This is a genomic window from Candidatus Accumulibacter similis, from assembly GCA_013347225.1.
In the GTDB taxonomy this organism is placed as follows: Bacteria; Pseudomonadota; Gammaproteobacteria; order Burkholderiales; family Rhodocyclaceae; genus Accumulibacter; species Accumulibacter similis.
Genome location: CP054595.1, coordinates 345,286 through 460,628, shown reverse-complemented (window position 1 = coordinate 460,628; position 115,343 = coordinate 345,286). Strand labels below are relative to the sequence as shown.

The following is a 115,343-nucleotide window of genomic DNA, read 5'->3' as shown; positions in this document are numbered from 1 at the left end:
CCGCAATCTGGGCAACGCGGGCACGCCGCCCGACCCCGCCGCGGTCATCGCCGCCGCCGAGCGGGTGCTGCGGCAGTGATCCGGCTGCTCTATTCGCTCCTCTTTCACTTGGCGCTGCCACTGGTCTGGATGCGGCTTCTCTGGCGTTCCCGCCGGCAGCCCGAATACCTGCGGCACGTCGGCGAGCGTCACGGCTTCTACCCACCGCCACCCGCTCGGCCACTGATCTGGCTGCATGCGGTGTCAGTCGGCGAGACCCGTGCCGCCGAGCCACTGGTCGACCTGCTGCTGCAGAGACACCCCGAACACGCAGTTCTGCTGACCCACATGACGCCGACCGGCCGGGCGACCGGGCGTGACCTCGTGCAACGCCACCCCGACCGGCTGACGCAGGCCTACCTTCCCTACGACCTGCCGGCTGCCTGCGGGCGTTTCCTCGATCATTACCGGCCACAGATCGGGCTCCTGATGGAGACGGAGATCTGGCCCAACCTGATCGCCGCAGCAAGGCGACGAGAGATACCGATGGCGCTGGTCAATGCCCGCCTGTCGCCCCGCTCACAGCGCGGCTATGCGCGACTGTCGGGCCTCACCCGGCCGGCAATCGCCGCATTGAACGCGATCGCCGCACAGACGGCGGCGGACGCTGCCCGCCTGCAGGCAGTTGGCGCCCGGCAGGCGGTCGTCTGCGGCAACCTGAAGTTTGACGTCACGCCGCCTGCTGCGACGCTGCACCTCGGAGCACGCTGGCGACAGGCGCTCGGCTCCCGCCCGGTCTGGCTGGCCGCCAGCACCCGCGAGGGAGAGGAAGCACTGCTGCTCGATGCCTTCGCACGCCTGCCGGATCGTCACCTGCTGCTGCTCGTCCCACGTCACCCGCAGCGCTTCGCCGAGGTCGCCGGACTGATCGCCAGCCGACGGCTCGCCTGCTGCCGCCGCAGCAGCGACGAACTGCCGGACAGGGAAACGCGCGTCTGGCTGGGTGACAGCATGGGCGAAATGCCCGCCTACTATGCGCTCGCGGACCTCGCACTGATCGGCGGGACGCTGCTGCCCTTCGGCGGACAGAACCTGATCGAAGCGGCAGCCTGTGGCTGCCCGGTACTCCTCGGCCCGCACACGTTCAATTTCGCGCAGGCAAGTACGGATGCGATCGCCTGTGGTGCCGCCCGCCGCATTGCCGATGCCGACGAGGCCGTCGCCGTCGCCGCCGAGCTTCTGCAGCAGCCGCTGCTGCTGGCGAAGATGCGCGCTGCCGCGAGCAGCTTCAGCCAGACGCATCGCGGCGCCACCGAACGGACGGCAGCTCTGGTCGAAAGCCTCATGGCGCCTCCAACAGCTGGTTGATCCGTTCGACCTCGGCCTCGCTCAGGGTGCCGACGGCCGCCTTCAGGCGCAGTTGATTCTGCAAGGTGTTGTAACGGGCTCGAGCCAGGTCCCGGCGCGTCACGTAGACCTGATTCTCGGCATTGAGGACATCGATGTTGATTCGCACGCCGACCTCGTAACCCAGCCGGTTTGACTCGAGCGAGCTGAGACTCGACAGCAGCGCGGCCTCCAGCGCCCGTACCTCGGCAAGACCATTGACGACACCGAGGTAGGCCTGGCGCGCGCTCAGCGCGGACGTCCGGCGGACATTGTCGAGCGAGGCCCGCTCGGCGTCGCGACGTGCGGCCGCTTCGCGCGTGCGTGAGTTGACCGCACCGCCCTGAAAGATCGGGATGTTGACCTGCAGGCCGATCTGCCGCGTCGTCGTATCGATCGAGCCCAATCCGGACTGGCCGGGGCCGTTGTTCTGGCCGTAGTTGGCGACCACATCGACGGTCGGGTAGTGACCGGCACGGTTGATTTCGACGGCCTTGTCGGCAGCCTCGGCGGCGGCTTCCTGCGCCTGGACGACAAAGCTGTCGCGCTCGGCGGCCTCGACCCACGGCTCCATGCCGGCGGGTTGCGGTGCTTCCATGACCGCCTTCGTCTTGAGCCGGTTGAGTTCCCCCGGATCCTTGCCGATCAGCACGCGCAAGGCGTAGCGCCTCACTTCCAGCTCGTTCTCGGCGGCGATTTCCTGTGCCGTCGCCAAGTCGAAGCGTGACTGCGACTCGTAGGTGTCGGTGATGGTCGCCGTACCGACCTCGAAGTTCTTCTTGGCCTGCTCGAGTTGCTGAGCGATTGCCGTCTTGTTGGCCTGCACGGCGCGCAGGTTCTCGATCGCGACGAGAACATCGAAGTACGCCTGCGAGACGCGCAGGATCAGATCCTGACCCGCCTGTGCAAAGTTGGCCTCGGTCTGCATGACCAGCAGCTTGGACTGGTCGTACTGGACGAAATTCTGCCAGCGGAACAGCGGTTGCGTCAGGTTGACGCTGTAGGCGTTGCTGTTGAACCGGTTTCGGCTGCTCGTGCTGAGGTTGCTGCCACTGATCCGGGTGTCGAAGCTGCCGTCGTTGCCGAAGGTATTGCCGGTCGCTGCGACCGTCGGCAACAGGCCGGCAAGCGCCTGCGGTTGTTTCTCGCGCCCGGCCTCGGCGATAGCACGCGCAGCAGCGTATTGCGCATCGTGGGCCAAGGCATCGCGATAGACCTGCAGCAGGTCGGCGGCCGCCACTGCCCCGGACAACAATAGGGCAGACAGCAGGATGGCGAGCTTGTCGACGCCAGGAGCACGAAGCATTGAGCTATCTCACTTTCGGCCAGGATGGCGCAAGGGCAAGGCAGCGCGCCGCGCCAGATCACCCCGTCGCCAACACCGCGGCAGTCGCCGCCTGTCGCGCGCTTCGCCTCTCGAGGAACAAGACCGCAAGCAATCGCGTCCTGTCCGACACCGTGCGCGCGATCCGCGGACCCGGGATGCTCAGAAGACGAATCCGGAGCACTGGCGCGAGGTCAGTGGCATGACCACGGTTTCAAAAAGGTTGCGGGTCTTGTAGGCGTGCTCATCGGTGCGGACGATCAGGCGGGCCTCCATCACCGGAGCTTCACCGATGAATGCAACCAGCCGGCCGCCGACCTTCAGTTGTTGCAGGAAGACGTCCGGCAACTCGGGCAGCGAGCCGGAGATGACGATCACGTCGTAGGGCGAGGGACCGGACCACCCCCTTGAAGCATCCCCCGTCTCCACCGTGACGTTGACGACCCCGGCCTGCTGCAGCCGTCGCCTTGCATTGTCGGCCAGTAGCGGGTCGATCTCGACGCTGAAAACGTACTCCGCCTGCGACGCCAGAAGGGCAGCCATGTAGCCACTGCCGGTACCGACCTCGAGGACGATGTCGGTGTTCCTGATCGCCAGTTCCTGCAACAGACGTGCCTCGAGCTTGGGCTGCAGCATGGTCTGGCCGTTGCCGATCGGCAACTCGAGGTCGGCAAAGGCCAGGGGCTTCAATGCGTCCGGCACAAAGTCCTCGCGCCTCACCTCGCCGAGCATGTCCAGCACCGCTGGGTCCAGCACCTGCCAGGGGCGAATCTGTTGCTCGATCATGTTGAAGCGCGCCCGCTCCATGTCCATAGTCACCACAGCCATAGCATTCCCCGTCGCAAGCGTATCGTCAGCGTTGTCAGTCGTCCGCGCAGCAGGGCGTGCTGTCTCCTGCTCCTGCGCCTGCGATTATAACTCCGATCGGCACGGGTTCGCCGTCGTCAAGGGCTGGCAGCGCAGCCGCGAGCCACCGGCTGCAAGCGGCAGCCAACCGGTTAACGACAAAACGGCGCCTGCTGGCGCCGCGTGCGCGTGGCTCTGCCGCCGACTCAGGCGGCGGCAAGCCCCTTGATCTGTGCCGAGAGGCGGCTCTTGTGGCGCGCCGCCTTGTTCTTGTGGATGATCTTCTTGTCGGCGATGCGGTCGATCACCGATACCGAGTCTTGGTAGATGCTTTGCGCGGCCGCCTTGTCACCGGCAAGAATCGCCTTCTGGACACGTTTCACCGCCGTACGCAGCGACGAGCGCAGGCTGGTATTGTGGGCGCGCTGCTTGACGGCTTGGCGAGCACGCTTGCGGGCTTGTGCGCTGTTGGCCATGAGTTGGATCCTTTTGGAGGCTGGAGATCGGTCGAGAGGCGCGGAGTATACCGACTGCCGGCAGCCGATGCAAGATGCAATTGCGATAGGCGATCGACCCGCGTCACCGGCAGGCTATTGCATTCGCCCGCATTCTCCCCCATCCTGCCGGCGTCTGCCGATGCCGTTTCGCGTTGCTGGCGCTGCGGAGGCTTGCCGGGCAGCAGGCGGCGGCACGGCGCTGCCGGGTGCACGGCTGGCAGCGAAGGGGCCGACCGGCCACGCCACATGACAACATGCCTACGGGGGATGCGGCTTTGCGGCTCGGTATAGACCTGGGTGGCAGCAAGATCGAGCTGGTCGCGCTCGACGACTGCGGACGGGTGCTCCTGCGCCGCCGGCGAGCGACACCGGCGGGCAGCTACCGCGGGACGGTTGCCGCCATCGGCGAACTGGTGGCGGCAGCCGAGCGGGAACTCGGCCAGCAGGGCAGCGTCGGTGTCGGCATTCCAGGCGCCGAGTCCGCGGTTGATGGCACGGTCAAGAACGCCAACTCGACCTGGCTCATCGGCAACGCCCTGCGTGACGACCTGCAGACCCTGCTGCAACGGGAAGTCCGTCTCGCCAACGACGCCAACTGTTTTGCCCTGTCCGAAGCCACGGATGGCGCCGCAGAGGGTGCCGAAACGGTCTTTGGCGTGATCCTCGGTACAGGCGTTGGCGGCGGCATCGTCGTGCGGCGGCAAGTGCTGGCGGGCGCCAACCGGATAGCCGGGGAGTGGGGGCACAATCCGCTGCCGCTGCCGGAAGAGGAGAGCCTGCCGCCCCCACCATGCTACTGTGGCCGCCGCGGCTGCATCGAAACCTGGCTCTCCGGTCCGGCGCTGGCGGCCGATCATCTGCGGCACGGCGGAGAAGCGCTGACCGCGCCGCAGATAGCGAGCCGCGCGAACGGCGGCGACAGCGTCTGCGACGCGACCCTGCAGCGCTACGAGCGGCGCTTGGCGAAGGCGCTGGCCATGGTGGTGAACATCCTCGATCCGGATGCGGTAGTCCTCGGCGGCGGGCTTTCGAACATCGATCGGCTGTACTGCTCGGTGCCGAAACTGTGGCGTCGGCACATCTTCTCCGATTCTGTTCATACCCGGCTTCTGCGCAACAGGCACGGCGACTCTTCCGGCGTCCGCGGCGCCGCCTGGCTCTGGAATGCGGCCTGAGTTCCTCCTGCAAACGACCGCAGATGGCGGCGACGCCCGACGCGGGCGATCGACGTGGCACATCGGCCGCGCGGTGGAGTGGTTGACGAGCAGCGGAAGGGCGGGAGATTCATAGAAGATGCTGTGGTTGCGGCTTTTCCTGCCCTTTGCCGGGGCCTACTTCCTCTCCTACCTCTACCGCACGGCGAACGCGGTCATCGGACCGGCACTGGCCGATGAGCTGAAACTCGGAGCGGGCGATCTGGGTCTGCTGACCAGTGCCTACTTCCTGACCTTTGCCGCCGCTCAGCTGCCGCTGGGCATGCTGCTTGACCGCTACGGGGCGCGCCGTGTCGAATCGGCGCTGCTTCTGGTCGCCGCCGCCGGTGCTGCCACGTTCGCAGTGGGACAGAGCATCGGTGAGCTGGCGGTCGGGCGTGGCCTCATCGGTATCGGTGTTTCCGCTTGCCTGATGGCGGCGTTCAAAGCCTTCTCGCTCAGCTTTCCGGTGGACCGTCAGGCTTCACTGACCGGCTGGATAATGACCTCGGGAGGACTCGGAGCACTGGCTGCAACGGCTCCACTCGAAGCTGCGCTGCAGCTCACCGGGTGGCGCGAAATCTTCTTCGTGCTCGCCGGGCTGACGCTGATAGTCGCCAGCTGGCTGTTCGCCAGTGTCCCGGAAGAGAAGGGCGCGAGCCCGCCCGAGGCACTGGCGACGCAGTGGGAGGGGGTAAAGGCGGTCTTCGCCAGCGCCCACTTCTGGCGCTTCGCACCGCTCGGCCTGTGCCTGACCGGCGGCTTCATGGCGGTGCAGAGCCTGTGGTCGATTTCGTGGCTGATGCAGGTCAGCGGCTACACGCGTGCGCGTGCCGCCGACCACATGGCCGGAATGAGCGTAGCGATGCTGCTCGCCTACGTGCTGATCGGCCTCCTCGCCACCGCTCTCGCAAGGCGCGGGATCAAGCCCGTCCGTTTGCTCGGTGCTGGCCTCAGCCTCTCGCTGGTCACGCTGGCACTGATCGTCAGCGGGGTGGGTACGCAGAGTTACCTGCTCTGGCTCGCCTACGGCAGCTTCTCCAGCTTTGGCACGCTCGCGTACTCGCAGGCCGCGGCCGGCTTTCCGCTTGCCCTCTCGGGCCGCGCCAACACGGCTTTCAACCTGATGGTGTTCATCGGTGCCTTCGGCGTCCAGTGGGGGCTCGGCCTGTTGATCGACCTGCTGCAAGGACACGGGCAGAGCGCGGCGACAGCGCACCGCTATGCATTTCTCGTCCTCTTCGCAGCGCAGTCGGCGTCGCTGACCTGGTTCTGGATTGCCGGGCACCGGCGACGCTGAGCCTTGCCGATGGTCGCTGCTGCCGCTCAGCGGTACAGCGACATTGCGCCGAGGCGGCGCTCGATCTCGGCCGTCATCTGACGGTAGTTCACGCTGTCCGGCGCTGCGAAACGTCGTTCGAGTTCGGCTGCCGACAAACCTTCGGGCAGCCCGGTGAGCGATGGCGCCAGGTCGCCGTCGCTCAAGGGCTGCTGCAGTGCCACCTGCAGGCGGGGGGAGCCCGCCGCAACCAGCTCGCCGAAGCGGCTTCCGGCGCGATCGGCTGCCAGATCGGCGAACGAGAAGCCGCTGCCGCCGCGCGCATCGCGCATTTCCTTGTCGAGGCCGATAGCGTTCGCTGCCGGCTCACCCGCCCAGGCGGCGAGCGCGGCCGAGACGACAAAGGGCTGCGCGCTGTCGTGGCGGCCGTGCAGGCTCAGTTTCACGCGCCGCGGGCGCGGCCACCGGCGCGCGTCCGGCAGTACCTGCCCGAGCGAGTTGCCGGAGACGTGGGCCGCCAGGACGAGCAGGGCAGCGCGGCCGCAGCGCGGTGATCGGTCAATGCAGGAGCGCAGCAGCGGTGTCAGTACCTGCGCCAGCGGTACCGATGCCGCCCCGGCACGATGGTCTAGAAGGCCGGCAAGGGCCGTCTGGGCAGTTCTCAGACTGGCGGTGTCTGCGGGCGTGATGGCGAGCGATCGCGCCTGCTCCAGCAGTTCCGGCTGCCAGACGTAGTGGACGACGACGTTGCCAGAACCGGCATCGAAGTCGACCCGGCGAATTGCCCGCTCCGCGACCTGCCACTGCTCAGCCATACCGGCAACGCGGATCACCGTGCCGGCGATGACCTCGGCCAGCCACGCCGGCACTGGCAGCGCAGCCAGCGAAGCGGCGGCGATCCGCGGGCGGCCGTCGGCAGCGGCGACGACGGCCGACAGGTTCAGATAGCGTGTCCCGGACAAGGCATGCAACGGAACGCTCAGGCGAAGCTCGCCGCAGCCGTCGGCGACGACGAAGGCGCCGCGCCCTCCGAGGCTGCGACTCGCGAAGTGGTTGGTGGCGGTGTCGATCAGTCCGGCCGGAATGAGGGCCGTACGCTCCTCGCCGCGCTGCAGTCGACTGGGGTGATGGCTGGCCAGCAACTGCCGGGCGTCAGCGATCGAACTTGCCGCAATGCTCTCACTGCGACTGACCAGTGGCTGGCGTTCGGCGATCAGCAGCCACGACGATAGCACCGCCAGCGGCAGCAGCAGGAGCAGCAGCCAGCCCCTGACGCGCCGCCGGTTCAAACGGAGACGGGCGGCACCTGCCCGCTTCTCGCTTGCACATCGCCGACGCGCAACGCGAAACCGGCCTTGGCCAGCATCGCTGCCTCGATCTGCAGATCGGCCCGAGTCAACGGATGCGCCGCCAGCCAGCCGTCAGGGAACAGCAGTCGGAGGCGCTGCCGATCGACCTGCAGGATGAGCGGCGGCAACGGCTCGCTGCTGCGGCCACGATGCAGCACCACCGCCAATCGCAGCAACGTGCAGAGACGCCCGGCGGAGCGTGCCCACGCCTTCGGCAGCGCAGCGAACGCGTCGGCGGGAAAGGAACGCCGGTGGCGCCTGACGAGAACGGCCAGCAGAAGCTGGTCGTCACGCGAGTAGCCCGGCAGATCGGCGTGCTCCAGGACATAGGCGCCGTGCTTGTGGTACTGGTCGTGCGACAGCAGGAGGCCGATCTCGTGCAGACGGGCGGCCCGTTCGAGCACATGTTTCGCCTCCTTGCCGGCCAGACCCCATCTGGCGCGCACCTGGCGCAGCAGCTCGAGCGCCGTCGCGCTGACCCGCTCGGCCTGCGCCTGATCGAGGGTGAAGCGGCGGATGACGTCGGCAATGGTGCGGTCGCGCACGTCCTCGTGCCGGATACGGCCGAGGAGATCGTAGATGAGGCCTTCGCGCAGGGCGCCCTCGGAGACTTCCAGCCGCTCGATGCCGAGTGTTTCGCAGAGTCCATGCAGGACCACGAAGCCGCCAGCGAAAACTCGTGCACGCGGCGGCTCGAGTTGCCAGCGACTGACGAGTCCCGCCGGGTCCGATGTCTCGAGCAATGCGGCGCGCAGTCGGCGCAGCGCATCGAGAGTGATCCCCTCGCGACTCCAGCCCTCGCGGACGATCACATCCTGGATTGCCTTGATGGAGCCGGAGGCGCCTGTCGCCATCTCCCAGCCACGCGCGAGGTACTCTTCGCGGACGGGCTCAAGGTGCAGTTGCACCAGCAGTTCGGCCTGACGCAGGCGGCCGGCCGTGACGCGACCGTCCGCAAAGCAGGCACGGCTGATGCTCACGCAGCCCATGCGCAGGCTGGCCAGGTGCAGCGGGTCGAAGGCCTCGCCGATGATCAGCTCGGTGCTGCCGCCACCGATGTCGATCACCAGCCGCTGCCCGGCAACGTGACCGACACTCTGCGCCACGCCGAGGTAGATCAGTCGCGCCTCCTCGTGACCACTGACGACCTCGACCCGATGAGCCAGAGTCTGCTCGGCGCGAGCGACGAACTCCGCGCTGTTGCGCGCCTGGCGCAGGGTATTGGTGCCGACGATGCGCACGCGCGCCGGCGGGATGTGGCGCAGGCGTTGGGCAAAACGCGCCAGACAATCGAGCGCCCGCTGCTGCGCTTGCGGCGACAGGCGGTTGTTGTCGTCGAGACCGGCGGCGAGTTGAACCATCTCGCGCAGACGGTCGAGAATCTGTACATGACCGTCGGTGATGCGCGCGACGACCATGTGGAAGCTGTTCGACCCGAGGTCGATGGCAGCTACGAAATCGGAAGACATTGAAGCACTCCTCAGGCTGACGGACGGCGAACGCCGCGACCGGCGTCATTCGCCCCGAGTATCCCCGCCTTCATTGCCGGCCGTCAAGCTGCGGCCACCGCCAGAGCGGCCGTCCTCCGGCCATTGGCGGGTGGTCACAAAGGGGACCGCAGGGACCGGCTGCCGCCGGCGGACGGTCAGAGATCGAGCGGATCCACCTCGAGGTGCCAGCGCAGCCTCGCCGGCGCCCGCAGCGCCTCGATCTGCGTCACCCAGTCCGCGAGAAAGGCCTGCAGGGCGCGACGCGACGGCGACTCGACGAGAAGCTGGCCCCGCTCCATGTTGGCGCGGCGCGACAGGCGCATCGGCACCGGATCGTAGAAGCAGATCCCTGCCGCGGCAGCGACTGCCGCGCAATCGCGGGCCGCGGCCAGGAACGCGATGGCGTCGGCCATGCGGGGCGCCTCCGCCCGCAACATGGCCTGGTACGCGTAGGGTGGAAACCCGGCCTGGCGACGTTCCTTGAGCTGGGCGGCGGCAAATCCTGGGTAGTCGTGGTGCTGCAGCGCCTGATAGAGCGGATGGTCGGGGAACTGCGTCTGCAGCAACACCTCGCCAGGGCGCTCGGACCGACCGGCGCGCCCGGCAACCTGCATCAGCTGGGCAAAGAGGCGTTCGGGTGCTCGCCAGTCGGCGGCGAAGAGCGCCGCATCGGGGGCGATCGCAGCGACCAGCGTCAACTTCGGAAAATCATGTCCCTTCGCAAGCATCTGCGTGCCGACCAGGATGTCCGCCTCGCCGTCGTGAATTCTTCGCAACAGTTCCGTCCATTGCTTGCGGCTGCCGGCCGAGTCCCTGTCCACGCGCAGCAGTCGCGCTTGCGGAAAGCGTTCGGCAAGCACCATCTCGAGACGCTGCGTACCCCTTCCCAAAGGGCGCAGGTCCTGATTGCCACAGGTCGGACACTGCCGCGGCAGCCGGGTCTGGAAGCCACAGTGGTGACAACGCAGGCAGCGGTCGACCAGATGCAGCACGAGGTTGGCCGCACAGCGCTCACAACCGGAGATCCAACCGCAGGCAGGGCAGCTCATCACCGGCGCATAGCCGCGACGGTTGAGAAAGATCAGGCTCTGCTCACGGCGGTAGAGGCACTGCTCAATCGCCTGCAGCAGGGTGCCCGACAGCCCGTCCTGTGGCTTTTCGAGCCGCGTATCGATGATCCGCACCAGTGGCAGACGGGAACCCTCGACGGCCCGCTGGCGCAGTGAGAGCAGGCGATAGCGTCCGCGCCCGCCATCGCCCGTGGCGTTCGCCCAGCTCTCGAGCGACGGCGTCGCCGAACCGAGAACGACCGGAACGCCGCTGTCGCGGGCACGGAACACAGCCAGGTCACGCGCTGAGTAGCGGACCCCATCCTGCTGCTTGAACGAGCTGTCGTGCTCTTCGTCGACGATGATCAGACCGAGTTCCGGCAGTGGCGCAAACACTGCCAGCCGGGTACCGAGAACGATGCGCGCGTCGCCACTGCAGGCCGCCAGCCAGTTGCGGCTGCGCGCCGCCTCGGCGAGATCGCTGTGCAGGCTGACGAGCCCCGCAGCAGGGAAGCGCTCGGCAACCCGTGCTTCGAGTTGTGGCGTGAGATTGATTTCCGGCACCAGCAGCAGCACCTGCTGGCCCGCCGCCAGCGCGCGCTCGATGAGGCGCAGGTACACCTCGGTCTTGCCGCTGCCGGTGACACCATGCAGCAGGTAAGCATGAAAGCCGCAGCCATCGGCCTGCACTGAACCCAGGACCATCTGCTGTTCGGCAGTCAGCGGCGGAGGCGGCGCAGCGGGTCGGCTGCGGCCGGGCTTTCGCCCCGCCAGCGTCCTTGCCGGCGCCAGTGCGCGCATTCGGGCAGGAAGCGTGCCGAGCATGACCTGTCCGAGTGGCGCGTGGTAGTAGGCGGCGCAGAAACTGGTCAGGCGCAACCACGCATCCGGCAGCGGGCCCTGGTCGCGAAGGACCTCAAGAACCGGTTTCAGCTCGGCGGGGGCCAGTTCGCTGGCCACGCCAACGGCGACGATGATGCCGATTCTCTGTCGCTGGCCAATGGGAACGCGCACCCTGCAGCCGACATCGGCAGCCGACAGGTGTTGCTCGTCCGGAAAGCGGTAGTCAAACAGGCGGCGCAGTGGCAGATCGAGCGCGACGCGCACCACGCACGGCTCGGTTTGCCGTTCGGCCATCGCTCAGGTCCGCGGCCGGACTGGGCCACTTAGCACCGTAAGCTCGTGCCAAATCTGGCAAAGAGGGGTAAGGCGCTCACTTAGCACGAGTTTTCGCTGTTCCCCCAAGGCCTGTGGATAACTCTGTGGAAAGCGCCTCCCGAAAGCACCGCAAAGGCGCTTGCAGCAAGGGCTACAGCGTCCTTGCCCAAAATTTCAGCAATATAAAACGCATTTTAAATCAATGCTTTAAAAAACTGCCGAACAGCGACCGCGCGCCGGTCAGAGCCATCGCACAATGAGCGCCTTGTTGTGAATAAGTCAAGTCCCCTGGGCCAATTTATTGGCCGACCGGCGCAGATCGCGGCTGCACTGGTGCACTGCGTCGATCAGGGCCTTGACGTTTTCCGGCGGTGTGAACTGCGAAATCCCGTGTCCGAGATTGAAGACATGTCCGCAACCGTCGGCACCGTAGCTGCCGAGGACCTTGCCGGCTTCGGCGACGATCCGCTCGGGCGGAGCGAAGAGGACAGCCGGATCGAGGTTTCCTTGCAGCGCAACACGCCGACCGACACGACGACGGGCTTCGCCGATGTCGATCGTCCAGTCCACACCGATCGCGTCGCAGCCGCTGTCGGCGATCGACTCCAGCCACAGGCCGCCGCCCTTGGTGAACACGATCGACGGCACCCGCTCACCGCCGCGTTCGCGGATCAGGCCGTCGACGATCCGCCGCAGGTAGCGCAGCGAGAACTCCTGATACGCTGCAGCCGAGAGCGAACCGCCCCAGGAGTCGAAAATCATCACCGCCTGGGCGCCGGACTCGATCTGGGCATTGAGGTAGGCGATGACGGCATCGGCGGTCACCGACAGGATTCGATGCAGGAGGTCCGGCCGCCCGTAGAGCATGCCCTTGATGTGACGGTAGTCGCTGCTCGCGCCGCCTTCGACCATGTAGCACGCAAGGGTGTACGGGCTGCCCGAGAAACCGATCAGCGGCACCGAGTTGTGCAAGGCCCGCCTGATCTCGGCAACGGCATCGGTGACGTAGCGCAGGTGGTCCCAGGGATCCGGCGCTGTCAGATCGCGGATCGCCCATTCCTCGCGCAACGGACGCTCGAAGCGCGGACCCTCGCCATCGGTGAAGTAGAGACCCAGCCCCATCGCGTCCGGTACCGTCAGGATGTCCGAAAAGAGGATGGCAGCATCGAGATCGTAGCGCGCGAGCGGCTGCAGCGTCACCTCGCAGGCCAGCGCCGGATTCTTGCACAGTTGCAGGAAACTTCCGGCACGGCGCCGCGTTTCGCAGTACTCCGGCAGATAGCGACCAGCCTGGCGCATCAGCCAGACCGGCGTCTGCTCGGTCGCCTGCCGGCGCAGGGCGCGGAGGAAGGTATCGTTGCTGGGTCGGGTCACTGTTGGCTCCGCCGCTTCGGGATTGGGTTGCACACCGGGGATTGTCCGCCGTTCCGCGGCTATTTGCGCCAGAACGCCGGCGTCAGGACCACCAGCAGGGTGAAAATCTCGAGGCGGCCGAGAAGCATCGCAATGGTACACACCCAGGTCTGAAAATCGGTGAGCCCGGCAAAGTTGTTCGCCGGGCCGACCTCGCCAAGCCCGGGACCGGTATTGTTGATGCTGGCGACGACCGCCGTTACCGCGGTGATGATCTCGAGACCGGAGAACGAGAGCAGCAGGGTCATCGAGACGATGCACACCATGTAGATGAAACCGAAGGCGAGCACGGCGAAGAGGATGTTCGGCGGCACGACGCTGTTGCCGATCTTGATCGGGTGCACGGCGTTCGGATGCATCGCGCGCGCCAGTTCGCGATACACCTGCTTGTAGAGGACGATCGCCCGGATCATCTTGATGCCGCCACCGGTGGAACCGGCGCTGGTGGCGAAACTGCACAGGAACAGCATCCACAGCGGCGCGAAGAATGGCCAGAGCGCGTAGTCGGTATTGGCAAAGCCGGTGGTGGTGGCGATCGAGACGACATTGAACGCCGAGTAGCGCAAAGCCTCGAGGAAGGTGGGATAGACCTCATGCACATCGAGGAAGACGGCGATGCCGATGACGCTGCCGACGGTCACCAGAAGGAACCAGCCGGCCTCTGGATCGGCGGCGTACGGGCGGAACGAACGCTGTGAGACGACGAGGAAGTGCGTGGCGAAGTTGCAGCCGGCGATCAGCATGAAGGCGACGCTGACCGCCTCGATCGCCGGCGAGTCGAAAAAGCCGAAACTCGCGTCGTGGCTCGAGAAGCCGCCCAGCCCCATGGTCGTGAACATGTGCATGATGGCGTCGAGCCAAGTCATTCCCGCCCAGTAATAGCCCAGCGTGCACGCGATCGAGATCAGCACGTAAACGAACCACAGCCCCTTGGCCGTTTCGGCCATGCGCGGGGTCATCTTTGAATCCTTCATCGGCCCCGGTGTCTCGGCCTTGAACATCTGCCGGCCGCCGATTCCCAACAGCGGCAGGATGGCGACGGCGAGAACGATCAACCCCATGCCACCCAGCCAGACGAGCTGCGTGCGCCAGAAGTTGATCGACACCGGCAGATCGTCGAGGCCGACGAAGACCGTCGCGCCGGTTGTCGTCAGCCCCGACACCGCCTCGAAATAGGCGTCGGTGAAGCTGGCATCGAGCTGCAGGATCAGCGGCATTGCAGCATAGACGGGCAGGACGGTCCACACCAGGGCGACCATCAGGAAGCCGTCACGAATCGTCAGGTCGCGCGTTTCGCGGCGCGTCACCCACCACAGGCCGAAGCCGGTGCCGGCGGTCAGCAGGAAAGCCTCATCGAAAGCGCTCTCGGCGCCATCATGCATGAACCAGGAGAGCAGCAGGGGGATCAGCATCGTCATGCCGAACATGAATATGACCAGCGAGAGTACCCGCACCACCGGGTAATAGCGTTGCATGGCGTTTTGCCTCAGAAGAAGTGGAAGCCGACGGAGAAGAGCTTCTCGACCTGCTTGACGACTTTCCTGTCCAGGCAAAAGACGATGACGTGGTCATCGGTCTCGACGACCACGTCCTTGTGCGCGATCAACACGCGGCCCTTCTGCTTCTTCTTTGCCAGCCCGAGGTAGCCGACGTCGCGGTTGCGGCCGAGATCGCGGACGATGGCGGCGATGAAGGCGCCATGTATCTGCGGCAACTCGTCGATTCGCCGGCCGACGACCTTCGAGGTCTTGCGATCCCCGTGCGCAACGATCTCAAGCGCTTCGGCAGCGCCACGTCGCAGGCGGTGAACCTGCGCCACATCGCCCTGCCGGACATAGGTCAGCAAGGAACCGATCGACACCTGCGCGGGTGAAATGGCGATGTCGATCGGCCCCCCCTGTACCAGTTCCGCATACGCCCGGCGGTTGATCAGCGCCAGCACGCGAGCACAGCCCATCCGCTTCGCCAGCGAAGCGGCCATGATGTTGTCCTCGTCGTCGTTGGTCAGCGCGAGGAAAAGATCCATTGACTCGATGGCTTCCTGTTGCAGCAACTCCTCGTCGGTGGCATCGCCGTTGAGAACCAGTGCCGACTTCAGTGCGCCAGCGACGTGATCGGCGCGGCGCCGGTCCGCCTCGATCACCTTGACCTGGCAGCGTGCCTGCAGCGTTTCCGCGACGCGCAGCCCGATGTTGCCGCCACCGGCGATCATCACCCGTTTCACCGGCTCGACCGAACGGCGCAACTCGCGCATCACCGCCCGGATGTGCTCTTCTGCGGCAAGCAGGAAGACCTCGTCGCCGTCCTCGATGACCGTTTCCCCGGTCGGCGTGATGGCGCCATCGCGGCGGAAGATGGCAGCGATGCGGCCATCGATCTCCGCTGGCAGATGGCCACGCATCTCCTGGATCGGACTGCCGACGAGCAGGCCTCCAGCGTAGGCGCGCACGCCCACGAGGACCACCGACCCACCGGCAAAACTCAGTACCTGCAGCGCTTCCGGGAAGTCGACCAGGCGTGCAATGTACTCGGTAATGACTTTTTCCGGCACGAGGGCGTAGTCGACGGCGAAGTTCTCGGGCGCCAGCAGCGTTTCGCTGTCGACGAAGTCGCTGGCACGCAGGCGGGCGATGCGCGACGGAACGTGGAAAACGCTGTGCGCCACCTTGCACGCGACGAGATTCGTCTGATCGCTCTGGGTGACGGCGATCAGCAGGTCGGCGTCATCGACGCCAGCGCTCGCCAGGACCGACGGATGCGCCGCGTTGCCGAGCACCGTCTGGATGTCGAGGCGATCCTGCAGGTAGGCAAGTCGGTCCTGGTCGCTGTCGACCATGGTGATGTCGTTGTTCTCGGAAGCGAGACTCTCGGCAACACTTGCCCCGACCTGTCCAGCACCCAGGATCACGATACGCATGCTGTTTCATCTCCCCGAAACGCGGGCGCCGCCCGGCTCACGTCAGTCGCGCTCGTCGCCGCGCCGGCCGATGTTGAGGCCAAGCTGCTTCAACTTGCGATAGAGGTGCGTCCGTTCGAGACCGGTCTTCTCCGCCAAGCGCGTCATGCTACCTCGTTCTCCGGTCAGATGGTACTCGAAATACATCTTCTCGAAGGCCTCGCGCGCCTCGCGCAACGGCTGGTCGAAGAAGCTTGCCGGCAAGGCCTGCGTCACCCCGTTTTCTGCCACCTCGGTCTGCAGAATACGGGTCACGTCGTCGGCGCTGATCTCCTCGTCGAGCGCTGACAGGGCAAGGTTGCGCACCGTGCCAAGCAGCTCGGCCCATTCACCGTGCCAGCGGTGCAGACGCAGCGCATTCTGGGCACCGCTGGAGAAATGGCGCAAGGGCACCTCGCCACGCTCTGCCAGATGCGCCAGCAGCAGCGAGGCGATCTCAGGAACATCGTCGGCGTGCCCCGAGATCTGCGGCAGAGCGACCCACACTTCGCCCAACCGACTCACCAGCGCCGCATCCCAACCCGACTCGACAAGCGCCGCCAGTGGCCGGCTGGAAGCAGCCACCAGTTGCAGGTTGAGTCGCTCCAGTCGCTCGAGGGCAAAGGCCAGGCTCATCTGTTGCAGCTTGCCGAGGTGCGCCAGATCGGCGATGAAGAGGATGCCGCCGCTGGCCTTCTGCAGCATCTCCTGCGTCAGCGCCGAACTGGCCGTCGATAGATCGAGCCAGGGGGTCAGCGGCGTCTGCAGCGTGCGGGCACAGATTTCGGCAATCGCCCCCGAGGCGCTCTTCAGCAGCAGCACCGACGTCTTCGCGGCGGCCTGCTCGAGGCGGCGCTTGAGGTCCTTGAGCAGAGGCGAGTGGGCAAACGCATCGAGGGTGAGCGGCTTCTTGACCAGCAGCGTCTCGTGTTTGAGCGCCTTCTTGACGGTCAGCAACAGTTTCTGCAGCGCAATCGGCTTCTCGAGAAAATCGGTCGCGCCGATGCGCGTCGCCTCGACCGCCGAATCGATCGTGCCATGACCCGACATCATCACCACCGGCATGGTCAACAGGCCGCCGGCCGACCACTCCTTGAGCAACGAGATGCCGTCGGTGTCCGGCATCCAGATGTCGAGGAGAACGAGGTCCGGACGCCTTTCGGCACGCAGCCTGCGCGCTGCTGCGGCATTCTCCGCCAGCCATACCGAGTGGCCTTCGTCGGCCAGGATCTCGGAAAGGAGTTCTCGAATACCCATTTCATCGTCGACGATCAGTACTTGCGCCATGTTCAGGTCCCGGAAGGAGTCTTTTTGGAACGGCTGTCGGAGTTCGGCTGCGGAGCAAGGGGCAGACTGATGCTGACCTCCGCGCCGACCGGCTGACGGTTGTTGATGGTGATGCGCCCATGATGCTCATCGACGATCTTTTTGACGATCGCCAAGCCCAGTCCCGTGCCGCGGGCCTTGGTGGTGACGTAGGGCTCGAAGACGCGTGCGATGATCTCGGGCGGAAATCCAGGGCCATGGTCCTTCACCACAAGCTCCGCCGAATTCTCCGCGCAGCGGGTGACGATGACGATGCATGGTGCCACTGCCCCTTCCTGCGCGTCCTCGGCGTTGCGCAGAAGATTGTGGATGATCTGTCGCAACTGCGTGGCGTCCCCGAGGACCAAGGGCAACCGGGCGGCGAGCTTGCGCTTGATCTGCACGCGCGAAGTCTCGTAAAGGCCCAGTACCTCGGCGATCAGTGCGTTCAGGTCGACCGCTGCCAGATCCGGCGCCGGCAACCGCGCATAGTCGCTGAAATCGTTGACCATGCGCTTCATCGCCTGCACCTGGGTGATGATCGTCCGCGTCGCACGGTCGAGCATCTCGGCGTCGGCACCGCTCAGGTGATCGGCAAGCTTCATCTGCAGTCGCTCGGCGGAGAGCTGGATCGGCGTCAGCGGGTTCTTGATCTCGTGCGCCAGACGACGTGCCACCTCGCCCCAGGCTGCGCTGCGCTGCGCCGCGATCAGCCGCGTCACGTCGTCGAAAACGACGACGTAGCCGCCATGCGATTCGGCGGGCAGTTCGGTTCCACGCAGGAGAAGAATCTGCGGCAGGCCACCCGCGTGATCGAGTTCGATCTCCTCCTGCCATTCGCGACGCTCGTGGTGGACAAACGCACTGTTGATCGCTCTGCCGAGTTCCTGCTGCCGCGCCCAGAGATCCGTCGGCTGGCCGAGCAAGCCGTCGAAGTCGTCCGCCAGGATGCTCAGCGCGCCCTGATTGACGGTTCGCAGCACCAGGCGTCGGTCGAAGACGAGAACGCCGGCAGAGAGGTTGGCGAGGATCGATTCGAGGTAGGCGCGCGCAGCTTCCAGTTCGCTCCGATGGCGTTCGTTGTCGCGGCGTACCTCATCGAGCTGGCTGGTCATCTGCTTGAACGAACGGGTCAGGATACCCAGTTCGTCACGGCTGTAGACGGCCTGACGCGGCGTGTAATCGCCAGCAGCCACGGCCTGGGTACCCTCGGCGAGGATCGACAGCGGCGCCGACAGGCGACGGGCCAGAACGAAGGCCAGGGCGATCGCCGTGAAAAGTGCCAACAGCACGGTCAGCGTCAGCGTCATGGCATAGATGCGCGTCAGGCCCTCGCGACCCAGCGACAGCTCCTGATAATCCGCGTACACCGTCTGCACTCGATCAGCGTTGACCGCCAGAGCGCCGGGCACCGGGTCGATGAGCTGCAGGAGGCGAGTCTCGACACCGAGGCCGGCCGGCATGACGGCAATCAGGACGCGCAGCTTGAGATCCTTCTCGCCACTGCCCTCGATGACCGCATAGCGTCGCTCCTTGCGCGCGACGAGCAGTTGTTCGCCGCTTGGCTGCGACGGCAGCAGCGTCGCCAGATCGCCGGTCGCCGTCGCCAGCAGTTCGCCGCTGGTAGAGAACAGGGCCGCCGACTGCACCCCGTGCTGCTCACGCAGCCGGTTCAGGTCGAGCCGTCGTTGTGCTTCCGAACGCTCGGCGAGTTCGAGCGCCATGATCTGCCCCTTGACCGTCAAGTCTTCGAGCAACGAATCGAGCGCGCTGCGCCCGAGGTTGAGACCGGCTTCGAGGGCCTTTTCGACGCGAACGTCGAACCAGGTCTCGATGCTCTTGGTCACGAACTGGACGGAAACGGCATAGATCAGCACGCCAGGCAGGACCGCCATCAGGCCAAACATGAGCATCAGGCGCAGCTTGAGACGTGAGCCAAAGACCTGCGCCCGGTGCTCCCGCCAGAGCACGTGCAACTGCCAGGCGATCAGTGCCAGCAGCGAAAGCGCGACGATCGCGTTGAGGCCGAGCAACCACGGATAGTGGCTGGCGAAGAGCGCGGTGTTCGCACTCGCCGAGGCAAGCAGAAAGAGCAGGATGCCGCCAAAGGAGGCGGCGGCAACGATCAGGCTCTTCATCTGCTGTCGGGGACGGCTACGGGAACGGGTACGACGGCGGACGCCGCCGGTACGACGAACTCGGCCGGGCTGAAGATCCAGCGCGCCCAGTCCGATGAAAGGTTCCAGTCGCGGTTGGCGAGAGCGTTGACCTGGAAGGTCTTCGGCATCTGGCTCAGGTCGAGGCGCATGCGGACGGCTGCCTGGTAGCTCTCACCAGGCCGGACGGCACCCCGCTCGAGGACCAGCCAGCTGCGCAAGCGCGACAGTATCCTCTGCGCGTCGTCGAGCGAAGCAAAGCTCTGGTGCAGCGCGCCGCTCGACAGGCGGTACTGGCGGGTCAGTGCATGGTACGAGAGCTGGAACGTCTGACTGCGGCTGATGACCTGCTCGTCAAGCCAGTACCAGCGCGCCCGGGTCAGTTCGAAGTCGACCACGAAGTAGAGAGTGACGCCGCGTGCTATGGCATCGTCGAGGCGAGGGTTGAGGTTGATGTTGAAGTCCGCTGACAGCACATAGCCTTCGTCGCCGGGTGAAAGCATCGGATTGCGGACACTGATGTCCACAGCCAGGCTACTGGACGGTCCTGACAGAAGCAGCAGACCGAAAAGGCAGCAGCTAAGCAGCTTTCTCCAGTAGCGCATAATAGAATCCGTCATGTTCTTCTTCGGGCAGGAGTCGTTCTTCGAGCAGGCGCCTGGCAGCCGGCTGGCGAAAGAGAAAGGCGTCGATCTGCGCGGCATTCTCGTCGTCGAACACTGAGCAGGTCGCGTAGAGCATTCTTCCGCCGGCCTTCAGCAATGGCCACAGCGCATCGATGATCTCCCGCTGCAGGTGAACGAACCGCCTGATGTCGCTCTCGCGGCGCAGGTACTTGATATCCGGGTGCCGGCGCACGACACCTGAAGACGAGCAGGGCACGTCGGCAAGAATCGCGTCGAAGGCTCGCCCGTCCCACCAGTCGGCGGTCCTTCGACAATCCGCCAGCACCACCGTCGCCGACAGCCGCAGGCGACGCAGGTTGTCCCGGATCTTTCGTACCCGGCCCTCCTCGATGTCCAGTGCCAGCAGTTCGACCTCGGCCCGTTCCAGCAGATGGCAGGTCTTGCCTCCCGGCGCCGCACAGGCATCAAGCACGCGCTGGCCCGCGCGCGGCGCCAGCAATTCGGCGGCACGCTGCGCGCCCGCATCCTGGATCGACAGCAGGCCGTCGGCAAAACCGGGGAGTGCGCCCACGGCAACGGCTCGAGCAAGCAACAACGAAGCGGCGCCGACCGGCCGCGCGACAAGGCCTGCCGCCTGCAGCCGCGCAGCGTAGTCCGCGACGCCTATGCGCCGCTGGTTGACGCGCAGGGTCATCGGCGGCGGGCGGTTGCCAAGTGTAACGATCTGCTGCCAGGAATCCGGGTAGCCACGACGAAGTCGCTTCAACCACCATGCCGGATGTTGGTTCCGGGCCTCGTCGTCGTCGAGCATCGCTCGCTCGAGCGCTTCGCGCTGCCGCAGATAGTTGCGCAAGACGCCGTTCACCAGTCCCTTGAAGGCGCCACCCGCGATATCGCCGGCCGCAGCCACCGCCTGATCGACGACCACGTAGGCGGTCTCCGGTCGAGACTGCAGGCGATACAGCGCCGCCAGGAGAAGCGCCTCGGCTTCAGCATGCGGCAACGACCTGGCGAGCAAACGTCGCAGGAGGAACTCGCCACAACCATAGCGCCGCAGTGTCGCGTAGGCAGCATCCTGGGCCGCGGCACGGGCCGGCGCCGCCTCGCCGGCAAGCGGCGCGAGGGCTTGCGCCAGGCTCTGTCCGCCGCGCACGGCAGCGAGGACACGCGCCGCCAGAAGCAGGCTGAAGGCCAACGAATCGGGTGGCAGGCGATCGGGCTGGCCGACAGACGTCCCGCTGCGCACTCGCCGGGCGCGCGACGACGGGGCGGATGGTGGTGATGGCAAGCGCTGGTTTTCCATCGACGGTCGAAAGTGCGGCGAGTTTAGCACGACGGGGGAAGCTGGCGAGGCTGGCGCGGAGGATCGATAATGCACGCATGCTGCGAACATCGGCAAGAACCTGTCTGCTGCTTCTGCTGCTCGGCGTCGCGCCGGCGGCGGCGGCCTGGAACGCCGCCGGCCATCGCCTCAGTGCGATGATTGCCTGGGAGAACCTCGATGACGCCAGCCGGCTGGCAGTGACGGCGATCCTGCGCGAGCATCCCGACTTCGACCGCTGGCTGGCGCGCAGCAAGGGCGGCGATCCGGGCCGGGGCGCGTTCGTCGAAGCCGCGACCTGGCCCGACGACATTCGCCGCGACCGGCGCTTCTATACCGCCGGCAGCGAGGAGCCGACGCCAGCGCTGCCCGGCTTTCCGGACATGGAGCGACGGCTGGATTGGCACTATGTTGACCGGCCACTCGATCCTGCCGCGAACATAGGCGCGCCGGCAGGTGAAATCGAGCGACAGATCGACAGGCTCGCACGCTCGGTCGGCAACCCGAGAGCCAGTCCCGCGGAGCGTGCCTACGCCTTGCCATGGCTCATTCACCTCGTCGGGGACGCGCACCAGCCGCTGCACGCGGCCAGCCGCTACTCGGTTGATGGCCGGAGCGACCAGGGCGGCAACGCGGTCAGCATCGTCAATCCGTTCAACACGCGCTATCCGGTGACGACGCTGCACCGCTACTGGGACGAACTTCCAGGCCCACCGTGGCTGCGCGACAGCCGCCTGGCGGCCGCTGTCGCCAGCCTCACCGCGCGCTACGCGGCGCCCAGGAGCGAGACGACAGCGGCGCAGTGGCTGGACGAAAGCTGGCATCTGGCGCGTGGTCAGGCTTACCCGCCAGGCGGAGAAGAGGCACCGACAATCAGTCCCGATTTCCACCAGCAGGCGCTGGAGATCGCGAATCGGCGCGTCACCGAAGCCGGCTACCGTCTCGCCGCGCTGTTGCGCAAGGTGCTGGCGGGCGACGGAGCCGCGGCCACCAAGGCACCCAAGCGGTCGCCGCAGCCTGCTGTTTCACGTGAAACACGAAGCAGCGGCCACTGAACAGCACCGCCGCCCGCTCCTTCGGGGAACGCTAGCCGGCAGCCCTCAGCCAGTGGCCACGGCACAACGCGAACCCACAGGCACCGCGGTGCCGTTCAGGAATTGCGCCACCGCCAACCTCCGGCCACCCGCCTGTTGCACCTCCTCAACGCACAGGGCCCCTTCACCACAGGCAATCAGCAGGCCGTCGTGAGCAGCCCCGATGATCAGACCGGGAGAACCGCTGCCGACGACCGGACGCGCCGTCCACACCTTCAGCGCCTTGCCGTTCAGCACGCAGCTTGCCCCCGGCTGCGGATTGAAGGCCCGCACCTGCCTTGCCAGCAGCTCCGCAGCCAGGCGCCAGTCGAGCATCGCCTCGGCCTTGCCAATCTTGGCAGCGTGCGTGACCCCGCTCTGCGGCTGCGGCCACCCAGGCAACGGCAGGCGTTCGAGCACCTTGACGACCAGTTCGGCTCCCTGCGTCGCCAGTCTGTCGTGCAGCGAGGCGGCGGTGTCATCGTCACGAATGGCCTGCCCTGCCGCAAGCAGCACCGGCCCGCTGTCGAGCCCGGCGTCCATCTGCATGATGCTGATCCCGGTTTCACGGTCACCGGCAAGTATTGCCCGCTGGATCGGCGCCGCGCCACGCCAGCGTGGCAGCAGCGAAGCATGGATGTTGATGCAGCCCCAGCGCGGCAGATCGAGGACGGCCTGCGGCAGGATCAGGCCGTAAGCGGCAACGATCAGGGCTTCCAGCCGGCTGGCACGAATCTCTTCCTGGACGACGGCATCGCGCAGGGTCGCCGGCTGCAGCAGCCTGAGTCCGGCCGCTTGCGCCAGTTCCTTCACCGCCGACGGGCGCACCGCCAAACCACGCCCCGCCGCGCGATCCGGCTGTGTCAGCACCAGTTCGACCTGGTGGCCGGCCGCCAGCAGAGCACGCAGGGCAACGGCCGCGAACTCCGGTGTCCCGGCGAAACCCAGCCTCATGCAGTGATTCGCGCCTGTTTGGCCAGCTTGTTGCGGATGCGCAACTGCTTGAGTTGTGACAAGTGCTCGACGAACACCCGCCCCTGCAGGTGGTCCATCTCGTGCTGGAGGCAGACCGCCAGCAGACCGCTGGCCCGGACCGTCTGCTCCCCGCCGTCGAGATCCAGGTAGCGGACGACCACATGCTCGGCCCGCTCAACCCGGTCGTAGATGCCGGGTACCGACAGACAACCCTCCTCGCACTTCTGCGAGCCCTCCTGCGACTCGATCTCCGGGTTGATCAGGACGAGCAACTGGTCGCGGGCTTCGGAGGCATCGACGACGATCAGTCTCAGATGGACATCGACCTGTGTTGCCGCCAGACCGATCCCCGGTGCCTCGTACATCGTCTCGGCCATGTCGCGCGCCAGCCGACGAATGCCGTCATCGATCCGCGCCACCGGCGCGGCGACCTTTTTCAGACGCGGGTCAGGAAAACGAAGGATCGGCAGCAAAGACATAAAAAGCTTGATCGAATAAGTAACTACGTGCAGAATTTAAGGCACTGTCTCGACAATGCCGGCATCCGTGAACGCACGCACCGGAGGCTTGGCAGCAGGATTGCCGAATCGATCAACTCCGACAGGAGCCTCGACCCTGAGTTCCCCCAAGAGTGCGGCTACACGTACGAGGATAACACGATGATCCGCTTTCTGTTCGCCTTCATCCTGGCCACGCTCGGCGGGATTTCCGGCGCTGCCGCTCAGGACCTGGAACTCGCCGGCGGGGCTCCCGAGAGACACATCGTCGTCCCGGGAGATACCCTCTGGGGAATTTCCGGCAAGTTCCTCAAGAACCCATGGGAATGGCCGCTGATCTGGCGGATGAACCGCGCCGAGATCCGCAATCCCCACCTCATCTACCCCGGGGACGTCATCGTCCTCGAACGTCACGCCGACGGCAGACCATGGCTGCGCCTGCAGAGTACACGACTACTGCCACGAATCTACGCCGAAGGGATCGACCCGGGCGTACCGCCAATCCCCCCGAACGAGATCCGCCCGTTCCTTTCCGAACCGCTGATCGTCGACAAGGACGGTCTGGCGAACGCTGCGCGCATCGTCGCCCTGCCGCCGGATCGCATCTTCCTCAGCCGAGGTGACCGCGCCTATGTCGCCGACGCCGACCCCGCGCAGCGCGGCTGGCAGATCTACCGTCAAGGCAAGCCTTTGGTCGATCCGGAAAGCAGCGAGGTTCTCGGCTACCAGGCCTACTATCTCGGTACCGCCCGCCAGGTCGAGCCCGGCAACCCGGCCACCTTCGAGATACTGACCTCGAAAGAGGAGATCGGCCGCGGCGACCGCCTGCTGCCTGTCGTACGTCCCGATCTGGTTCCCTATGTCCCGCACAAACCGGACTTCCGGGTCGACGGCCGCGTGATATCGGTCTACGGTGGTGTCGATGCCGCTGGTCGCGGGTCGATCGTCGCCATCAACCGCGGCCGTGACGACGGTATGGAGATCGGCCACGTCCTGGCCCTCGAACGCAATCGCACCACCGTCGAGCGTGACGAATACGACGCGACAGTCGTCATCCCGATTCCGCCGGAGCGCGTGGGGCTGCTGTTCGTCTTCCGCACCTTTCAACGAATCTCATACGGCCTCGTCGTTCAAGCCATCGGTACCGTCGAGGTCAACGACTTCGCCCGCGTCCCGTAACGATGAGAGCAGGGGCAGCCGAGTTGCTGCCGTGGCTGCGCCTGACCCTGACCCCCGGAATTGGTGGCGAGACGCAGCGCAAGCTGCTGCGCGCCTTCGGCCCGCCGGACGCGATCTTCAACGCTGGCCGATCCGCGCTGGTGGCGGTGGCAGGCAGTCGCGCCGCCAGCCTGCTCCTCGACCAGGACAATGGCGCAGCGTTCGAGCACGCCCTCGCCTGGGCGGCGCAACCGGCGCAACATCTGCTCTCTCTGGCTGATCCCGAGTACCCGCAGTCGCTGCTGCAGACTCCGGATCCACCAACCCTGCTGTATGTTGTCGGCCGCCTCGAACTCCTCAACTCGCCGGCACTGGCCATTGTTGGGAGCCGCAATCCGACTCCCCAGGGGCTCGGCAACGCCGAGCGCTTCGCCGCTGCGCTGGCCGATGCCGGTCTGACCATCGCCAGCGGCCTCGCGCTCGGCATCGATGCCGGCGCTCACCGCGGCGCACTGGGACGCTCCGGCAGCACCGTCGCTTTCGTCGGTACCGGTATCGACCGCGTCTACCCGGCCAGCAACCGCGAACTGGCGCGGGAGATCGGCCACCGCGGCGCGATCGTTTCCGAGTTCGCCCTCGGCACGCCACCGCTGGCCGCCAACTTCCCGCGCCGCAACCGGTTGATCGCCGGCTTCTCGCGCGGCACCCTGGTGATCGAGGCAACGGTTGACAGCGGTTCGCTGATCACTGCGCGCATCGCTTCGGAACAGGGACGCGAGGTCTTCGCCATCCCGGGATCGATTCACTCGCCGCAGTCGCGCGGCTGCCACCGGCTGATCAAGCAGGGAGCGAAGCTCGTGGAAACCGTCGCCGACGTGCTTGAAGAACTGCGCTGGAGCACAACGAGCGGTGGGCCTCCGACACCAACGGACCTACCGGATGCGCGCCTCGACGCGGCGACCGATGCTGGCCGCCTTCTGCAGTCCTTCGGTTTTGATCCGTTCAGCCTCGACGAAGTCGTCAAGCGCATGGGCCTCGGCGCCGACCGTGCCGCAGTGGTCCTGCTCGAACTCGAACTGCACGGCGATATCGCCAGCATGCCGGGCGGTCGTTACCAGCGGCTGCCCGCATCATCGACGAACGGCAGCCCGTAGAACCGCGGCGCAGGCTTCCGACGCGGCATTGCGATCCCCGACGACAGAGTCCCCTCGGGAGCGGCCACGCCAACACCAATCGGCGGCCCTGCGCCCGGCACATCGACGCTGCGGGCAGCTGCCCGAGCCGTCGATGTGCCGGGCGCCACTGGCGGCGACGGCGGGGTTGCTTGCCAAGCCCGGCGGACTCCTCTTATCATCGTCCGCAAGCGCTCCGCTGCGGAGCACCCCGCGACCCCACCCTCGCCCCCCTGTGCGGCTGACAAAGACCCCATGAGCAAGAAACTGATCATTACCGAGAAACCGTCCGTCGCTGCCGACCTCGCGCGCGCGCTGGGTGGTTTCGTTCGCCATGAGGACTACTTCGAGAGCGAGGATTATGTTGTCTCTTCGGCCATCGGCCACCTGCTCGAGCTGGCCTGCCCCGCTGAGTACGAGGTCAAACGTGGCAAGTGGTCCTTCGCTCACCTGCCGGTGATACCCCCCCATTTCGCGCTGCAGCCGATCGCCAAGACCGAGGCCCGCCTCAAGCTGCTGCTTCGCCTCATCAAGCGCAGGGACGTGGTCAGTCTGGTAAACGCCTGCGATGCCGGTCGTGAAGGTGAGTTGATCTTCAACTACATCAGCCGACACGCCGGCACGGGCAAGCCCGTCGAACGGCTGTGGCTGCAGTCGATGACACCGCAGTCAATCCGGGATGGCTTCACCCGGCTGCGCAACGGCAGCGAGATGCACGGACTGGCGCAGGCCGCTATCTGTCGCTCGGAATCCGACTGGCTGGTCGGCATCAATGGCACACGGGCGATGACGGCGTTCAACTCGAAGAGCGGCGGCTTCCATTTGACCACGGTCGGTCGCGTGCAGACGCCCACGCTGGCGCTGATCGTCGACCGTGAAGACCGCATCCGCAAGTTCACGCCGCGCTCCTACTGGGAGCTGGAGGGTCTCTTCGCCTGCGCGGCTGGCCACTACCGGGGCAAGTGGTTCGACGAAAGGTTTCAGGGCAGGGAGGAGGATGAACACGCCCGTGCCGACCGCCTCTGGGACGAGGAACGGGCAGCCACGCTGCGACGGCAATGTCTGGGCCAACCGGGCACGGTCAGCGAGGAATCGAAGGCATCGAGCCAGCTCTCACCGCTGCTCTATGACCTGACCAGCCTGCAACGCGAGGCGAACGGGCGCTTCGGCTTCTCCGCCAAGGTGACCCTCGGGTTGGCGCAGGCGCTGTACGAGAAACACAAGGTCCTCACCTACCCACGCACCGACTCGCGCGCCTTGCCCGAGGACTACCGGCCGACGGTGGCGAGCACGCTGGCGATGCTCAGCGGCGCGGCGGCCGGCAAGGCAGCGGAGGAAAGCCTGCTGGCGCGTTACGCGCCCTTTGCGCAGATGATCCTCGAGCGTGACTGGGTGCAGCCCAACAAGCGGATTTTCAACAACGCCAAGGTTTCCGACCACTTCGCGATCATTCCGACGCTGCAGGCGCCGAAGCATCTGTCCGAACCCGAGTTCAAGCTCTACGACATGGTCGTCAAGCGGTTCCTCGCCGTCTTCCATCCGGCCGCCGAATACCAGGTCACGACACGCATCACCCGCGTCACCGGTGAACCCTTCAAGACCGAAGGCCGCGTGCTCGTCAATGCGGGCTGGCTGGCCGTCTATGGCCGCGAGGCACAGGAAGGTGAAGACGGCAACCTCGTCGCTGTCGCTGCCGGAGAACGGGTGCACACCGAGGACGTGCTGGTCGCCGCGCAGCAGACCAGACCCCCCGCGCGCTACTCCGAGGCGACCCTCCTGACCGCCATGGAGGGTGCGGGCAAGGCCATGGATGACGAGGAGCTGCGCGCCGCCATGGCCGGCCGCGGGCTCGGCACTCCGGCGACCCGCGCCCAGATCATCGAGAACCTGCTGGCCGAGCAGTATCTGCTGCGTGAGGGTCGCGAATTGCTCCCCACGGCCAAGGCCTTTTCGCTGATGACGCTGCTCAACGGGCTTGGCATCCCCGAACTCACCGCACCCGAACTGACCGGTGAGTGGGAGTGGAAGCTGGCAAGAATGGAGCGTGGCGAGATGTCGCGCGACGACTTCATGAGGGAAATCGCCGATATGACCCGGCGCATCGTCGATCGGGCGCGAAGTTACGACAGTGACAGCATCCCCGGCGACTTCGGCGAACTGGCGACTCCCTGCCCCAAGTGCGGCAAGGTCATCAAGGAAACCTACAAGAAGTTCCAGTGCCAGGGTTGCGATTTTTCGCTCTGGAAGATCGTCGCCGGGCGGCAGTTCGAAGCGCGCGAGATCGACGAGTTGCTCGAGCGACGCCGGCTCGGCCCGCTGACCGGCTTCCGCAACAAGCTCGGTCGGCCGTTCAGCGCCATCATCCAGCTCAACGAGGACCATGCCCCGGTCTTCGATTTCGGCCAAGGTAGTGCCAGTGACGACGGCAGCGCCGAAGAGCCGGACTTCTCGGAGAGCGAAGCGCTCGGTACCTGCCCGAAATGTGGCGCCCGCGTCTTTCGCCACGGCATGGCATACGTCTGCGAAAGGTCCGTCACGGCCGGGCGCAGCTGCGACTTCCGCTCCGGTACCGTCATCCTGCAACAGCCGATCGAACCGGACCAGATGCGCCGGCTCCTCAGCGACGGCCGCAGCGAACTGCTGCGCGGATTTGTCTCGGCTCGCACCCGCCGCAAGTTTTCCGCCTACCTGGTCCGTGCCGCCGACGGCAAGGTCGCTTTCGAGTTCGAGAAGCGCGAACCGAAGCCGACCGCGACCAGGACACGCGCCGCAGCGACCAAGTCTGAAGGCGCAGCGACGGTCGCCGCGGCGACCAAGCCTGCCGCTGCGGCGACCGTCTCTGCGCCTGCAGCGCCACCGGCGCGGCGCCGCAAGGCAGCCGGCTGAGCGACCAGCCGGCTACACCGCGGCTACACCGGCCAACGGCCGGTTCCACGTGGAACCGGCGCGCACTGCCACCCGGCTGCCGCGCGTGCCCCACTCTTCGCCGAAGCATTGCCTGACGCGGACCAACCACCCATCGCCGAGCGCCGCTTGCCGCGGCAGCGATCAGGCAATGAGCACCCCGGGCGGCGGGGAATCGGCGATCGCAGCGCGCAGGACATCGATCGCCTGCGGCCTGGGAAAGGTAGCGCGCCATGCGATCACCACCTTTCGCACCGGTGCCGGATCGCTGAACCGGCGCACGCTCAACAGCGAATCCTCGCGCGGCCACGAAGCCGCCGCCGAAGCTGGAACGACTGAAATTCCGGCGCCACTGGCAATCATGTAGCGTACCGTCTCCAACGAGCTACCTTCGAGCGATCCCTCGGTTCCACCCGGCGCCGAAAGTTGTGGGCACGCCTGCACCACCTGATCGCGAAAGCAGTTGCCATTGCCCAGCAGCAACAGGTTCTCGGCCGCCACCTGCCGCGTGTCGATCCGTTCCTGCTGCGCCAGCGGGTGCTGACGTGGCATCACGACACAGAAAGGCTCCTCGTAAACCACTCGCGACACGACTCCGGGCTCAGCGAAAGGCAGGGCAACAACGATCACATCGAGATCACCCCGCCGCAGCTGCCCCGCGAGATTGACGGTGAAGTTCTCCTGCAGGTAGAGCGGCATCCGCGGCGCCCGCGCGTGCAGGGAAGGGATCAGCCGCGGCAGGAGATAAGGTGCGATCGTGTAGATCGCGCCCAGCCGCAAGGGCCCAAGCAACGGATCCTTCCCCTGCGCCACGATCTCCTTCAGTCGCGCCGCCTCCTCCAGCACCCGCTCCGCCTGTTGCGCGATCTGCTCGCCCATCATCGTCAGGCGCACGTCAGCCGAGGAACGCTCGAAAAGCACGACGCCGTAGCGCTGCTCGACCTTTTTCACGGCCACCGACAGCGTCGGCTGACTGACATGGCATTTTTCCGCCGCATGCCCGAAGTGCCGCTCGCGCGCCAGCGCCACGATGTAGCGCAGTTCGGTCAGTGTCATCGCCGGCTCCACCCGCACGACGACGGTCGGCCGCAGCGAGCACGCCGGGCAGCAGCGGCGTTCCCGACAGTTGCCGCAGAGACCAACGACAGCGTTCTCATGACCATCCTGGCTTTCCCTCCATCGCCGCGTGACCACCGTGCTGCAACCCGTCGGCCGTTGCCGCCGAGCCGCCAGCGGCCAATCGCTCCAGGTCGGCTGCCTCGAGCCACATCCATTCTCCGGCGCGCAGCTCCGGCGGCAGCACGAACCCGCCAATGGCTACCCGATGCAGACTCTCCACGCGGTTACCCACCGCCGCCAGCATTCGCTTGACCAAGTGGTAGCGCCCGAGCGTCACGCTCAGGCGAAGGCGCCTCTCGTCCAACCGCTGGCAACCGACCGCAGCCACCGCCAGCGCTTCATCGCGGAGCGTCACACCAGCGAGCAGGGCCGCAACCTGCGCGTCGTCGACGACATGCCGCGTCCTGAGCTCATACACCTTCGCGACCCGCTTGCGGGGTGAAGTGTAACGGTGCACGAAGGCGCCGTCGTCACTCAGCAGCAACAGGCCGCTGGTGTCCGCATCCAGCCGCCCGACCGCCTCAACCCCACGCCGGATCAGCGGCAACGGCAGCAACGAGTAGACGCTCGGATGATGCTGCGGCCGATGCGAACACTCATAGCCGAAGGGCTTGTGCAGCGCCAGATACGCTGCCCGTCGATGGCGCCAGCAGACGCCATCGACGGAAAGGACCAGCCCCGCAGCTTCGAACTGCTCGGCCCAGTCAGCGCACCGACGACCATCCACACTGACCCGGCCATTGGCAACCAGCGCTCGACATTCGGCGCGACTGCCAAAACCCTGCGACTGCAACAGACGCGCCAGCTCCATTGCGCTATTGTTCGCGGATTGCGGACCTGCAACAATGGCGCCGGGGTTCAGGACCAATGGAGAAGCAACCAATGCTCGTCAAATTCACCTCAAGCACCTCCGGCCAGATCATGATGTTTGCCACGGTCGCCCGCCAGCTACTCGAGGCCATCGGCAAGGACTGCAGCGCGCGTGGTGTCATCACCACCGAACAGCTCCCGGACGCGATCACCCGCTTGCGCCTGGCGGCGGCTGACCAGAAAGCCTCGCCCGCTGCCACGGGCGGCGAACCCGCACCCGCCCGCAATGGCGATGTTGATGACGAATCACCGACCGTTGGCCTCGGGCAGCGGGCCTTTCCCTTGATCGAGCTCCTGCAATGGACGCAGCAGGAAGATGGTTTCGTCCTCTGGGAAGCCGACAGGGATTTCTAAGCTGCCGAGCGGCACCTGGACACCATTCCCTGCCCCCTTCGCGCCGCGGCCCGCTCTGCGGCATCGCCCTGCCCGCCGCGCTGACTGCCGACGAGGATCTGCGGACCGCGCCACAGAACATGCCCGGGGTCCCGTTCAGACCTTGTGATAGACCTCGGCTCCGCTGCGGACGAACTCGATCGACTTCTCCTCCATTCCTCTGAGCAGCGCTTGTTCCTCGCTGAGTCCCTGGGCGACAGCGAACTCCCGGACCTCCTGCGTGATCTTCATGGAACAGAAGTGCGGCCCACACATCGAGCAGAAATGCGCCACTTTCGCCGACTCCTTGGGCAGCGTCTCGTCATGGAACTCACGTGCCTTGTCCGGATCAAGACCGAGGTTGAACTGGTCCTCCCAGCGGAACTCGAACCGGGCCTTTGACAGCGCGTTGTCGCGAATCTGCGCACCCGGGTGGCCCTTCGCCAGATCCGCAGCGTGCGCAGCCAGCTTGTAGGTGATGATCCCGGTCTTCACGTCGTCCTTGTCCGGCAATCCGAGGTGCTCCTTCGGGGTGACGTAGCAGAGCATCGCCGTACCATACCAGCCGATCATTGCCGCCCCGATGCCACTGGTGATGTGGTCGTAGCCCGGAGCAATGTCCGTGGTCAGCGGTCCGAGTGTATAGAACGGCGCCTCCCGACAGTACTCCAGTTGCAAGTCCATGTTTTCCTTGATCATGTGCATCGGCACGTGACCCGGTCCCTCGATCATCACCTGCACATCATGCTTCCAGGCGATGTCGGTCAGCTCGCCGAGGGTCTTCAGCTCACCGAGTTGGGCCGCATCATTTGCGTCATGGATCGATCCCGGGCGCAGGCCATCGCCGAGACTGAAAGCCACGTCATAGGCCTTCATGATCTCGCAGATTTCCTCGAAGTGCGTGTACAGGAAGCTCTCGCGGTGATGTGCCAAACACCACTTGGCCATGATCGAACCGCCGCGCGAAACGATGCCCGTCAGCCGGCCTGCCGTCAGGGGCACGTAGCGCAGCAGCACTCCGGCATGGATGGTGAAGTAATCCACCCCCTGTTCAGCCTGTTCGATCAGCGTATCGCGGAAGATTTCCCAACTCAGCTCTTCCGCCTTCCCGTTGACCTTCTCCAGCGCCTGGTAGATCGGCACCGTGCCGATCGGCACCGGGCTGTTGCGGATGATCCACTCGCGGGTTTCATGGATGTTCTTCCCGGTCGACAGATCCATCACCGTGTCGCCACCCCAACGGATGGCCCAGGTCATCTTTTCGACCTCTTCCTGGATGCTCGATCCGAGTGCCGAGTTGCCGATGTTGGCATTGATCTTCGTGAGGAAGTTGCGGCCGATGATCATCGGCTCGCTTTCCGGGTGGTTAATGTTGCACGGAATGATCGCCCGGCCACGCGCCACTTCGGAACGGACGAACTCGGCAGTGATCTCTTCCGGAATGCTCGCGCCGTGGCTGTTGCCGGGGTGCTGACGACAGAGGATTTCGGCCAGCCGCCTGCCTTGTGGGCCGGAATTGCGCAACTGCTCCACATACTGCTGCCGATTGCCATTCTCGCGGATTGCGACATACTCCATTTCCGGAGTGATCATGCCGCGTCGGGCATAGTGCATCTGGCTGACGTTGCAGCCGGACTTGGCACGCAGAGGCTTCCTCTGCAGACCGGGAAAGCGCAGTTCGTCAAGCGCCAGATCGGCTGCCCGCTGGCGTCCGAACTGGGAACTCAGTCCCGCCAGTGGTTCGCTGTCGCCGCGCCCGGCGATCCACGACGCTCGCATGGCCGGCAAGCCTTGCCTGACGTCGATCTCCGCCTGTGGATCCGAGTACGGACCCGAACAGTCGTACACATAGATCGGCGGATTCCTCTCGCCACCAAAAGCCGTATCGGTATCCGCCTGCGTGATCTCGCGCATCGGTACGCGGATATCGGGTCGACTGCCAACGACGAAGACCTTGCGTGAGTTGGGCAACGGCCTGACCGCTGCTTGATCCACATGTGCGTCGGCGGCCATGAACTTTTCGTTAGCATTCATCGTTGTTCCTTGCGAGGGCGGATGGCGGGGCCGGACTTGCAACTACTGGCTGCAAGGGCTTGACCAGGCGCCTGGGATAAAGGTTCATTCCGCTGTTCCCGGACAGATCGGGTTGCCGCTGCAAGCTGAGGCTCGACGTCTGTCGGGCAAGGGCACCGGCGACAACGGGCGCCGCCGGGAACCGCCAACGTGGGCCGCCAACTTAAATGATTTGCTGGTCTTTGGCAAGAATTGCCGGCAGCAGCGAGCGTCTGCACCGAGACGAGCGACGCGATCGAAGTGCCACTCACACTGCTGGCTCTGGGCGGCCGCAGCTGTCATCATGGCCTGCCAGCCACAAGCGCTGGCGTCCCCACGGGGATTCGAACCCCGGTACCTACCGTGAAAGGGTAGTGTCCTGGGCCTCTAGACGATGGGGACCCGGGTCAATGATCTTTCGCCGCGCTGGTGGAGGTACGCGGGATCGAACCGCGGACCTCTTGCATGCCATGCAAGCGCTCTCCCAGCTGAGCTATACCCCCGCTCGAAAGAAGCCGCGATTATAGGATTCGGGCAACCCGTTGTAAAGGCGGCGCGCACCCACTCACGGGGAAGGCGTGCCCTTGCCCGTGAGCACGGCCGCCGCATCGATCAGCTCGCGTTCGCCAGCAGCAGCGAGCAGCAGCCTCAGATTGCGCCGGCGAAGATTCCTGCTCAGACGCCATGGCCGCAACCGGGCATCGGCTATGTCGATCAGGCCGAAGTGACCATCGGGCAGATGGAGGACGTTTCCCAGGTGCAGCGAGCGGAAGTAGACTCCCTTCTCGTGCAGTTCGATGACGAAACGGCTGAAGGCGCTCCTCAGCTGCTGCCGCGTATCCGCGTCGATTCCAGCGCGCAGCAACTGGCGCAGGCTGTCTCCCGGCAGTGGATGGTAGTGGACCGCGTCGCGGGCGATCCCCGGGATGCGCACGACGGCGATGATCTCGGGCACCGCTATTCCGCGGCGCCGCATCGCCACGGCGTTGTCGGCGAAACGCTGTGCGTAGGGGTACCATGCCGCCGAAGACAACAGGCGCTTGCGCCGAAAGAGCTTCAGGATCGTCCCGTCCGCCAGGCGCAGAACCTTCTCGCCAAAGCTGTCGGCTTCCAGTACCTCGGCACCGGCGCGCAACCGCAGGTACTCTTCCGTTGTGAGTCGCTTCATTCGCGCGCCACCTCCGGCGGCCAAAGAAGCCCAAGTTTAGCTGTTTATCAGGCTGCCGTTGCACGCTTCCCGAGCCGCGCATCCGGCTTCCTTGATTGACCGTAGAATGGCAGCTTTACATGCGGTGACGCGACGATGAACTTCATGCATGCACTCGGCTCGGCCTGGAAGGACCGCAACACCCTCCTCTGCGTCGGCCTCGACCCTGACCCTGCTCGCCTGCCAGCGCATCTCAAGGGCAGGCCGGACGCCATCCTCGAGTTCTGCCGTGCGATCGTCGACGCGACGGCCGACCTGGTCTGTTGCTTCAAGCCGCAAATCGCCTATTTCTCCGCCTGCCGTGCCGAAGAGCAGCTGGAAGCACTGATCGCCCATGTCCACTCACGCCATCCCGGCGTACCGGTGATCCTCGACGCGAAGCGCGGCGACATAGGCAGCACCGCCGAGCAGTACGCCAAAGAGGCATTCGACCGCTACCAGGCCGACGCTGTCACGATCAATCCCTACCTCGGGCGCGACTCGGTGGCTCCCTACCTGGCGTATCGCGACAAGGGGATCATCCTGCTCTGTCGCACCTCGAACCCGGGCGGCAGCGACCTGCAGTTTCTCGACGTCGGCGGCGAAAAGCTTTACGAACGGCTGGCCCGCATGGTCAGCGAGGAGTGGAACGAGAGTGGGCAGTGCGGCTTGGTCGTCGGTGCCACCTTTCCGCGCGAAATCGCCCGCGTCCGCACACTGACCGGCAACATGCCGCTGCTCGTTCCGGGCGTCGGCGCACAGGGCGGCGATATCGAGACGACCGTCCGTGCCGGTTGCGACGGCAACGGCAACGGGCTGATGATCAATTCCTCGCGCGCCATCCTCTACGCTGGCAGCGGTGAGGACTACGCCGAGGCTTCGCGCATCATTGCCCGCGAAACCCGCGATGCCATCAACCGCTATCGCGCCCCCGCGCCCGCAGCAGCCAGGCCGTGAAGCAGACGGGCGCCCGCCGGCAGCAGCCTAAGCGGCCCGGCACGAAACGCGGCGCTGATCAGACATCGATATTGCGCGCCGCCAGCGCATTCGTCTCGATGAAGTTGCGCCGTGGCTCGACCAGTTCGCCCATCAGCGTGTTGAAGATCTCGTCGGCACCGATTGCGTCTTCGACCTGTACCTTGAGCAACCGGCGCACCTGTGGGTCCATCGTCGTTTCCCAGAGCTGTGCCGGGTTCATTTCCCCAAGACCCTTGTAACGCTGCTTGCTGACGCTGCGCTCCACCTCGCTCAACAGCCACTGCATGGCCTGTGCAAAGCTGCTGACACTCTTCTTGCGGTCGCCACGGGCAACGACGCCACCCGGGCCGAACAACCCTGACAGGATCTCGGCAGTCTTGCGCAGTTGTGCGTAATCACCGCTGACCAACAGATCGTCGTCGATCACCCCGAGCTTCAGGTTGCCGTGCAGGATCTTTTCCAGCCGCAGCTGCCAGCGCTCGTTGGCCGAATCATAGCCGGCAACGATATTGATCTCCAGCCGCTTGTCCACCGCTGCCATCAGCCCCTTGGCGGTTGCGACTGCCGACTGCTCGTCCGCCAGCTCGAGCTTCAGGTTGCAGTCGATCAGGGCATGCAGAACTTCTGGATTGATCAGGTGCGAGAGGCGGTTGATGACGGCCTCGGCAAGCAGATACTCGCGCGCCAGATGCTCCAGTGCCTTGCCGGCGATTTCCGGAGCACCTGCCTGCGGCGTCAATACCGCGCCTTCAAGCGCAAGCGTCAGAAGAAACTGCTTCAGCGCCTGATCGTCCTTGATGTAGCGCTCGACCTTGCCGTGCTTCACCTTGTAGAGTGGCGGCTGGGCGATGTAGATGTGTCCCCGCTCGACGAGTTCCGGCATCTGCCGGTAGAAGAAGGTCAGCAGCAGCGTGCGGATGTGCGCGCCATCGACGTCGGCATCGGTCATGATGATCAGGCGGTGATAGCGCAGCTTTTCGGGTTTGTACTCATCCTTGCCAATTCCCGTGCCAAGGGCAGTGATCAGGGTGGCGATCTCCTGCGACGAGATCAGCTTGTCAAAGCGCGCCTTCTCGACATTGAGGATTTTTCCTTTCAGTGGCAGGATCGCCTGGAACTTCCTGTCCCGACCCTGTTTCGCCGAACCTCCGGCAGAATCACCCTCGACCAGATACAGTTCGCAGAGCGCCGGATCCTTTTCCTGACAATCCGCCAGCTTGCCCGGCAGGCCAACGCCGTCGAGCAGGCCCTTGCGTCTCGTCATCTCCCGGGCCTTGCGGGCGGCATCACGTGCCCGTGCCGCCTCGACGATCTTGCCGGTGATCACCTTCGCGTCCAGCGGCCGCTCCTGCAGAAACTCCGTCAGTTTCGCCGCAACCACCTCCTCGACTGCCGGGCGGGCCTCCGACGACACCAGCTTCATCTTCGTCTGCGAGGCAAACTTCGGGTCCGGCATCTTGACCGACAGGACGCAGGCAAGTCCTTCGCGCATGTCATCACCGCTGATGTCGACCTTGGCCTTCTTGGCTATCTCGTTCTCTTCGATATAGCGGTTTATGACGCGCGTCATGGCGGCGCGCAGGCCGGTCATGTGCGTGCCGCCATCGGCCTGCGGGATGTTGTTGGTGAAACACAGAACCTGTTCGGCGTAGCTGTCGTTCCATTGCATCGCCACCTCGACGCTGATCGCACCGGCAGCGGCAAGCGATTCCCCGGCAGCGTGGAAGATGTTCGTATGCAGGACGGTCTTCGTGCGGTTGATGTACTCGACGAAGCCCCTGACACCACCGAGAAAGGCAAAGTTTTCCTCCTTCCCCGTGCGCTGGTCGTTGAGCCTGATCTTGACTCCATTGTTGAGGAAGGACAGTTCTCGCAGCCGCTTGGCGATGATCTCGTAGTGGAACTCGACCGGACCGAAGATCTCCTCGTCGGCCATGAAGTGCAGTTCCGTTCCGCGTTTCTCAGTTTCACCAACCACCCGCAGCGGTGAAACCTCGACACCATCGCGTACTTCGACCAGCCGATCGACCACCAGCCCGCGATTGAACTCGATCAGGTGCTTCCGGCCGTCGCGGCGGACAACCAGCCGCAGCCAGCGGGACAGCGCATTGACACAGGAGACGCCGACCCCATGCAGCCCACCGGAAACCTTGTACGAATTCTGATTGAACTTGCCGCCCGCGTGCAGCACGCACATGACGATTTCCGCCGCCGAACGCTTCGGCTCGTGCTTGTCGTCGAGCTTGATTCCAGTGGGTATGCCACGCCCGTTGTCGGTGACAGAAATCGAATTGTCGGCGTGGATGGTGATCACGATGTCGTCGCAATAGCCTGCCAGAGCCTCGTCGATCGCGTTGTCGACGACCTCGAACACCATGTGGTGCAGGCCTGTCCCGTCCGAGGTGTCACCTATGTACATGCCGGGCCGCTTGCGAACGGCCTCCAGACCCTCCAGTTGCTGAATGCTCGACTCGTCGTACGTTTCCGTCTGCTGCTTCTCTTCGCTCATCATGAACCCAATGTCTTGCCGCCGTCCAACATCAAAACTGCTCTGAAACCTGCTGCCGTCGCGATTCAGATACGCATTGGCATCACGACGTACTTGAAGCGATCGTTGCCCGGTATGGTCAGCAGCGCACTCGAGCTGGCATCGTTGAAACCCCAGTCGATCGTCTCGCCTGAACTGTTGTTCAGCACATCGAGCAGATACGAAACGTTGAAACCGACATCCAGCGGCTCGCCGCCGTACTCGACCTCGATTTCCTCCTGTGCCTCCTCCTGCTCGGCATTGGCGGCAATGATCTTCAGGCTGCCCTCGGCAAGGACCAGCCGAACGCCACGAAACTTCTCGTTGGTCAGGATTGCCGCGCGCACCATCGACTGCAACAGCACACTGCGCTGGACGCGAATGACGTCCTTAAGCGTCAACGGTATCACCCGCTGATAATCCGGGAAACGACCATCGATCAGCTTCGAAACGAGGCTGATCTGCCCGAACTGGAAGCGGATCTGGTTCGGCAGAATGTCGATTGCCAGGGGCTCATCGGTGTCGGCAAGCAGACGGTTGAGTTCAACGACCGTCTTGCGGGGCAGGATCAGCTCCTGCCGGACGTCCGCATGCTCTCCGCTGCCAGCGGCGCCCGCGGCCAGCGGCATGCTGGCATAAGCCAAGCGGTGACCGTCGGTTGCCACCGCCCGCAGTTCGCCCTCCGCGAGCAGCAGGAGAAGTCCGTTGAGATAGTAGCGAACGTCCTGTGTCGCCATCGAGTAATGGGTCTGCGCGAGCAGTTGCCTGAACTGCTTCTGCGTCAGCCTGAGGCTCCTCGCTTCCTCCTGTTGCGACAGTGTCATGCTCGGGAAATCCTCTGGCGGCAGGGTCTGCAGGTTGAAACGACTCCTGCCCGCTCTGACCTGGAGGCGTCGGTCCTCCAGCAGCAGACTGACCTCCGCCGTCTCGGGAAGCGATCGCAGGATTTCCTGCAACTTGCGCGCTGCGACCGTCACCGCACCCTCACCTTCGCCTCCGACATCCGCCGTCGACGTCGTGATCTGGATCTCGATATCGGTCGCCAGCAGCGTCAGCACCTCGCCGCGCTTCTCGAGCAGCACGTTCGACAGGATGGGCAATGTGTGGCGTCTCTCCACAATCCCCGAAACTGCCTGCAGCGGTGCCAGGAGAACGTCTCGCCGTGTTTTGATAAGAAGCATGTATCTCAATCCTATAAAGACTAAGGTTCGGACAAGTCTGTTGATGATTTCCAGTAACACATTTAATTCAATCAGTTGCATCAATCACAGGGGGATGTACGGCGACGGTATGGGGCTGTGGACAAAAATGGACAAGCACGCTCCAGCGCCGTACACCGGCTGTTGTCCACCATCGGCCAGCCATCTTCCCACCGACTTTTCCCCAGCCGTGATCACCCCTTCAGCACCTGCTCGAGCACATGCACGTCGTGGTTCAGCGCCTCATCCTTGAGGCGCAGTTGATCGATGGTGCGCACGGCGTGCAGCACGGTCGTGTGGTCGCGGCCGCCAAAGTGCTCGCCAATCGATGGATAGCTCTGCGACGTCAGGTTCTTTGCCAGCCACATGGCGATCTGCCGTGGTCGGACGACGACGCGTGTCCGCTTCTTCGAGAACAGGTCGGCCACCTTGATCTTGAAATATTCTGCCACCGTCTTCTGGATTCCCTCGACCGTGATCTGCCTGTTGACCGAGCCGATGACATCCTTCAGCGCCTCCTTGGCGAGATCCAGGGCAATCTGTCGACCGTGAAAGGCCGAGTAGGCAAGCACCTTCTTCAGGGCGCCCTCCAACTCGCGAACGTTCGATCGCAGGTGCTTGGCGACGTAGAAAGCAACTTCGTCGTCGAGGGCAACCTGCTCCTGTTCGGCCTTCTTCTTCAGGATCGCGACGCGCATCTCGGTCTCAGGTGGTTCGATCTGCACCGTCAACCCCCAATCGAAACGCGTCACGAGGCGATCCTCGAGGCCGGAAATGTTCTTTGGGTAGGTGTCACAACTGATGACGATCTGCTTTTTCGACTCGCTCAACGCATTGAAGACGTAGAAGAACTCTTCCTGCGTCCGGTTCTTGCCGTTGAAGAACTGGACATCGTCGAGCAGCAGGACGTCAAGCGAGCGGTAATAGCGCTTGAACACATCGAAGGACTTCTGCTGGTAGGCGCGGACAACGTCGGAGTAGTAGTCCTCGGCGTGTACATAACGCACCACCTTGTTCGGCCGCTGCTCCAGGATCGCGTTGCCGATCGCGTGGATCAGGTGGGTCTTGCCGAGTCCGGCACCGCCGTAGATGAACAACGGGTTGTAACCGGCTTCACCCGGTTGGTCGGCGACGCGGTGGGCGGCAGCGCGGGCAAGGTCGTTGGCCTTGCCGACAACCAGGTTCTCAAAAGTGAAGCCGGCGATCAGCCGCGTCTTCTCGTAGCCGGAGCGCTCCTGGTCGGCGGTCCTTGCCGGGCGCGAAGTGGAAGCGGCGATCGCCGGCGACGCCGTCCTGCCGCTGTTGGTCGCTACCGGTGCGGGTTCGGCATTTGCTGCCGGTCGCTCAGCCAGACTCAGCGTGATGATCACGGGCAGAGCAAAATACTCGCTGCCGAGCGCTTCGATGCGTGCCAGATAGCGCTCCTTGACCCACTTGAGGATGAATCCGTTTGGCGCCAGCAAGCGCAGGCCGCGCACCAGGTCGTCCTCCCCCTCGAGCCGAAGCGGACGGATCCAGGTGTTGAACTGCTGAGGCGGTAGTTCCTGCTCGAACTGGCTCAGACACGAGGACCAGAAGCTACTCATCGGCGACCATCGTGGCAACCAGCGGTTGCCAGCCGAAATCCCGGCCCGCTGCGACAAACAGTGGCTCTTTTCTTGAAAACAGAAGCATGGCTAGCGTTGCCCGGGATGGTTGGCGGCCACGACAGCGCTTTTCCGGGCGATGCCGGCCGTCCCCCGATGGCCCGCTGCCCCTCCTGTCAGAACCCGCAAGGTGCAAATTCTAACCTGTAGCGACAAAGTTATCCACAGCTCGAAAAAAAATATGGCCTTGACAAGGCTTGCTCCGAGGCTGTCTAATCCACCCTTTTTTCCAGCTTTGAGTTCAAGGGTTTAGCCATGAAACGTACCTATCAGCCGTCAGTCGTTCGCCGCAAGCGGACGCATGGCTTTCTCGTCCGCATGTCCACCCGCGGTGGTCGCGGAGTGATTCGTGCCCGCCGTGCCAAGGGTCGTCAGCGTCTTGGCGTTTGAGCGTAGCCCCTGACGCCGCGAGCGAACGTCCGCCACGCCCGGCAGCCTTTCCGAAGCAGCACCGCCTGCTCAGGAAGGATGAGTACGGATCGGTCTTTGCTTTCCGGAGGGCGCTGAAGAGCCGCCATTTCCTGCTACATTATCGGCCTCGCGAGGCTGCGGACGCTCCGGGAGCGAGGCTCGGCCTGGTCGTGGCCAAGCGTTTCCTGCGCCGTGCGGTGGACCGGAATCTGTTGCGGCGGCTGGCGAGGGAAGAGTTCCGACTGCTGCGTTCCGACCTGAATTCCAGCGACCTCGTGCTGCGGCTGGCGGTCAAGCCATCGGCCCTTGACCGGCAAGCGATGGCTGAGGAAATCCGCCGCTTGCTGCGCAAGCTCATTTCACCCCAACCATGAGCCGATGAAACATCTTCTCGTTGCGCTGATAGGCTTCTACCGCTATGCGGTCAGCCCGATGCTGGGTCAGCGTTGCCGTTTCTTTCCCAGTTGTTCACAGTACGCAGCAGAGGCGGTGCAGCGGCATGGCGCCTGCCGCGGAACGAGCCTCGCCGTTCGCCGGCTCGCACGCTGCCATCCCTGGAACCCGGGCGGTTTCGATCCCGTACCCTGACCAACGACTGAATACTCTAGGTTTTCATGGACAACCGACGCCTCCTGCTGCTGCTCATATTCTCGTTCTCGCTGGTCATGCTGTGGGATGCCTGGCAGAAGTACAACCAGCCGCAGGCGCCTGCGGTCGCTGCTGCGGGAACGGCTGCGGCACCCGCCCCGAAGCCGAGCAGCAGCCTGCACGCGCCGCTGCCGGCGGCGCCTGCGGCGGTAGCTGTCGGCACGGCGGAGAAGGCCGACACGGTAACCGTCGACACCGACCTCTTCAAGGTCGAGATTTCGCGTCAGGGTGGTGACATCATCCGCCTCGAGCTGAAGGACTACCGTGACAGCGTCAGGAAGGACCATTTCTTCACCCTTTTCGGGCCGCAGCATCAGTATTACGCGCAGAGTGGTCTGATCGGCGATGGCCTGCCGAACCACAAGACGTTGTTTGCGGTGGCCCCCGGCAGTCGCGAGCTTGCCGGCGACGCACAGACGCTGGAGCTGCGCCTCGAGGCGGTGGCTGGCAACGGAGTCCGCGTCGCCAAGGTCTACACCTTCACCCGTGGCAGCTATCTCATCGGGCTGACGCACGAGATCGCGAACGGCAGCGGCAAGGAGCTTCTGGCGCACGCCTACTACCAGTTCCAGCGCGACGTCAAGGCGCCCGACGGCGAGAGTTACATGGTGTCCACCTTCACCGGTCCCGCGGTGTTCACCGATCAGGAGAAGTTCCAGAAGGTCAATTTCGCGGATATCGAGGCCGGCAACGCCAAGTTCGCGACCAAAGCCGACAACGGCTGGATCGCAATGATCCAGCACTACTTCGTCGCCGCCTGGATACCCGAGCCGGGTCTGCCGCGCGAGTTCTACATCCGCAAACTGGAGAGCAGCCAGAATCCGGCGGTTGCCGCCGGAGTCATCGTTCCGGTGCCGCTCGTCGCGCCGGGAGCGACGGTGTCGCTGGCGGTACCGGTCTTCGCCGGACCACAGATCCAGTCGACGCTGGAGCACCTGGCGAAACCCCAGGCTGACGGTGGCATCGGTGCGCAGGGTCTGCCTTTGGTCGTCGACTATGGCTGGCTGACGATCATTGCGGCGCCGATCTTCTGGTGCCTCGAAGCGATCTACAAGCTGGTCGGCAACTGGGGCTGGGCGATCGTCCTCCTGACCGTCGCCATCAAGCTGCTGTTCTACCCGCTGTCGGCGGCCAGCTACAAGTCGATGGCGAAGATGAAGACAGTGACGCCACGACTGATGCAACTCAAGGAGCGCTACGGCGACGATCGACAGAAACTCAACCAGGAAATGATGGCCCTCTACAAGCGCGAGAAGATCAACCCCCTCGGCGGATGTCTGCCGATTCTGGTGCAGATTCCGGTCTTCATAGCCCTCTACTGGGCTCTTCTGGGTGCCGTCGAAATCCGCGACGCGCCCTGGATTCTCTGGATCAAGGACCTCTCGGCACAGGACCCCTACTACATCCTGCCGCTGATCATGATGGGCACGATGCTCATCCAGACCAAGCTCAATCCGACGCCGCCAGACCCCATCCAGGCGAAGGTCATGCTGATGATGCCATTCATCTTCGGTGTGATGTTCTTCTTCTTTCCGGCTGGTCTGGTCCTCTACTGGGTGGTCAACAATGTCCTGTCGATTGCCCAGCAATGGCAGATCACGAGGATGATCGAGAGTGGCGGAAAGGCCGCCAACGACAGCAAGGCCTGAAAGGGCACGAGCCAGTGACACCATAGCCGCCATCGCGACCGCCAGCGGTCGCGGCGGCATCGGGGTGATTCGCGTTTCCGGTCCCGGGTTGCTGGATTTTGCCCAAAGCCTCAGCGGCAAGCGACCAACGCCACGGCATGCGACCCGTGCCGATTTTCGGATGGCCAACGGCACGGTGATCGACAGCGGCCTGCTGCTCCACTTCCCGGCGCCGCATTCCTTCACTGGCGAGGATGTCCTCGAGCTGCAGGGGCATGGCGGACCGGTCGTTCTGCAGATGCTCCTCGCCCGCTGTCTGGAACTCGGTGCCCGCCTCGCCGATCCGGGCGAGTTCAGCCGCCGCGCCTACCTCAACGGCAAGATCGACCTGGCGCAGGCCGAGGCCGTCGTCGATCTGATCGACGCATCGACTGCCGCCGCCGCGCGCAGCGCGGTTCGCTCACTGCAGGGGGATTTCTCGCGCGAGGTCGGCCAGCTGCGCGCGCAGCTGGTCGAGCTGCGCGCCCTCGTTGAGGCAACACTCGATTTTCCCGACGAGGAGATCGACTTTCTCGAGGCCGCCGATGCGAGTGGGCGCCTCACGCGCCTGCAGGCGCGCCTGGCGCTGGTCTTCGAGCGCGCCCGGCAGGGCCGGCTGCTGCAGGGTGGTCTGCACGTCGTTCTCGCCGGCCAGCCGAACGTCGGCAAGTCGAGCCTGCTCAACCGCCTCGCCGGCGACGACCTGGCGATCGTCACCGCCATACCGGGAACCACTCGCGACCTCGTTCGCGGCACCCTGCAGCTCGAAGGAATTCCGCTGCACGTCATCGACACGGCCGGGCTGCGCGCGACCGAAGACCAGATCGAGAAGATCGGCATCGAACGGACCTGGCGCGAGATCGCGCGCGCCGACGTCGTTCTCCTGCTGGCCGATGCGCGCCTTGGCGTCGGCGCCTCCGAGCGCGAGATCCTCGCCCGGTTACCAACCCATCCGACGCGGGTAACCGTCCTCAACAAGATTGACCTCGTTCCTGCCCGCGCCGAGCGCCGGCAGGAAGACGACAGCGTGGTCATCTCGCTCTCTGCCCACTCCGGCGAAGGCGTCGAACTGCTGCGCGAGGAACTGCTGCGAATCGTCGGCTGGCAGCCAGCCGAGGACGTTTTCATAGCCCGCGAGCGCCACCTGCAGGCGCTTGCGAACACCCGCGAGCATATCGCCACGGCGCAAGCGCAAATGCCGCAGCTGGAACTCCTTGCCGAGGAACTGCGTCTGGCGCAGCTAGCGCTGGGAAGCATCACGGGCGAGTTCAGCAGTGACGACCTTCTCGGCGAAATCTTCGGTCGCTTTTGCGTCGGCAAATAGCGAGCTGTCGGGCATGCCTCGAACTCTTCCGCCAGCGCCGCTAGCTTTCGCAGCCGGGCGAGGATGACCGCGCGACCCGCCAGCAGCGGGGTGTGACGCCACTCCAGCGGGAGAACGCCCGGCTGAAGGCGCTGGCATCGGCGTAAGCAAGCGCTGCGGCGATTTCACTCAGTGACATTGTCGAATCATCGAGCATTTGCCGGGCGATCTCGAAGCGTACCTCGTCGGAGAGTTTCTGGAAGGTCGTTCCGCAGGCCCGCAGGTGCCGGTTCAGGGTACGAACATGCATCGAGAAAAGGGCCGCGATCTGGCCCGCCGCAGCCCCGTGCGTCAGCAGCGCGGTCCGCAGCACGCGTTGCACCTGGTGCGCGAAGTCACCCGCGGTTCTTGCCTCGAGTTCGTCTATCTGCTTCTGCAGCAGGCGCCGCAACTCGGGGTCCGCTGTCGCGAGCGGGCGTGTCAGCCAGTCGGCTGGGAAAAGCAGTGCGTTCTGCTCGGCGTCAAAGCGCAGTGGCGACTGGAAAAAGCGGCGAAACGGGCCAATGTCGGGCGGCTCGCGGTGGGCAAGGAGAACCTCGCTCGCCTGCCAGCGGGGCCCACACAGGCGGCGCATGATGTTGAAAGCGACGGCAATGGCGCCGTCGGCGATCTGCTCGGCGGCCTCGACGGCTGGCTGGTAAATGGCGTAGCCGAAGAGCGCCGAGTTTCCGTTGACCACCAGCGTCGGCACTGCACCGCGGTCGTGGTGGTGCAGATAGCGAACCAGCGTGCGCAGGGCCGTCGCGACGTCCGGCGAGTGTTGCACGAGGAATCCGACCAGACCGAGCGACGCAGGACCGCCCCGCTGGCCAACCAGGAGGCCGAAATGGCTGCAGCCGGTTCTGGCGACACAGCGCGCAACCAGACGGCCCAGGCTGACGAAGGGAATCATGTTGTCGGAGTCATCGAAAAGGCTCGGGCTGAGCCCGACCTCGGCGAGCAGTTCCGCCGGGTCTACGCCGTGGTCGCGCAGCACCGCTGGAATCGTTGCTGCCCCACCAATGCGGATGACCGCCTCGCCAAACGCTCTCTTCGCTCGCAACTCTCAGCTCCCGCTGTCGAAAATGGCGCTCTTTCCAGGCTTCCCGCCGGCCGAACGCCGCCGATCTGTCGTAAATTGTATATCTTCTGTCGCGAATCGTCTCGACACGCCAGTGAAGTGAAAGCATCATAAGGCGCACTGCGAAGACGCGGGGGCGGTTGGGATGCGTCAGATGCTGCCAATCGGCGAACGGCGTCGAACGGCTGTTGCCTCTGCGGCAGGCTTTGCTTGACGCGCGCTTCACCGGACTGGCACTCGGCGCCACCTTCCACTTCCAGTTTCGTGACAAGCTTTTCTTCCAAGGAGGCTGACATGCCATCAGTTTTGCGTTTGCTGGCGTCTGTTGCAGTCGCCGCAACGTCTCTGGCGACCAGTGGTTGGGCGCTCGGGCAGCAGGTCACCGGCACGCTGGGCTCGCCCAGTGCCACCAGCACCATTGGCAACCAGCAACTGCCGGCACCCGATCCGAAGTTCGGTGGCGTCATCAGGAACGACGCGCTGCAGTCGAAGCCGTGGTGGGCGCCGCGCATCGTGCCGCCGAAGGGCGCACCGAACGTGCTGCTGATCATCACCGACGACGCCGGCTTCGGTGTTCCGAGTACCTTCGGCGGCGTCATTCCGACGCCGACGATGGATCGCATCGCCGACGAGGGGCTGCGCTACAACCGGGTTTTCTCGACCGCGCTGTGCTCGCCGACGCGCGCCGCGCTGATCACCGGCCGCAATCACCACTCGGTCGGTTTCGGAGTGATCTCCGAGCAGTCGACCGGTTTTCCCGGCTACAACAGCATCATCGGCAAGGACAAGGCGACGATCGGCCGGATGCTGGTTGACAACGGCTACGCGACCGCCTGGTTCGGCAAGGACCACAATGTCCCGGCCTTCGCCGCCAGCCAGGCCGGACCGTTCGACCAGTGGCCGACCGGCATGGGTTTCGAGTACTTCTACGGCTTCGTCGGCGGCGACGCCAACCAGTGGCAGCCGAATCTGTTCCGCAACACGACCCAGATCTACCCCTTCCTCGGCAAGCAGCCGGGTACGTGGAACCTCATCACCGCGATGGCCGACGAAGCGATCGACTACATGACGCGGATCCACCAGACGGATCCGGGCAAGCCGATCTTCATCAAGTACGCGCCGGGGGCCACCCACGCTCCGCACCACCCGACCAGGGAGTGGGTCGACAGAATCAGCGCGATGCATCTCTTCGACGGCGGGTACGAGAAGCTGCGCGAGACCATCTTCGCCAACCAGAAGAAGCTCGGTCTGGTTCCCAGCGACGCCAAGCTCACGCCGTGGCCGAACGACATGCTCAAGCCGTGGGACGAGCTCACGGCCGACGAGAAGAAGCTCTTCATCCGCCAGGTCGAAGTCTTCGCCGCCTACGCCGCCTACAATGACTACGAGATCGGTCGCGTCATCCAGCACTTCCAGGATCTCGGCAGGCTCGACAACACGCTCGTCATCTACATCAACGGCGACAACGGCACCAGCGCCGAGGGCGGGCCGATGGGCACACCCAACGAAGTCGCCTTTTTCAATGGCGTTGCCGAGATGCCGGCCGACGTGCAGATGAAGTGGTACGAGGTCTGGGGCACCGAGCAGACCTACAACCACATGTCGGCCGGCTGGTCGTGGGCCTTCGACACACCGTTCGACTGGTTCAAGCAGAATGCTTCCCGGCTCGGCGGCATCAACCAGAACATGGTCGTCTCCTGGCCGGCGCGCATCAAGGACAAGGGCGCCCTGCGCCAGCAGTTCGTGCACGTCATCGACGTCGTGCCGACCATCCTCGAAGCGGCGGGCATCAAGGCGCCGGTGATGGTGGATGGCATCAGGCAGGCGCCGATCGAGGGCACCAGCTTCGCCTACACCTTCGACCCCGCCAACTCCAAGGCGGCGTCGCGGCACAGGACGCAGTACTTCGAAATGATGGGCCAGTGGGCGCTCTATGATGACGGCTGGCTCCTGAGCACCAAGGTCAACCGCGCGCCGTGGCAGGCTTTCGGGACCGCCAACCCCGATCCGCTGAACAACCAGATGTTCCAGCTCTACAACCTGGGCAAGGACTTCAACCAGACGGAGGACATCGCCGCGCAAAACCCGCAGAAGGTCAAGGAGATGCGGCAGAAGTTCCTTGCCGAAGCGAAGAAGCATCAGGTCTTGCCGCTGGATGCGTCGGTGGCAGCCCGTATCGTCGCGCCGCGGCCGAACATCACCGCCGGCCGGACGGAATTTGTCTACACGCGGCCGATGACCGGGTTGCCGCAAGGGGACTCGCCGTTCCTGCTGAACTCGTCCTACACGATCACCGCCGACATCGACGTGCCGCAGGGCGGCGCCGAGGGCATGATCCTGACTTCCGGCGGCCGCTTCGCGGGATACGGCTTCTACCTGCTGAAGGGCAAGCCGGTGTTCCTGTGGAATCTGATCGATCTGAAGCGGGTGAAGTGGGAGGGCACCGAAGCCCTCACACCGGGGCGGCATGTCCTTGAGTTCGACTTCAAGTACGACGGCCTCGGCGTCGGTACGCTGGCGTTCAACAACATGAGCGGCCTCGGCCGGCCCGGCACCGGTGTCCTGAAGGTGGACGGCAAGGTGGTGCAGACGATCACGATGGAAAAGACACTGCCGATGATCCTGCAGTGGGACGAAAGCTTCGACATCGGTTCGGATACCCTCACCGGGGTCAACGATGCCGACTACACGCCGCCATTCCCGCTCACCGCCCGCTTGAACACGCTGACCATCCAGGTCAACCGGCCACAGCTCTCGCCGGCGGACATCAGGAAGCTGGAAGCGGCGATGGCTGAGGCGCAGGACGGCAAGCCGCCGACGGGCAAGTAAGCGAAGCGGCTGGTGTCCCGAAGGGGGCGACAGCCGCTTCCATTTTCATCTGACGGGAACCCATGAAAACCGCGGCTGTGTTCTACCTTTCACTCTTTACCCTTGCAATCGGAACCGTCCCTGCGGCGGCCGTTGCCCAGGTTGTCCCCAGGGCGGCAAGCCAGTCCGAATCCGCCTTTTCGGCCCTGTCTGGTCGCTGGGTGCGGCCCGACGGCGGCTACGTCATCAACATCAGGAGCGTCGATGCCAGCGGGAAGCTCGACGCGGCCTACGCCAATCCGAACCCGCTGCCGTTTTCCAGGGCTGAAGCGACGCGCGAAGGCAATGCGATCAAGCTCTTCTTCGAGCTGCGGGCCGCTGGCTACAACGGATCGACCTACACCTTGACCTACGACCCGGCAGCCGACGTGTTGAAGGGCGTCTATTTCCAGGCGGTCGCGCAGCAGAAGTTCGACGTCTATTTCACCCGCTCAAGGTGAGACTGGTCAACAACATCTGGTCGCTTGGCGCCAGCGGAACCTGCGGGTCGTACAACAGCGCCACCATCCAGCCCTTCATCAACTACAAGCCACGGACGTTGCCGCTGCGCGTGACGTCGAGGTGCAGGCGACGCCGGAGTGTCGCATGGTCGACGGTCGGCGCGTCTGCCGCTAAGCAGCTTCGGTCTGTGGTTGACCTCCGGTCGTTTGGCGGGCCCCTCCCGGGTCCATTTGTCCCCTTTTTCGAAAGCGAAAGCCACCATGTCGCAGTTCGACAACGTCTCCATCGTCAAGAAGGCCAACATTTACTTCGACGGCAAGTGCGTGAGCCACACCGTGCTCTTCCCCGACGGCACGCGCAAGACCGTCGGCATCATCTTTCCCTCATCCCTGACTTTCACTACCGGCGCGCCCGAGATGATGGAACTCAACGCCGGCCGCTGCCGCATCCGCCTCGCCGGCGCGAGCGAGTGGCAGACCTACGCGGGCGGCGAGCGCTTCTCGGTGCCGGGTAACTCGAGTTTCGACATCGAGACGCTCGAAACCCTCGACTACGTCTGCCACTTCGAATGATCGGCTGCCTGCGCGGACGTCGCCGCGCCGCTTTCAGGGGAGCGGGCAGCCCCGCCGACTGGCGCAGATGATGCGGCACGGGCGTCCCGTCGCCGACATGGCCGGCGACGCGGCCGTTCGCAGGCATTCGTCGGGCGGCATCGGCAACTCGCCGCTGCTCATCGTGGCGTCGATTCCCAGTGCCTGGAGATCGTCAGCACGGTCGCCGAGACCGCCCGCGCGACGCAGGACACGGGAACGGCGAATCGTTTCGCGACTTTCGCGACTTTCGCGACGCCGACCGCTGCCTTGCCGAAGGTCGACGTCGCAGGCAGCGAGGATATCGGTTTCGTGCAGGCTCACGTCGGGGGCGTCGAGCTCGATCCACTCGAGACGGGCCAGCACGGCACCACCCTCCGGAAATTTGCTGCCGGCTCCGTCTGCTCAGGCTGCCCTTGAAAGAATCCGGAGCGACGACGATGCGCAGGACGACTCTCGCTCCAGTGACGACCAGGTGCAGCCGGCGAGCGCTGGGCGGCGATCGGGCAGCCGCCAGCCCGGCCAAGCCTCAGCCGCGGATGCGCGCCGAGCTGACCACCGCCTCGAAGCGGCCGACGTTCCGCGCATAGTAATGGCTGCGCGGCGCCTCGAAGATGAGGAGATACAGCTTGCCCCCGCGTACCGTACCGTAACCGACGCCGCGCATCTCGAGTTCGTCGGCTTTTCGCACGCGCGAGAACTCGAAGCGGAAGCCATCGCCGCCGGCAAAGGTAGTCGGGGCCAGCTTCTGGCGCTGGAACGAGCTGCCATCGTGGGTGGCGAAGACTTCGTACATCTCGACGATCTCATGCGCCTGCATCGTCGCCCGGTACTTCGGCACCTGGCGGTCCTTGCGCTGCGGCAGTTCGGCAAGCGTCTCGCCGTCGGCTATGCCGACATGGAAGACGAGGCGGTCGAGCGGCAGACCGTCGAGGGTCCATACCTCGCTCTTTCGCGTCAGGCCGATCGAGTACTGGTTCCAGGCGCCGTCGAGCGTGACCACGAGCGAATCGCGTACCGTCACTTCGCCTGGACCGACCTTCGACATCCCGGCACAGCCCGCGAGCAGCGCCACCACGAGAACCAGCAGCCAGCGTGACATTTCAGATTCCTTCGTGCAGGTAGCTGCGGATCATCTCGGCATCGTCGGCGTCGGGACGCAGTGACAGGTAGCGCCGGAACGAAGTGCCCGCCGCCGCCATGTCGCCGGCCTGGCGCTGCAGCATGCCGCGCGAACGGAACATCTCGGCCGGGCAGTCGGCGCGCGACTCGGCGGCAGCATACTCGTTCAGTGCGCGGCTGGCGTCACCGTCGGCCGCGCGCAGCCGATAGGCCTCACCAAGGAAGAAGCGCATCTCGCCATCGTCCGACTGCCGCAGCAGGCGCTCGAGGAGGGCGATCGTCTCGCCCGCCTTGCGCCGCCTGAGTTCGTCGTCGAGCCATTGCCGGCGATGGCCGCGAACCTGCCCGGCGTAGGCTGCACTGGCCGGGTCGCCGCCGTCGCCGTTCATCGTCGCAGCGCGGTCGGCCATTGCCTGGCTGCGCTCTTCCGGGTCCGGGTGGCTGGCGAAGAAGATGCTGCGGCTGCTGGCATCGCCCGACCATTCGGCCTCGGCCTTGAGCTCCGCGACCAGTTGCTGCCAGACCTTCGCCGCTTCGATCGGCGGATAGCCGGCAGTGGCGATCAGCTCCTGGCCGATGCGATCCGCCTCGCGCTCGTGTTCGCGCGAATAGGCGAACATGCCCGCGAGCAACGCCAGTTGTGCCAGCGAACCTGCCGCGCCGACGCCGGCAGCACCGAGCGCCATGCCGAGAAACTGGCCCAGGGCGGTGCGCGACTTGGCGTCGCGCAGCTGCTCGAGGCTGTGGCGACCGACGTAGTGACCGATCTCGTGGCCAAGGACAGCCGCCAGCTGCGCCTCGTTCTCCATTCGCAGCAGGAGCCCCGTCCACACCTGCAACATGCCGTTGGGTGCCATCGCCGCGTTGAAGAACGGCGAGCGGACTATGTACACGCGGATGTCTGGGCAATGCTCGCCGGCCAGACGGCAGGCGAGCCCGGCCACGTAGGCATTGAGAGCGGCGTCGCGCAGCAGGAAGCGGCTTCGCTTCAGACGCTCCTCCTCGCGCGACAGCAGAGACCAGAGGCCGCCTTCGTCGCTGCCGGGCTCTGGCCGCTCGAGCCGCGCCGGCAGCGGACCCGGAGCTGCGGCAAACAGCGTCGGGGTCCGCGCGAGCAGGCCGCAGCAGGCACAACCGGTGAGGAACTGGCGCCGCAGCATCGAAGCTATTCCGGGAACTTCTCAAGCAGTGCGTCGCACGACTCGCGCGCCTTCTCCAGTTCGCGCAGATCGCCGGACTGGCGCAGCAGGGTGTTGAACCAGAGCACGCGTCCGCTGCCCAGATCGACCAGCGAGGCGTAACCGACCTGCATGCCGCCGCTCAGGCCGAAGCCGAGCAGGGCACCGACGACCATCATGGCGACGCGCTCGCTGCTGGCGTAACTGTCACGAACGAAGGCGAAGAGCGCGTAGTCGGCGCCGGTACGCGCCCGCATCAGCGCTGCCTCGTCACCGAGCGACCAGTCGAGCCGGCCCTCCTTGGTAGGCAGTTCGAACAGTCCGCGGTGGTGCATGGCGATTGCCTGGCCGACCGCCCCATGTAACCGGTTGAGGCTCTCGACGACTTCGTCGACCTCGCCCGGCAGCGGCATGAAGTTGACCTTGAGCGCGCTGCTGCGGGTGAGGAAGGCCTGCCGCAGGTTGGCTTGCGCCTTCTCGGTCCATTCGGCCTGCGGCTCGAGAATTCCTCCGGCGCTGACCGAGAAGAGCTCGATGTCGAGCGGCATCAGCAGCACGACGGCACCCTCTGGCAGACGGGTAAAGCCCTCGGCGAGGCTCGCCGCCCGCAGGGGCAGCGACAGGAAGGCAACGAAGCACAACCAGAGCCAGCGCCTGCAACGGGACATGGGCATTCTCCGGAGACCGCCGGCGACCGCCGCCAGGAAGCGCACCGTTCGCCGACACTGCACGGAGATTATGCGCCGCCCCTGCCAGTGTGGTCAATCCATGGTTGGCAGTCCGGTCAATCGCGCCGGCAGCGTCCTTTGGCCGCTCCCGCGCCGCGGCACCGGTTGGCGGTCGTGCGCCGGTTCAGTCTGCCCGTCCGGCGGGCAGCGCTCGCCGCGATGTTCCGGTGTACAGCTGTCGCGGACGAGCGATGCGGTACTCCGGGTCAGTCAGCATCTCTTCCCAATGCGCCATCCAGCCGGCAGCCCGCGCCATGGCCAGGGTGCAGGCGAACATCGAAGACGGAACGCCCAGCGCATGCTGTACGACCGCGCAGTAGAAGTCTGCATTAGGCTGCAGCTTCCTGTCGACGAAAAAGCGGTCCTCGAGGGCGATCTTCTCGACTGCCCTGACCAGCTTGCCGAATCGTCCCTGCTCGAGACCCTGCTCCTGCAGGACCTCGGCACAGGTCTGGCGCAGCAGCGGCAGCCGTGGATCGTTCCGTCCGCAATGCCCGCTGCCGAAGCCGGGCAGGCGGGCGCCGTCGTGCAGCTCACGGGCAAGGGCGACGATGCCGCTGGCGCGAGCTTCATCGCCGAGGCCGGCGAGAAGCGCCAGGCAGGCCTCACTGGTGCCGCCGAGTGCCTTCCCCGACAGACAGGCAATCGCCGCCGACAGGCAGGCGTAGGGGTTGGCTCCCGACGAGCCGGCCATGCGCACCGTCGCGGTGGCGGCATCCTGCCCGCAGTCAGCATGCAGCGTCAGCATCCGGTCGACGGCGCGGACCAGCACCGGATTCGGCGTGTACTCCGCGCGTGGCGTGGCGAACATCATGTAGAGAAAATTGGCGCTGTATGGGAGGTCCGGCCGTGGCCTCATGAAGGGCTGCCCGATCGAGTACTTGTAGGCCATGGCGACGATCGTCGGCAGCCGCCCGACGACGCGCGCAAAGCGGAGCTCCCGCTGCTCGGGGGCGCTGAACTCGCCCGCCGCGTGATCGAATGCCGACAGCGCACCGACGACGCCGACCATCACCGCCATCGGACGCGCGTCGCGCCGAAAGCCCTCGTAGAGCTTGACCATCTGTTCGTGCAGGGTGGCCTGCCGCCGGATCGCCGCAGCGAAGGAGGCGTGCTGCTCGCGGTCCGGCAACTCGCCGTTTCGCAGGAGGTAGGCCACTTCGAGAAAATCGCACTGGGTTGCCAGCTGATCGACCGGGTAACCCCGGTAGAGAAGTTCGCCACGCTCCGCGTCGGCCAGGCAGATCCTCGATCGACAGCTGGCGGTCGAGGAGAAGCTGGAGTCGTAAGCGAAGTAGCCGCTGCTGGCGCCGAGGTGGCGGATGTCCACGTACCTGCTGCCCTGCGTTGACAGCAGCAGCGGCAGCTCAACCGCCGGCTCGCCATCCACCGTGAAAGTCGCCGTCCGATTGCCGCTCGCCATCCCGTTCCTCCCTATCCGTCCGAAACGCCGTTGCCCGAGGCCGTCCAAGCCACGTTCAGCTCCAGTAAACGCCCATTCCTGGGGCCCGCTGGCGCGCCGATGCACCGTCTCTGTGCCGCCGACAAGGCGGCATCGCCGTACCAGCACGGCTGCGCCGCCGGGTGCCGTCGCGAGCGCTGACCGGCGCCCGTGGCGATCGCAGCGTCGCCGCAACAAGGACTTGGGCCCGCAACCCCGAGTCTGCCGGCCGTTCTGCCGCCACCCTGGCGAAGCAGCCGCGAACGGCCGACGGGCCGTGGCGTGGCCGCCACGGCCCACTCGCAAGCAAGATGCATGCCACGCCTGAGTGGCATCTTGCACGGATCTTGCTTGAGTAGAAGTTGACGAGACCCTGTCCCGCGTGGCGGACGGGGCAGGCGCGGCGACGCGTGGGGAACGGACTGCCGTTCCCCAGTGCGAAGCGCTGCCCTCACCAACAGTGGAGTACCCGACATGAGAACACCGATGCTTCTTCCCTGGCTGGCGAGCCGGGCGCGAGTCAGCGAGGCGCGCGCCGCAATCCTGTGGCGTGAAGCGATGCTGCGGGCCGAGGAAACGACCGGCGAGCGAGAGACCTCGTGTTACTGGGGAGCCGCCCTGGCGACTCTGCAGGAGTTGCTCGCGCTCGAGCGCTGGCGTCCGCAGACACTCATGGCGTGGCCATGGCTGGTGTTGCAGGGCGGCATCGAACGCGGGTCGTGGTTCTGCCGCCACTGGCTGTCGCCAGGGCTTCTGTCGTCGACCTGCCGTGCCTGGCGGCTTTCGCCCGTCGACACCCCGCAATGACCGGGCAGACGGCGGCCCGGCAGCAACTGATCGGCGATCTCAAAGCACGGCTGCAGGCTGAGCAGCGGCTGCTGAACGAGCGCTTCCTCGGCAACGCCGACGCCGCAGCCCTGCTGCGCGACCGCTGTCGGCTGATCGACGAAGTGCTGTGCGATGCCTGGCAGGCTCTCTCCCTGCCGGCTTCGCTTGGCCTCGTAGCGGTCGGCGGCTATGGCCGTGGCGAGTTGTACCCGGCCTCCGACATCGATCTCCTCGTCCTGTTGCCGGAGGAGGCCGATCAGGCGCTGGCCGGGCGCCTCGAGCAACTGGTCTGCCTGCTCTGGGACATCGGGCTGGAGACCGGCCACAGCGTGCGCACCGTCGAGCAATGCCTCGAGGAGGCTGCCGGCGATACGACAGTGCAGACGGCGATGCTCGAATCGCGACTGCTCGCGGGCAGTCAGCGGCTCTTCGCCGGCTTCCGCTCGATTCTCGCTGCCAACCTCGATGCCTGCGCCTTCCTGCAGACGAGGCGGATCGAACAGGAAGACCGCCATCGCCGCTTCAACGACACGCCCAACAGTCTCGAGGCGAACTGCAAGGATGGCCCGGGGGGCCTGCGTGACCTGCAACTCGTCCTGTGGATCGCGCAGGCTGCCGGTTTCGGCAAGTCTTGGGGCGATCTCGAACGATACGGCTTCATCACCGACGACGAGGCGCGGCTGCTCGCTGGTTGCGAACACTTCCTGCGCCACCTGCGAACGCACCTCCACCTGCACGCCGGCCGTCGGGAAGACCGTCTACTGTTCGAATATCAGACATCGCTGGCCGAGAAGCTGGGCTGCTCCGGCAGCGAAACGCTGCGCCCGAGCGAACAGCTGATGCAGCAGTACTATCGGCGGGCGAAGACGGTCACGCAAATCTGTGCCATCCTGTTGCAGAACATGGCGGCGACCCTCCTGCCACCGCCCGATGAACCGCCGCTGTCGATCAACGAGCGCTTCCAGAACGTGCACGAGTTCCTTGACGTGGTCGATGAAGATGTGTTTCAGGTCGAACCCGCGGCGATCCTCGAGACCTTCCTGCTACTGGAACAGCATCCCGAACTCAAGGGCATGAGCGCGCGGACGCAGCGTGCTCTCTGGCGGGCGCGAAAACGGGTGGACGAAGACTTCCGCGGCCGGCCGATCAACCGTGCCCGTTTCCTGCAGATTCTGCAGGAGGAGCGCGGCTTGGTGCACGCCTTTCGTGCCATGAACCAGTTCGGTGTCCTCGGGCGCTACCTGCCGAGCTTCGGACGCATCGTCGGCCAGATGCAGCACGACCTGTTTCACGTGTACACGGTCGATCAGCACAGCCTGCAGGTGCTGCGCAACCTGCGTCGCTTCACGATGGACGACTTCGCACACGAATACCCGCTGTGCAGCCGGCTGATCAGCGATCTTGGCAAACCCTGGCTGCTCTACATCGCCGCCCTGTTCCATGACATCGCCAAGGGGCGCGGCGGCGACCATTCGGAGCTCGGTGCCGCCGATGCGCGCGAGTTCTGCGACCAGCATGGCCTCTTTGCCGAGGACAACGAGCTGATCGTCTGGCTGGTTCGCCACCACTTGGTGATGTCACGCGTGGCGCAGAAGCAGGACGTCGCCGACCCGGCGGTGGTGGCGGCCTTCGCTGCCGTCGTCGGCGATGAGCGGCACCTGATCGCACTCTACCTGTTGACGGTTGCCGACATCCGCGGCACCAGCCCGAAGGTATGGAATACCTGGAAGGCGCAACTGCTCGAACAGTTGTTCAACGCGACGCGGCGCAACCTGCTGTCGAACGGTGAGAACCTGATGACGCGCGGCGTCATTGCCCAGCGGCAGCGCGAGGCGATGCGCCTGATGCGCTACCTGGCGCTGCCCGAAGGCGCACACGAGAGGCTGTGGCAACAGCTCGACACCGTGTACTTCCTGCGCCATGCGGCCGAGGAGATCGCCTGGCACGCGCGTGCGCTGCATGACCGCTTCGCCAGTCGCCAGCCGATCGTCAGTGCCCGTCTCAACCCCCTCGGTGCCGGCATCGAGGTGATGGTCTACACGCACGACGAGGCGGAACTATTCCTGCACACGGTCGGTTTCTTCAGCCGTGCCGGCTACAGCATTGTCGATGCCCGCATCCATACAACCGCGCACGGCTACGCGCTCGACACCTTCGTCCTGCTCGATCTCAGCGACCGCGACTGCGATCGGGCGATGATCAGCTACATCGAGCACGAACTCGCCGATCGACTGGCCCGCCGCCTACCGCTCGAGGCGCCGGCGAACGGGCGCATGCCGCGACAGGTGAGATACTTCCCGCTACAGCCGCAGGTCAGCATCAGGCCGCTGGTCAGCCTCGAAGCCGACGATACCGGCAGGCTCTTCGTCCTCACGGTCGTTGCCGCGGACCGGCCGGGCCTGCTGTTCATCGTCGCCAGGGAACTGGCCGGGCACGGTGCCAGCCTGCACACGGCGAAGATCGCCACACTTGGCGAACGTGTCGAGGACACGTTCCTGATCAGTGGCGGCCATCTCGAGCAGAGCGCCAACCGCGTCAGGCTCGAGACCGACCTGCTCAGACAACTGCAACTCTGAGCCGCCGACGCCTCATCCAGCACGAGCAAGCCGATTACCTACCCCGGAGCTGAAAGTGTCCATTCATGTCGCCCTCAACCATCTGACCCGCTATCGCTACGACCGTCCGGTCACGCTGTCGCCCCAGGTCGTCCGCCTGCGTCCGGCACCGCATTCGCGAACGCCGATCCTCAGTTACTCGCTGAAGATCACGCCGGCACAGCACTTCATCAACTGGCAGCAGGATCCACAGGCCAACTACCTCGCCCGCCTGGTCTTTCCCGAAAAGACGCGCGAGTTCTGCGTCGAGGTCGATCTGGTCGCCAGCATGTCGGTGATCAATCCCTTCGACTTCTTTCCCGAACCCTACGCCACGACCTTTCCCTTCGCCTATGAGGAATGGCAACAGGAGGAACTCGAACCCTACCTCCACTGTCTGCCGCCGACGCCGCTGTTCCGTGAATTGCTCGCCAGCATTGCGCGCGCGCCGCGCGCCAGCGTCGACTTCCTCGTGGACCTCAATCGACGGATCCAGCGTGCGGTCAGCTACGTCATCCGCCTCGAACCCGGCGTCCAGACGCCGGAAGAGACGCTTGCCCTCGGTTGCGGTTCGTGCCGCGATTCGGCGTGGCTGCTGGTCCAGTTGCTGCGTCATCTCGGGCTGGCTGCCCGCTTCGTGTCCGGTTACCTGATCCAGCTCGTGCCGGACGTCAAATCCCTCGACGGCCCGTCGGGGACCGACCATGACTTCACCGACCTGCACGCCTGGTGCGAGGTCTATTTGCCGGGAGCCGGCTGGATCGGCCTCGATCCGACCTCGGGTCTGTTCGCCGGCGAGGGACACATCCCGCTGGCATGCTCGCCGCAGCCGTCTTCGGCGGCACCGATCACCGGTTTCACGGAGGAATGCGAGTGCCGCTTCGAGCACCACATGCGGATCGACCGCTGTTGGGAAGCACCACGAGTGACCCTTCCCTACAGCGACGGGCAGTGGCTGGCGATAGAAAGGCTGGGCCACCAGATCGACGCCGAGCTGGCTAGCGGCGACGTTCGCCTGACGATGGGCGGCGAACCGACCTTCGTCTCGATCGATGACCACGACGGCGCCGAGTGGAACACCGACGCTCTCGGACCGACCAAGCGCGTCCGCGCTGCGGAGATCTACCACCGCCTGCGCGAGAAGTACGCGCCCAATGGCCTGCAGCATTTCGGCCAGGGGAAATGGTATCCCGGCGAGCAGTTGCCGCGCTGGTCGCTGAACTGTTTCTGGCGGCGCGACGGCCAGCCGATCTGGAACAACCCGGAGCTGTGTGCCGACGAGAGTCGCGACTACGGTGCCGATGCGGCGCTCGGCGGCCGCTTCCTCGACGCCCTTGCGCAGCGGCTGGCGCTCGATCCGCAGCATGTCTTTCCCGCTTTCGAGGACATCTACTATTACCTCTGGCGCGAACACCGCCTGCCGGTGAACGTCGATCCTTTCGACTCCCGTCTCGACGATGCACTCGAACGTGAGCGCCTGCTGCGAATCTTTCGCCAGGGACTCGACGAGGTCGTCGGCTACGTCCTGCCGATCAGGCGCGCCAGCGGTGGTGGCTGGCAGAGCGGACCGTGGTTCCTGCGCGGCGGCCGCTGCTACCTGATCCCGGGCGACTCACCGATCGGCTACCGCCTGCCGCTCGACTCGCAGCCCTGGGTGGCGAAGGAGGATTATCCGTACATCCACACACCCGATCCGACGCAGACCTTCCCGCCGTTGCGCCCGCATGCCGAGATCCGGGCCCAGTTCGCCGTCAGCCACAGCGAGAGCCTGGGCGCCGAACGGGCGGCGATCAGCAGCGAGCGCTTTGCCGAGCGGGAGCTGCAACGGGTCTCCGCAGCACTCGAGCACGCCGCCGCCGACGGCGAGCGGACCCGTTCCGCAGCCGCAGCGGCGGTCATCCGCACCTCGGTCTCCGCGCAGGCACGCGCGGGCGTACTGTATGTCTTCATGCCGCCGACCGAGACGCTCGACGATTATCTCGAGCTGGTCGCCGCGATCGAGGCCACCGCCGAGGCGCTGGCGACGCCGATCATCATCGAAGGCTACGAGCCGCCCTCCGATCCCCGCCTGACCAGCTTCCGCGTCACGCCGGACCCTGGCGTCATCGAGGTCAACATCCAGCCGTCGGCAAGCTGGCCGGAACTCGTCGAGCGGACGACGCATCTCTACGAGGCGGCGCACCTGTCCCGCCTCTGTACCGAGAAGTTCATGCTCGACGGGCGGCATACCGGCACCGGCGGCGGCAACCATTTCGTCTTCGGCGGCGCGCACGTGCTGGACTCGCCATTCCTGCGTCGCCCCGATCTGTTGCGCAGCCTGATCAGTTTCTGGCACAACCACCCGGCGTTGTCGTACCTCTTCTCCGGCCTGTTCATCGGGCCGACGAGCCAGTCGCCGCGGGTGGACGAGGCGCGCAATGACTCGGTCTACGAACTCGAGATCGCCTTCAGCCAGTTTCCCGCCGCTGGTAACGCTGGTGAGTGTGTGACCCCGTGGATTGTCGACCGCGTGCTGCGCAACCTGCTGATCGACTCGACCGGCAACACCCATCGCGCGGAGTTCTGCATCGACAAGCTGTACTCTCCCGACGGCCCGAACGGCCGTCTCGGACTGCTCGAGATGCGCGCCTTCGAAATGCCGCCGCATGCACGCATGTCTCTCGCCCAGCAATTGCTGTTGCGCGCCCTGATCGCATACTTCTGGCGCAGCCCCTACGCTCCCGAGCGGCTGGTGCGCTGGGGTACCGAGTTGCACGACCGCTTCCTGCTGCCGCATTTCGTGCAGCAGGACTTTGCCGACGTCCTCAGCGAGCTGCGTGCCGCCGGCTACGCGCTGCAGGACGAGTGGTTTGCGCCGCACTTCGAGTTTCGCTTCCCGCTGCACGGACGGATTCACGCCCTCGGCATCGAGCTCGAGCTGCGGCACGCGCTCGAGCCGTGGAATGTCATGGGTGAAGAAGGCAGCATCGGCGGTACGGTGCGTTACGTCGACTCATCACTCGAACGACTGCAGGTCAAGGTCACCGGCATGGCCGGCGAGCGCTACGTCGTCAGCTGCAACGGCCAGGCCTTGCCGATGCGCTCGACCGGCAAGGTTGGCGAGTTCGTTGCCGGCGTGCGCTACCGGGCGTGGAATCCGCCGTCGGCGCTGCATCCGACGATCGGCGTGCACGCGCCGCTGACCTTTGATCTCGTCGATACCTGGATGAAGCGCTCGCTCGGCGGTTGCCAGTATCATGTCGAACACCCCGGCGGCCGCAATCCGGACCGCTACCCGGTCAACGCCAACGAGGCCGAGGGTCGCCGTCTGGCGCGCTTCATCCCCTTCGGTCACACCCCCGGCGCGATCGAGCTGTCGCCGGTTGCAGCGAATGTCGGCTTCCCGTTTACGTTAGACTTGCGACGATCCTGAACCTGCCGGCGCGGTGATTGTTGCCGCGCCCTGTTTTCATGCCGCCATCGCTCGTTTCGTCCTATCCGAAGAAGACTGACCGTTTCGACGAAATGCTCGCCGACGACGGCAGCGTGCGGCCGTCATGGCGCTCCTTCGTCTCGCAACTCGATGCGGCGACGCCGGAGCAGATGCGACACCGGCTCGATTACGTGCGCCGGCGGATCCTCGAGAACGGCGTGACCTACAACGTCTACGCCGATCCAAAGGGCGCCGACCGTCCCTGGGAACTCGATCCGCTGCCGCTGATCCTGTCACCCGGTGAGTGGCAGCGCCTGGCGGCCGCGGTGACACAGCGGGCGCGCCTGCTGAACGCCGTCCTGCAGGATCTCTACGGCCCGCAGAGCCTGCTGCACGACGGCAGCCTGCCACCGGCATTGATCTTCGGTCACAAGAACTTCCTCTGGCCCTGTCGCGGCCTGCGGCTGCCGGGCGACATCCATCTGCATCTCTATGCCGCCGACCTCGCGCGCTCGCCTGACGGCCGCTGGTGGGTGATCGCCGACCGCACGCAGGGCCCTTCCGGTGCCGGTTATGCGCTCGAGAACCGGACCATCGTCGGCCGTGTCTTTCCCGAGCAGTTCCGTGACCTGCATGTGCAGCATCTGGCCTCGTTCTTTCGCGATCTGCAGGACAGTCTCGCCTACTGGGCGCCGACCGCCGGCGAGACGCCGCTGGTCGTCCTGCTGACCCCGGGGCCATACAACGAAACCTACTTCGAACATGCCTATCTGGCGCGCTATCTGGGCTTTCCGCTGGTCGAGGGACACGATCTGACGGTCCGTGGCGAGCGCGTGTATCTGCGGACACTCAGTGGGCTGCGCCGCGTGCACGCCATCCTGCGTCGCCTCGATGACGACTTCTGTGATCCGCTCGAACTGCGCAGCGACTCGACACTCGGCATTCCCGGACTGCTGCAGGCGGTGCGCGCCGGCAACGTACTGGTCGCCAATGCGCTCGGCAGCGGGCTGCTCGAGTCGCCGGCGCTGCCCGGCTTCCTGCCGGCGGTCAGCGAGAAGCTGTTGGGAGAGAAGCTGTTGATGCCGTCGGTCGCCACCTGGTGGTGTGGCGAACAGGCCGCGCTCGAGTTCACGATCGAGCACCTCGACGACCTGGTGATCAAGGGGTCGTACCCGTCGCAGCGGTTCGACCCGCTGTTTGGCAATGAACTCAAGGGCAGCCAGCGACAGGAGATGATCGCCCGCCTGCGCGCCAGACCACAGGCCTACGTTGCCCAGGAACTCGTCAACTTCTCGCAGGCGCCGGCGTGGCACGACCGACACGAGCGCGCGCTGCTGCCACGGGGAGTCGGCCTGCGCGTCTTCGTCGCGGCGACTCCGGCTGGCCACATCGTCATGCCCGGCGGCCTGACGCGCGTCGCCGCGATGTCGAACGCGCGCATCATCTCGATGCAGCGTGGCGGCTCGAGCAAGGATACCTGGGTCCTCACCGAGCAGGCAGTCAACACCTTCAGTCTGCTCAAGCACTCGGTTGGCAAGGCGGATCTCGTCCGCGGCGGCCGCAACCTGTCCTCGCGCGTCGTCGAGAGTCTTTTCTGGTTCGGGCGCTACGCCGAACGCTGTGACAAGACTTCGCGCCTGCTGCGCGTCGCCCTGTCGCGACTGGTCGACGCTGGCGGCGACGCGCAGCAGGCGCTGGGCGCCATCTGCGATCTCGCCCGCGTCCTGCAGGTGCTGCCGGCCGCCGAGTCGACAGATGGCAATCCCGAGACGGCGCCGCCGTCGCGCGAAGCGGAACTCCTGCGCGCCGTCTGCGGCGAGGAGTGGGGCGAGGGTCTGGCTGGCGACATCCACCGCCTGCTGTGGGTGGCGACGCAGGTGCGCGAGCGCTTCTCGCTCGACAACTGGCATGCGATCAATCGCCTGCAGCAGCGGTTGCAGCGTTACAGTGCCGCTGCCGAGGCGCTGCCCCCGGTACCGAGCGATGCCCTGGCTTTCCTCGACGAGGTGCTTCTCACCTCCTCGTCGCTCGCCGGCTTCGCGATGGACAACATGACGCGCGACGATGGCTGGCGTTTCCTGATCATCGGCCGACGGATCGAACGTCTGGTGTTCCTTGCCAATGCCGTTGCCGGCTTCCTCCGCCTCGACTCGACGCGAGTTGCCGGCAGCCTCGAGTGGCTGCTCGAACTGACCGACAGCATCATCACCTATCGTTCGCGCTACATGACCCAGCCGCAAGTCTTACCGACACTCGACCTGATCGTCTTTGACGAAGGCAATCCGCATTCGGTGTCCTTCCAGTTGCAGATCCTGGTCCGCTACCTCGACAACATGACCCGCCTGCTCGGTGGCCCGCGCGAGGACAGCATGCGCTCGGCGCGCGCCGCACTGCAGGGCTTCGACCTCGGCCGCTTCGAGGGACTGAGCTTCAGCCAGTGTCGCTCGTGCGATCCCTGTCTCGACCTGGCGCTGCGGCTGGGCGACATTTCGCTTGCGGCGGCAGCGCTCTCGGATCGTCTGGAGATGCGTTTCTTCAGTCACGTTGGCGACGTCAGCCGGCAAACCTTCTCTTCGTGATCGACGTGACTCCGCCGCCGGCCCGCTATCACATCCTGCACGAGACGAGCTACCGCTACGAGAGCCCGGTGTCGTTGTCGCGCCAGTTGCTGCATCTGACGCCGCGCGATGGCAGGTGGCAAAGCTGCCTCGCGCACCGGATCAGCGTCGCGCCGCAGCCCACAGCCGAGCGCGAGCGCCACGACTGCTTCGGCAACGTCGTGCGGGAACTCGCGCTCGAGTTCCCGCACGACAGTCTCTGCGTGTGCGCCGAGAGCACGGTCGAGGTGGCGTCGCATCTGCCCAGGGAGGCCGCGGTGGCGCTCGCCAGCGCCGGTAGCGCGGCGGCCGCCGGGTCGGCACACGCGCCCGGATACCTGAGCGCCTCGCCGAGTTGGGAAAGCGTGCGCGATGCGTTGGCCTACGGCGCGCGGCCGGTGCTGCTCGACGCTGCGTGCTACCAGTTCGAATCGCCCTATGTGCGGGTGAAGCACGAGTTCGCTGCCTATGCCAGGAGCTGCTTCACGCCGCGGCGCCCGGTGCTGGAGGCGGTGCAGGCACTGATGAGCCGTATCTACCATGAGTTCGAGTTCGATCCGGAAGCCACCACGGTCGCGACGCCGGTTCTCGAGGTGCTGGCGGAAAAGCGCGGCGTCTGCCAGGATTTCGCCCACCTGATGCTCTCCTGCCTGCGCTCGCAGGGTCTTGCCGCGCGTTACGTCAGTGGCTATCTGCTCACCCACCCACCGCCCGGTCAGCCGCGGATGGTCGGGGCCGACGCCTCGCACGCCTGGGTTTCGGTCTACTGCCCCGAACTCGAGGGCGGACGCTGGGTGGACTTTGATCCGACCAACAACCTGTTGCCCGACACGCAGCACATCACACTCGCCTGGGGCCGGGATTTTGCCGACGTCTCGCCGCTGCGCGGCGTCATCCTCGGCGGTGACGCGCACGATCTGGAAGTCGCCGTGACCGTGACGCCGCTCGCCGTGGTGGGCGACGAAAGTCTGGCACTACCCTGAGCCGCGCGCGGGCCACCGCCGCGCCGGCGCCCGGCGGTGGCGCCGTCCTTGCCGCTGGCGCCAGTCGCGTCACAGTTGCAGGCCGAGCCTGTTGTCCTTGCGCCACGGTTGGCAGCGATCGGGGTTGCGTTTCTCGTCGCGGTCGGTTCTAATGTGGCCTCGTTCGACCACTCCAGCATCTGGCGCCAATGTTCCGTCATGCCAAGCCCGTAGCGCATCGACCGGCGGTGGCCAGTGCCACGCGCTTTGACGCCGCTGGTTTGCTGGCGGTCGCTGTAGTACGCCTGGCAGGCGTACGACGTGACGCACCGTCGAGGGTCGAGAGAAGCTAGGTCGGGAAGACGACGACAGATTCCAGAAACCCCCGCCGGTGCAAACCGAGCGGGGGTTTCGCCTTTATTGCGGTCCAGCGTCCGCCGCATCCAGTGGCGCTTTTTTTCAGGAGAGTGCCTTGAGCAGAGAAGCCCCAGAATCCCTCAGCGGTGCGCAGATCGTCGTCCGCCTCCTCGAACGACAGGGTATCCGGACGCTGGCCGGCATCCCCGGCGGCGCCATCCTGCCGATCTACGATGCCCTGTCGGCATCGAAGCTGATCCACCACGTCCTCGCCCGCCATGAACAGGGGGGCGGCTTCATGGCGCAGGGAATGGCCCGTGCCACCGGGAGGCCCGCGGTGTGCATGGCGTCGTCGGGTCCGGGTGCGACCAACCTGCTGACGGCGATCGCCGATGCCAAGCTCGATTCGATCCCGCTGGTAGCGATCACCGGCCAGGTGCCGCGAGCGATGATCGGTACCGATGCCTTCCAGGAGGTCGACACCTACGGTCTCAGCATCCCGATCACCAAGCACAACTTCCTCGTCGGTTCGGCGGAGGAACTGCTGCAGGTGATTCCGCGTGCCTTCCGCATTGCCGCCTCCGGCCGACCCGGTCCGGTAGTCGTCGATATACCGAAGGACGTGCAGAATCAGGTGGTCGAGGTTGCCGAGTGGCCGGCACCGGGCGCCGCCGATCCGCTGCCGCCGCCGGCGGAGGAGCTGATCGGCGCCGCCGCCGCGATGATCAACGAGGCGGTCCGGCCTATTCTCTACCTTGGCGGCGGCGTCGTCCATTCGGGGGCCGCGGCGGCTGCCGTCGCGCTTGCCGAGAAGGCGAGCCTGCCGACCGTGATGACGCTGATGGCGCTCGGCGCGATGCCGGTCGATCACGAGCTTTCGCTCGGCATGCTCGGGATGCATGGCGCCCGCTGCACCAATCTGGCGCTCGACGAGTGCGATCTGCTGATCGCCATCGGTGCCCGCTTCGACGACCGCGCCACCGGCAAGGTGGCTGGTTTCTGCCCGCAGGCGAAGATCGTCCACATCGACATCGACCCGTCCGAGCTGGACAAGATCAAGACCGCACATGTCGGCATTGCCGGCGATGTCGGAGCTGTCCTGCAGCGGTTGCTGCCCGCGATCGACGGTGCCCGGCGCGTTGGGTGGCTGGCGCGCGTCGCCTCGCTGAAGGCCGAGCACCCGCTGCGCACGCCGGGTATCGACGATCCGCGGACGCCTTATGGGCTGATCCGTGCCGTCGCCGACTGTCTCGACGACGAGGCAACGATCACCACTGACGTCGGGCAGCACCAGATGTGGGTGGCGCAGGCCTACCCGCTGCGCCGGCCGCGCCAGTGGCTGACCTCGGGTGGCCTCGGCACGATGGGCTTCGGCGTGCCGGCAGCGATCGGCGCCGCGCTCGCCGAACCGCAGCGGACAGTCGTCTGCTTCAGTGGTGACGGCAGCATCCTGATGAACGTCCAGGAACTCGTAACGGCAGCCGAGGAGGGGGTCAATGTCAAGATCGTGCTGATGAACAACGCGTCGCTGGGGCTGGTCTTCCAGCAGCAGACGCTGTTCTACGGCGAGCGCATCTACGCCTCGAAGTTCAAGGGAATGCCAGATTTCGTACGCGTCGCCAAGGGCTTCGGCGTGCCGGCGATCGATCTCGATGGCGCCAGCGATCCGCGCGCGGCGCTCGCTGCCGCGCTGTCGACACGCGGTCCGATGCTGATTCACGCCGGCATCGAGATGCGTGAACAGGTGCTGCCGATGGTGCCGCCCGGCGCCGCCAACAAGGACATGATCGGAGGCTGAACGATGAACTCGCTGACAAGAACCGAGAATCAGGCGCTGGCGCGCGCGGTACTCGAACTGGATGTCAATAACCACGCCGGCGTGATGTCGCATGTCGTCGGTTTGTTTTCCCGCCGCGCCTACAACGTCGAGGCGATCCTCGTGATGCCGGTCGGCAGCGGCCAGACCAGTCGCATCTGGTTGCTGGTGAATGAGGACGAGCGTCTGGAGCAGATGGTGAAGCAGGTCGAGAAGCTCGAGGACGTGCTCGCAGTTCGCCGTCACGGAGCCGAACACGAGGTCTTCATCCGCCTCGAGGAGTTCTTCCGCTGATCGCTGTCGCTGCGCGTGGCAGAGACGCTGGTGTGGGCTACCGGCAGCGGTCTCAGCGGTCTCGCTGAGACCGCTCGAAGCGGACGATCGTCCGCCCGTCGGCGGTCTTCCTCGGCTGCCCTTTCCAGGCGTGTCCGTAGACCACTTCAACGGTTGCCGGCAGGCGGCCGTCGCGCGCCAGTCTCTCGTAGGCCGCGCGTGCAGCCGCCCATGCCGTACGCCCCATCAGCCCCTGCCGTCGACCATGCATGGCGCAGCCCGAGCCGCTGCGGCGCAGGTCGGCGATGAGGTCGTCGAAGCTGGCGTAGGTCATCGTCAGCATTTCGGCATCCATCACCGGGTCGCTGAAACCGCATTCGACGAGCATGTCGCCGTAATCGTGCATGTCGGTGAAGCGTTGCGTGTGCGGATGACCGTCGCTGAAGCTCGCGCGCAGCTCCCGCAGCGTGTCCGGGCCGAAGGTCGAGAACATCAGCAGGCCGTCGATCTCGAGTACGCGATGCATCTCGCGCAGCGCCGGCAGCGGATCATCGAGCCAGTGCAGCATCAGGTTGGTCCACAGCAGGCCGAAGGAGCGCACGCCGAACGGCAGCGCAGCCGCGTCGGCAGCCAGCAACGGCGGCCGGTTGCCGCGCACGAAGGGCAGCAGCCAGCGCAGGCGCGAGCGTCGTGCCTTGCCGGCGCGCAGCATCGCTTCGCTGAGGTCGGCGCCGATCACCGCCGCTGACCCATAGCGCTCGTGCAGCGCCGTCAGGCTGGCGCCGGTTCCACAGCCGAGGTCGAGGATTCGTTTTGGCTCGATGCGCACGTAGTCGAGCCGTTCGAGCATGCGGCTGCCCACCTCGCGCTGCAGCACCGCCACTTCGTCGTAGGTCGGTGCGGCGCGGGCGAAGTTGCGCCGCACCTGGCGCTGATCGACGAACTGCGCCGGTGCCGGGCCCATCAGGAACTAGATCGGCCGCAGCCCGAGCCTGTCGAACAGCGCCTCATCGCGGTCGGCTTCCGGGTTGCCGGTCGTCAGCAGCTTGTCGCCGTAGAAGATCGAGTTGGCGCCGGCGAGGAAGCAGAGCGCCTGCAGTTCATCGCTCATCTCCTGGCGTCCGGCCGACAGCCGGACGAAACTGTTCGGCATGGTGATGCGCGCCGCGGCGATGGTGCGGACGAACTCGAAACCGTCGATCGGCGCGGCGTTTGCCAGCGGTGTTCCCGGGATCGGCACCAGGTTGTTGATCGGCACCGACTCTGGTGGTGGATCGAGATTGGCGAGCTGGACAATCAGCGCGGCACGGTTGCGGCGCGACTCACCCATGCCGATGATGCCGCCCGAACAGACCTTGATGCCGGCTTCGCGTACCTGGCCCAGCGTGTCGATCCGGTCGGCATGCCTGTGGGTGGTGATCACCTGCCCATAGAACGATGCGTCGGTGTCGAGGTTGTGGTTGTAGTAGTCGAGTCCGGCTTCCTTGAGTTCTGCGGCCTGCCCCTCCTTGAGCATTCCCAGGGTGACGCAGGTCTGCAGGCCCAGTCCCTTGACGGCACGGATCATCTCGCTGACCCTCGCCAGATCCTTGTCCTTCGGGCCACGCCAGGCAGCGCCCATGCAGAAGCGTGACGCTCCCTTGTCCTTGGCCGCCTGCGCCGCCGCGACGACCTCGTCGAGCGGCAGCATCGCCTCGCGCTCGGTGTCGGTGTTGTAACGGGCGGCCTGCGAGCAATAGCCACAGTCTTCGGAACAGCCGCCGGTCTTGACGGACAGCAGGGTCGAGCGTTGAATCTCGTTGGCGTCGAAGTGCTCCCGGTGCACCTGCTGCGCGCGATGGATCAGATCCATGAACGGCAACTGGTAGAGGGCTTCGACTTCGGCGACAGTCCAGCGGGCGGCCGGCTTGACGGTTGCAGCGGCTTCCTCGCGCGGGCGCGCGGCGACTTGCGGAATGGCATTCATGATTGGTGAACCTAGAGTGGGTGTGATATGAGGCCGGTCAGCGCGAATTCTTTACGAGGCCCCGCAGGATGTCAATCTTAACCGAAACCGCGGCCCTGGTCCGCGCCGCGTGCGCTGCGCTGCTGTCCCAGGATTGTCTGCTGTGCGCCGCGGACAGTGGCACGAGCCTGCTCTGCCAGGCCTGTGAGAACGATCTGCCGCGGCTGCCGGCGGCACGGTGCCCACGCTGCGCACTGCCCACTCCGCTCGGCGAGGTCTGTGGTCGCTGCCTGAGCCACCCGCCACACTACGACGCCGGTACGGCCGTCTACCGCTATGCCTTTCCGATCGACAAGCTGGTGCAGTCCTTCAAGTACGGACATCGGCTGGCCCTTGGCGGCTGGTTCGGGGAAAGGCTGGCGGCGGTGCCGGAGCGCATCGAGGCCGACCTGATCATCCCCATGCCACTGCATCCGCTGCGGCTGCGCGAACGCGGCTTCAATCAGGCAGGCGAACTGGCCCGTGTCTTCGGCAAGGCGCGGCACCTGCCGATCGACAGCCGCAGCTGCCGGCGCATCCGTCACACGGCTGTCCAGGCCGAGCTGCCGTGGCGTGAGCGGGCAAGGAACGTACGCGGCGCCTTCGAGTGTACGGCCGATTTCAGCGGCCGGCGACTGCTGCTGATCGACGACGTGATGACCACCGGCACTTCGCTGGATGAACTGGCGCGGACGCTGAAGCTGCACGGCGCGGCGCAGGTGACCGTCCTTGCGCTCGCCCGTGCCCTGCCGCCGGCTCAAGGGTCCTGAGCGCCTTGCGGTGGCGCCACCGGGCGCAGCGGGATCGGTACCGACATGACGATCGAGGTACGCGTCTCGCCGTAGTGGTTGATGCTGCCCACCAGTTGCTCGAGGTGAGCGATGTCGCGCGCGACGATGCGCAGCAGGTACGAGTCCTGGCCGGTGACGTGCAGGCATTCAGTCACTTCCGGCAGCGTTCGGAGCAGCGCCAGGAGGCGCGCCTTGTCCGCCTGCGGCGTCGTCATGGCGATCATCGCCAATACCCCGTAGCCGAGCGCGGCGACATTCACCTCGGCGCGGTAGCCGGTCACGACACCGGCTTCCTCGAGCCGCTTCAGCCGTTCCGAGACTGCCGGCAGCGACAGACCGGCTTCGGCGGCCAACGACTTGAGCGAGACGCGGCCGTCACGCTGCACGGCGGCGAGAATCTTCCAGGCTTTCGCATCGAGTTCCATGGTTGTCAGGCCGGCAGTGGCTCCAGCCTGAATTTTGAAGGAAAGTCGATGCTCTTTCCTTCATTCTTCCATTCAGGTGCGGGCTGGGCGGTGCCAGAATGCAGCCCTTCTCCGGTTTCAGTCGCGGGACGGTGGCAGTGGATGCTCTTCTCTTTCTCAAGGCGGGCCTGATCGGTCTCTCGATCGCCGCACCGGTCGGGCCGATCGGCCTGCTCTGCATTCAGCGCACGCTGGCGCACGGCGCTCGCATCGGTTTTGTCAGCGGCCTCGGGGCCGCCGTCGCCGACGGAGTCTATGGTGCCGTCGGCGCGTTCGGCCTGGCGGCGGTAACGCAGTTCTTCGTCACTCTGGCGCTGCCGCTCGCCGTCGGCGGTGCGGCCTTTCTCGGCTGGATGGGCGTGCAGTTGTACCGCACGGTGCCGCCCGCACGGTCGTCAGGAGCCGCCGATGACGTCGGCGCCTGGCGTGCCTTTGCCTCGGTCTTTGCCCTGACGCTGACCAATCCGATGACCATCCTGTCCTTCATCGCGGTCTTCGCGACGATCGGCGGCGGCGATGCGGCGACGACCGGCACGGCGGCAGTGATCATGGTTCTCGGCGTCTTTTGCGGATCCGCGCTCTGGTGGCTGGCACTCGCATCGGCAATCGCCGCCATCCGCCAGCGAATCGGGCCGCGCGTCCTGCAGGCGATCAATCGCACTGCCGGCACATTCCTGCTCGGCTTCGCGATCTGGCAGCTGATCACGGTCCTGCGGTGACCCTTTGGTTGATTCGCGTGCTCCGCCGGTGCCCGAGCGTGTTGCTCGCGAGACCGGGCGGGCGCGTCTGCACCAGAGCGCGACATGGGCGAAGGATGTCGATCGTTCGTCTGTCCTGGGTGCCGCCGATGAAGCACCGGTCGCCGGCGACCGGTTCCGAATCCACGCGTGACTGCGAAGGCCGCAGCGGCCATCGCGCCGCCGCTCGTCGTCGTGTGCCAAGCCCGGTGGGGTACGGCCGTGCTGCCCATTCGCGGCGCCAACGGTCATCGTGCGCGACATCAGCGAACGCAAGCGAGCGGCGCAGCAACTGCAGGAGAGTGAGCGGCAGTACCGGGAACTGGGCGAAAGCCCGAACAGCATCATGCTGCGCCGGAATCGGCAGGGTGAAACGCCATGCGTCAATGCGTTTGGCCTGGGCTTCCTCTGCAGCAAGGAAAAGGAACTGGTGGGCCAGTATGTGGCCGGCACGGTTGTTCCGCCCGACGAGGGCGCAGGTCGCCACCGGCGCCCGTTGATGGAGGCCAGTTGCCGGCATCCCGAACAGTTCGAGCAGAACGTCAGGGAGAACATGCTGCACACTGGAGGAACGGGTGGTCTAGCGTACCGCCGAACTGCGGCAGGCGATGGAGCAATTGGTGCCGGCCGCGAAGCTGGCGGCACCGGGCCATCGGGTGGCCGGCATGGCGCACGAGCTCAACACACCACTGGGCACAACGCCTGGACTGTTGCCGGCGCGTTCGGTGCCGACGTGCGCCGCGTCGCCGCCGTCGTCCCCCTGGGGGGCACTCCGCCGTTCCCGGCTTGACAGCTTCCTGACCCGAAGCAAGGAGGCTGTCGATCCACTCGAACGCAACGCCGCCCGGGCCGTCGACCCGATCGCGGGTTTCAGGCAGGTCGCGGCCGATCAGGAGAGTGTGCGTCGCCGACGCTTCCCGCTGCGGCAGACGGTCGAGGAGTGGCTGCTCACCCTGAAACCGCTGCTGAGGCACACCGCTCATCGCGTCAAATGGGATAGCCCTGCCGACCTCGACACGGATGATTACCCCGTCCGCTGGAGCAGGTGCTCAGCAATCTCATCGGCAACTCCATCCGGCACGGCTTTGCCGGCATCGCCGCCGGGTTTAGCGGCATCAGCGTCACGCCGCTCTGCGGTCGCTCAATCGATGACGCGGACTTGCACTTCGCTGGCCGCTGGCACGCCACGTTCGACCCGCAGCCGGAGGATGTCGATCGTTCGGCCGTCCTGCGTGGCGACGATGAAGCGCCAGTCGCCCGGTGGCGGGTTGAGTACCCACGAGTAGCCGCGAAAGCCGCGATCGCGCCCGCCTGTGGTCGTGAACGGCCGGCGATAGACGAGCCGCCAGCCGTCTGGTCCGCGGACCTCCCAGCGGTGCTCGAGGTCTGCCGTCACGCCCAGCGGTGCGAATACCGCCGACAATCCGTACAGGCGCCCGCCTGCGGGCACGTGGACGACGCCCGCCTGGTCGCGCCACCACTGCCACCACGCCGCCCGCTCCACCTGCACGGCATAGCGTCCGGAGTCCAGCACGAAATCCTGTCCCACTGCCAGTTGCCGTTTGACGAGCGGCACCGGTGCGATCATGTCGAGGCTGAAGGCCAGCATCAGGAGCGCACTCAACCCCCAAGCCGGCCCGATGCGGCCCGGCCGCCGTGGTGCCAGCCAGTGCAGGCTGTGCGTCAGGATGACCCCGGCGATGGTGGAGGCATAGAACCAGAGGGGATTCAGGCTCCCGAGGGCATGTGGCAGAGCGAAATTGAAGAGGAGGATCGTGTTCAGCGCAAGCAGGGCCCAGGTCAGTGTGAAGCGTCGTCCGTAACGGTTGCCGGCAAACTCGTTGCCGACCAGCAGGGCGGCGAGGAACGCCGCCGTCAGCCAGGTGCCGAGGTGTCCGGAACTCTTGAAATAGAGAATGAACAGCGCCGAAAAGATGCCGCCGAAGAAGAACTGCAGCAAGAGGTAGGGCGCTTGCCAGAACAGCCAGGCCAAGCGGACGCGGAGCGTCGCGCTGCCCGCAGGCGGCGTCAGGCCACGTGCTTCGCGGCGAGCTAGCCAGAGCGTCAGCACAGCGGCGCCCGCGAGGAATGCGCCGAGGCGCCAGAAGTCGACGACGCGGATGCGTTGACCAATGGTCAGCGCATCCCAGGCGAAGCCACCGAGGAACGCCGCCAGCGGATAGAGGCGGCGCAGCACAGGGGCGATCCGCAGACCGCTCAAGCAGGGTGCCGCCCGGCGAACGCGCACACGGTGTACGCGACGAGGCTCCGGCAGGCGTGCTGGCGCTGCTCGCGGGGTCGGTACGGGCGGTGTTCCTCGGTCATTGCGGCAAACTCTCGTGTCGGTGGTGCCCGTCGCCAACTGTGTTTGTCGGTCCACAGAGTGGGCGCACCGTTGGCGGAACACAGCGCTGAGGGACTCCGATCGATCGTGAAAAAATGTCCGGGACGGCAAGCCATCACGGGACGTGATGTTGCTATAGTACCAATCCCGTTGATCGAGGAGGGGCCGCCATGCACAGGACTCGCAACTGGCTCCGTGCGTCATTCGTCTGCCTCGCCGCCGTGTTCACGGTCGGCACGGCAACGGCGCAGCAGGTCACCGGCACGCTGGGCTCGCCCAGTGCCACCAGCACCATTGGCAACCAGCAACTGCCGGCACCCGATCCGAAGTTCGGTGGCGTCATCAGGAACGAGGCGCTGCAGTCGAAGCCGTGGTGGGCGCCGCGCATCGTGCCGCCGAAGGGCGCACCGAACGTGCTGCTGATCATCACCGACGACGCCGGCTTCGGTGTTCCGAGTACCTTCGGCGGCGTCATTCCGACGCCGACGATGGATCGCATCGCCGACGAGGGGCTGCGCTACAACCGGGTTTTCTCGACCGCGCTGTGCTCGCCGACGCGCGCCGCGCTGATCACCGGCCGCAATCACCACTCGGTCGGTTTCGGAGTGATCTCCGAGCAGTCGACCGGTTTTCCCGGCTACAACAGCATCATCGGCAAGGACAAGGCGACGATCGGCCGGATGCTGGTTGACAACGGCTACGCGACCGCCTGGTTCGGCAAGGACCACAATGTCCCGGCCTTCGCCGCCAGCCAGGCCGGACCGTTCGACCAGTGGCCGACCGGCATGGGTTTCGAGTACTTCTACGGCTTCGTCGGCGGCGACGCCAACCAGTGGCAGCCGAATCTGTTCCGCAACACGACCCAGATCTACCCCTTCCTCGGCAAGCAGCCGGGTACGTGGAACCTCATCACCGCGATGGCCGACGAAGCGATCGACTACATGACGCGGATCCACCAGACGGATCCGGGCAAGCCGATCTTCATCAAGTACGCGCCGGGGGCCACCCACGCTCCGCACCACCCGACCAGGGAGTGGGTCGACAGAATCAGCGCGATGCATCTCTTCGACGGCGGGTACGAGAAGCTGCGCGAGACCATCTTCGCCAACCAGAAGAAGCTCGGTCTGGTTCCCAGCGACGCCAAGCTCACGCCGTGGCCGAACGACATGCTCAAGCCGTGGGACGAGCTCACGGCCGACGAGAAGAAGCTCTTCATCCGCCAGGTCGAAGTCTTCGCCGCCTACGCCGCCTACAATGACTACGAGATCGGTCGCGTCATCCAGCACTTCCAGGATCTCGGCAGGCTCGACAACACGCTCGTCATCTACATCAACGGCGACAACGGCACCAGCGCCGAGGGCGGGCCGATGGGCACACCCAACGAAGTCGCCTTTTTCAATGGCGTTGCCGAGATGCCGGCCGACGTGCAGATGAAGTGGTACGAGGTCTGGGGCACCGAGCAGACCTACAACCACATGTCGGCCGGCTGGTCGTGGGCCTTCGACACACCGTTCGACTGGTTCAAGCAGAATGCTTCCCGGCTCGGCGGCATCAACCAGAACATGGTCGTCTCCTGGCCGGCGCGCATCAAGGACAAGGGCGCCCTGCGCCAGCAGTTCGTGCACGTCATCGACGTCGTGCCGACCATCCTCGAAGCGGCGGGCATCAAGGCGCCGGTGATGGTGGATGGCATCAGGCAGGCGCCGATCGAGGGCACCAGCTTCGCCTACACCTTCGACCCCGCCAACTCCAAGGCGGCGTCGCGGCACAGGACGCAGTACTTCGAAATGATGGGCCAGTGGGCGCTCTATGATGACGGCTGGCTCCTGAGCACCAAGGTCAACCGCGCGCCGTGGCAGGCTTTCGGGACCGCCAACCCCGATCCGCTGAACAACCAGATGTTCCAGCTCTACAACCTGGGCAAGGACTTCAACCAGACGGAGGACATCGCCGCGCAAAACCCGCAGAAGGTCAAGGAGATGCGGCAGAAGTTCCTTGCCGAAGCGAAGAAGCATCAGGTCTTGCCGCTGGATGCGTCGGTGGCAGCCCGTATCGTCGCGCCGCGGCCGAACATCACCGCCGGCCGGACGGAATTTGTCTACACGCGGCCGATGACCGGGTTGCCGCAAGGGGACTCGCCGTTCCTGCTGAACTCGTCCTACACGATCACCGCCGACATCGACGTGCCGCAGGGCGGCGCCGAGGGCATGATCCTGACTTCCGGCGGCCGCTTCGCGGGATACGGCTTCTACCTGCTGAAGGGCAAGCCGGTGTTCCTGTGGAATCTGATCGATCTGAAGCGGGTGAAGTGGGAGGGCACCGAAGCCCTCACACCGGGGCGGCATGTCCTTGAGTTCGACTTCAAGTACGACGGCCTCGGCGTCGGTACGCTGGCGTTCAACAACATGAGCGGCCTCGGCCGGCCCGGCACCGGTGTCCTGAAGGTGGACGGCAAGGTGGTGCAGACGATCACGATGGAAAAGACACTGCCGATGATCCTGCAGTGGGACGAAAGCTTCGACATCGGTTCGGATACCCTCACCGGGGTCAACGATGCCGACTACACGCCGCCATTCCCGCTCACCGCCCGCTTGAACACGCTGACCATCCAGGTCAACCGGCCACAGCTCTCGCCGGCGGACATCAGGAAGCTTGAGGGTGCGCAGGCACCAGCGCTCGATGGAGCGAGCCGGTGACCAGGGCGTAGAGCGCCTGGTGCGAGCACGGCGCTCGCTCCGGCAGCGCTTTGCAGCGTGCGGGCGGCCGCGGACAGGCGGCGGCCCGCCGCTGCTTCCCACCGTGGCTCCCCGCGAAGCTGTTGCTCCGATCGACCAGCCGCAGCCGATTTTCCGAGCGCCCGTCAGCAGCGTTGACGAGACGTGGCTCCAGCCAGCGCAAACACCGCGCGCCGACGCCGGGCCCTTCGTCGTTTCGGAAGCGGGCCGTCTCCGGCCGCAATTGCCACTTTCTCCGCAACAGGTGTTGACGCACGGGGAAACGACGGTATAATGCGCCCCTCTTGCTGCTCGGGCAGCACCGCAGTCTGGCTTCCGGGCCCGCCTGCAGCTCTTTAAAAATGAGACAACCGATAGGTGTGGGTTCTTGGTCTGGTGGTGGTTTGCGAGAGTTTTGCGCGGGCTGCCGAGAGATGGAAGGACTCGCACGGAAGTTTAGCTGCTGATTCTGGGATGAGGGTTCTGGTGTTGATCCGGGGTTTGAGTTCTGGGGTTGGTAGCGCGTCGAGCGAGAGTTTTGGGATTTGAACTGAAGAGTTTGATCCTGGCTCAGATTGAACGCTGGCGGCATGCCTTACACATGCAAGTCGAACGGTAGCGCGGGGCAACCTGGCGACGAGTGGCGAACGGGTGAGTAATGCATCGGAACGTGCCCTGGAATGGGGGATAACGTAGCGAAAGTTACGCTAATACCGCATATTCTGTGAGCAGGAAAGCAGGGGATCGCAAGACCTTGCGTTCTGGGAGCGGCCGATGTCGGATTAGCTAGTTGGTGGGGTAAAGGCCTACCAAGGCGACGATCCGTAGCGGGTCTGAGAGGATGATCCGCCACACTGGGACTGAGACACGGCCCAGACTCCTACGGGAGGCAGCAGTGGGGAATTTTGGACAATGGGCGGAAGCCTGATCCAGCCATGCCGCGTGAGTGAAGAAGGCCTTCGGGTTGTAAAGCTCTTTCGGTGGGGAAGAAATTGCACGGGCTAATATCCTGTGTAGATGACGGTACCCGACTAAGAAGCACCGGCTAACTACGTGCCAGCAGCCGCGGTAATACGTAGGGTGCGAGCGTTAATCGGAATTACTGGGCGTAAAGCGTGCGCAGGCGGTTTGGTAAGTCAGATGTGAAAGCCCCGGGCTCAACCTGGGAACTGCATTTGAGACTGCCAGGCTGGAGTGTGGCAGAGGGGGGTGGAATTCCACGTGTAGCAGTGAAATGCGTAGAGATGTGGAGGAACACCGATGGCGAAGGCAGCCCCCTGGGTCACTACTGACGCTCATGCACGAAAGCGTGGGGAGCAAACAGGATTAGATACCCTGGTAGTCCACGCCCTAAACGATGTCAACTAGGTGTTGGGAGGGTTAAACCTTTTAGTGCCGTAGCTAACGCGTGAAGTTGACCGCCTGGGGAGTACGGCCGCAAGGCTAAAACTCAAAGGAATTGACGGGGACCCGCACAAGCGGTGGATGATGTGGATTAATTCGATGCAACGCGAAAAACCTTACCTACCCTTGACATGTCAGGAATCCTGGAGAGATTCGGGAGTGCTCGCAAGAGAACCTGAACACAGGTGCTGCATGGCTGTCGTCAGCTCGTGTCGTGAGATGTTGGGTTAAGTCCCGCAACGAGCGCAACCCTTGTCATTAATTGCCATCATTGAGTTGGGCACTTTAATGAGACTGCCGGTGACAAACCGGAGGAAGGTGGGGATGACGTCAAGTCCTCATGGCCCTTATGGGTAGGGCTTCACACGTCATACAATGGTCGGTTCAGAGGGTTGCCAACCCGCGAGGGGGAGCCAATCTCAGAAAGCCGATCGTAGTCCGGATCGCAGTCTGCAACTCGACTGCGTGAAGTCGGAATCGCTAGTAATCGCGGATCAGCATGTCGCGGTGAATACGTTCCCGGGTCTTGTACACACCGCCCGTCACACCATGGGAGCGGGTTCTGCCAGAAGTAGTTAGCCTAACCGCAAGGAGGGCGATTACCACGGCAGGGTTCGTGACTGGGGTGAAGTCGTAACAAGGTAGCCGTAGGGGAACCTGCGGCTGGATCACCTCCTTTCTAGAGAAGAGCTGGATCGAGAACTCACAACCTATCGGTTGTCACAGGCTGCACATGCGGCGGGTCTGTAGCTCAGTCGGTTAGAGCATCGTCTTGATAAGGCGAGGGTCGTTGGTTCGATTCCAACCAGACCCACCAGCGTTGCGACGGAGCGCCGGAGATTGGTGCGACGGATGGGCGTTGAGTTGTTGAGCGCGGCGGGGGATTAGCTCAGCTGGGAGAGCACCTGCTTTGCAAGCAGGGGGTCGTCGGTTCGATCCCGTCATCCTCCACCAGGGTTGTGTGCGGCGAGTGAGTGGTCAGGCCTGCGGGGTGGTGGCACCCTGCAGGCCTGACCCCTTACGGGGTCTGTGTTCTTTAACAAGATGGAAGAAGGTTGTATTGCCGGCATCCCGGGACATTGGGTTGCTGGTGATACGGTTGTGATTGCATCGAACCCCTGTGCCTATTGGTATGGGGGTTGCACCGAGTTGCCTGTGGCGTTGTGTTCTCGACAAGAGAGCGCAAGGTTATAGGATCAAGCGAATAAGTGCATGTGGTGGATGCCTTGGCGATTACAGGCGATGAAGGACGTACAAGCCTGCGAAAAGCTCTGGGGAGCTGGCAATGAAGCTTTGATCCAGAGATGTCCGAATGGGGAAACCCACTCCGCGAGGAGTATCCCACGCTGAATACATAGGCGTGTGGAGGCGAACCCGGCGAACTGAAACATCTAAGTAGCCGGAGGAAAAGAAATCAACCGAGATTCCCAGAGTAGTGGCGAGCGAAATGGGAGCAGCCGGCAAGTGATAGCGATCGTGTTAGCGGAAGCTTCTGGAAAGTGGCGCCGTAGTGGGTGACAGCCCCGTACGCGAAAACCTGATCGTGGTACCAAGCTTGCGACAAGTAGGGCGGGGCACGAGAAATCCTGTCTGAAGATGGGGGGACCATCCTCCAAGGCTAAATACTCGTAATCGACCGATAGTGAACCAGTACCGTGAGGGAAAGGCGAAAAGAACCCCGGGAGGGGAGTGAAATAGATCCTGAAACCGCATGCATACAAACAGTGGGAGCCCCCTCGTGGGGTGACTGCGTACCTTTTGTATAATGGGTCAGCGACTTACGTTCAGTAGCGAGCTTAACCGCATAGGGGAGGCGTAGGGAAACCGAGTCCGAATAGGGCGCCTAGTTGCTGGACGTAGACCCGAAACCAAGTGATCTATCCATGGCCAGGATGAAGGTGCGGTAACACGCACTGGAGGTCCGAACCCACTAATGTTGAAAAATTAGGGGATGAGCTGTGGATAGGGGTGAAAGGCTAAACAAACTTGGAAATAGCTGGTTCTCTCCGAAAACTATTTAGGTAGTGCCTCAAGTATCACCGACGGGGGTAAAGCACTGTTATGGCTAGGGGGTCATCGCGATTTACCAAACCATTGCAAACTCAGAATACCGTTGAGTGCGAGCTTGGGAGACAGACATCGGGTGCTAACGTCCGGTGTCGAGAGGGAAACAACCCAGACCGCCGATTAAGGTCCCAAAGACATGGTTAAGTGGGAAACGAGGTGGGAAGGCTCAGACAGCCAGGAGGTTGGCTTAGAAGCAGCCATCCTTTAAAGAAAGCGTAATAGCTCACTGGTCGAGTCGTCCTGCGCGGAAGATGTAACGGGGCTCAAACCATGCACCGAAATCGCGGATATCCGCAAGGATATGGTAGGAGAGCGTTCTGTAGGCCGTTGAAGGTGTCTCGAGAGGGATGCTGGAGGTATCAGAAGTGCGAATGCTGACATGAGTAGCGATAAAGGGAGTGAAAAGCTCCCTCGCCGAAAGCCCAAGGTTTCCTGCGCAACGTTCATCGGCGCAGGGTGAGTCGGCCCCTAAGGCGAGGCTGAAAAGCGTAGTCGATGGGAAACGGGTTAATATTCCTGTACCTCTTTGTAATGCGATGGGGGGACGGAGAAGGTTAGGTCAGCCGGGTGTTGGACGTCCCGGTTCAAGCGTGTAGGCAGGTCTCTTAGGCAAATCCGGGAGATCAATGCCGAGGCGTGATAACGAGTGGTCTCTGACTGCGAAGTGATTGATACCATGCTTCCAAGAAAAGCCTCTAAGCTTCAGTTACAAGGAGACCGTACCGCAAACCGACACAGGTGGGCAGGATGAAAATTCTAAGGCGCTTGAGAGAACTCAGGAGAAGGAACTCGGCAAATTAGCACCGTAACTTCGGGAAAAGGTGCGCCCTGATAGGTTGTAGCCCCTCGCGGGTGAAGGCTGAAAGGGTTGCAGTGAAATGGTGGCTGCGACTGTTTAATAAAAACACAGCACTCTGCAAACACGAAAGTGGACGTATAGGGTGTGACGCCTGCCCGGTGCCGGAAGGTTAATTGATGGAGTGAGAGCTCTTGATCGAAGCCCCGGTAAACGGCGGCCGTAACTATAACGGTCCTAAGGTAGCGAAATTCCTTGTCGGGTAAGTTCCGACCTGCACGAATGGCGTAACGATGGCCACACTGTCTCCTCCTGAGACTCAGCGAAGTTGAAGTGGTTGTGAAGATGCAATCTCCCCGCGGTTAGACGGAAAGACCCCATGAACCTTTACTGTAGCTTTGCATTGGACTTTGAACCGACTTGTGTAGGATAGGTGGGAGGCTGTGAATCCGGGACGCTAGTTCTGGTGGAGCCAACCTTGAAATACCACCCTGGTTTGTTTGAGGTTCTAACCACGGCCCGTGAATCCGGGTCTGGGACCGTGCATGGTAGGCAGTTTGACTGGGGCGGTCTCCTCCTAAAGTGTAACGGAGGAGTACGAAGGTACGCTAGGTACGGTCGGAAATCGTGCTGATAGTGCAATGGCAAAAGCGTGCTTGACTGCGAGACCCACACGTCGAGCAGGTACGAAAGTAGGTCATAGTGATCCGGTGGTTCTGTATGGAAGGGCCATCGCTCAACGGATAAAAGGTACTCTGGGGATAACAGGCTTATACCGCCCAAGAGTTCATATCGACGGCGGTGTTTGGCACCTCGATGTCGGCTCATCACATCCTGGGGCTGTAGTCGGTCCCAAGGGTATGGCTGTTCGCCATTTAAAGTGGTACGTGAGCTGGGTTTAAAACGTCGTGAGACAGTTTGGTCCCTATCTGCCGTGGGCGTTGGAAATTTGAAGGGGGCTGCTCCTAGTACGAGAGGACCGGAGTGGACGAACCTCTGGTGTACCGGTTATGACGCCAGTCGTATCGCCGGGTAGCTAAGTTCGGAAGAGATAAACGCTGAAAGCATCTAAGCGTGAAACTCGCCTTAAGATGAGATTTCCCCGGGGACTCGATCCCCCTCAAGGGCCGTGGTAGACCACCACGTTGATAGGCTGGATGTGGAAGCGCAGCAATGCGTTGAGCTAACCAGTACTAATCGCCCGTGCGGCTTGATCCTATAACCTTGCGCTGCAACTCAAACACATCACAACCCCTTCTTCCCCTCTTGCGTCCGCAGACACACCGCGGACACTCCCGTTACGCTTGGCGGCAATAGCCCTTTGGACCCACCCCTTCCCATCCCGAACAGGACCGTGAAACGAAGGAACGCCGATGATAGTGCATACCTCATGTGTGAAAGTAGGTCACCGCCAGGCTCCCAACCAACCAAAAGCCCTCCCCACTCACTCGTGGCGAGGGCTTTCGGCTTTCCGCTTCGCTGATCTGCATGGCTGAGGCACCATTTGGCGAGAGGCTTCTGGTTGCGACGAGCGATGGTTCGCATTCGCTGTACCTGCCGGCGGTCGACGAGCATTACCACTCGTCACATGGCGCGCTGCTCGAGTCTCGGCATGTCTTCATCGGCAATGGCTATGGTGAAGCGGCCGCGTTGCAGCGGAACCGGCTGCGGGTGCTGGAGGTTGGCTTCGGCACCGGCCTCAACGCCCTCCTGACATGGCAGGGCAGCCGCTCTGCCCGGCTGGCGGTGGCCTATGTGGCGATCGAGCCCTATCCCCTTGACGACGATTTGGTCGCGCTGCTGAACTACCCCGAACAGCTCGCGGTGACGAGGGCGCGGGCCATGTTCGAAGCCATTCATCGCTGCCGATGGGGAAGCGAGCGGCAGCTCGACGAACACTTCAGGTTGCAGAAGTGTCATTGCAGCTTCAGCCAGTTTGAGCCGCAGGGGGAGTACGATCTGGTGTACCACGATGCGTTCTCGCCAGCTGTGCAGCCCGAAATGTGGACGCGCGACGTTTTCGCAAAGCTGGCCGGCTGCATGAGCGCCGGCGCAGTCCTGGTCACCTACTGCGCCAAGGGCGAGGTTCGCCGCAATCTGCGTTCGGTCGGACTGGAGGTGGAGAAGCTGCCCGGTGCGCCGGGAAAACGCGAGATGACGCGGGCCCGGCGGCCATGACGTCACACTGCTGTGGGTGGTGCGGCGTGATGCCGCCCCCGGCTGTTGCCTGTTGTGCTGCCGAGCAGGCGACCAGCGGCGCTGGAGTGGCGGCGCTGGAGTTCAAGCGGCCGGCGCCGATCGGTCAGTACCGCTCCCGCGGACGTCGGTTTCCGGGGACACGCCGTTTGCGCGGCACAAGGCCTGTCGCGTCAGTGCCGACAGGGATACGCGCTGCCGGCCTTCGCCGTCGAAATTGCCGTCGTCCAGCCAGCGTGAGAAGGCCGCCGCGAGCGCTGGCCATTCGCGATCGATCGCCGCGTACCAGGCGGTATCCCGGTTGCGACCCTTGACCACGGTTGCCTGCCGGAAGATCCCCTCGAAAGACAGGCCGAGGCGCAGTGCGGCGGTACGCGAAGCCGAATTGAGCGCATCGCACTTCCACTCGCAGCGCCGGTAGCCCAGCTCGAAGGCATGTCGCAGCAGCAGGTAAATCGCTTCGGTGGCGCCTGCGGTACGCTGCAGGCGGGGCGAGAGGTTGATGTGGCCGATCTCGATCGAGCCGCTGGCCGGGCTGATCCGCAGGTAGCTCGCAACACCGGCCGCAGCGGCGGAATGCCGTTCGACGATGGCATAGAACAACGGGTCCGGGCCGCGGCAGTTGGCGTCGATCCATGCCACGTACTCGCCGAGATCAGCGAATGGCCCATAGGGGAGGTAGGTCCAGTTGCGGGCGCGCTTGTCGAGCACATTGGCGGCGTGCAGACTGGCCGCATGACGCTCCGCAGACAGTGGCTCGAGGCGCACGCGCCGCCCCTCGAGCGCACGCCAGAGGGGCGGCGCGGGGGGCTGCCAGTCCGCGATCTCTGCGCCCACTGGCAGTCCGAGGTGGTTCAACGTCGACGATGCCACTTTCCGTCACGTCGCCTGCCGGGACAGCGGCGGCTCGCGGATCGGCAGATTGACGAAGTCAGCCGTCGTTGCCAACGCCATGGCGCCGTACCCGATCCACGGGTAGCCGGCGAGGCGAAGAGTCGCGGCGACTGCCGTGCGCCCATCATGGCCACAACGGTGCCCGCGGACGCAGCGCGGACTGCGCAATGGGCAGGGGTGTCCAGTGGGCGAAGCATTTCCAGGCATGTCGGGGCAGCGAAAGCGGCGAAGCCTCGATTGTAGTGCCACCTGCGGCGCAGCGGGTCCGCACCATGGGCGGCGAGGCGGGCTCCGACGTCCGCCTCCCTCTTGCGGCGGACTGCCGTTTGACTGCAGGCTCCCAGATTCGGGATAATCGGGCGCTTCCGTGAGCACATGCCCCGTCGGGCAGCGATGTGTGAAGCGGCCTCAGACATTTCCCATCCGCCAGATCGACGAGGCGACTCCTCTGCGGGGCGTCGCCACAACCCATGAACACCCTGGTTCCAGCCACTGCCTCCGCCTTCACCCGCGCCGACCTGACGCGCGCCGAACGCACGCTGCTGCGCGATGGCCGCTGGGCGAACGCGCGTGTCGAACGGGTCACGATTGCCGGTGCGGAGTGGACGGTGAAGGACTTCTCCAGCCGCTCCTGGTGGGTGCGGAACATCCTGGGCCGCTTGCTGTTGCGGCGGGAACTGCGGGCCCTGCAGCGCCTGCAGGGCATCGCCGGCACGCCGGGCGATGCTTTCAGGCTTGATGCGCATGCCATCGCGGCACGCTTCGTTCCGGGCCGCAGCCTGGCGAAGATCGAGCGCGCGCTGATCACGCCGGGCTATCTGGTGCGCCTCGAAGGCTTGCTCGAGGCTGTGCATGCGCGTGGGGTCGTCCATCTCGACACACGGGGTGCCGGCAATCTGCTGATGCTGCCGGACGGAACTCCGGGAATCATCGATTTTCAGGCGAGCGTGTCGACAACCTGGATGCCGCCTCGCTTGCGCCGACTGCTCGAAGAGCTGGACATGGCGGGGGTCTACAAGAAATGGGCCGCATGGCAGCCGCAAGCGATGGATGGCGAACGGCGTGCCCGCTTCGAACGCAGCAATCGCTGGCGCAAGCTGTGGCTGCCCCGCGGTTATTTTGGTTTGAGCAAGAGGCGGCGTGCCGGTCGGCGCGAATCCGGCTCATGAAAGGTAGAGCATGAAGGAAACCTCGAACGGAATCTTCCACCACCCCGGTTTGCGTCGCTTTCTCGTCCGCATGCGGGCGCCGATCGTCATTCTCGGGATGATCGTCGTCGCGCAGTTCGTCCGCAGCGACTGGCTGCTACCGGGCTTCGCCGTCTCCATGTGCGGCGAGTTCATTCAGCTCTGGTGCTTCGCCTCGCTCGACAAGAACTCGACGCTGACCGCCCGCGGCCCTTACACGATGGTGCGCAACCCGATGTACCTCGGTCGCTTCTTCATTCTCTTCGGTTTCCTGATGCTGCTGGCGAATGGCTGGATCCTGATCGCCTATACGATTCTCTACTGGCTGTACATGGATGCACGCGTGCAGCGGGAGGAGGCGCACCTGCGGCCGATCTTCGGTGCCGCCTACGACCACTATTGCACGACCGTCCGGCGGTTCCTGCCCGTCTGGCCGGCAACCGGCGAGACGGTGGGCTACTGGAACTGGCAGCTGTTTCGCCAGAACAACGCCGGTTTCAACCTGGCGGCGACCCTGGCGGCGTGGGCTGCCGTCGCCGCCTGGGCCCTCTGGGGCCTGCCGCTGCTTGTCGGCTGAATGCGGTCAGCGGAGTTGCGACGGAGCCTGCCGCCCGTTTGCTCGATGGGATTGTCGGCGCCGCAGCGGTCTGGCCCACGATCCATGATCGCCCAGCTCAGGTTCGGAATTGGGCCATCGTCGCGCTCAGTCCGTTCGCCAGATCCCGGAGCGTTTGCGCTGCCTCGGCAGTCTGCTGGGCGGCCGCGTTGTTCTCTTCGGACGACTGCGCCACCTGCTCTACCCGGCGCGCGATCTCCTGGCTGGCGATCGACTGCTCGGCGATCGCGTTGCCGATTTCGCCGACGGCGGACACGACCTGATCGACGCTGCCGCGGATGTTGCGGATGGCCTCGCCTGCCGACCCTGCGAGTTCAACGCCGCGATCGACCTGCCGCACCGCGCTGGCCATCGAATCCAGCGAATTGCGGGTCTCCTGCTGAATCTGCAGCACCATGGCGTTGATCTCGCTGGTTGCCTTGGCGGTGCGCTCGGCGAGCTTGCGCACCTCGTCAGCGACAACCGCGAAGCCGCGTCCCGACTCGCCAGCGCGTGCAGCCTCGATGGCAGCGTTCAGCGCCAGCAGGTTGGTCTGGTCGGCCACTTCCCTGATCACCTGCACGACCGTCGAGATCTTCTCCGAGCTCTCGTCGAGGGCGTGCATTGCCTGCGAGGTCTGGCGGACCGTATCGGCGATCCGGTTGATCTCGTTCGTTGCCTGTTCGATCACTTCTCCGCCCCGGTCGGAGAGTCCGGACGCAGCACTTGCCGTACTCAGCGCGGCGCGCGCGTTGTCGGTCACCTCGCCGATGCTGACCGACATTTCCTCGACCACCGCCGCCATCGACGAAGCGGAGTCGCTGCTCGAGTGCGAAGCCTCTGCGACCTGTTGTGCCGAAACGGCCAGCGACCGCGCTGCCTCCTGCGTGCTGGCGACCGTCGACGCGACGTCCGTCAGCATCGCGCGCAGCCGTGACTGCATCTGCTGCTGGTGCGCCATCAGGCTCTGCGTATCGCCCGCCGGCAGCAGCACGTCCTGGCGCAGGTCACCGCCAGCAATGCGCTGAACGAGCTGCCTTGCCTGTTCCGGTTCACCTCCAAGCTGGTCGGATATCCGGCGGGTGACCAGGTAAGCGACGCCGGCGGCCAGCAGCAAGGCGACAACCAGCAGCGCCAGCATCAGCTTCTCCGCCAGAGACTGCGCCTCGGCGGCAGCCTTTTCGGCCTTGATCTTGCGGTCCTGCTGAATCTGGATGAACTTTTCGCTTTCACTTGCCGCCTCACGCTGCAGCGAGCGCGCGTCTCCCTGGACGAGGGCACGCATGGCATCGGTCTGGCCCTCCCCGGCCAACGCCTTCACCTGATCGTTGCCTCGCCAGTACCGCTCATTGAGCTCGCGCATGCGGGCCGCGAGCTGTCTCGTTTCCGGGCTGCGCTGCGTCTTCTCGAGCTCCTCGGCGAGCCGGGAGCTTTCCCTGCCCGTTGTCGTCACCCGTTCCAGCTCCTTGTCGCGCTCATCGGCTGCACTCACCAGTGCATTGAGCTGGTAGCGGCGCATGTTGTTGACCTGGGCAGCGATGTCGCGGGCGAGCGACTCGTTGCGAGCGGCGCGGACGATATTGTCTACGTGTCCGTCGATGATGTTCATCTGCACTGTGGCGGTCACGACCAGACCGGTCATCAGGACGGACACGGCGGCGAAGCCACCCCAGAGAAGCGTCTTGATCTTCATTGGTGCTAATCCCTCGAGAAAGAATTGGTATCCGGTGCCCTGCGGAGAAAGCAGGAAGCAGGCCTGCCGCGACAGTGCAGCAGCATGTGCACGGCTGTCAAGCACCCTGCGTCGCTGCACCGGCACCCGGCAGCAGCGCCGTTCCGTGACCACCTGACGGACGAACGCGACGTTGAAGGTCACTCCCTGTACGGCCTGGAAGTAGGTCCCGAGCAGTCATCCGCGCCCGGGTACGCACTGCAGGAAGTACTTCGAACCGGAGTAATCGACGCCGTGCAATTCGCCGAGGATGCCGAGCTTGCCGTCCTTGCGCGTCCACTCGCCGCGCGCGGCGTGGATCGGGCGTTGACTGCAATGCGCGGCCTGAAGCTGGCCGTCGCTGGCGACGCGCCGGACTTCCAGGACGTAGCCACCTTCGGTGCGAAGCCAGCGTCGGGGGAGCCCCGGGACGGCTTCACCCGTCGCTGGCGACGAGTCGGTGGCAACCGCAGTCTGTGGCGGTACGGTCACCGCCGCGCAGGCAAGGAGTGCGGTGACGCCGCGGAAGAGACGTGGCCTCGGGTCGAGCCGCGCCGTACCGCTGCGCGCGGTTGACCCATCGCGCGTCGTGTTGCTCATGTGCGCTCCGGGGTGATGATGATTTGCATGCGCAGCTGCGGCAGAGCGTCTGGGCAACCGCGCGTCACCGGCCGGCGCCGGATGCGACACTGGCATCTCGGATGCGATGCCTTGCCAGCGCGATCAGACGGCACCAGTTTCGCTGCGGGTCCGCATGTGGCCTCGCAGTTGCGGGCGCGGGCTGCGACCGTCGCTTGCGGCACCATCTTCTCCCCCTTGGCAGCGCTTCCCGTTGGGCGCACCAGCCGGCGAGCCCGGTGTGATCCGCAGTCAGGGTGAAAACTGGTAGCATGTGACTCCTCCCCCGGCCGCCGGCAACATCGCGGACAGCCAGGGTTTTCGGCACCATCGGGAGTATCGACGCCATGCCCATCTTCGAATACGAGTGCGCTGCCTGCGGGCAGGAGTTCGAGAAGCTGGTACGCCAGTCTTCACCCGCACTGCACTGCCCGCAATGCGACAGTACCGACCTGCGCAAGAAGCTGTCGGCCTTCAATGCAGCGAGTGCCTCGCCCAGCAGGCGCAGCGATCTTCCGGCTCCCTGCGGCAGCTGCGGACACCCGGACGGGCCGGGAGCCTGCCACCTGCACTGAACGCCCGGCTGTCGGCGGTCGCCTGGAACGGGCTGGCATCGTCCTTCGCCGCCCGTCGACGGTGGCCGGCGGGCGCGACCGTGGCCGGGTTGCGCCCTTTGGGCGCTCGCCGGAAGGGATCTCGACCGCATCATGACGTCGCCGGGCCACGGTCGGCATCGTCCTCGACCAGTTCGCGGTAGGCATGCCAGGTGGCATGGCCGACGAGCGGTGTGGCGACGATCAGGCCGACGAAGAGCGTCGCAAAGCCGATGCTGACGATCAGGACAATGCTGCCTGCCCAGAGCACCATCGGGCCCGGATTGCGGCCACAGACGACGAGGCTGGCGATGGCCGCGGTGATGGCATCGGTCTTGCGATCGAACATCAGCGGCAGCGACACCGCGCCGATGGCGAAAACGAAGGCAGCGAAAAAGCCGCCGACGGCGAAATAGACGAGCGAGAACTCGGCCTGCTCGAAAGTCAGGACGCTGCGCACGACTTCGGCAAAGCTCGGCAGACCGCCCGTGAAGAAGAGCGCAAAGACGACCATGGATGCGCGTGCCCAGATCAGCAGGACGATTGTCAGCAGGGCGGCGAGGAGGCCGACGTTGGGTAGATTGGGGCGCCAGGCGGCGAGCGTCGGAGCCAGCCTTGGCGGTTCACCGCGTTCCATGCGACGGCTGAGGTCGTACAGTCCGATCGCCAGGAACGGACCGACCAGCAGGAAGCCCGTCGTCAGCCCGGCGAAAAGCGCATAGGCTTCGGCAAAGACGATGTACATCAGCCACCCGGCGGCGGCGAAACAGCTGCCGTAGAACAGGCTGGCGATACCGGCCGTGCGGCAGTCGCGCCAGCCGGCGACGAGCCAGCGGGGGATTGCCGCGGCCTCGATGTTGCGGATGACGGGGAAGTTGCTGACCGGGTGCCCCGCCTGCGCGCTGTCATTGTTGCTCATTCCTCTACCCTCCACAGGCTGCGACCATTGCCGATCGCGCCCCGTCCCGGGCCGCGACACAGCCAGGATGCCGCGGCGTTTCGCCCGCTGCGGCCGGTCACGCGCGGGTGCCCGGCGGGTCTGTCCCGGCGCCGGCCTGAGAGCGGAGTTCGGGGGCTCCTCCACCCCTTCCTGCCGCAAGATGGCAGGTGACTTCCGCAGACGGAGAATACCATCAGCTGCCAACGGTGGAAGACCATCAGCCGCTGCCGAGCCGGCAGCAGCCTCGCCGCTGCCGCCGCGCCACCCTCCCGGCGGCCCGGCGGCGGCCGCATGTGCTGCACTCCGCCGGCACAGCCCGATCGCTGCCGCGATCGCGTATAATCGCGCTTTTCCCTGTTCTTTCTGAAGGTTAGTCATGCCCATCTATGCCTATCGCTGCGCTTCTTGTGGTTTTGCGAACGATCACCTGCAAAAACTCAGCGACCCGGCCCTCGACACCTGTCCGGAGTGCGGCCAGGTGACCTACGTCAAGCAGCTGACGGCTGCCGGTTTTCAGTTGAAGGGCAGTGGCTGGTACGTCACCGACTTCAAAGGTGGCCAGAAGCAGCCGCCGTCGAGCAAGGAAACGCCTGCGGCGACGGAGGGGGCGCCCGCCACCAGCGACGGGGCGCCTGCCGGCGACAAGGCGGCCGCTGCGGCACCGGCGGCGGCGTCTGCCAGCACCGACGGAGCGAGCGCGTGCGCCGGCAACTGATCAAGCGTTACTTCATCACCGGCCTGTTGATCTGGGTGCCGCTGGCGATCACCACCTGGGTGTTGACGATGATCATCGGTACCATGGACCAGTCGCTCCACCTGCTGCCGGCAGCGATTCATCCGCGCACCGTGCTCGGCTTCGACATTCCGGGTAGCGGGGCGATCCTCACCTTGCTGATCATCCTGCTCACCGGTGTCATCGCCGCGAACTTCATCGGTCAGCGGCTGGTCGTCTGGTGGGAGAGGCTGCTGGCGCGAATCCCTGTGGTCAACTCGATCTACAACAGTGTCAAGCAGGTTTCCGACACCCTTTTCTCGTCGTCGGGCAACGCCTTCCGCAAGGCGCTGCTGATCGAATACCCGCGCCGTGGCGCGTGGACGATCGCCTTTCTCACCGGCCGCCCCGGCGGCGAGATGGCGCGTCACCTGGCGGGCGAGTACGTCAGCGTCTACGTGCCGACGACGCCGAACCCCACCTCGGGTTTCTTCCTCATGTTGCCCCGAAGCGAGGTCGTCGAACTGGAGATGAGCGTTGACACCGCGCTGAAGTATGTCATCTCGATGGGTGTCGTGGCACCACCGCCACCACGGGTCGCCGGCCTTTCCGGCGGCTCGATGATCAACCGCAACAGCTGAAACGGACCAGAGCATGCGAACTCATTATTGTGGACAGGTCGATGCGCGGCTCGTCGATCAGGAAGTCACCCTCTGTGGCTGGGCCCACCGGCGTCGCGATCACGGTGGCGTGATATTTGTTGACCTGCGTGACCGTGAAGGCATTGCCCAGATCGTCTGCGATCCGGACCGGGCCGACATGTTCCGCACCGCCGAATCCGTGCGCAACGAATTCTGCCTGCGTGTCAGGGGCCGCGTCCGTGCCCGACCGCCGGGCACGGTGAATCCCAACATCCCGAGCGGCGAAATCGAGATCCTCTGCCACGAGATGGAGGTTCTCAACCCGTCGCTGACTCCACCCTTCCAGCTCGACGAGGAGAACCTGTCGGAGAACACCCGCCTGCTGCACCGGGTGATCGATCTCCGGCGTCCGCAAATGCAGAAGAACATGCAGTTGCGCTACCGCACGGCGCGCGCCTTCCGGCGCTTTCTCGACGCTGCCGGTTTCATCGACATCGAGACGCCGATGTTGACCAGGAGCACACCGGAAGGCGCGCGTGACTACCTGGTTCCGTCGCGCGTTCATCCCGGCCAGTTCTTCGCCTTGCCGCAGTCGCCGCAGCTCTTCAAGCAGTTGCTGATGGTCGCCGGTTTCGACCGCTACTACCAGATCACCAAGTGCTTCCGCGACGAGGACCTGCGTGCCGACCGGCAGCCGGAGTTCACCCAGGTTGACATCGAGACGTCCTTCATGGACGAGGGCGAGATCATCGCGCTGATGGAGGAGCTGATCCGCACGGTGTTCGCCGAGGTCATGGCGGTGCAGCTGCCACGGCCCTTCCCTCGCCTCAGTCACGGCGAGGCGATGCGGCGTTACGGATCCGACAAGCCCGATCTGCGGGTGACGCTCGAACTGGTTGAAGTGGCGGACGTGCTCAGGGACGTACCGTTCAAGGTCTTCGCCAGTGTCGCCAACAGTGAAGGTGGTCGCATTGCCGCACTGCGCGTTCCCGGTGGCGCCAGCCTGACGCGTGGCGAGATCGACGCCTACACCCAGTTCGTCGGCATCTACGGAGCCCGCGGTCTCGCCTACATCAAGGTCAACGATGTCACCCAACTGAACGAGGCCGGCCTGCAGTCGCCGATCGTCAAGAACCTGCACGCCGCAGCGCTACAGGCCATCATCGAGCGTACCGGCGCGGTCTCCGGCGATCTGATCTTCTTTGGCGCCGACCGGCGCAAGGTGGTCGACGATGCGCTTGGCGCGCTGCGGGTACGTATCGGTCACGAGAAGGGTTTCGTGAACGGAAGCGCCTGGGAGCCGGTGTGGATCGTCGACTTCCCGATGTTCGAGTATGATGACGAGGCACGTCGCTGGAACGCCTGCCATCACCCGTTCACCAGCCCGAAAGAGGAGCACCTCGGGCTGCTCGCAACTGACCCGGGGCGTTGCCTCGCCAAGGCCTACGACCTGGCGCTGAATGGCTCGGAACTCGGTGGAGGATCGGTCAGGATTCACCGCGCCGCGGTCCAGGAACAGGTCTTCAAGGCGCTCGGCATTGCCGACGACGAGGCGCAGTCCAAGTTCGGCTTCCTGCTCGACGCGCTGAAGTACGGTGCGCCTCCGCACGGCGGCCTGGCGTTCGGACTCGACCGAATCGTCACGATGATGGCTGGCGCCGAGTCGATTCGTGACGTCATCGCCTTCCCGAAAACGCAACGGGCGCAGTGCCTGCTCACCGATGCACCGAGTGGAGTCGACGAGAGGCAGTTGCGGGAACTGCACATTCGCCTTCGCCAGAGGGTCGATACGCAGGTCGAGATCGGCAAGGGATAGGTTGCCCCGATGGCGAGAATACTGGCCGTCGTCCGGCTGCTTCTGTTGGCGATTGTCGGCTGCTGCCTTGCGGGTTCGGCGGCCGCGCGCGAGAGTCGCGAGATTGGCAGCGTTGCGCTCGGCGAACTGCCGCCGGAGGCCATTCAGACCCTGCGGCTGATCCGCGAAGGCGGGCCCTTCCCCTATCCGCACAAGGATGGCAGCGTTTTCGGCAACTTCGAGAAGCGGCTGCCGCTGCAGCCGCGGGGCTACTATCGCGAGTACACGGTGCCGACGCCGGGCCGGCGTGACCGCGGGCCGCGCCGGATCGTTGCCGGCAGCGGCCGCGGTGGCGATGTCGCTCGTTCCGGCGAGTACTACTATACTGCCGATCACTATCTCAGTTTTCGCAGGATACGCGAACAGCCATGATTCCCGACGAGTTGCTCGCCACTCTCGAAGACGCCAACGCCAGCGGCGTCTTCCATCTGCCTGCCGATTGCCGCGAGGCGGTCGGGAGAGCGGCCGCAGAAGCCGGATTCGCCTGTTTCGAAGTCAGTCTTGCCGACTGTTCGCACCTCGACGAGGTGCTCGCCAGGCTTGGCAGTGGTCTCGACTTTCCGGGTTGGTACGGGCACAACCTCGACGCGCTCAAGGATTGCCTGACCGATTTTTCGTGGGCGGCAGCGGCCGGCTACGTGGTCATCATCGACCACGGCGAGGGATTCCGCGCGCAGGAGCCGGCAGCCTTTGCCGTGCTCGCGGACGTCTTCGCCGAGGCCATCGGCGAATGGCGGGCGCAGGGATATCCGATGTGGATCCTCCTCGATCTGCAGGCGCCCGGACTGGCCACTTTCGCCGCGACTCAATGAGCCGCTACAAGCGGCCGGTTTCAGTGCTGGTCGTGATCCATAGTCCGGATCTGCAGGTGCTGCTGCTCGAGCGGGCGGCTCACCCGGGTTACTGGCAGTCGGTGACCGGCAGCCAGGAGTCCGGCGAGGATCTCGTGGCGACGGCGGTGCGGGAAGTGCGCGAAGAAACGGGACTTGCCGCCGCCGCCACCGATCTCTGCGACTGGCAAATGAGCAACCGCTACGAGATCTTCGCCGAATGGCGGCACCGCTACGCGCCCGCGGTGCGCTGCAATACCGAGCACGTCTTCTCCCTGCAGATGGCGGAACCAGTGCCCGTCACCCTGGCAGCCGGCGAGCATCTGGCGTACTGCTGGCTGCCGTGGCGCGAGGCGGCAGAGAGGTGCTTTTCGTGGAGCAACCGCGAGGCCATCCTCATGCTGCCGGAGCGGCTGGTTGGGCAGCAGCTCTGAGCGACTCTTCCAGGCAACGCCGGCAGTAACACCCCGATCCAGGCGCTGCGGCCGCGGCCAGAGGGGGTAGCTGACGACACCAGCAATCGCTCGCCGATGAAGCCATCATGCCGCAAGCGAATGGAGCGCCACAGCGCGCGCAGCGGGCTTCGCCACCACCCAGCGCGGACTCAATCACGGGCCAGCAGGCCATCGGCGATCCAGCCCTGCACGAAGCCGGCGGCGGTTGCTGCCGGTTCGACATCACCAGAGTCGGCGATCAGGTCGCAGCAGGCCGCGAAGGAAGCACCAGTCGTCAGCGCTTCGATGACCTTGGCTTCGACGGTGGCTGCCGATCGCCAGCGGCATTCGAGCTGCGGGCGCCAGACGAGAAGCACGTGTGGCAGAAACAGCGGCTCGTCGCTGCTGGCGAGAGGGTCGGCATCGAGCGCCCTCCAGATCGGCTCGACCTGCCAGTCCAGGTGCAGTATCTGCAACGACGGCAGGAGTCTGAAACGGTGCCGCGGCCAGTCTTCCGCGCGCAAAGCGGCGAGATCGGTGGCGCCGAGTGCCTCGGCGTCGGCGGCGTCGAAGGCGGCGCGCGTCGCCCAGTCCATCCGGGCCAGGTCGACCAGCGACGGATGCGCCAGATGTTCGCGTGAAGAGGCGAGGAAGTCGGACAGACAGTCACCGAACCAGCGAATCGAGCGGAACGTCGACGGCCGCCTGGTGATGTAGCCGTCTGCCAGAGCAGCAAAGGCGTCATCGCCGATGGCGCGCTGCAGGACCGGGTAGTTGTCCTGGAGGGCTGCGGTGAGTCGTGCCCGGTAGGCTTGCAGGTAGATGCCGAAGCCGCCGCCGCTGCCCGAGCCTTCGCCGGCGAAGAGGCCCGGCAGCGGATTCCCGTCGAGGATCGCTTGCTGGCAGCGTCGTTGCAGCTCTACGAGTGTGCCACTGGGACTCATGCGGCCCACCTGGCGCCACCGGCAGCGGAGCCGGCGATGCGGCGAGCCCTGTCGAGTTCGGTGAGCAGCGACTCGAGCGGCGGGATGTCGTCGTCGCGCTCGATCATCGCCGGTACGGGCCCGAGGCGATTGACGGTATAGGCGTAGAGGTCCCACACGGGATCACAGACCGGCTGGTCGTGCGTATCGATCAGGTAAGTGCCATGGTCCTCGTGGCCGGCGAGGTGGATCTGCCGGACCGCGGCGGCCGGCATGGCGTCGATGAAGGTGCGTGCAACGAAGCCATGATTGACGCTGCTGACGTAGACGTTGTTGACGTCGAGCAGCAACCCGCAACCACTTCGCCTGACCAACTCGGCGATGAACTCCCACTCGCTCATTTCGTCCGCGCGGTAGCGGACGTAGCTGGAAACGTTCTCGAGCACCAGTGGCCGTCCGAGCGTCTCCTGCACCTGTTGCACGCGCGGTATCAGGTGGCGCAGGCAGCCCTCGGTGTAGGGCAGGGGCAGAAGGTCGTGCAGGTTGAGGGCAGAGGTGCCCGTCCAGCACAGATGATCGGATATCCAGGCCGGCTGAATCCGCTCGGCGAGGCGGCGCAATTCCTGCAGATACGGCCGGTCCAGAGGCTCGCTGCCACCGACCGACAGCGACACCCCGTGCATCACCATCGGATAGTCGCGGCGGATGCGGTCGAGATGCCAAAGCGGCTTGCCGCCCGCAACCAGATAGTTCTCGGAGATGACCTCGAGCCAGTCCACCGGCTGCGGGGCAGCGATAAAATCGCGATAGTGCTCGCTGCGCAGACCGATCCCGAAGCCGCTGACAAGTTCCTGCATCAGGCCTCCCTGGGCCGAGTACCGGGTTCCGCCGGCGCCGGTCGCCGACGGGACCCCGCGCGATGGTTACTTGACGACTTTGCCACCGGCGTCGGTGCATTCCTTGGCGCTGCCCTTGGTCACCCAGCCCTGGCCTTTGCAGGAGTTCGTTCCCTTGCACTCGCTTTTGGCGGTCTTGCACTCCGAGGAGCCCTTGCACGAGTTCACCCCGGCACAGCGGACCGTTGCCGCGTCGGCGGCGTGGGCGGTCGGGGCAACCAGCGTACCGGCGGCAAAGAGGGCGGCGGCGGCAGCGGCGATAGCGACACCAGACTTCTGATTTGACATGTGTTTCTCCTTTTGGTGGATGGGGTGGGTCAGACTTGGCCCTGCTGCGCCCGATTGCCTGACAGCGTTTAGACGCGCGAATCGAGGAATTGCTTACATTTCCAGCAAGTTTTTTTTCAGTGCGGCGCGGACCAGCTGCTGGAGCCGTGCGGGGGGCCGCGGCGTCGATGCGTGCCCCCTCCCCCGGCGACCGCCGCCGTGGGGTGGCAGAGCAGTCTGTCCAAGCCCGCTGCGCTGAGTGTGCGAACCTTTCTTGCAATTAGCACTCTCATGCGCCGAGTGCTAGAATGATTATTTGAGAAGCTTGCAGGAGGAATGACTGACATGACCCACGCCCTGACCATGCCGGCGGTTTCCGCTGCCGGCAGCATCGATTCGTACATTCAGGCGGTGCGGCGCATCCCGATGTTGAGCGCGGAGGAGGAGCTTCGCCTTGCCACCCGTTTCCGGGAGGAAGACGATCTTGACGCTGCGCGGCAGCTGGTTCTTTCGCATCTTCGGCTTGTGATCGCCGTGGCGCGCGGCTATCTGGGCTACGGCCTGCCGCACGCAGACCTCATTCAGGAAGGCAACATCGGGCTGATGAAGGCCGTCAAGCGCTTCGACCCGGGGCATGGGGTGCGCCTGGTTTCCTTTGCCATCCACTGGATCAAGGCCGAGATCCACGAGTACATCCTTAGGAACTGGCGGATGGTCAAGGTCGCGACGACCAAGGCGCAGCGCAAACTGTTCTTCAACCTGCGCAGCATGAAAGGCAGCAGCGATTCACTGAGCCAGGCCCAGGTGGCGGACATTGCCCACCGCTTGAGCGTCAAGCCGGAAGATGTCGTCGAAATGGACTCGCGCATGGCCGGGAACGATCTGGCGCTCGAGGGCGACAGCAACGACGAGAGCGCATTTGCGCCGATCGACTACCTCGCCGACGCGTCGAGCGAGCCGATGCGGGTGCTCGAGGGACGGGCGCGCGATCAGCTGCAGCAGGATGGTCTGCAGACCGCGCTCGCTGGTCTTGATCCGCGCAGCCGGCGAATCGTCGAAGCGCGCTGGCTGAACGACGAGCACCCAGCAACGCTGCACGAGCTTGCGGTCGAGTTCGGCGTTTCCGCCGAGCGCATCCGGCAGATCGAAGTCAAGGCGATGCAGAAAATGCGCACCATCCTGGAGCCCATGGTGCCCGGGGGTCGCTAGGCCCGCCCCAGCCAGCGATCTTCCCCAAGCTCGTGGCTGGTGCTCGCCACAACTCAGGCCACCGCCGACACACCCGCGAGGCTATTTGCCGCGCGTCGCTGCATATTCGGCAACGGCGGCGATTTCGGCATCGCTGAGGCGTGCGGCGATGTCCCGCATTACTCTGCCTTCGTCATTGTTGCGGCTGCCATCCTTGTACGCCTTGAGCTGCTTCTCCAGATAGTTCGCATGCTGGCCGCCGATCGCCGGCGCCAGGACGGTGGGTGCCTTGCTCATCAGCTTGCCCCAGTCGCGATTTCCCTCACCCGATCGGCCGTGGCAGCCGATGCACGCCGGCACCACCTGCGGGCGGCCCTTGCCCTTGAAGAAGAGCTGCTCTCCCTTGGCCAGGAGACCCTTGTCGCTCACTTCGTTGGCCGTCATCCTGTGCTTGGCAAAGTAGGCGGCGATGTCCGCCAGATCGGCTTCGGCGACGGCCTGGGCCTGCGGTGACATCTGTTCGTTCTTGCGCCGTCCTGACTTGAAGTCGTGTACCTGCTTGATGACATACTCGGGCAGCTGACCAGCGAGCTTCGGCCACGGATCGGCCGGCGGCGGCAGCGCGATGCTGTTGCCATCGGGGCCGTGGCACGCGGCACAGACTTCCGCCTTGGCCTGACCGAGCTCAGCGTTCCCTGCGGCGAGCGCGGCACCGGTGACCCCAAGAAACGCCATTCCCAGCATGGACGCGGTCTTGAACATGTTCCTTCCTTCCTCCCCACAGGGCAAAAACGAGACTTTGCACGACGCCGTACATTCTGTCATAATTCTGCGACAATTTGTCACAGGCCGGGCATTATGAAGAGTCGCCGCCTGGCTGGCAACCGGGCTCGAGGAGCGCCCGCCGTCAAACAGGGACCACGAAGGGAGGATTCGCGATGTCGCAGTACGATGCTGCCCACCACCATGCCGGCCACGGCCACGCCCACGCCCACTGGGACTACAGCATCTGGCCGGCGATCATCAGTATTGGCGTTTTCGCCTGGAGCCTGGCCTTCTGCTTCCAGTTCGTCTATCACATGCCCTTTGCTGCCCTGATCGCCTTTGGCCTGGGCGTGCCGATGATCCTCGGTGGCGTTGCCGGCTGGACCAACGAGGCGATCGGCAAGGGTGAGGGCCTCTCGTATGGCGCGATGGGCTGGTTCATCCTCGCCGAGGCGATGATCTTCGCCACCTTCTTCGTCTACTACTGGTACATGCGCCTTTCGGCCCCTTCCTGGCCTCCCGCCGGGACGCCGACATTGCCGATCGCCTACCCATTGGTGATGACCGTGATCCTCGTTTCCTCATCGTTCACCATCCACATGGCGGAGGAGGAGGCGATGCATCGCGGCGATCGGGGAACCGTTCTCAAGTGGTTGCTGCTGACCATGCTGCTCGGCTTCACATTTCTCGGCATGTCGATCTACGAGTGGGGTCACCTGATCAAGGAAGGCTTCACCATCTCGAGCAACAGCTTCGGAACGACCTTTTACTCGATCACCGGGCTGCACGCTTCGCACGTCATCGTCGGCCTGGCGATCTTCACCGCCGGGCTCTTTCCTGCCCTGAAAGGCACCATCCCGGCGGGGTTCTGGCGGCCAGCCAGCCTCTACTGGCACTTCGTGGACATCATTTGGTTCTTCGTCGTCTCGCAAGTCTACTTCTGGTAGCGGTGTCGGCATTCGCGTACGCAGTCGGCGAGCCAACCCGCAACAGTTCGCCGGACACCTCCATCATGCGCATCGACGAACCGCAGTTTCTCGGTGCGCGGCTGGACCGTGCGGTGGCTCTCACAGACAGCGACGGGCAGAGCTTCCGGCTGGGGCAGATGTTCGGCAAGCCGCTGATCCTCCTGCTGTCCTACTACGGCTGCGATGGCACCTGCCCGACGATGAACATGGAGCTGGCGAAGGTGTTGGCGAGGGTCGAGCGCTTCCGGCTGGGCGCCGACTACCGGGTGCTGACCGTGTCCTTCGACCAGCGCGATTCGAGCGCCACGGCGGCCGACTTCCTGCGCAAGAGCGGGGGCATCCCTGAGGGATGGCGCGACGGCTGGCGGCATGCCGTCCTTGCCGGCAACGATGTTGCTGCCTTTGTCGGCAGCGTGGGGTTTCGTTTTTTCTGGTCGGATGCGGCGAAGGCCTTCCTGCATCCGAACGTGCTGGTTTTCGTCACACCGGAAGGCCGGGTTGCGCGCTACATCTACGGCACGCGGATGGACGCCAGGGCGATCGAACTGGCGCTGACCGAAGCCGATTGGGAGCGCATCGCCAACTCGACGGCAGTCTTTGACATCGTGACCGGCGCGTGCTTCAGCTACAACTATGAAGAAGGCACGTATCAACTGAATTACTCGCTGCTCGCGGGTGTAGGGTCCCTGTTCCTGGGTCTCGCCTTGATGGGCTTGGGAGCATGGGGATATCGGAGGAGGTTCGGGAGGTTGCATGAATAGCATACTCAAGCACTGGGCAGCGACGGCTCTGATCGCGGTCAGCAGCGTTGCGATGGCGGCAGGTGGGGATGGGCAGAGCAGTGGCCAGGGCCCGGGGTCGGGCAATGTCTCGAAGCTCCAGTATCTGCATCAGGGCGAGGCCCGGATCACCGATCCGGCTCCAGGATGGGATTACCTCTGGAAGGAGGTGCTCATCGACATCACGGTGATCGGCATCCTCTTTGCCCTGATGACGGCCTACTTCATCTGGCGCTATCGACGCGTGCCGGGTGGACCACAGGTGGGTAGCGGGCCCAAGCTGTCGCCTGCCGCGGCGATCGGCTGGGCGGTCATTCCGGCCTTCGTCTTCCTGGCTGACGACTTCTTCCTCGCGGCCAACGGCTGGGTGCTCTGGAACAAGTACCGCGACGTCCCGGCCGATCGTCTCGAGGTCCATCTCGAGTCGGGGATGTACAGCTGGGACTACACCTATCCGAACGGGATGCAGACGCAGAACGAACTGATCGTCCCCGCGGGCAAGGCGGTACTGCTGCGCATGACGAGTCGTGACACGCTCCACAGCCACTTCATTCCGGACTTCCGGGTGAAGGAAGACTCGATGCCGGGCCGCACGACCTATCTCTGGTTCCTGCCCAGAGAGGCCGGCAAGGAGCATGTGGTCACCTGCGCTGAATACTGTGGCGTGATGCACTCGTACATGGCGGGCCGCGTGATCGTCAAGACGCCGGAAGAGTTCAAGCGATGGTATGAAGCGGGCGGGGCTGCTGCCAAGAAAAGTAGTTGAGTGACGGGAGGACGCTGGACATGAATCTGAAAGAATGGATATTCACCACTGACCACAAGCGCGTTGGAGTGCTGTATCTGATCGGCTCCATGGCTGCTTTCATCGTTGCCGGGGTCATGGCGCTGTTGATGCGCATCGAGCTGTCTACGCTGGGACCAACGATCACCAGCAATCCGTCGAGCTACAACGTCTGGCTCTATGCGCACGGGGCAGTGATGATTCTCGGCTTCCAGATCCCGGCGTTGACCGGATTCTTTGCCAACTACTGCATTCCGCTGATGATCGGCGCCAAGGACGTCGCCTTCCCACGCGTCAACGCCCTGTCGGTGTGGCTGTTCTACGTCGGCATCATTCTCGCGCTGCTCACCTTCTTCATTCCCGATCCGCCGGACGTCATGTGGACCGGCTATCCGCCATACTCGACGATCACCGCCGGCAATACCGCCCTCTACTCCTTCACGGTGCTGATCCTCGGCTTCGCGTCGATCATCGGCGGCGTCAACTTCCTGACGACCATTGCTTACATGCGTGCGCCGGGACTGACCTGGAACAAGCTCAACATCTTTGTCTGGTGCACGCTCGGCGCCTTCATCCTGCAACTCATCTTCGTTCCCGTTCTGGGTACGGCGGTGACACTGATCAGCATGGACAAGTATCTGGGAACGCACTTTTTCGATCCGACGCGCGGTGGCGACGTCCTGACCTACCAGAACCTCTTCTGGTTCTACTCGCACCCAGCCGTCTACGTCATCTTCCTGCCCTTCTTCGGCGTCCTGTTCGAGATCGTCGCGACCTTTGCCAAGAACCGGGTGTTCAACTACAAGGCGGTGGTCTACGGCGGCATCGGCGGCATCATCCTCCTGTCGGGCGTCGTATGGGTCCATCACCTCTACGTGACCGGCATGGTGGACTGGATCCGCATTGGTCAGATGGTCACCACGCTGATGATCTCGGTTCCCGTCGGCCTCATGCTGATCGGCCTGGTCGGCACGCTGTACAAGGGGTCGATCACGTTCGAGACGCCGATGCTGTATGCTCTCGGCGTGTTGTTTCTCTTCCTCATCGGCGGCCTGACCGGTATCCCGCTCGCTCTGACCTCCCTGACGCTGCATCTCTCGGATACCTACTACGTTGTCGGGCACTTCCACTATGTAATGGCGGTTGCCGGGACCTTCTCGATCTTCGCCGGCGTCTACTACTGGTTTCCGAAGATCACCGGCCGCATGTACAACGAGTTCTGGGGCAAGCTGGGTTTCTGGGTCACCTTCGTTGGCACCAACATCGTCTTCTGGACGATGATGGACATCGGTGTCAAGGGAATGCCGCGCCGTTACTACGACTATTCGCATTTCTCGCAATTCGAGGGCGCGCATCAGTTGATGACGCTGGGAGCGGCCATTCTCGGCGTCGGCTTTGCCATTGCCCTGCTGAACTGGATCATCGGCGCCATGAAGGGTGCACCGGCTGGCGACAATCCATGGAAGTCGATGTCCCTCGAATGGACCACGGTATCGCCGCCGCCGCATGGCAACTGGCCGTCGCCGCCGAGCGTCAGTGAGGAGTGGACGCCTTACGCCTACGACAACAAGCGCTGAGTCTGTGCGGATCGGGCGCCGCTGCTGGCGCCCTTTCGCCAGCGCCAGTGGCTTTTCGGCGACCGGGATGAGCAGGCGCTGGTGGCTGGCCGCAATGGCTGCAGGCGCACTTCTGCTGCTCGTCGCAGCAGGCCTCATCTGGCGTGCCTTGTCTGTAGAGCGTGGGGTGGCCCCTCTGAACCCGGCGCAGATGAGGCTGCAGTCGGCGATGGTGCTGGATGACGAGCGGCCGTTGCCCGCCTTTGAACTGCTTCGCGAGGGCGGGAAATTTGCCAACCGTGACTTCACGGGGCGCTGGACGCTGCTCTTCTTCGGCTATACCTTCTGCCCGGACATCTGTCCAACTGCCCTCTACCAGCTGAAGGAGCTCAAGAGCATGCTGGCCGAGCGAGCCGTTGTCCTGCCGCAGGTGTTGATGGTTTCCGTGGACCCGCGCGACGACCCGCAGACCCTGCGCCGCTACACGAACGCGTTCGACCCCGACTTCATCGGTGCCACCGCTGACGACGCCGGACTGGCGCCACTGGTGCAGCATCTCGGCGTTTACTACTCGCGCCACGACAAGGAGGGCAAGGCAGATTACGCCGTCGACCATTCGGCGGCGATCTACCTGATCGATCCGCGTGGCCGTCCGAAGGCCGTTTTCCCGGCGCCGCAGGCAGTGCCGGCGATGTTGCACGATTACCTTGCATTGGTGCCATGAGGTGCTGCGGCAACCGCGCCGTGTGAAGAAGCAGGCGCCGGGCGGCGGGCGTGCCGTTTTGCGGCGCTCGTTCCGGCGAAGGCCAGGCGACCGCGGCGGCTGCGCTCACGCATCCGAGGCGCCGAAGCCAGCACGATCACGTCTTTTCTGGTGTTAAACTCGCTGACCATCTGGATCGCATAAGAGTTCATGAAAGCCACGACTTCTCTACTTCTGCAGCCGACGTTGCAGCGCGTGCGCGCTTTCGTCGCGCTGACCAAACCGCGTGTGGTGTCGCTGATCGTCTTTTGCGCCGTCATCGGCATGTTCCTGGCCTCGCCCGGGCCGGTGCCGATGCCGGTGCTCGCCTTTGCGACCATCGGCATCGCCTTCGTCGCCGGTGCCGCGGCGGCCATCAACTGCCTCGTCGAGGAGCACATCGACGCGCGCATGGCGCGCACGCGGGCGCGGCCGCTGCCGCTTGGCGAGGTCAGCGCCTTCGAGACCTTCTTTTTCTCCGGAATCCTCGGCGGGGCAGGGTTGTCGATCCTCTACCGTTTCGTCAATCCGGTGACGATGTGGCTGACCCTGATTACCTTCGTCGGCTATGCGGTGGTCTACACGCTGTACCTGAAGCCGCGCACCTCGCAGAACATCGTCATCGGCGGTGCGGCTGGGGCGATGCCGCCGGTCCTGGGCTGGGCGGCAGTGACCGGACAGGCGCCGGCGGAAGCGTGGCTGCTCTTCCTGATCATCTTCGTCTGGACGCCACCGCACTTCTGGTCGCTGGCACTCTACCGTGCCCGCGAGTACGAGGCCGCCGGGTTGCCGATGCTGCCGGTGACCCACGGTGCGGCGTACACCCGCCGCCACGTCTTCCTTTACACGCTGGGCCTGAGCGCGGTGACGCTGGTCCCCTACGCGATCGGGATGAGCGGCCTGCTGTACCTGGTGGTCGCGGTTGCCCTCAACGGAATCTTCCTGGCCCACGCCTGGACCATCTGGCGCAATTACTCGGACCTGGCGGCGCGCAAGGCCTTCCGCTGGTCGATCATCTACCTCGCCCTGCTCTTCGCTGCCCTGCTGATCGATCACGCGCTCTGACCTGCCGCGCGGGGTTGCGCCGCCGCAGGCAGGGGTGGACTGCCGACGGGGGCTGCGCTCAGGCCTGTTCCTGCCCCCCGGCAAGCGCGGCAAGCAGCTTGTCGTGCACGCCCCCGAAGCCGCCGTTGCTCATGACCAGTACCTGATCCCCAGGCCTGCTGGCCGCCCTGACGTGCTCGACCAGGCGATCGAGGTCATCGTCCACCCGCAGCCGGCTGCCGAGCGGCGCCAGCGCTTCGGCAGCATTCCAGCCGAGGCCGGCGCTGTAGCAGAACACCAGGTCGGCTTCGCCCAGGCTGGTCGGCAGCAAGTCCTTCATCACCCCCAGTTTCATCGTGTTCGAGCGCGGCTCGATGACCGCCAGGATGCGGCGGCTGCCCACCTTGTTGCGCAGACCTTTGACGGTCGTCGCGATTGCCGTCGGATGGTGGGCGAAATCGTCGTAGACCGTCACCCCGGCCGCCGTGCCGCGGTGCTCGAGACGGCGCTTGACGTTGGTGAAGCTTTGCAGCGCCTGCAGTCCGCGCGTCAGCGGCACGCCGGCGTGGCGAGCGGCGAGCAGGGCGGCGACGGCGTTGTTGCGATTGTGCGCTCCGCTCAGATGCCAGCTCGTGCTGCCGATCAACTCGCCGGCCTGCCTGAGCTGCAGGCTTCCGTCGCCATCGCTTCCCTCTGCGTACCAGCCGGCAGCGTCGTTGAAGCGCTCGACCGGTGTCCAGCAACCGCGAGCGAGCACCCGTTCGAGACTGGTTTCGGCGGCGTTCGCGACGATCAGGCCTGAGCGTGGCAGGGTGCGCACGAAATGGTGGAACTGTGTCTCGATCGCCGCCAGATCGGCAAAGATGTCGGCATGGTCGAACTCCAGGTTGTTCAGGATGGCCGTCCGCGGGCGGTAGTGCACGAACTTCGAGCGCTTGTCGCAGAAGGCCGTATCGTATTCGTCGGCCTCGATGACGAAGAAGGGCGACCTCCTGAGCTCGCCGGGCAGACGCGCCGAAACGCCGAAGTTCAGCGGCACGCCACCTATCAGGAAGCCGGGGCTGAGTCCCGCGTCCTCGAGGATCCAGGCAAGCATGGCGGCGGTGGTCGTCTTGCCGTGTGTGCCGGCGACCGCCAGAACCCAGCGCTGCCGCAGTACGTGCTCGGCCAGCCATTGCGGACCGGAGACGAAGGGCAGATTGCGGTCCAGGATTTCCTCCAGCAGCGGGTTGCCGCGCGAGATGGCGTTGCCGACCACGAAGCAGTCCGGATCGATCGCCGTCTGCGCTGCCTCGTAACCTTCGATGACCTCGATCTCGGCCGCTGCCAGCTGGCTGCTCATCGGCGGGTAAACGCCGCTGTCGCAACCGGTCACACGATGCCCGGCAGCACGCGCCAGCTGCGCCACGCCGGCCATGAAGGTGCCACAGATACCGAGGATGTGAATATGCATGTCGCGAATCCAGGTTAGAATCAGCCGCGAAAGGCTCGATTGTAACCCTGCAAGCCCGCCTCGCGGCCGGGTACGGCCCACCCGTCGGGCGCAACGCAACACTCCGGGAACCTTCGATGAGCAGCCGCCAGGATCGTCAGCGCAGTCCGCAGCAGCGCCGCCCGCTCGCCGCCCTCGCAGCGCGCCTGATGGCCGAGGGCGGCATCAGTGACTTCGCGCTTGCCAAACGCAAGGCGGCACGCCAGCTCGGGCTGGTGGAGAACGCCGCCCTGCCTGACGACGCTGAGGTCGAGGAGGCGCTGCGGACCTACCAGCGGTTGTTCCAGGGAGACGAGCAACGGGCGAGGCAGCAGCAGTTGCTCGCCATCGCCGCGCGCCTGATGAGCACGACGCAGCGCTTCAATCCCTATCTGACCGGTGCGGTGCTAGACGGTATCGCCGGACGCCACGCCGAGATCGACATCCAGCTCTTTGCCGACAGCGCCAAGGACGTCGAGATCTTCCTGCTCAACGAGAAAGTCGATTTTCGTCACAGCACACCGCGTACCGACCGTGCAGAGGCCGTCCTGACCCTGGTTGCCGGCGAGGCGACGGTCAACCTCGTCATCTACCCGCGGGATCAGGAACGAGTCAGCTTGCGCACGCGTGACGGCAGGCTGCGCGAGCGGGCTCGCCTGGACGGTGTGCGCAGACTGCTCGCCGAAGCCTCGAAGGGCGGCTTCTGAGGCGCGTACTGTAGAGGTTCTGCTGGACATAATGCCGTCATTTGCGGCAAACTTGCGCCCATGAAGAAGCAAAAGGACACGTCGTCGAGCGCCGGCCAGCCGCCGGAGGCGCCGCGTCTGCTGGTACTGCATGGTCCCAACCTGAACCTCCTCGGCACGCGCGAACCGGTCCACTACGGTTCGACGAGCCTCGCCGAGATCAACATGGCGCTGGCGCATCGCGCCGCAGCGGCCGGCGTCCATCTCGAGACGTTCCAGAGCAACCACGAAGGTGCATTGATCGAGCGCGTGCACGCGGCGCAGCAGCAGGGCGTCCGTTACCTGATCGTCAATCCCGCCGCCTACACCCACAGCAGCATCGCGCTGCGCGACGCCCTCGCCGGTACCGGCATCCCCTTTGTCGAGGTACACCTGTCGAACGTGCATGCGCGCGAGCCGTTTCGTCACCACTCTTACTTCTCCGACCTGGCGATCGGTGTCATCAGCGGACTCGGCAGCGAGGGTTACCTGCTGGCGCTCGAGTACCTGCTGCGCCAGATCGCGGCGGAGTGAGCGCTTCGTTCAACTCAATTGCGGCCACTGGTCGGGGGCTGGCACGGACCTGACCGCACGAAGAACAATCATTGGGAGCAAGAGAATGGATCTGCGGAAACTGAAGAAACTGATCGATCTGGTCGAGGAATCGAGCATCACCGAACTCGAGATCAACGATGCCGAGGAGAAGGTTCGCATCGTCAAGCATGGCGGCATGGTCTCGCATCACTACTCCATGTCCCCGGTCGCGCCGTCGCCGAGCACGGTCATCGCCGCCGCGCCGGCAGAGGTGGTAGCGCCCGGTGAGCCGGAATTGCCGGCGGGCGATGCCGTCAAGGCGCCGATGGTCGGTACCTTCTATCGCGCACCAAGTCCGGGCGCCGAGCCCTACGTCGAAGTCGGCAGTACCGTCAAGGCGGGCGATACCCTGTGCATCATCGAAGCCATGAAGCTGCTCAACGAGATCGAAGCCGAGCGGTCGGGGACCGTGAAAGCGATTCTGGTCGAGAATGGCCAGCCGGTCGAATTCGGCGAACCGCTGTTCATCGTCGGCTAGGAGACGCTTTCACCATGTTCGGGAAAGTCCTCATCGCCAACCGCGGAGAAATCGCGCTGCGCATTCAGCGTGCCTGCCGCGAGCTGGGTATCAAGACCGTGGTCGTCCATTCGGAAGCAGACCGCGATGCCAAGTATGTCCGGCTGGCGGATGAATCGGTCTGCATCGGTCCAGCGCCGTCGGCGCAGAGCTACCTCAACGTGCCGGCAATCATCTCGGCCGCCGAGGTCACGGATGCGCAGGCGATTCATCCCGGCTACGGCTTCCTGTCGGAAAACGCCGATTTCGCCGAGCGCGTCGAATCGTCCGGCTTTGTCTTCATCGGACCGCGGCCGGAGACGATCAGGCTGATGGGAGACAAGGTCACCGCCAAGGAGGCCATGCGGATCACCGGTGTGCCCTGCGTACCCGGATCGGAAGGCGTACTGCCCGAGGATCCACGGGAGGTTGCTCTGCTCGCCAGGGCGGTCGGCTACCCGGTGATCATCAAGGCCGCCGGTGGCGGCGGTGGTCGCGGCATGCGTGTCGTGCATACCGAGGCGGCACTGATCAACGCCGTCAACATGACGCGTACGGAGGCCCAGAGCTTCTTCGGCAATCCGCAGGTCTACCTCGAGAAATACCTGGAGAATCCACGCCACGTCGAGATTCAGGTGCTCGCCGACAGCTTTCGCAACGCCGTCTATCTCGGTGAGCGCGACTGCTCGATGCAGCGCCGTCACCAGAAGATCATCGAGGAGGCGCCGGCCCCCGGCATCCCCACCCGCCACATCGTTCGCATCGGCGAGCGCTGCGCCGAGGCCTGTCGCCGGCTCAACTACCGCGGTGCGGGCACTTTCGAGTTCCTGTTCGAGAACAACGAGTTTTACTTCATCGAGATGAACACCCGCATCCAGGTCGAACATCCGGTCACCGAGCTGATCACCGGCGTTGATCTGGTTGCCGAGCAGATCCGCATCGCGGCTGGCGAGAAGCTGCGCTTTCGCCAGCGCGACCTGAGCTTCCGCGGCCATGCGATCGAATGCCGCATCAACGCCGAAGATCCCTTCACCTTCGTACCGTCGCCGGGCAAGGTCAGCTTCTACCACCCACCGGGGGGGCCCGGTATCCGTGTCGACTCGCACATCTATCATGGCTACACCATTCCGTCGCATTACGACTCGATGGTCGCCAAGGTGATCGCCTACGGCGACAGCCGCGACCAGGCGCTGCGTCGCATGCGCACGGCACTGTCGGAAATGAGCATCGACGGCATCAAGACCAACATCGCCCTGCATCAGGAACTGCTGCAGGATTCCCGGTTCATCGAGGGCGGCACCAGCATCCACTATCTCGAGCAGTGGCTGGCTGCCAAGGGCGAGGTCAAGAAAGGCGGCTGACCAGCGCCGATGACCTATGGCCTGGCTATCCCTGAGCATCCGCACCGATTGTCAGCACGCCGAGCGGCTTGCCGATGCGCTGCTCGAAGCCGGGGCCATCGCCGCCAGCATAGAGGACGCGGATGCCGGCACCGCCGACGAGCAACCGCAGTTCGGCGAACCCGGCTCGTTCAGTCGCCCAGGCTGGGAGCGCTCGCTGGTCGTTGCCCTGCTACGCTCGGATAGCGACGTCCGTCAGGTTCTGCTGCACTGCGCCGCGCAGGCCGGTCTCGCCGACCCGCCCCCGTTCAGCCAGGAGGAAGTGCCTGAGCAGGACTGGGTGCGCCTGACGCAAACCCAGTTCGAGCCGATTCGCGTTTCTCAACGCCTGTGGATCGTTCCCTCCTGGCATGCGCCACCCGATCCCGGGGCAATCGTCCTCGTCCTTGACCCGGGAATGGCTTTCGGCACCGGTTCGCACCCGACGACCCGGCTCTGCCTCGAGTGGCTCGAGCGGTCGGTCCGACCGGGCGCGTCGCTGCTCGACTACGGCTGCGGCTCCGGCGTGCTGGCGATCGCTGCCGGCAGGCTGGGTGCGAGCGAGGTCGTCGGCGTCGACATCGACCCGCAGGCGGTGGCGGTGGCACGCGAGAACGCCGTGGCCAATGGGGTCGTTGCCCGCTTCCAGGAATCGGCCGATCAACTGGACGGCCAGTTCGACATCGTCGTCGCCAACATTCTCGCCAATCCGCTGCGGGTTCTGGCGCCGGCGCTTTGCAGCCATCTGCGCCCGGGCAGTCTGCTGGCACTGTCGGGTATCCTCGTGGAACAGAGTGATGACCTGATCGAAGCCTATGCGCCCTATCTGTCGCTGGCCGTGGTCGACACACGCGAGGGCTGGGTCTGCCTTGCCGGCAGCAGGAACTAGCGATGCGCACCTGCTGCCCGACCTGCCGGACAGTCTTTCGCGTCACTCCCGAGCAGCTGCGGCTGCGGGCGGGCAAGGTTCGCTGCGGTCAGTGCCGCGCCGTCTTCAACGCCGTCGACAACCTCTTCGACGGCGACAGCCTCGCTTCGCCGGCAGTTGCGTCGCTGGTTGCGACAGCCGGAGCGACATCGCGGCTGCCGCCCGAAGCGCGCGCCAGCGCTCACACGGAGCCGACGCCGAGCCCGGCCGAGCCGGTCGCGAGACCGGTGGCCGTCGCCAGTCCGTCGGTGGTTGCGGCGGTGAGCGACATCGCGACCTTGCCGGCCCCCATTCAGCGTGCGGAGGAGCCGGAGCGCGCGGCAGACGAGTCGTCGCCTGCCGACCGGCCGTCGCCGGACGCCGCCGCCGCCGACCAGTCGCTGCCGGGCGCAGCGGACGGCCTGTCGGACCCGTCGCGATGGCTGGCGGAGGCGCCCGGCGTGCCCCCGCCGGCGCCGCGCAGCGTGCGGACGACCTTCCTCGTCGTTGCCGTGCTCCTGGCTTGCGTGCTGGCGGGCCAGTTCGTCTTTCACCAGCGCGGTAGCATCGGCATCAGCGCGCCGGCCCTGCGGCCGCTGCTGGCGGCGTTGAGTGCCGCCTTCGGCAGCGAAATCCCGCTGCCGCGCCAAGCGGCGCTTGTCAGCATCGAGAGTTCGGACCTGCAGGCACACCCGGGACGGGACAAGCTCCTCGTCCTGCAAGCCACCTTGCGCAATCGGGCACCCTACCCGCAGGCCTATCCCGCGCTGGAGCTGACGCTCACCGATACCCGTGACAAGGCGGTCGCACGGCGTGTCCTGCTGCCCGAGGAATACCTGTCGCCAGCCGCACTCACCGACCCTTCGTTCCCGACGAACGCCGAGACTGAGGTCAAGCTCTGGCTGGAAGCACGGCAGATCGACGCTGCCGGCTACCGGCTGTACCTCTTCTATCCCTGAGCAGGACGCCTGACCGCGATCGAGGACCCTGCCAGTGGCGGTGCTATACTCTCTGCCGCCCCACACCTTCCGACCGACGCCAGATCCCATGCCCATACTCATTTGCGGCTCAATCGCCTTCGACAACATCATGGTCTTCCATGATCGCTTCAAGAATCACATCCTGCCGGAGCAGATCCACATCCTGAACGTCGCTTTCCTGGTGCCCGAGATGCGACGGGAGTTTGGCGGTTGTGCCGGCAACATTGCCTACAACCTCAAGCTGCTCGGTGGCGATCCGCTGATCATGGCCACCGTTGGCGACGACGCCGATCCCTATCTCCAGCGCCTCGACGACCACGGCCTGGCACGCACCCACGTGCGCCGGATTGACGGCAGTTACACGGCGCAGGCCTTCATCACCACCGATCTCGACGACAACCAGATCACCGCCTTCCATCCGGGAGCGATGAGCTACTCGCACCTCAACCGCGTTGCCGACGTGCACGGCGCGACCCTGGCGATCGTCGCCCCCGATGGGCGTGACGGCATGCTGCAGCATGCCCGCGACTTGGCAGCGGCGGGCATTCCCTTCGTCTTCGATCCGGGTCAGGGTCTGCCGATGTTCTCCGGTGACGACCTGACGGAGTTCATGCGGCTTGCCACCTACGCCTGCTTCAACGACTATGAAGCGAAGCTCCTGTGCGACCGCACCGGCGCCTCTCTCGAGGAACTCGCGGCGGCGGTCGAAGCACTGATCGTGACGCGCGGCGGTGCCGGTTCTCACATCCATGCTGGCGGTCGTTGCATCGAGATCCCATGTGTTGCGGCGGCTGCCGTCGTCGACCCGACCGGCTGTGGTGACGCCTACCGCTCGGGACTGCTCTACGGCATCGCCGCCGGCTGGGACTGGGAGAAGACCGGCCGACTGGCGGCGGTCATGGGCGCGATCAAGATAGCGCATCGTGGCGGGCAGAACCACCGCCAGCAGCGCAGCGACATTGCCGCGCTCTTTGCCAGCGCCTTCGCCAACGCACCATGGTAGGACTGAGTTGGCTGCGGACAGACGCCAGCTGCGGCGCAGCGCAGAGCACCGACCCGGCGTCGACAACGCGGCCACGGGGGCGGGCGCAGCGTGGACGGGCGGCGGCGCACACGACCGGACGGGCTCAACCGCTGGCCGTCCTGTTCGCTGGCGGCTTGCATTCGTTGGCCAGCGGACGCCCGCTGTGGGCATCCATCAGCACGCTTTTCCACGGCAGGTCGATCCACAGCAGACCGTTCTGCCGGTCTTCGTAACGCGGCAGGCCGGACGACGAAGCCTGCCGCTGCAAGGTGTGCTGCTTTCCCTCCCAGCGTACCTCGATCGCCCGGTCACCGCGCGCGTGCCGCTCGACCTCGACGCTCTGCCCCAGTTCGCAGCGATAGGTGCCGCTGGCAAGCCGGAAGTCGAGCTGCTGTCGTTCCGACTTCGTGCGAGCAACCTTCCTGTCGCTGCTTTCCGTCGCCGACTGCGGCCCGCTGGTGGCGCACGCGGTGAGCAGCAGGACAATGAAGGGCAATGATCTCGTGACAGGCAACTGCATGGCTATGGTCCTCCGGTCGATTGCAGGGAAAGATACCATTTCCCGCCGCCGGATGACCAGACCGCAGGCGCCGTTGCGGGTCGCCATTCGCTTGCCGACGACGGGCCGCGTTGCCGATGCGCTCCCGGCAGCGACGCCGCCGGCGGCGCGGCGTCTCGAGGCCGGCAGCCGCTGCCCATCGAGGTCTCGCCGATGAGTGCTGACGATCGTCCGTGCTTCCGGGAATTGACCGGCTGTTACGAGCCGTCGGGAATCTTCCAGCTGGCCGACGGCCGCTTCATCGTTGTCGAGGACGAGGAACAATGTCCACTGAGCCTGCTGCGCTTCGACGCCAGTGGCCCGATCGACTGCACGCCACTGCGGCTGCCGGCCGCACACCGCGATGATACGGATCGCTGGCGGCTCGATGACCTGGAGGCGGTCACCGGCGATCACTCCGGCTGCGTCTACGCGGTCACCTCGCACTCGCGCAACAACGCCGGCGACGAGAGGCCGGTGCGGGAAAAACTGCTGCGCTTTCGCGTTGCCGGTGGCGAAATGGTCGAAGCGCGAATGGTAGTCGATCTGAAGCGGGCGCTGGCCGCCACCCATCCCCTGCTGGCAAAGGCTGCCGACCTCCGGCAAGTGAAGAAGAGCAGTGGCCTGAACGTCGAAGGGTTGGCGATGCGGGCGGACCGGCGTGCATTGATGCTGGGTTTCCGCAGTCCGCTGCTCGACGGGCGGGCAATCATCGCCTGCATCGACAATCCCGATGCCATGTTCGACGACGGGCGGGCGCCAGTGATTGCCAGCGAACTCCTCAGCCTCGACCTGCATGGACATGGCATCCGGGCCGTGTCGCACGTGCCGTTGCTCGATGGCTATCTCATCGTCGCCGGTCCGGTCGGCCGCGGGCGAACGCAGTTTGCCCTGTGGTTCTGGCGTGGTGGGCAGGAGGATCCTCCGCGGCGGGTGAGCGTTCGCGGTCTGCCGGGCTTCGAGCACGCCGAGGGGGTTGGCGCGGCGCTGATCGGTGGCCGCCAGTGGATCATCATCGTCAGCGATGACGGCAGTCGTTCGGAGGGCCGGTTCGCCAGCTATCTGCTCCTTGACCCGCGGCAATTGCAGATCGAGTGCCGCTGAGCAGCCGGCCGGCCGGTCGGCGGGCAAGCGGTGACTTGCCGTCGTATCCGCAGTTCGGCGCGGCGATGGTCGCCCGCAGCGATCGTCGGTTGCGCTAGTATTCACCCTCGTTTCTCTGGAGATCACCAGCATGCCTTCCCTGTTCAGCCCCCTCCAGCTCGGCGCCGTGAGCGTGGCGAACCGCATCTTCATGGCGCCGCTGACGCGCTGCCGGGCCGACGCCGAACACGTTCCGACCGCCTTGATGGCCGAGTACTACGCGCAGCGAGCGAGTGCCGGGCTGCTGATTGCCGAAGCGACCATGGCAATGGCGGGACACTCCTCGTTCTGGACCGAACCCGGAATCCATTCGCCTGCCCAGATCGCCGGCTGGCGGCACGTCACTGACGCGCTACACGCGGCCGGCGGCCGGATCTTCCTGCAGATCTGGCACGGCGGGCGCGCCTGTCACCCGTTGCTCAACAACGGTGCCCAGCCCGTGGCACCGAGCGCGATTCCGATCACGGGCGATGAGGTGCACACGCCGGAGGGCAAGAAGGCCTATGTCACGCCACGCGAGCTGCGCGACGACGAGTTGCCGGCGATCGTTGCCGGTTTCGGTCAGGCGGCCGCCAACGCGCGGGCGGCCGGGTTCGACGGGGTCGAGGTGCACGCCGCCAACGGCTACCTTCTGGACGAGTTCCTGCGCGATGGCGCGCACGGGCCCCTATGGCGGCTCGTTCGCCAATCGTGCCCGCCTCCTGTGTGAGGTGCTCGAGGAGGTCTGTTCCGTCTGCAGCAGCGATCGTGTCGGGGTGCGCCTGTCGCCCCTGAACAGCTACAACAGCATGATCGACAGCGACCCGATCGGACTGGCGAGCTGGCTTGCCGGCCGGCTCAACGACTTCGACCTCGCCTACCTGCACCTGATGCGCGGCGACTTTTTGCAGCAGCAGAGAGGCGATGTGCTGACGCCGGTGCGAGCCAAATACAGAGGCACCTTGATCGGCAACATGGGCTATTCAGCGGACGAAGCCGATCGGGCCATCAGCGCCGGCATCCTCGACGCCGTTGCCTTTGGCACGGCCTTCCTGGCCAATCCGGACCTGCCGGCGCGAATCAACAGCGGCGCGCCGTTGAACGAGCCCAATCCGGCGACCTTCTACACCCCCGGCCCGGCCGGCTACACGGATTATCCCTTCTGGGTGCCCGAGTGATTGGCGGGCCCGAGCGGGGTGCCGTACCTCTTCCGGCAGCAATGATTCCATCGCCTCGATCCGTGTCTCATGCGGCCGGGAGGGTTCACCTCATCCAGCCCCACTCGCGCGACCCGTTGCTTCAGGCAGGAGAAGAATCATGAAAGACCTGGTTTGGGACCAGATACTGAGCGTCGGCGTCGACGAAATCGACGACGATCACCGCAAGTTGGTGAGTATTTTCGATATTCTCAATCATGCCGTGGTCGATGAGGAGTCGCCGCAATATCTGGCGGCGACATTGGCAGAGCTGATCCACTGTACGCTCTGGCACTTCAGCCACGAAGAGCGGTTGATGCTCAAGCATCGTTATGATGCGATTGAGGAACACAAGGCCGAGCATCGGGAATTGATCAAGAGCGCTCGGGAACTGCAGCAAGAGCTCCTGCGGGCGAACCATCCCGTGCTCGAGGAGCACATCGAGTTCCTGGAGCGCTGGTTGACCGAGCACATACTCACTGCCGACTTGCGATTGGGTTCCCATCTTTCCCAAGTGATGTAGCCTTCGCGCAGGATTTGCGTGGCGCTGGAGGCTTGCGGTGCCACTGTTCGCCCGGCCCCAACCTCACCGGCGGCCGCTGCCACCACTTCGTTTTCGGCGCTGGTCTCGTGAACCTTCGCGGCCTTGCATCTCGCTCACTTGCGTGCCGCCCGAGCATTTGAGCAACGGGTGGTACGTTGCGTTACGTGTGAAAGCGGCCGGCGATTGCATGAGCGGGCCGGAGTTCAATCGAGCCAGCGGATGGGCGATGCAAGTGCCGGGTGCCTGCCGGGGCGGTCGACATAGTGGCGGGCGATCGCCGCGATGTCGACGGCAGGATCAGTGCGTAGAGGGCATCCCAGTTGGACGTGTGCGGATAGGCGATGAGGACGGCGTGTGCCGGCCGATCCGTGTCGCGGCCAACCTGAAAGTGGTCGCCGTGAGCCGGCGTGAAGTTGGATGTTCTTGGGGTGGATGTTCTTCGAGGGATTGATATCGAGCTGGTGTTTCTTCGCTGCTTGGTTCTTCTTTGGTTTTCTTTCCAGATCGTGTAGTAGCCCGTCCTGTGATGAGGCAGGAGGCGACGCGAGATGGGCAGAG

General features: G+C 65.0%; 98 protein-coding genes, 4 tRNA genes, 3 rRNA genes and 1 pseudogene (1 of these 106 running past the window's edge). 61 read left to right on the top strand and 45 right to left on the bottom strand.

The window, feature by feature from the left end; genetic code table 11:
• Together waaC and waaA are read left to right on the top strand one after the other, a co-directional pair.
• A protein-coding gene (gene waaC, locus HT579_02055) for a lipopolysaccharide heptosyltransferase I (protein ID QKS27842.1) crosses the window boundary here: on the top strand, positions 1-79 show its end. The gene continues 878 nt to the left of window position 1, outside the view; 79 of the gene's 957 nt are visible here — the last part of the coding sequence; its start codon lies off the left edge, out of view; the stop codon is at positions 77-79.
• A complete protein-coding gene (gene waaA / locus HT579_02050; GenBank protein QKS27841.1) occupies positions 76-1,347 on the top strand; it encodes a lipid IV(A) 3-deoxy-D-manno-octulosonic acid transferase in 1,272 nt (423 codons plus the stop codon). Before waaC ends, waaA begins: the two co-directional genes overlap by 4 nt.
• Here the strand turns inward: waaA and HT579_02045 are convergent.
• The 3 genes from HT579_02045 to rpsT all read right to left on the bottom strand — a co-directional run bounded on the left by HT579_02045 (position 1,322) and on the right by rpsT (position 4,011).
• Positions 1,322-2,671, bottom strand: coding sequence for a TolC family outer membrane protein (locus tag HT579_02045; GenBank protein ID QKS27840.1), 1,350 nt, complete (start codon positions 2,669-2,671; stop codon positions 1,322-1,324). The genes waaA and HT579_02045 overlap by 26 nt on opposite strands.
• A gap of 180 nt (positions 2,672-2,851) precedes the next feature.
• Entirely contained in the window at positions 2,852-3,502 is a 651-nt protein-coding gene (locus HT579_02040) for a protein-L-isoaspartate O-methyltransferase (GenBank protein QKS31447.1), read from the bottom strand.
• Between the two features lie 239 nt (positions 3,503-3,741).
• The gene (gene rpsT, locus HT579_02035) at positions 3,742-4,011 is read right to left on the bottom strand and encodes a 30S ribosomal protein S20 (protein ID QKS27839.1); all 270 of its coding nucleotides are present in this window, start codon (positions 4,009-4,011) and stop codon (positions 3,742-3,744) included.
• Between the two features lie 296 nt (positions 4,012-4,307).
• Here rpsT and HT579_02030 point away from each other — a divergent pair, with 296 nt between their 5' ends.
• Together HT579_02030 and HT579_02025 are read left to right on the top strand one after the other, a co-directional pair.
• Positions 4,308-5,207 (top strand): ROK family protein, encoded by a 900-nt coding sequence (locus HT579_02030; GenBank protein QKS31446.1) that lies wholly within the window; start codon positions 4,308-4,310, stop codon positions 5,205-5,207.
• A 118-nt stretch (positions 5,208-5,325) separates the two neighbouring features.
• Positions 5,326-6,525 carry an MFS transporter gene (locus tag HT579_02025; protein ID QKS27838.1) on the top strand — a complete coding sequence of 400 codons (1,200 nt, stop codon included), beginning with the start codon at positions 5,326-5,328 and terminating at the stop codon, positions 6,523-6,525.
• A 26-nt stretch (positions 6,526-6,551) separates the two neighbouring features.
• On the opposite strand, the gene HT579_02020 is transcribed toward HT579_02025, so the two are convergent.
• The 10 genes from HT579_02020 to rsmB all read right to left on the bottom strand — a co-directional run bounded on the left by HT579_02020 (position 6,552) and on the right by rsmB (position 21,288).
• A complete protein-coding gene (locus tag HT579_02020) occupies positions 6,552-7,793 on the bottom strand; it encodes a hypothetical protein (GenBank protein ID QKS27837.1) in 1,242 nt (413 codons plus the stop codon).
• The gene (locus tag HT579_02015) at positions 7,790-9,322 is read right to left on the bottom strand and encodes an exopolyphosphatase (protein QKS27836.1); all 1,533 of its coding nucleotides are present in this window, start codon (positions 9,320-9,322) and stop codon (positions 7,790-7,792) included. The genes HT579_02020 and HT579_02015 overlap by 4 nt, the downstream gene beginning before the upstream one ends.
• Positions 9,323-9,498: 176 nt before the next feature.
• Positions 9,499-11,529 (bottom strand): primosomal protein N', encoded by a 2,031-nt coding sequence (locus tag HT579_02010; protein ID QKS27835.1) that lies wholly within the window; start codon positions 11,527-11,529, stop codon positions 9,499-9,501.
• A gap of 300 nt (positions 11,530-11,829) precedes the next feature.
• Positions 11,830-12,924, bottom strand: coding sequence for a uroporphyrinogen decarboxylase (locus HT579_02005; protein QKS27834.1), 1,095 nt, complete (start codon positions 12,922-12,924; stop codon positions 11,830-11,832).
• 59 nt (positions 12,925-12,983) lie between these two features.
• On the bottom strand, positions 12,984-14,438 hold the full coding sequence (locus HT579_02000; GenBank protein ID QKS27833.1) for a TrkH family potassium uptake protein: 1,455 nt from the start codon (positions 14,436-14,438) through the stop codon (positions 12,984-12,986).
• Between the two features lie 11 nt (positions 14,439-14,449).
• On the bottom strand, positions 14,450-15,880 hold the full coding sequence (gene trkA / locus HT579_01995) for a Trk system potassium transporter TrkA (GenBank protein QKS27832.1): 1,431 nt from the start codon (positions 15,878-15,880) through the stop codon (positions 14,450-14,452).
• Positions 15,881-15,922: 42 nt separating this feature from the next.
• Positions 15,923-17,185: a sigma-54-dependent Fis family transcriptional regulator gene (locus HT579_01990; protein QKS27831.1), complete on the bottom strand. Its 1,263-nt coding sequence runs from the start codon at positions 17,183-17,185 to the stop codon at positions 15,923-15,925.
• 2 nt (positions 17,186-17,187) lie between these two features.
• On the bottom strand, positions 17,188-19,341 hold the full coding sequence (locus tag HT579_01985; GenBank protein QKS27830.1) for a HAMP domain-containing protein: 2,154 nt from the start codon (positions 19,339-19,341) through the stop codon (positions 17,188-17,190).
• Positions 19,338-19,964, bottom strand: a complete 627-nt coding sequence (locus HT579_01980; protein QKS27829.1) for a DUF4390 domain-containing protein — start codon at positions 19,962-19,964, stop codon at positions 19,338-19,340. Before HT579_01980 ends, HT579_01985 begins: the two co-directional genes overlap by 4 nt.
• Positions 19,939-21,288 (bottom strand): 16S rRNA (cytosine(967)-C(5))-methyltransferase RsmB, encoded by a 1,350-nt coding sequence (gene rsmB, locus HT579_01975; protein ID QKS27828.1) that lies wholly within the window; start codon positions 21,286-21,288, stop codon positions 19,939-19,941. The genes HT579_01980 and rsmB overlap by 26 nt, the downstream gene beginning before the upstream one ends.
• Positions 21,289-21,365: 77 nt before the next feature.
• Between rsmB and HT579_01970 the strand changes: the two genes are divergently transcribed.
• Positions 21,366-22,361: a S1/P1 nuclease gene (locus HT579_01970; GenBank protein QKS27827.1), complete on the top strand. Its 996-nt coding sequence runs from the start codon at positions 21,366-21,368 to the stop codon at positions 22,359-22,361.
• A gap of 45 nt (positions 22,362-22,406) precedes the next feature.
• On the opposite strand, the gene HT579_01965 is transcribed toward HT579_01970, so the two are convergent.
• On the bottom strand, positions 22,407-23,333 hold the full coding sequence (locus tag HT579_01965) for a methionyl-tRNA formyltransferase (GenBank protein QKS27826.1): 927 nt from the start codon (positions 23,331-23,333) through the stop codon (positions 22,407-22,409).
• Positions 23,330-23,833 (bottom strand): peptide deformylase, encoded by a 504-nt coding sequence (gene def, locus HT579_01960; GenBank protein QKS27825.1) that lies wholly within the window; start codon positions 23,831-23,833, stop codon positions 23,330-23,332. The genes HT579_01965 and def overlap by 4 nt, the downstream gene beginning before the upstream one ends.
• A 180-nt stretch (positions 23,834-24,013) precedes the next feature.
• Between def and HT579_01955 the strand changes: the two genes are divergently transcribed.
• The 3 genes from HT579_01955 to HT579_01945 all read left to right on the top strand — a co-directional run bounded on the left by HT579_01955 (position 24,014) and on the right by HT579_01945 (position 29,067).
• Positions 24,014-25,030, top strand: a complete 1,017-nt coding sequence (locus HT579_01955; protein ID QKS27824.1) for a LysM peptidoglycan-binding domain-containing protein — start codon at positions 24,014-24,016, stop codon at positions 25,028-25,030.
• Positions 25,031-25,032: 2 nt separating this feature from the next.
• Positions 25,033-26,163, top strand: coding sequence for a DNA-protecting protein DprA (gene dprA / locus HT579_01950; protein QKS27823.1), 1,131 nt, complete (start codon positions 25,033-25,035; stop codon positions 26,161-26,163).
• A 273-nt stretch (positions 26,164-26,436) separates the two neighbouring features.
• Positions 26,437-29,067 (top strand): DNA topoisomerase III, encoded by a 2,631-nt coding sequence (locus HT579_01945; GenBank protein ID QKS27822.1) that lies wholly within the window; start codon positions 26,437-26,439, stop codon positions 29,065-29,067.
• Between the two features lie 162 nt (positions 29,068-29,229).
• Here HT579_01945 and HT579_01940 read toward each other — a convergent pair whose 3' ends face one another.
• Together HT579_01940 and HT579_01935 are read right to left on the bottom strand one after the other, a co-directional pair.
• Positions 29,230-30,141, bottom strand: coding sequence for a hydrogen peroxide-inducible genes activator (locus HT579_01940; GenBank protein QKS27821.1), 912 nt, complete (start codon positions 30,139-30,141; stop codon positions 29,230-29,232).
• A gap of 97 nt (positions 30,142-30,238) precedes the next feature.
• On the bottom strand, positions 30,239-31,015 hold the full coding sequence (locus HT579_01935) for a 16S rRNA pseudouridine(516) synthase (protein QKS27820.1): 777 nt from the start codon (positions 31,013-31,015) through the stop codon (positions 30,239-30,241).
• Positions 31,016-31,086: 71 nt separating this feature from the next.
• Here HT579_01935 and HT579_01930 point away from each other — a divergent pair, with 71 nt between their 5' ends.
• A complete protein-coding gene (locus HT579_01930; GenBank protein ID QKS27819.1) occupies positions 31,087-31,428 on the top strand; it encodes a DUF1840 domain-containing protein in 342 nt (113 codons plus the stop codon).
• A gap of 135 nt (positions 31,429-31,563) precedes the next feature.
• Here the strand turns inward: HT579_01930 and thiC are convergent, their stop codons facing one another.
• The 4 genes from thiC to HT579_01910 form a co-directional block, all read right to left on the bottom strand.
• A complete protein-coding gene (thiC, locus tag HT579_01925; GenBank protein ID QKS27818.1) occupies positions 31,564-33,480 on the bottom strand; it encodes a phosphomethylpyrimidine synthase ThiC in 1,917 nt (638 codons plus the stop codon).
• 344 nt (positions 33,481-33,824) lie between these two features.
• Positions 33,825-33,900: transfer RNA gene (locus HT579_01920), tRNA-Glu, on the bottom strand.
• A gap of 25 nt (positions 33,901-33,925) precedes the next feature.
• Positions 33,926-34,001: transfer RNA gene (locus HT579_01915), tRNA-Ala, on the bottom strand.
• Positions 34,002-34,063: 62 nt separating this feature from the next.
• Entirely contained in the window at positions 34,064-34,666 is a 603-nt protein-coding gene (locus tag HT579_01910; GenBank protein ID QKS27817.1) for a toluene tolerance protein, read from the bottom strand.
• Between the two features lie 135 nt (positions 34,667-34,801).
• On the opposite strand from HT579_01910, the gene pyrF reads away from it, so the two are divergent.
• Positions 34,802-35,641: an orotidine-5'-phosphate decarboxylase gene (pyrF, locus tag HT579_01905; protein ID QKS27816.1), complete on the top strand. Its 840-nt coding sequence runs from the start codon at positions 34,802-34,804 to the stop codon at positions 35,639-35,641.
• A gap of 58 nt (positions 35,642-35,699) precedes the next feature.
• Here the strand turns inward: pyrF and gyrB are convergent, their stop codons facing one another.
• The 3 genes from gyrB to dnaA form a co-directional block, all read right to left on the bottom strand.
• Positions 35,700-38,171, bottom strand: coding sequence for a DNA topoisomerase (ATP-hydrolyzing) subunit B (gyrB, locus tag HT579_01900; protein ID QKS31445.1), 2,472 nt, complete (start codon positions 38,169-38,171; stop codon positions 35,700-35,702).
• 65 nt (positions 38,172-38,236) lie between these two features.
• A complete protein-coding gene (locus HT579_01895) occupies positions 38,237-39,370 on the bottom strand; it encodes a DNA polymerase III subunit beta (protein ID QKS31444.1) in 1,134 nt (377 codons plus the stop codon).
• 212 nt (positions 39,371-39,582) lie between these two features.
• The gene (dnaA, locus tag HT579_01890; protein QKS27815.1) at positions 39,583-40,974 is read right to left on the bottom strand and encodes a chromosomal replication initiator protein DnaA; all 1,392 of its coding nucleotides are present in this window, start codon (positions 40,972-40,974) and stop codon (positions 39,583-39,585) included.
• 315 nt (positions 40,975-41,289) lie between these two features.
• Here dnaA and rpmH point away from each other — a divergent pair, with 315 nt between their 5' ends.
• The 5 genes from rpmH to mnmE are packed head-to-tail and all read left to right on the top strand — an operon-like array spanning position 41,290 to position 45,084.
• Positions 41,290-41,424, top strand: coding sequence for a 50S ribosomal protein L34 (gene rpmH / locus HT579_01885; GenBank protein QKS27814.1), 135 nt, complete (start codon positions 41,290-41,292; stop codon positions 41,422-41,424).
• Positions 41,421-41,819 carry a ribonuclease P protein component gene (gene rnpA, locus HT579_01880; GenBank protein ID QKS27813.1) on the top strand — a complete coding sequence of 133 codons (399 nt, stop codon included), beginning with the start codon at positions 41,421-41,423 and terminating at the stop codon, positions 41,817-41,819. The genes rpmH and rnpA overlap by 4 nt, the downstream gene beginning before the upstream one ends.
• Positions 41,820-41,823: 4 nt before the next feature.
• The gene (gene yidD, locus HT579_01875; GenBank protein ID QKS27812.1) at positions 41,824-42,033 is read left to right on the top strand and encodes a membrane protein insertion efficiency factor YidD; all 210 of its coding nucleotides are present in this window, start codon (positions 41,824-41,826) and stop codon (positions 42,031-42,033) included.
• 26 nt (positions 42,034-42,059) lie between these two features.
• Positions 42,060-43,742, top strand: coding sequence for a membrane protein insertase YidC (gene yidC / locus HT579_01870; protein QKS27811.1), 1,683 nt, complete (start codon positions 42,060-42,062; stop codon positions 43,740-43,742).
• The gene (mnmE, locus tag HT579_01865) at positions 43,708-45,084 is read left to right on the top strand and encodes a tRNA uridine-5-carboxymethylaminomethyl(34) synthesis GTPase MnmE (protein QKS27810.1); all 1,377 of its coding nucleotides are present in this window, start codon (positions 43,708-43,710) and stop codon (positions 45,082-45,084) included. The genes yidC and mnmE overlap by 35 nt, the downstream gene beginning before the upstream one ends.
• A 40-nt stretch (positions 45,085-45,124) precedes the next feature.
• On the opposite strand, the gene HT579_01860 is transcribed toward mnmE, so the two are convergent.
• Positions 45,125-46,165 (bottom strand): AraC family transcriptional regulator, encoded by a 1,041-nt coding sequence (locus HT579_01860; GenBank protein ID QKS27809.1) that lies wholly within the window; start codon positions 46,163-46,165, stop codon positions 45,125-45,127.
• A 312-nt stretch (positions 46,166-46,477) separates the two neighbouring features.
• Between HT579_01860 and HT579_01855 the strand changes: the two genes are divergently transcribed.
• From HT579_01855 to HT579_01845, 3 genes are all read left to right on the top strand, one after another.
• Positions 46,478-49,012: an arylsulfatase gene (locus HT579_01855; protein QKS27808.1), complete on the top strand. Its 2,535-nt coding sequence runs from the start codon at positions 46,478-46,480 to the stop codon at positions 49,010-49,012.
• 200 nt (positions 49,013-49,212) lie between these two features.
• A complete protein-coding gene (locus HT579_01850) occupies positions 49,213-49,491 on the top strand; it encodes a hypothetical protein (protein ID QKS31443.1) in 279 nt (92 codons plus the stop codon).
• 261 nt (positions 49,492-49,752) lie between these two features.
• Entirely contained in the window at positions 49,753-50,064 is a 312-nt protein-coding gene (locus tag HT579_01845) for a pyrimidine/purine nucleoside phosphorylase (GenBank protein QKS27807.1), read from the top strand.
• A gap of 33 nt (positions 50,065-50,097) precedes the next feature.
• Here the strand turns inward: HT579_01845 and HT579_01840 are convergent, their stop codons facing one another.
• The 5 genes from HT579_01840 to gltA form a co-directional block, all read right to left on the bottom strand.
• Positions 50,098-50,448 (bottom strand): hypothetical protein, encoded by a 351-nt coding sequence (locus tag HT579_01840; protein QKS27806.1) that lies wholly within the window; start codon positions 50,446-50,448, stop codon positions 50,098-50,100.
• Between the two features lie 163 nt (positions 50,449-50,611).
• Positions 50,612-51,184 (bottom strand): hypothetical protein, encoded by a 573-nt coding sequence (locus HT579_01835; GenBank protein ID QKS27805.1) that lies wholly within the window; start codon positions 51,182-51,184, stop codon positions 50,612-50,614.
• 1 nt (position 51,185) lies between these two features.
• Positions 51,186-52,217, bottom strand: coding sequence for a M48 family metalloprotease (locus HT579_01830; protein ID QKS31442.1), 1,032 nt, complete (start codon positions 52,215-52,217; stop codon positions 51,186-51,188).
• A 152-nt stretch (positions 52,218-52,369) separates the two neighbouring features.
• Positions 52,370-53,023 carry a hypothetical protein gene (locus tag HT579_01825; protein ID QKS31441.1) on the bottom strand — a complete coding sequence of 218 codons (654 nt, stop codon included), beginning with the start codon at positions 53,021-53,023 and terminating at the stop codon, positions 52,370-52,372.
• A gap of 211 nt (positions 53,024-53,234) precedes the next feature.
• A complete protein-coding gene (gene gltA / locus HT579_01820; protein ID QKS27804.1) occupies positions 53,235-54,533 on the bottom strand; it encodes a citrate (Si)-synthase in 1,299 nt (432 codons plus the stop codon).
• Between the two features lie 492 nt (positions 54,534-55,025).
• On the opposite strand from gltA, the gene HT579_01815 reads away from it, so the two are divergent.
• From HT579_01815 to ilvN, 7 genes are all read left to right on the top strand, one after another.
• Positions 55,026-55,358, top strand: a complete 333-nt coding sequence (locus HT579_01815; protein ID QKS27803.1) for a hypothetical protein — start codon at positions 55,026-55,028, stop codon at positions 55,356-55,358.
• Positions 55,355-57,955 carry a [protein-PII] uridylyltransferase gene (locus HT579_01810; GenBank protein QKS27802.1) on the top strand — a complete coding sequence of 867 codons (2,601 nt, stop codon included), beginning with the start codon at positions 55,355-55,357 and terminating at the stop codon, positions 57,953-57,955. The genes HT579_01815 and HT579_01810 overlap by 4 nt, the downstream gene beginning before the upstream one ends.
• Positions 57,956-58,010: 55 nt before the next feature.
• The gene (locus tag HT579_01805) at positions 58,011-61,385 is read left to right on the top strand and encodes a transglutaminase family protein (GenBank protein ID QKS27801.1); all 3,375 of its coding nucleotides are present in this window, start codon (positions 58,011-58,013) and stop codon (positions 61,383-61,385) included.
• 38 nt (positions 61,386-61,423) lie between these two features.
• Entirely contained in the window at positions 61,424-63,964 is a 2,541-nt protein-coding gene (locus HT579_01800; GenBank protein QKS31440.1) for a circularly permuted type 2 ATP-grasp protein, read from the top strand.
• A 5-nt stretch (positions 63,965-63,969) separates the two neighbouring features.
• Entirely contained in the window at positions 63,970-64,965 is a 996-nt protein-coding gene (locus HT579_01795) for a transglutaminase family protein (GenBank protein QKS31439.1), read from the top strand.
• Positions 64,966-65,416: 451 nt separating this feature from the next.
• Complete coding sequence (ilvB, locus tag HT579_01790) at positions 65,417-67,099, top strand: acetolactate synthase large subunit (protein ID QKS27800.1); 1,683 nt, start codon at positions 65,417-65,419, stop codon at positions 67,097-67,099.
• Between the two features lie 3 nt (positions 67,100-67,102).
• Positions 67,103-67,411: an acetolactate synthase small subunit gene (gene ilvN, locus HT579_01785; GenBank protein QKS27799.1), complete on the top strand. Its 309-nt coding sequence runs from the start codon at positions 67,103-67,105 to the stop codon at positions 67,409-67,411.
• Between the two features lie 52 nt (positions 67,412-67,463).
• Here the strand turns inward: ilvN and bioC are convergent, their stop codons facing one another.
• Complete coding sequence (gene bioC / locus HT579_01780) at positions 67,464-68,354, bottom strand: malonyl-ACP O-methyltransferase BioC (GenBank protein ID QKS27798.1); 891 nt, start codon at positions 68,352-68,354, stop codon at positions 67,464-67,466.
• Between the two features lie 6 nt (positions 68,355-68,360).
• Positions 68,361-69,356: a biotin synthase BioB gene (gene bioB, locus HT579_01775; GenBank protein QKS27797.1), complete on the bottom strand. Its 996-nt coding sequence runs from the start codon at positions 69,354-69,356 to the stop codon at positions 68,361-68,363.
• Between the two features lie 68 nt (positions 69,357-69,424).
• Between bioB and HT579_01770 the strand changes: the two genes are divergently transcribed.
• Positions 69,425-70,144: a ComF family protein gene (locus HT579_01770; protein QKS27796.1), complete on the top strand. Its 720-nt coding sequence runs from the start codon at positions 69,425-69,427 to the stop codon at positions 70,142-70,144.
• Here the strand turns inward: HT579_01770 and HT579_01765 are convergent.
• Positions 70,132-70,590 carry an Lrp/AsnC family transcriptional regulator gene (locus tag HT579_01765; protein ID QKS27795.1) on the bottom strand — a complete coding sequence of 153 codons (459 nt, stop codon included), beginning with the start codon at positions 70,588-70,590 and terminating at the stop codon, positions 70,132-70,134. The two genes, HT579_01770 and HT579_01765, sit on opposite strands and share 13 nt — an antisense overlap.
• A gap of 137 nt (positions 70,591-70,727) precedes the next feature.
• On the opposite strand from HT579_01765, the gene HT579_01760 reads away from it, so the two are divergent.
• On the top strand, positions 70,728-71,348 hold the full coding sequence (locus HT579_01760; GenBank protein ID QKS31438.1) for a LysE family transporter: 621 nt from the start codon (positions 70,728-70,730) through the stop codon (positions 71,346-71,348).
• Between the two features lie 271 nt (positions 71,349-71,619).
• On the top strand, positions 71,620-72,156 hold the full coding sequence (locus tag HT579_01755) for a hypothetical protein (GenBank protein ID QKS27794.1): 537 nt from the start codon (positions 71,620-71,622) through the stop codon (positions 72,154-72,156).
• Between the two features lie 351 nt (positions 72,157-72,507).
• On the opposite strand, the gene HT579_01750 is transcribed toward HT579_01755, so the two are convergent.
• Positions 72,508-73,587 (bottom strand): DUF2914 domain-containing protein, encoded by a 1,080-nt coding sequence (locus HT579_01750; GenBank protein QKS27793.1) that lies wholly within the window; start codon positions 73,585-73,587, stop codon positions 72,508-72,510.
• Between the two features lie 293 nt (positions 73,588-73,880).
• Here HT579_01750 and HT579_01745 point away from each other — a divergent pair, with 293 nt between their 5' ends.
• The 7 genes from HT579_01745 (at position 73,881) to mnmD (ending at position 82,869) form a co-directional block, all read left to right on the top strand.
• Entirely contained in the window at positions 73,881-76,406 is a 2,526-nt protein-coding gene (locus HT579_01745; protein QKS27792.1) for an arylsulfatase, read from the top strand.
• 563 nt (positions 76,407-76,969) lie between these two features.
• A 16S ribosomal RNA gene (locus HT579_01740) occupies positions 76,970-78,511 on the top strand.
• Between the two features lie 57 nt (positions 78,512-78,568).
• A tRNA-Ile gene (locus HT579_01735) sits at positions 78,569-78,645 on the top strand.
• Positions 78,646-78,706: 61 nt separating this feature from the next.
• Positions 78,707-78,782 (top strand) — tRNA-Ala (locus HT579_01730).
• A 233-nt stretch (positions 78,783-79,015) separates the two neighbouring features.
• Positions 79,016-81,920 (top strand): 23S ribosomal RNA (locus tag HT579_01725).
• Between the two features lie 74 nt (positions 81,921-81,994).
• Positions 81,995-82,108 (top strand): 5S ribosomal RNA (gene rrf / locus HT579_01720).
• Together the 16S, 23S and 5S rRNA genes with 2 tRNA genes alongside form the textbook arrangement of a ribosomal RNA operon.
• A gap of 71 nt (positions 82,109-82,179) precedes the next feature.
• Positions 82,180-82,869, top strand: coding sequence for a tRNA (5-methylaminomethyl-2-thiouridine)(34)-methyltransferase MnmD (mnmD, locus tag HT579_01715; protein QKS27791.1), 690 nt, complete (start codon positions 82,180-82,182; stop codon positions 82,867-82,869).
• A 102-nt stretch (positions 82,870-82,971) separates the two neighbouring features.
• Here mnmD and HT579_01710 read toward each other — a convergent pair whose 3' ends face one another.
• Positions 82,972-83,745 carry a GNAT family N-acetyltransferase gene (locus tag HT579_01710; GenBank protein ID QKS27790.1) on the bottom strand — a complete coding sequence of 258 codons (774 nt, stop codon included), beginning with the start codon at positions 83,743-83,745 and terminating at the stop codon, positions 82,972-82,974.
• A gap of 506 nt (positions 83,746-84,251) precedes the next feature.
• On the opposite strand from HT579_01710, the gene HT579_01705 reads away from it, so the two are divergent.
• Entirely contained in the window at positions 84,252-84,950 is a 699-nt protein-coding gene (locus HT579_01705) for a hypothetical protein (protein QKS27789.1), read from the top strand.
• 10 nt (positions 84,951-84,960) lie between these two features.
• A complete protein-coding gene (locus HT579_01700) occupies positions 84,961-85,545 on the top strand; it encodes an isoprenylcysteine carboxylmethyltransferase family protein (protein QKS27788.1) in 585 nt (194 codons plus the stop codon).
• Between the two features lie 97 nt (positions 85,546-85,642).
• Here the strand turns inward: HT579_01700 and HT579_01695 are convergent, their stop codons facing one another.
• Both HT579_01695 and HT579_01690 read right to left on the bottom strand, forming a co-directional pair.
• Positions 85,643-87,439 carry a methyl-accepting chemotaxis protein gene (locus HT579_01695; GenBank protein QKS27787.1) on the bottom strand — a complete coding sequence of 599 codons (1,797 nt, stop codon included), beginning with the start codon at positions 87,437-87,439 and terminating at the stop codon, positions 85,643-85,645.
• A gap of 33 nt (positions 87,440-87,472) precedes the next feature.
• Positions 87,473-87,874 (bottom strand): hypothetical protein, encoded by a 402-nt coding sequence (locus tag HT579_01690; GenBank protein ID QKS27786.1) that lies wholly within the window; start codon positions 87,872-87,874, stop codon positions 87,473-87,475.
• Positions 87,875-88,239: 365 nt separating this feature from the next.
• On the opposite strand from HT579_01690, the gene HT579_01685 reads away from it, so the two are divergent.
• Entirely contained in the window at positions 88,240-88,467 is a 228-nt protein-coding gene (locus HT579_01685) for a zinc ribbon domain-containing protein (protein QKS27785.1), read from the top strand.
• 130 nt (positions 88,468-88,597) lie between these two features.
• Here the strand turns inward: HT579_01685 and HT579_01680 are convergent, their stop codons facing one another.
• On the bottom strand, positions 88,598-89,404 hold the full coding sequence (locus HT579_01680) for a DUF2189 domain-containing protein (GenBank protein QKS27784.1): 807 nt from the start codon (positions 89,402-89,404) through the stop codon (positions 88,598-88,600).
• A gap of 397 nt (positions 89,405-89,801) precedes the next feature.
• On the opposite strand from HT579_01680, the gene HT579_01675 reads away from it, so the two are divergent.
• Genes HT579_01675 through nudB form a run of 6 tightly spaced genes read left to right on the top strand, consistent with a single transcriptional unit; the run spans position 89,802 to position 93,897 of the window.
• Positions 89,802-90,140, top strand: a complete 339-nt coding sequence (locus tag HT579_01675) for a zinc ribbon domain-containing protein (GenBank protein QKS27783.1) — start codon at positions 89,802-89,804, stop codon at positions 90,138-90,140.
• A complete protein-coding gene (locus HT579_01670) occupies positions 90,125-90,778 on the top strand; it encodes a DUF502 domain-containing protein (protein ID QKS27782.1) in 654 nt (217 codons plus the stop codon). Before HT579_01675 ends, HT579_01670 begins: the two co-directional genes overlap by 16 nt.
• 13 nt (positions 90,779-90,791) lie before the next feature.
• The gene (aspS, locus tag HT579_01665; GenBank protein QKS27781.1) at positions 90,792-92,594 is read left to right on the top strand and encodes an aspartate--tRNA ligase; all 1,803 of its coding nucleotides are present in this window, start codon (positions 90,792-90,794) and stop codon (positions 92,592-92,594) included.
• A gap of 9 nt (positions 92,595-92,603) precedes the next feature.
• Entirely contained in the window at positions 92,604-93,005 is a 402-nt protein-coding gene (locus tag HT579_01660; protein ID QKS27780.1) for a ribonuclease, read from the top strand.
• Entirely contained in the window at positions 93,002-93,445 is a 444-nt protein-coding gene (locus HT579_01655; protein QKS27779.1) for a barstar family protein, read from the top strand. The genes HT579_01660 and HT579_01655 overlap by 4 nt, the downstream gene beginning before the upstream one ends.
• Positions 93,442-93,897, top strand: coding sequence for a dihydroneopterin triphosphate diphosphatase (gene nudB, locus HT579_01650; protein QKS27778.1), 456 nt, complete (start codon positions 93,442-93,444; stop codon positions 93,895-93,897). The genes HT579_01655 and nudB overlap by 4 nt, the downstream gene beginning before the upstream one ends.
• Here nudB and HT579_01645 read toward each other — a convergent pair.
• The 4 genes from HT579_01645 to HT579_01630 all read right to left on the bottom strand — a co-directional run bounded on the left by HT579_01645 (position 93,860) and on the right by HT579_01630 (position 96,004).
• Positions 93,860-94,090, bottom strand: a complete 231-nt coding sequence (locus HT579_01645) for a cysteine-rich CWC family protein (protein QKS27777.1) — start codon at positions 94,088-94,090, stop codon at positions 93,860-93,862. The genes nudB and HT579_01645 overlap by 38 nt on opposite strands.
• On the bottom strand, positions 94,068-94,841 hold the full coding sequence (locus tag HT579_01640) for a putative DNA-binding domain-containing protein (protein ID QKS27776.1): 774 nt from the start codon (positions 94,839-94,841) through the stop codon (positions 94,068-94,070). The genes HT579_01645 and HT579_01640 overlap by 23 nt, the downstream gene beginning before the upstream one ends.
• Positions 94,838-95,677 (bottom strand): DUF692 domain-containing protein, encoded by an 840-nt coding sequence (locus HT579_01635; protein ID QKS27775.1) that lies wholly within the window; start codon positions 95,675-95,677, stop codon positions 94,838-94,840. Before HT579_01635 ends, HT579_01640 begins: the two co-directional genes overlap by 4 nt.
• 66 nt (positions 95,678-95,743) lie before the next feature.
• On the bottom strand, positions 95,744-96,004 hold the full coding sequence (locus HT579_01630; protein QKS27774.1) for a hypothetical protein: 261 nt from the start codon (positions 96,002-96,004) through the stop codon (positions 95,744-95,746).
• 324 nt (positions 96,005-96,328) lie between these two features.
• On the opposite strand from HT579_01630, the gene rpoH reads away from it, so the two are divergent.
• Positions 96,329-97,192, top strand: coding sequence for an RNA polymerase sigma factor RpoH (gene rpoH, locus HT579_01625; GenBank protein ID QKS31437.1), 864 nt, complete (start codon positions 96,329-96,331; stop codon positions 97,190-97,192).
• A gap of 81 nt (positions 97,193-97,273) precedes the next feature.
• Here the strand turns inward: rpoH and HT579_01620 are convergent, their stop codons facing one another.
• Positions 97,274-97,915, bottom strand: coding sequence for a cytochrome c4 (locus tag HT579_01620; protein ID QKS31436.1), 642 nt, complete (start codon positions 97,913-97,915; stop codon positions 97,274-97,276).
• Positions 97,916-98,109: 194 nt separating this feature from the next.
• Between HT579_01620 and HT579_01615 the strand changes: the two genes are divergently transcribed.
• From HT579_01615 to HT579_01590, 6 genes are all read left to right on the top strand, one after another.
• Positions 98,110-98,883, top strand: coding sequence for a heme-copper oxidase subunit III (locus tag HT579_01615; GenBank protein ID QKS27773.1), 774 nt, complete (start codon positions 98,110-98,112; stop codon positions 98,881-98,883).
• 65 nt (positions 98,884-98,948) lie between these two features.
• The gene (locus tag HT579_01610) at positions 98,949-99,665 is read left to right on the top strand and encodes an SCO family protein (GenBank protein QKS27772.1); all 717 of its coding nucleotides are present in this window, start codon (positions 98,949-98,951) and stop codon (positions 99,663-99,665) included.
• Positions 99,658-100,449 carry a cytochrome c oxidase subunit II gene (locus HT579_01605; protein QKS27771.1) on the top strand — a complete coding sequence of 264 codons (792 nt, stop codon included), beginning with the start codon at positions 99,658-99,660 and terminating at the stop codon, positions 100,447-100,449. The genes HT579_01610 and HT579_01605 overlap by 8 nt, the downstream gene beginning before the upstream one ends.
• A gap of 20 nt (positions 100,450-100,469) precedes the next feature.
• Positions 100,470-102,044, top strand: coding sequence for a cbb3-type cytochrome c oxidase subunit I (locus HT579_01600; GenBank protein ID QKS27770.1), 1,575 nt, complete (start codon positions 100,470-100,472; stop codon positions 102,042-102,044).
• Positions 102,045-102,210: 166 nt separating this feature from the next.
• Entirely contained in the window at positions 102,211-102,747 is a 537-nt protein-coding gene (locus HT579_01595; protein QKS27769.1) for an SCO family protein, read from the top strand.
• 189 nt (positions 102,748-102,936) lie between these two features.
• A complete protein-coding gene (locus tag HT579_01590; GenBank protein QKS27768.1) occupies positions 102,937-103,830 on the top strand; it encodes a protoheme IX farnesyltransferase in 894 nt (297 codons plus the stop codon).
• 58 nt (positions 103,831-103,888) lie between these two features.
• Here HT579_01590 and mpl read toward each other — a convergent pair whose 3' ends face one another.
• Complete coding sequence (mpl, locus tag HT579_01585) at positions 103,889-105,262, bottom strand: UDP-N-acetylmuramate:L-alanyl-gamma-D-glutamyl-meso-diaminopimelate ligase (protein ID QKS27767.1); 1,374 nt, start codon at positions 105,260-105,262, stop codon at positions 103,889-103,891.
• Positions 105,263-105,378: 116 nt separating this feature from the next.
• Between mpl and HT579_01580 the strand changes: the two genes are divergently transcribed.
• The 7 genes from HT579_01580 (at position 105,379) to HT579_01550 (ending at position 111,364) form a co-directional block, all read left to right on the top strand.
• Positions 105,379-105,987 carry a hypothetical protein gene (locus tag HT579_01580; protein QKS27766.1) on the top strand — a complete coding sequence of 203 codons (609 nt, stop codon included), beginning with the start codon at positions 105,379-105,381 and terminating at the stop codon, positions 105,985-105,987.
• A 60-nt stretch (positions 105,988-106,047) separates the two neighbouring features.
• The gene (gene aroQ, locus HT579_01575) at positions 106,048-106,539 is read left to right on the top strand and encodes a type II 3-dehydroquinate dehydratase (protein QKS27765.1); all 492 of its coding nucleotides are present in this window, start codon (positions 106,048-106,050) and stop codon (positions 106,537-106,539) included.
• An 85-nt stretch (positions 106,540-106,624) separates the two neighbouring features.
• On the top strand, positions 106,625-107,077 hold the full coding sequence (locus HT579_01570; GenBank protein ID QKS27764.1) for an acetyl-CoA carboxylase biotin carboxyl carrier protein: 453 nt from the start codon (positions 106,625-106,627) through the stop codon (positions 107,075-107,077).
• Positions 107,078-107,091: 14 nt separating this feature from the next.
• A complete protein-coding gene (gene accC, locus HT579_01565; protein ID QKS27763.1) occupies positions 107,092-108,456 on the top strand; it encodes an acetyl-CoA carboxylase biotin carboxylase subunit in 1,365 nt (454 codons plus the stop codon).
• 16 nt (positions 108,457-108,472) lie between these two features.
• Positions 108,473-109,363 carry a 50S ribosomal protein L11 methyltransferase gene (gene prmA / locus HT579_01560; GenBank protein ID QKS27762.1) on the top strand — a complete coding sequence of 297 codons (891 nt, stop codon included), beginning with the start codon at positions 108,473-108,475 and terminating at the stop codon, positions 109,361-109,363.
• Between the two features lie 2 nt (positions 109,364-109,365).
• Complete coding sequence (locus HT579_01555) at positions 109,366-110,340, top strand: zinc-ribbon domain-containing protein (protein QKS31435.1); 975 nt, start codon at positions 109,366-109,368, stop codon at positions 110,338-110,340.
• An 88-nt stretch (positions 110,341-110,428) separates the two neighbouring features.
• Positions 110,429-111,364, top strand: coding sequence for a carbohydrate kinase family protein (locus tag HT579_01550; protein QKS27761.1), 936 nt, complete (start codon positions 110,429-110,431; stop codon positions 111,362-111,364).
• Positions 111,365-111,488: 124 nt separating this feature from the next.
• Here HT579_01550 and HT579_01545 read toward each other — a convergent pair whose 3' ends face one another.
• Positions 111,489-111,905, bottom strand: a complete 417-nt coding sequence (locus HT579_01545) for an MliC family protein (protein QKS27760.1) — start codon at positions 111,903-111,905, stop codon at positions 111,489-111,491.
• Positions 111,906-112,097: 192 nt separating this feature from the next.
• Between HT579_01545 and HT579_01540 the strand changes: the two genes are divergently transcribed.
• The 3 genes and pseudogenes from HT579_01540 (at position 112,098) to HT579_01530 (ending at position 114,764) form a co-directional block, all read left to right on the top strand.
• On the top strand, positions 112,098-113,027 hold the full coding sequence (locus HT579_01540) for a DUF3616 domain-containing protein (GenBank protein ID QKS27759.1): 930 nt from the start codon (positions 112,098-112,100) through the stop codon (positions 113,025-113,027).
• Between the two features lie 130 nt (positions 113,028-113,157).
• Positions 113,158-114,223 (top strand): annotated as a pseudogene (locus tag HT579_01535) (alkene reductase).
• A 139-nt stretch (positions 114,224-114,362) separates the two neighbouring features.
• On the top strand, positions 114,363-114,764 hold the full coding sequence (locus HT579_01530) for a hemerythrin family protein (protein QKS27758.1): 402 nt from the start codon (positions 114,363-114,365) through the stop codon (positions 114,762-114,764).
• The last annotated feature ends 579 nt before the right edge of the window (positions 114,765-115,343 follow it).

What these genes read in the sequence shown, in the direction of transcription:
- HT579_02045 (QKS27840.1), bottom strand. Translation starts at nt 2,671, where the DNA reads ATGCTTCGTGCTCCTGGCGTCGACAAGCTCGCCATCCTGCTGTCTGCC.
- HT579_02040 (QKS31447.1), bottom strand. Translation starts at nt 3,502, where the DNA reads ATGGACATGGAGCGGGCGCGCTTCAACATGATCGAGCAACAGATTCGC.
- rpsT (QKS27839.1), bottom strand. Translation starts at nt 4,011, where the DNA reads ATGGCCAACAGCGCACAAGCCCGCAAGCGTGCTCGCCAAGCCGTCAAG.
- HT579_02025 (QKS27838.1), top strand. Translation starts at nt 5,326, where the DNA reads ATGCTGTGGTTGCGGCTTTTCCTGCCCTTTGCCGGGGCCTACTTCCTC.
- HT579_02015 (QKS27836.1), bottom strand. Translation starts at nt 9,322, where the DNA reads ATGTCTTCCGATTTCGTAGCTGCCATCGACCTCGGGTCGAACAGCTTC.
- HT579_02010 (QKS27835.1), bottom strand. Translation starts at nt 11,529, where the DNA reads ATGGCCGAACGGCAAACCGAGCCGTGCGTGGTGCGCGTCGCGCTCGAT.
- HT579_02000 (QKS27833.1), bottom strand. Translation starts at nt 14,438, where the DNA reads ATGCAACGCTATTACCCGGTGGTGCGGGTACTCTCGCTGGTCATATTC.
- trkA (QKS27832.1), bottom strand. Translation starts at nt 15,880, where the DNA reads ATGCGTATCGTGATCCTGGGTGCTGGACAGGTCGGGGCAAGTGTTGCC.
- HT579_01990 (QKS27831.1), bottom strand. Translation starts at nt 17,185, where the DNA reads ATGGCGCAAGTACTGATCGTCGACGATGAAATGGGTATTCGAGAACTC.
- HT579_01985 (QKS27830.1), bottom strand. Translation starts at nt 19,341, where the DNA reads ATGAAGAGCCTGATCGTTGCCGCCGCCTCCTTTGGCGGCATCCTGCTC.
- HT579_01980 (QKS27829.1), bottom strand. Translation starts at nt 19,964, where the DNA reads ATGCGCTACTGGAGAAAGCTGCTTAGCTGCTGCCTTTTCGGTCTGCTG.
- rsmB (QKS27828.1), bottom strand. Translation starts at nt 21,288, where the DNA reads ATGGAAAACCAGCGCTTGCCATCACCACCATCCGCCCCGTCGTCGCGC.
- HT579_01970 (QKS27827.1), top strand. Translation starts at nt 21,366, where the DNA reads ATGCTGCGAACATCGGCAAGAACCTGTCTGCTGCTTCTGCTGCTCGGC.
- HT579_01965 (QKS27826.1), bottom strand. Translation starts at nt 23,333, where the DNA reads ATGAGGCTGGGTTTCGCCGGGACACCGGAGTTCGCGGCCGTTGCCCTG.
- def (QKS27825.1), bottom strand. Translation starts at nt 23,833, where the DNA reads ATGTCTTTGCTGCCGATCCTTCGTTTTCCTGACCCGCGTCTGAAAAAG.
- HT579_01955 (QKS27824.1), top strand. Translation starts at nt 24,014, where the DNA reads ATGATCCGCTTTCTGTTCGCCTTCATCCTGGCCACGCTCGGCGGGATT.
- dprA (QKS27823.1), top strand. Translation starts at nt 25,033, where the DNA reads ATGAGAGCAGGGGCAGCCGAGTTGCTGCCGTGGCTGCGCCTGACCCTG.
- HT579_01945 (QKS27822.1), top strand. Translation starts at nt 26,437, where the DNA reads ATGAGCAAGAAACTGATCATTACCGAGAAACCGTCCGTCGCTGCCGAC.
- HT579_01940 (QKS27821.1), bottom strand. Translation starts at nt 30,141, where the DNA reads ATGACACTGACCGAACTGCGCTACATCGTGGCGCTGGCGCGCGAGCGG.
- HT579_01935 (QKS27820.1), bottom strand. Translation starts at nt 31,015, where the DNA reads ATGGAGCTGGCGCGTCTGTTGCAGTCGCAGGGTTTTGGCAGTCGCGCC.
- HT579_01930 (QKS27819.1), top strand. Translation starts at nt 31,087, where the DNA reads ATGCTCGTCAAATTCACCTCAAGCACCTCCGGCCAGATCATGATGTTT.
- thiC (QKS27818.1), bottom strand. Translation starts at nt 33,480, where the DNA reads ATGAATGCTAACGAAAAGTTCATGGCCGCCGACGCACATGTGGATCAA.
- HT579_01910 (QKS27817.1), bottom strand. Translation starts at nt 34,666, where the DNA reads ATGAAGCGACTCACAACGGAAGAGTACCTGCGGTTGCGCGCCGGTGCC.
- pyrF (QKS27816.1), top strand. Translation starts at nt 34,802, where the DNA reads ATGAACTTCATGCATGCACTCGGCTCGGCCTGGAAGGACCGCAACACC.
- gyrB (QKS31445.1), bottom strand. Translation starts at nt 38,171, where the DNA reads ATGAGCGAAGAGAAGCAGCAGACGGAAACGTACGACGAGTCGAGCATT.
- HT579_01895 (QKS31444.1), bottom strand. Translation starts at nt 39,370, where the DNA reads ATGCTTCTTATCAAAACACGGCGAGACGTTCTCCTGGCACCGCTGCAG.
- dnaA (QKS27815.1), bottom strand. Translation starts at nt 40,974, where the DNA reads ATGAGTAGCTTCTGGTCCTCGTGTCTGAGCCAGTTCGAGCAGGAACTA.
- rpmH (QKS27814.1), top strand. Translation starts at nt 41,290, where the DNA reads ATGAAACGTACCTATCAGCCGTCAGTCGTTCGCCGCAAGCGGACGCAT.
- yidD (QKS27812.1), top strand. Translation starts at nt 41,824, where the DNA reads ATGAAACATCTTCTCGTTGCGCTGATAGGCTTCTACCGCTATGCGGTC.
- yidC (QKS27811.1), top strand. Translation starts at nt 42,060, where the DNA reads ATGGACAACCGACGCCTCCTGCTGCTGCTCATATTCTCGTTCTCGCTG.
- HT579_01855 (QKS27808.1), top strand. Translation starts at nt 46,478, where the DNA reads ATGCCATCAGTTTTGCGTTTGCTGGCGTCTGTTGCAGTCGCCGCAACG.
- HT579_01845 (QKS27807.1), top strand. Translation starts at nt 49,753, where the DNA reads ATGTCGCAGTTCGACAACGTCTCCATCGTCAAGAAGGCCAACATTTAC.
- HT579_01835 (QKS27805.1), bottom strand. Translation starts at nt 51,184, where the DNA reads ATGTCACGCTGGCTGCTGGTTCTCGTGGTGGCGCTGCTCGCGGGCTGT.
- gltA (QKS27804.1), bottom strand. Translation starts at nt 54,533, where the DNA reads ATGGCGAGCGGCAATCGGACGGCGACTTTCACGGTGGATGGCGAGCCG.
- HT579_01815 (QKS27803.1), top strand. Translation starts at nt 55,026, where the DNA reads ATGAGAACACCGATGCTTCTTCCCTGGCTGGCGAGCCGGGCGCGAGTC.
- HT579_01810 (QKS27802.1), top strand. Translation starts at nt 55,355, where the DNA reads ATGACCGGGCAGACGGCGGCCCGGCAGCAACTGATCGGCGATCTCAAA.
- HT579_01800 (QKS31440.1), top strand. Translation starts at nt 61,424, where the DNA reads ATGCCGCCATCGCTCGTTTCGTCCTATCCGAAGAAGACTGACCGTTTC.
- ilvN (QKS27799.1), top strand. Translation starts at nt 67,103, where the DNA reads ATGAACTCGCTGACAAGAACCGAGAATCAGGCGCTGGCGCGCGCGGTA.
- bioC (QKS27798.1), bottom strand. Translation starts at nt 68,354, where the DNA reads ATGGGCCCGGCACCGGCGCAGTTCGTCGATCAGCGCCAGGTGCGGCGC.
- bioB (QKS27797.1), bottom strand. Translation starts at nt 69,356, where the DNA reads ATGAATGCCATTCCGCAAGTCGCCGCGCGCCCGCGCGAGGAAGCCGCT.
- HT579_01770 (QKS27796.1), top strand. Translation starts at nt 69,425, where the DNA reads ATGTCAATCTTAACCGAAACCGCGGCCCTGGTCCGCGCCGCGTGCGCT.
- HT579_01765 (QKS27795.1), bottom strand. Translation starts at nt 70,590, where the DNA reads ATGGAACTCGATGCGAAAGCCTGGAAGATTCTCGCCGCCGTGCAGCGT.
- HT579_01745 (QKS27792.1), top strand. Translation starts at nt 73,881, where the DNA reads ATGCACAGGACTCGCAACTGGCTCCGTGCGTCATTCGTCTGCCTCGCC.
- mnmD (QKS27791.1), top strand. Translation starts at nt 82,180, where the DNA reads ATGGCTGAGGCACCATTTGGCGAGAGGCTTCTGGTTGCGACGAGCGAT.
- HT579_01705 (QKS27789.1), top strand. Translation starts at nt 84,252, where the DNA reads ATGAACACCCTGGTTCCAGCCACTGCCTCCGCCTTCACCCGCGCCGAC.
- HT579_01700 (QKS27788.1), top strand. Translation starts at nt 84,961, where the DNA reads ATGAAGGAAACCTCGAACGGAATCTTCCACCACCCCGGTTTGCGTCGC.
- HT579_01690 (QKS27786.1), bottom strand. Translation starts at nt 87,874, where the DNA reads ATGAGCAACACGACGCGCGATGGGTCAACCGCGCGCAGCGGTACGGCG.
- HT579_01685 (QKS27785.1), top strand. Translation starts at nt 88,240, where the DNA reads ATGCCCATCTTCGAATACGAGTGCGCTGCCTGCGGGCAGGAGTTCGAG.
- HT579_01680 (QKS27784.1), bottom strand. Translation starts at nt 89,404, where the DNA reads ATGAGCAACAATGACAGCGCGCAGGCGGGGCACCCGGTCAGCAACTTC.
- HT579_01675 (QKS27783.1), top strand. Translation starts at nt 89,802, where the DNA reads ATGCCCATCTATGCCTATCGCTGCGCTTCTTGTGGTTTTGCGAACGAT.
- aspS (QKS27781.1), top strand. Translation starts at nt 90,792, where the DNA reads ATGCGAACTCATTATTGTGGACAGGTCGATGCGCGGCTCGTCGATCAG.
- HT579_01660 (QKS27780.1), top strand. Translation starts at nt 92,604, where the DNA reads ATGGCGAGAATACTGGCCGTCGTCCGGCTGCTTCTGTTGGCGATTGTC.
- HT579_01655 (QKS27779.1), top strand. Translation starts at nt 93,002, where the DNA reads ATGATTCCCGACGAGTTGCTCGCCACTCTCGAAGACGCCAACGCCAGC.
- nudB (QKS27778.1), top strand. Translation starts at nt 93,442, where the DNA reads ATGAGCCGCTACAAGCGGCCGGTTTCAGTGCTGGTCGTGATCCATAGT.
- HT579_01645 (QKS27777.1), bottom strand. Translation starts at nt 94,090, where the DNA reads ATGGCCTGCTGGCCCGTGATTGAGTCCGCGCTGGGTGGTGGCGAAGCC.
- HT579_01640 (QKS27776.1), bottom strand. Translation starts at nt 94,841, where the DNA reads ATGAGTCCCAGTGGCACACTCGTAGAGCTGCAACGACGCTGCCAGCAA.
- HT579_01635 (QKS27775.1), bottom strand. Translation starts at nt 95,677, where the DNA reads ATGCAGGAACTTGTCAGCGGCTTCGGGATCGGTCTGCGCAGCGAGCAC.
- HT579_01630 (QKS27774.1), bottom strand. Translation starts at nt 96,004, where the DNA reads ATGTCAAATCAGAAGTCTGGTGTCGCTATCGCCGCTGCCGCCGCCGCC.
- rpoH (QKS31437.1), top strand. Translation starts at nt 96,329, where the DNA reads ATGACCCACGCCCTGACCATGCCGGCGGTTTCCGCTGCCGGCAGCATC.
- HT579_01620 (QKS31436.1), bottom strand. Translation starts at nt 97,915, where the DNA reads ATGCTGGGAATGGCGTTTCTTGGGGTCACCGGTGCCGCGCTCGCCGCA.
- HT579_01615 (QKS27773.1), top strand. Translation starts at nt 98,110, where the DNA reads ATGTCGCAGTACGATGCTGCCCACCACCATGCCGGCCACGGCCACGCC.
- HT579_01610 (QKS27772.1), top strand. Translation starts at nt 98,949, where the DNA reads ATGCGCATCGACGAACCGCAGTTTCTCGGTGCGCGGCTGGACCGTGCG.
- HT579_01605 (QKS27771.1), top strand. Translation starts at nt 99,658, where the DNA reads ATGAATAGCATACTCAAGCACTGGGCAGCGACGGCTCTGATCGCGGTC.
- HT579_01600 (QKS27770.1), top strand. Translation starts at nt 100,470, where the DNA reads ATGAATCTGAAAGAATGGATATTCACCACTGACCACAAGCGCGTTGGA.
- HT579_01590 (QKS27768.1), top strand. Translation starts at nt 102,937, where the DNA reads ATGAAAGCCACGACTTCTCTACTTCTGCAGCCGACGTTGCAGCGCGTG.
- mpl (QKS27767.1), bottom strand. Translation starts at nt 105,262, where the DNA reads ATGCATATTCACATCCTCGGTATCTGTGGCACCTTCATGGCCGGCGTG.
- HT579_01580 (QKS27766.1), top strand. Translation starts at nt 105,379, where the DNA reads ATGAGCAGCCGCCAGGATCGTCAGCGCAGTCCGCAGCAGCGCCGCCCG.
- aroQ (QKS27765.1), top strand. Translation starts at nt 106,048, where the DNA reads ATGAAGAAGCAAAAGGACACGTCGTCGAGCGCCGGCCAGCCGCCGGAG.
- HT579_01570 (QKS27764.1), top strand. Translation starts at nt 106,625, where the DNA reads ATGGATCTGCGGAAACTGAAGAAACTGATCGATCTGGTCGAGGAATCG.
- accC (QKS27763.1), top strand. Translation starts at nt 107,092, where the DNA reads ATGTTCGGGAAAGTCCTCATCGCCAACCGCGGAGAAATCGCGCTGCGC.
- prmA (QKS27762.1), top strand. Translation starts at nt 108,473, where the DNA reads ATGGCCTGGCTATCCCTGAGCATCCGCACCGATTGTCAGCACGCCGAG.
- HT579_01555 (QKS31435.1), top strand. Translation starts at nt 109,366, where the DNA reads ATGCGCACCTGCTGCCCGACCTGCCGGACAGTCTTTCGCGTCACTCCC.
- HT579_01550 (QKS27761.1), top strand. Translation starts at nt 110,429, where the DNA reads ATGCCCATACTCATTTGCGGCTCAATCGCCTTCGACAACATCATGGTC.
- HT579_01545 (QKS27760.1), bottom strand. Translation starts at nt 111,905, where the DNA reads ATGCAGTTGCCTGTCACGAGATCATTGCCCTTCATTGTCCTGCTGCTC.
- HT579_01540 (QKS27759.1), top strand. Translation starts at nt 112,098, where the DNA reads ATGAGTGCTGACGATCGTCCGTGCTTCCGGGAATTGACCGGCTGTTAC.
- HT579_01530 (QKS27758.1), top strand. Translation starts at nt 114,363, where the DNA reads ATGAAAGACCTGGTTTGGGACCAGATACTGAGCGTCGGCGTCGACGAA.